The following is a 114777-nucleotide window of genomic DNA, read 5'->3' as shown; positions in this document are numbered from 1 at the left end:
GGTGTCGTCGGGTGCCACATGCAGAACGCGACGGAAGCCCTTGACGAAAGGATCGGCCAGCGACTGCTCGAGATAGGATGCGAAGCTCTCTTCCTCGGGGCGGCAGGCTGCAATCACCCCGCGCACCAGGCTTCCCGGGCGGCGACTGATTTCTCTGAGGTAGTTCGTCTCGTCGTCAATGCGGTCAGCTGCGACGTCGACTTCCATGTGAAGCACATTCGAGATCCCGCAGCGGAGCGCATCGCGTGCGTAGTCTTCGTAAAGGTTGTCGCGATTGAGATCGCCCGCGCCCGACAGCCAGGGGTAGTCGAGCGCCTGCCGATCAACGATGTGCAGGTGAGTGTCGAAAAGCATGCGGTTCCTCCCACTGAGTGATCTTGCCGCAGGGAAGCGTCTTGGTCCATTGCGTGACCAGATTTGCCATGCCGGGCGAGATGAAATCGATTAGGTTTCCTTTGGCGACGAAACCGCACTCCACTCCGGTTGACGCCAATGTGAATATATTGTTTGCATATGAATGAATGCGTCGCAAGCGCTGGATTATTCGGGAGGACGTATGAGTCACGGTCTGGAAGGCAAGAAGGTCGTCATCACGGCGGCGGGTCAGGGTATCGGGCGCGCAAGCGCAGAGCGCTTCCTTTCGCTCGGCGCGCATGTCTACGCGACCGACATCAACGAGAAGACGCTTTCCACGCTCGAAGGAGCCGAAAAGCACATCCTCGATGTGCTCGACGGGAATGCAGTCCGCGCCTTTGCAGCCGAGATCGGGCCGATCGACGTTCTCTTCAATTGCGCAGGCTTCGTCCATGCGGGCACGATCCTGGAATGCGACGAGAAGGATTGGGATTTCTCCTTCAACCTGAACGCCAAGGCGATGTACACGACCTGCCGCACATTCCTTCCCGGCATGCTGGAGAAGGGCAAGGGGTCGATCGTCAACATGGCGTCCGTCGCATCAAGCGTTAAGGGTGTTCCCAATCGCTTCGCTTACAGCGCCTCGAAGGCCGCCGTCATCGGGCTCACCAAGTCGATCGCGTCGGATTTCGTCGCCAAGGGCATTCGCGCCAATGCGATCTGCCCTGGCACCGTGGACAGCCCCTCACTGCATGATCGCCTGCGCGCCACCGGCGACTACGAGAAGGCCTTGAAAGATTTCATCGGCCGCCAGCCGATGGGGCGGATTGCGACGCCTGAAGAAATCGCTGCTCTCGTAACCTACCTCGCCGGCGACGAGGCCGGGTTCACCACCGGGCAGATCCATGTCGTCGATGGTGGCTGGACGGGCTGAGGTCCATATTGCTCGGGCTGCCATCAAGCTGATATCAAAGGCAATCTGGCATTGGTGGAGCAGGACATGGCTGATCATACCGGCGGCGAGACGGGCCGCGTCATGCAGCTTCTGCGCAAGCACGCGATCTTTCTCATCGCTGTGCTCATCGGCTTCCTGGTGTTCCTGCTTCTCACGACGCGCGAGGTCAATGCCCGCAATGTACTGGCCGGGTGGAACGTCTCGGCCGTCATTTTTATCGCCGCCACGTGGCGGCGCATGCTGCGGGCGAGCGTCGCGACGATCCGCAAGCGGGCGGCCGATCTCGACTTTTCCGATTCACTGCTGATGTTCCTGTCGATCGCCGCGGCGCTGGCAAGTATCGCCGGCATCGGGCTCGAACTGCATCAGGTGAAGGAAGCGGAGCCTAGCGTGGCGCTGACGCGAGCCTTGGTCGCCGTCGTCACCATCCTGATCTCCTGGGTGTTCCTGCACACGCTGTTTACCGTGCATTACGCGCATCGATTCTACGGCGTCGATGACGACGGCGATGGCCTAAAGGGGGATGGGCTGAAGTTTCCCGAAGGCGTGGAGGAGCCGGTCTACTGGGATTTCCTCTACTATTCCTTCACCATCGGGGTAGCCTCGCAGACCGCCGATGTCGCGACCAGCACGACCGCGATGCGCAAGCTGACGCTGCTGCATTCCGTCCTGTCGTTCCTGTTCAACACCACGATCCTGGCGCTCGCCATCAATGTCGGAGCAAGCCTTCTCTAACCCGATTGGCTGCGTGGAGAGACACACGGCTTTGATGTAAAAGGCAATCTCCTTATCCAGAGGTTGCCGCGATGGAAGCGCTGACGCGTGACAGATTATTGATGCTTGCCGGCTGCGATGACGTGCGGCTTGCTGCTCTTGAGCAAAGGCAGATCATCGACCCCGGCGCGCTGGGTTATTCTCTCAGCGATGTCAGCCGGCTTCGTCTGATGCTTGCGCTGCAGGATGCCGGCATCAGTCTCGATGTTCTGGCTGAGGGGCTGAAACGGCAGATCTTCTCGTTCGAATTCGCCAGCCAACTGATGTTCGAGCCGGTGACCATGACAAGCACATCGGTCGACGACGAAGTCGCGGCTGGAAATCTCGACCTCGATACGGTGAACAGCCTGAGGGCAAGCGCAAGCCTGCCCTTGTTGTCACCCGAACATCCGCTTCGCGAGGACGATGTCGAGTTCGTACGGCTTATCGCCGAATGCATGCAGCTCGGCGCATCGGCCGCCGGCATGGAACGGGTATTGCGCGTCTTCGGCCATTCGGTGCGGCGTTGCGTCGATACCATGCGTGACCTCTTCCGCGCAGAAGTCGAGGAACCGATGCTGAATGCCGGCATCAGTTATCATCAGCTTCTGGAGATCTCGGCGGGTCGGCGTCTGGCATTGCAGCGAATCGGATTTCGGGTGCTGTTCCTGCTGCAACGAAGGATGCTCGAAGAAACTGTCTTCGACAACATCGTCGGCAGGCTCCAGGAAGCCTTGCGCGAACATGGCATGGAGCCGGGCGACGAGGAGAGCCTTCCGGCGGTGGCCTTTGCCGATCTTTCGGGGTTCACCGGCCTGACGCATGAGATCGGAGACGCGCCGGCTGCGGAGAAGGCCGCTCGTTTCGAGGCGATCGCGCAGCGGCTTGCGGGCACCTGCGAGGGACGCATCGTCAAGCCTTTGGGAGATGGCGTGATGATGCTGTTCCCGGACGCCGCTTCGGCGGTCGAGGCGGCACTTTGCCTGGTCGAGCAAAGCCGGGAGCACGATCTTCCTCCCGTGCGGGTTGGTGTGGCAACAGGGCAGGTGGTACCGCGCGATGGCGATATTTTCGGAAGAACGGTCAATCTCGCGGCTCGTGTTTCAGCGGTTGCCGGGCCATCGCAGACACTCGTCTGCCCCAATACGCGAACTGCCGCAGAAGCGGCAGAACGTGGTCTTGCGTTTCAGGGGCTGGGCGCCGTGTCGCTGAAAGGCTTCAAGGACTCGGTGCCTCTATTTGCCGCGCAACGGACGAAAACAGGCTAGAGGATCGCCTGTCCAGCCATGAGCGCCAGGATCAGGAAGATCAGGAAGATCACCAGCGCAATGCCGAAGAGAACGCGGGCAATCGTCGCGGTTGCCGCCGAAACCCCGGAGAAGCCGAAGAAGCCGGCGAGCAGCGAAATAACGAAAAATATGAGAGCCCATTTAAGCATGAATTTTTTCCTCTGTGTTCATCGCCTAGATGACGCGGTGCGAGGAAATTTGTTCCATGGCGGTTGCCGCAATCAGCACAGGCCGGATTGCGGGCCGAAGCGGTAAACCGACGGCGCCCTTTCTGGTGGGTGCCGTCGGTTCGTTGTCGGTTACATCAGGCCCAGCTGTTTGGAGAAGCCGAGAGCATCGTAATAATCCGACTGCTGCTTGATGGCGTTGTTCTCAATGACGAAAACAGATGCGCCGTCGAAGGAGAAGGACTTGTTGGTTGCCTTGGTGCCATCCGCCCAGGCGCCGGTGTTGTTGCCCGAAAAAGTCCACTCGAAGGAAACCTTGTTTCCGCTCACGATCGGATCACCGCGCATGACCCATTTCAGATCCGGTGCGGCAGTCATGAAGTTATCGATGACGGCTGCCTTGGCCTCGGCCTTCCCGACAGTCGGCTTGCCGACGGATGCGTCGTAGTAGCTCACTTTCTCGTCGAAATAGGAAGCGGCCTTGGCGGCGTCGTGGGTGTTCCATGCGGCTAGGTACTGCTGGACGACTTCAACCGGCGCCTGATCGGCGGCATAGGCGGGTACGCCCGCGAGCGTCGAGGCGAGGCAGATGCCGCCGAAGGCGGCAAGAATGGTACGGCGTTTCATGTGGACTCCCCTTTGCGTATCTTCTTGTTTTTAGGTTGCGGCCGGGCCAGCGGCCCGGCCAAGCGGATCAACCGTGGTTGATCATGACGTGGCGGACGGCCGTGTAGTCTTCCAGTGCGTAGACGGACATGTCCTTGCCGTAGCCTGATTGCTTCAGGCCGCCGTGCGGCATCTCGTTGGTGAGCATGAAGTGGGTGTTGATCCAGGTGCAGCCGTACTGCAGGCGGGCGGCGGTCTTCATGCCGCGGCTGATATCCTTGGTCCAGACCGACGAAGCGAGGCCATAGTCGCTGTCGTTTGCCCAGGTGACGGCATCCTCGACATCGGTGAAGCGGGTCACCGACACGACAGGGCCGAAGACCTCGCGGCGGACGATTTCGTCATCCTGCGTGGCGCCGGCAATAACGGTCGGCGTGTAGAAGAAGCCCTTGTCGCCGGAGGTCTTGCCGCCCGTCGTGATCTCCATGTGCTTGTGCTCGCCGGCACGGGCGACGAAGCTTTCGACGCGGTCGCGCTGGCGCTTGGAAATCAGCGGGCCGATTTCGTTTTCCGTGTCATCCTGCTGGTTGAACTTGATCGAGGAAACCGCCGAGGAGAGGTCGGCGACAAACTTGTCGTAGACCTTCGCGTCGGCATAGATGCGGCAGGCGGCGGTGCAATCCTGGCCGGCATTGTAGTAGCCGAAGGTGCGGATACCCGCGACGACGGCATCGATATCAGCGTCGTCGAAGACGATGACCGGGGCCTTGCCGCCGAGCTCCAGATGCGTGCGTTTGACGGTCTTGGCAGCGGCCTGCAGCACCTTCTTGCCGGTCGCCACGTCGCCGGTGATCGACAGCATCGAGATCTTCGGGTGGTTGATCAGAGCATTGCCGACGCTTTCGCCACGGCCGAGAATGACGTTTACGACGCCTTCCGGCAGAATTTCGGAGAGCAGCTTCGCCATTTTCAGGGCGGTGAGCGGCGTCTGTTCGGACGGTTTGAAGACGACGGTGTTGCCGCCTGCGATCGCCGGTGCCAGCTTCCAGGCCATCATCATCAGCGGGTAGTTCCAGGGCGCGATCGAGCCGACGATGCCGACGGCGTCGCGGCGGATCATCGAGGTGTGGCCGGGCAGGTATTCGCCGGCGACCGGGCCGTGCAGGTTCCGCACCGCACCGGCGAAGAAGCGGTAGCAATCGACGATCGCGGGGATTTCGTCGTTGAGCACGGCATTGATCGGCTTGCCGCAGTTCAGTGCTTCCAGGGCGGCAAAGCCGGCCGCGTCCTTCTCGATCGCATCGGCGATCTTCAGGAGGTAGCTGGAGCGTTCACCCGGCGTCGTCTGCGACCAGTGCCTGAACGCGGCTTCCGCTGCGTCGACGGCGGCGTCGATCTGGCCAAGCGAGGCCTCCGGCAGGTCAAGCACTGTTTCACCCGTCTTCGGATTCAGGATGTGCTCTTCCGTTTCCGTGCCCGCTTCGAAGCGGGACCCAATCAGCATCGCGGTATCCATTATGTTCTCCCTTGTCTTTGAGGGGCGGGATGGGGCTTATCCCGCTTCCTGTTTATTTGCCGGCTCCGGCGACCTGGTCGCCGTCGCGAGTGAGGTAGTAGGCTGCCAGGATCGGCAGGAAGGTGACGAGCACGACGACCATCGCGACCACGTTGGTAACAGGACGCTGGCGCGGGCGGATGAGTTCTTCGAGCATCCAGATCGGCAGTGTCGATTGCTGGCCGCCGGTGAAGGTGGTGACGATGACCTCGTCGAAGGACAGCGCGAAGGCAAGCATGCCACCAGCCAGGAGCGCCGTGCCGATGTTCGGCAGGATCACGTGTCGGAATGTCTGAAAGCCATCGGCGCCGAGATCCATCGACGCTTCGATCAGGGATCCCGAGGTGCGGCGGAAGCGGGCGACGGCGTTGTTGTAGACGACGACGACGCAGAAGGTGGCGTGGCCAAGCACGATCGTCCAGACCGAGAACGGAATGTCGAACAGGCTGAAGGCGGAGCGCAGCGCAATGCCGGTGATGATACCGGGCAGCGCGATCGGCAGGATGACAAGCAGCGAGATCGCTTCACGGCCGAAGAACTTTGTTTGGCTGACGGCTGCGGCGCAGAGCGTGCCGAGCACCAGCGCGATCGATGTGGCGATCACTGCGACCTGCACCGATAGTCCAAGGGCTGCCCAGACATCCGGGCGGTTCCAGGCAATTCCGAACCATTGCAGGGTCAGGTCCGGTGGCGGCCATTGGTAGCTCTTCTCTTCGGTCGTGAAGGCGTAGACGAAGATCAGAAGGATCGGCAGGTGCAGGAAGAGCAGGCCGCCGCCGGCGGCAATCTTCAGGAGCAGCGGTGAACGCTGTGAACGGTCAGAGCGCATCGAAGGCCCCCTGTTTCTTGGCTAGCCAGAGATAGATGGCCATGATGACGATCGGGACGACGGAGAAAGCGGCCGCGAGCGGGACGTTGCCTGCAGTACCCTGCTGGGCATAGACCGCCTGGCCAATGAAGAGACGCGACGAGCCGATGATCTGCGGAATGATATAGTCGCCCAATGTCAGCGAGAAGGTGAAGATCGAGCCAGCGACGATGCCTGGTAGAGCCAGCGGGAACAGAACAGTGCGGAAGGTCTGGCTCGGTGTTGCGCCGAGATCGGAGGAGGCCTCGATCAGGTTGCCCTGGACACGTTCGAGTGCCGCCTGTGTCGGGAGGATCATGTAGGGCAGCCAGACATAGACGAAGACGAGGAAGGTGCCGAGATAGCTGACCGACAGCGAGTTACCACCGATGACGGGCAGGTTGAGGACACCGTCGAGCAGCCAGGACAGGTGCAGCTTGGCGAAGATCCAGGTGAGGATGCCTTCCTTGGCTAGGATCAGCTTCCAGGCGTAGATCTTGACCAGATAGCTCGACCACAGCGGCAGCATGACGCCGAGATAGAACAGCGCCTTCCATTTGCCCTGCGCGTAGCGGGCCGCGTAGTAGGCGATGGGGAAGGCGACCACGGCGGAAGCCAGCGTCACCAGCGCCGCCATGATGATGGTGCGGATGATGATGTCGAAATTCGTCGGGCTGAGAAGCTGCGCGTATGTCGCCAGCGTGAACTCGTAGTTCACAAGGCCGGAGAAATCATCGATCGAGAAGAAGCTCTGCAAGAGCAGCGCGATCAGCGAGCCGATATAGATGATGCCGAGCCACAACAGCGGCGGCGTCAGCATCAGGAAAAGCAGCAGCTTCGGATGCCGCCAGAAGGCGTCGGAGAGCCGACCGAAGAGCCCGCCGCGACCCGGCAGGATCGAGGTCTCCCGCAGCGCTGCCGGCTTTGTGAGAGCAAGGGCGGTCATGCTGCGTCATCCATGTAGTGCACGTCGACAGGCTGCCAGGCGAGGCGGACGTTCTCGCCCACGTCAGGCACATTGGCGCCGGCGGGCAGCATCACATGCAGGCGCGTGCCCTTGGCGGCAACCGTCAGGCGGGTGGCGGCGCCCAGGAAACTCGCATTCTCAACGGTCGATTCAACGCCGTCGCTGGAAAGGTGAATGGCCTCCGGCCGCAGGCTTGCCCAACGCCTCTCGCCGCCAAGCGCGGTCATCAGGTCGGGCGCGATGACATTGGACGAACCGACGAAATCGGCCACGAAACGGGTCTTCGGGCGGCGGTAGATGTCGTGCGGCGTACCTTCCTGCACGATGCCGCCATTGTTGAAGACGGCGACGCGGTCGGCCATGGACAGGGCCTCGCCCTGATCGTGGGTGACGAAGACGAAGGTGATGCCGAGCGCCCGCTGCAGGCTCTTCAGCTCCTCCTGCATCTGCTCGCGCAGCTTCAGATCGAGCGCGCCGAGCGGCTCGTCGAGGAGGAGGACTTTCGGTTTGTTGACGAGGGCGCGGGCGAGCGCCACGCGCTGCCTCTGGCCGCCGGAAAGCTGGCCGGGCTTGCGCGCGCCGTAGCCCGGCAGCTTCACCAGTTCCAGCGCCTGCTGGGCGGCCTTCGTGCGTTCGGCCTTACCGATACCCTTGACCATCAAGCCGTAGGCGACGTTGTCGAGGATGTTGAGATGCGGGAAGAGCGCATAGTCCTGAAACACGGTGTTGACGTTGCGGCGATAAGGCGGGACGCCCTCTGCCGTCTCGCCGAAGATCTCGATATGGCCGCCCGTCGGCTGCTCGAAGCCCGCGATCAGGCGCAGGCAGGTGGTCTTGCCGGAACCGGAAGGGCCGAGCATCGCGAAGAACTCGCCCGGCGCGATTTCGAGATCGACGCTGTCGACGGCCCGAACCTGGCCGAAATGGCGCGAGACTTGTTGGAAACGGACTGCGGGGATCATGATAGGCTCCGATTTGCTAGTCTTGTTCTCTCCCCCCGAAGGAAGAGTGAAGTGTGGAGAGGGCACAGGATGCCCGCCCTGCCAAACGTGTGGTTCGGTCGATTGGCTGCGCCGGTTGATTTCGAGCCGGTCGTTAATCCGAAGGGCGGACGAGCAGTGCGCGGCTAAGTTCGTCTTCGCGTATCGCTGACGCTTGCTTCTTGCGTCTCCCGCGTCGTCCGTCCTTCGGACATCTTCCTCCGGCGGGGAGGAAGAGTCCGTCGTTGCAGGATTATCGCCCGCCAATCACGCCGATGTAGTCCGACACCCAGCGGTGGTAGGGTACGCACTCGCCCTGTTCGCACTTGGCCGTCGGGGTTCTCCAGAACTTGATCTTGTCGAAGTGATCATAGCCGTTCGTGGCGCAACCGGTGTCGGTCATCAGCTCGTTGCCCTTGCAGGCTGCCGGAACGGAGGGAACGGCACCGAACCAGGCAGCGGCGTCGCCCTGCACCTTGGCCTGCAGCGAATGTTCCATCCACATGTAGGCGCAGTTGGGATGTTCGCTGTCGGCATGCATCATGGTGGTGTCGGCCCAGCCGGTGACGCCTTCTTCCGGGAAGGTCGAGGCGATCTTTTGCTTGTCGGCCTGCATCAGGTTGACCTGGAAGGGCCATGAGCCGGAAGCAACCACACCTTCGTTCTTGAAGTCGTCGATCTGGATCATGGCGTCGTGCCAGTAGCGGGAGACGAGCTTGCGCTGGCCGCGCAGCAGGTCGAGCGCCGCCTTGTACTGGTCCTCGTTGAGTTCGTAGGGGTTGGTGATCTTGAGTTCCGGCTTGTGGGCCATCAGGTAGAGGGCGGCATCGGCAATATAGATCGGACCGTCATAGGCCTGCACGCGGCCCTTGTTGGACTTGCCGTCCGGGAGCGTTTCTTCCTCGAAGACCACCTTCCAGCTCTTCGGCGCCTCGCCCTTGAAGGCGTCGGTGTTGTACATCAGGACGTTCGGCCCCCAGAGATAGGGAACGCCGTAATGAACCTTGTTGACGGTGTACCACGGTGCGTTCTGCAGCCGCTCGTCGACGTTCTTGAAGCTCGGGATCAGGTCGGTGTTGATCGGCTGGACGCGCTTGCCAGCGATCAGGCGAAGCGAGGCGTCGCCGGAGGCAGTGACGAGGTCAAAGCCGCCTTCGTTCATCAGCGAGACCATTTCGTCTGACGTGGCAGCCGTCTTGACGGATACCTTGCAACCGGTCTCCTTTTCGAAGGAGGTGACCCAGTCGTAATTCTTGTCGCTTTCGCCGCGCTCGATATAGCCGGCCCAGGCCACGATGCTGACCGCACCTTCGCCCTTGCCCAAGGCCTTCAGCGGTTCGGCGGCGACAACCTGCGTCACGAAACTCAAGCTCGCGAGCGCGACAGTGCACGATTTCAGAAGATATTTCATCTGATGTCTCCCGGTTGTGCCACTTTTTGTGGCGTTATGTTCCCGGTTGAAAAGGTGCGACGAAATTTCCGGTTTCGCAAATTCATTTATCAGAAAGGCGATATCGGAATTTCCGATATCGTCGCTGAATTGTCAGCGAGGCCGGCCGGATCGCAGCGCTTCGGCGATGCCCACGAAGTCGCGCGCGGCTTGCGGCAGGCTCGACCCCTTGCGCCAGACCATGCCGACCTGCACGACCGGCAGGGAGCCGGAAACGTCGCGGCTCTCGATGCGGTCGCCTTCCAGCGACCAGGGGCGATAGACCAGATCGGGCAGCAGCGCCACGCCGGCGCCTGTCGCAACAAGGCTGCGCACGGCTTCCACGGAACGGGTGCGGAAGGCGACATGCGGGCGGGCCCCAAGCGCCGACAAGAGCTTGCCGGTGTTCTCCTCGATTTCGTCGACGGTCAGCATGATCAGCGGTTCGCGGGCGATGTCGGCGACGGAAATGATGTCGGCCGATACCAGCGGATGGCCCATCGGCAGCCACAGCCGGTAGGGCGAGGTTTCCAGAATTTCCGCCTGCAAGGCCATGCGGTCGCGCAGGTTGGAAATAACCATGACCGCCACATCGAGTTCGCCGCCGACCAGCAGGTGTTCGAGATAGCCGCCATTGTCCTCTATGGCGCTGACTTCGACGCCCGGGCAGGCGCGCCGATAGCGCGCCAGGAGATCGGAGAGCACATAGCCGGCAACCAGCGAGGTGACGCCGATGTTGAGCTTGCCGGACAGTTCGTTCTGCTTGCCGGAAAAGCTGGTGCGAGCATCCGAGACGCTTGCCAGGATCTTCGTCGCGTGGCGCAGGAACTGGTGGCCGTTATGGGTGATCGTCAGGCCGCGCGGATGGCGGTCGAACAGTTCGACGCCGAGGTCGGTTTCCAGTTCCTTGAGCGCTTCCGTAACCGAGGATTGCGAGATCGAAAGGTTCTGCGCGGCGCGCGTTACGGAGCCCTGTTCGGCGACGGCGACGAAATACTGGATCTGACGAAGCGTGAAGGCCATGCGTCGTTAGAGCATGGCGGCTAACGGATTGGCAAGCATAGGGAAAGCTTGGACCTTTTTTGGTGCTAATCCCATACTGACGCAAAGTTGGAGGCCGCGTTTAAGCATTCGGAAACGTCATTTCTCTAGCGTCGAAACCACTCGTATTGCGTTGGAGCTTGTTAATGGCGGAGCAGTTGGCGTGAAGGCCCTACTGCGCATCTTCCGGCCCTCCCGGAAATTGGTGTTTATCATCGTTGGCGTCGCCCTCCTTGGGGGCGTCTCCGGCGGTGCCGCGCTATATATTGGTAAAGACAAGATCCTCGGCCCCTCCGCAGAAGAAACCAACGGGCTCGCCTGCACCGACGTCAACCTCGTGACCATCAAGAAGCAGAACCGCATCTGGGTCCGCAAGTATATCAAGACAGAGCCGACTGACGGTATGACACGCGTCAGGACGGCGCTTCGGGTGGCCAAGGCGATCTACGAAGCGCAGAAGCCTGATCTCGTGCAGGTCGTGGTTCTCGATACCAACGGACCGACGCTGCGCTCTGATATTCGCGGCCGCGCGATGGGTGCCGACGTCGTCTATATTCCGCATCCCGATCCCGTCCTCGAAAGCGAGGAAGCGAAGACCTACACGGCGCGTTACTACGATGGAACGGCGGCCTCCAACGGGCTGTTCTTCGGCGAGCGCATCGACCTGCCTGAAGATGAAATCACCACGCTGAACGCATCCTTCAAGGACTACTCGGACTGTATCGATCCTATCGCTGTTGCCGCCACCGAGGGCGGAGAGGGCGGAGGCAAGGGCAAGAAGGGTGGCAAGAAAGGTGAGGCGAAGGAAGAAAAGCCCGCTGAGGGTGGCGAGTCCGGCGAAGCGCCGGCCGAGGCGCCTGCTGCGGAAACCGCGCCAGCCGCCGGCCACTGATCATTCCAATAAAAAAGGCGGCGAGCCCTGGGGGCCGCCGCCTTTTGTTATTCAGAATGTATCGGCTCAGTCTGCCTTGCTGCGGCGAGCCGGGAAGAGGATGACGTCGCGGATCGACGGCGCGTTGGTGAGCAGCATGATCAGACGGTCGACGCCGATGCCGAGGCCACCTGCCGGCGGCATGCCCTGGTCGATCGCATCGAGGAACTCGTCGTCCAGCTGCTTTTCCTTTTCGCCGCGGGCATGCGCCTGCTCCAGCTGCTCGACCATACGGCGGCGCTGTTCTTCCGGATCGTTGAGTTCCGAGAAGGCGTTGCCGAGTTCCCAGGCGTTGCAATAGGTCTCGAAACGCTCGACGAGGCGCGGCTCGCCCGGTACTTCCTTGGCGAAAGGCGAGATGTCCTTCGGGAAATGGGTGACGTGGCTCGGCTGGATCAGCGTGCCCTCGACCTTCTCCTCGAAGATAAAGGCAAGGCATTCGCCCCAGGTCCAGTCCTTCTCGACTTCGAAGCCGGCAGCCTTGGCGGCAGCGCGGGCTTCCTCGTCGGTCTTCATGGCGAGGAAGTCGAGGCCGGTCACTTCCTTGACGGCGTCAGGCATCGGAACGCGCTTGAACGGACCCTTGAAGGAGAGCTGCTTGTCGCCGAAGGGGAACTCCGTCGTGCCGTGGATCGCCAGCGCCAGGCTTTCAAACAGCCGCTCGACGAGGTCCATGATGTCCTCGTAGTCGGCATAGGCCCAGTAGCACTCCATCATCGTGAATTCAGGATTGTGCCGGGTCGAGACACCTTCGTTGCGGAAGTTGCGGTTGATCTCGAATACCTTGTCGGTGAGGCCGGAGACCAGCGTGCGCTTCAGGAACAGTTCCGGCGCGATGCGCAGGTACATGTCGAGCTTCAGCGTGTTATGATGCGTCTTGAACGGCTCGGCGGTAGCCCCGCCATAGACCGAGTGGAGCATCGGCGTTTCGACTTCCATGAAGCCGTCGTTTTCCATGAAGCGACGGATGCCGGAGACGATCTTCGAACGCTGCTGGAAGCGGAGCTTCGATTCCTCGTTGCTGAGGATGTCGAGGTGGCGCTTGCGGTAGCGGATCTCGATGTCGGCAATGCCGTTCCACTTCTCCGGCATGGGGAGCAGCGACTTCGTCAGCATGGTGATTTCGCGAGCGTTGATCGACAACTCGCCGCGCTTGGTGCGGCGCACGGTGCCGGTGACGCCGATGATGTCGCCGATATCAATCATGCCGAGCATGTTGCGCGCTTCTTCCGGCGTCACATCCTTGTGGCTGAAGATCTGGATCTTGCCGCCTGCGTCATGGATGTCCATGAACATGCCGGAGTTGCGCGAGGAATAGACGCGGCCGGCAACGGTCACGACATCCTGGGTTTCGACGTCGGATTCGAGATCCTTATACTTCTCCGCCAGTTCGGCGTTCGTCATAGTCCGGTGGAAATGCGCCGGATAGACGTCGCCGATCTGTTCGCGCAGCAGCTTCAGCTTCTGGGCGCGGACTTCTGTTGCGTCGGAGGAAAGGGTCGCTGTTTCGGTCTTTTCGGTCATGATGCAAACGTCCGGTTCAGTTCTTCGGGCCGACGAGGGAGGCGACTGCCTGGGAGGCCAGTTTCAGCCGCTGGCGCACGACCGAGCGGCCGAGGATCGCCATCGAGTCGAACAGCGGCAGCGAGCGCGACGAGCCGGAGATGGCAACGAAGAGCGGCGCCACGATGACCTTCAGCTTCTTGCCCATACGGTCGGCAATGGCGCGCAGCTCGGCTTCGATCGTCTCGACGTTCCATTCGAGGATCTTTTCCAGATCCGGCTGAACGGTGTTGAGGATTTCGAGGATCTCTTCCGGCGGCGACTTGATTTTGGCGAAGGCCGACGGGTCGAGGCCGAGATCGGACTTGAGCAGGAAGCCCGCGAGTTCCGGCAACTCGCCAAGCTTGGAGATACGCGACTGCGACAGGCGCAGGCCGGCCTTCAGGCGGTCGTTCTCCATTGCCCAATCGAGAACGCGGGCCTGGAATTCGTCTTCCGACAGCTTCTCGCGGATCCAGCGGCCGTTCAGCCAGTCGAGCTTCTGGATGTCGAAGACGGCGCCGGCCTTGGACAGGTTTTCGGGATCGAACTTCTCGGAGAGCTCGTCCATATCAAGCAGCTCTTCGCCTTCGGCGATCTGCACGAAGAACAGGCCGAGGAAGTTCATCAGCGCTTCCGGGATATAGCCGAGAGCGGAGTAATAGGAGATCGACGTCGGGTTCTTGCGCTTCGAGAGCTTCGATTTGTCGGCGTTGCGCATCAGCGACAGATGCATGAAGACAGGCGCTTCCCAGCCGAAGTAGCGGTAAAGCAGGATGTGCTTCGGCACCGATGCCAGCCACTCTTCGCCGCGGGCGACGTGGGTGATCCGCATCAGATGATCGTCGATGACGTTTGCCATGTGGTAGGTCGGCATGCCATCGCCCTTGATCAGGACCTGCATGTCGACGCTGTCCCACGGGATCGAGACATCGCCGTAGACGCCGTCGGCAAAGTCGCAGGACCCCTCGGTCGGGATCTTCATGCGGATGACCGAGCTCTCACCAGCGGCCATCTTGGCGCTGACTTCTTCGGCGGAGTACTTCAGGCAGAGCCCGTCATACTTTGGCGCCTTGCTGGCGGCGCGCTGTTCTTCGCGCATCTTTTCCAGACGCTCGGGCGTGCAGAAACAGCGGAACGCATGGCCCTTGTCGAGCAGTTCCTGGCCGTATGGGGTGTAGATGTCCTTGCGGTCGGACTGACGATACGGGCCGTAGGGGCCGCCGATATCCGGGCCTTCCTTCCACTCGAGGCCGCACCATTTCAGCGCGTCCAACACCTTCTGCTCGAATTCCGGGGTCGAGCGCGTCGCATCGGTATCTTCGATGCGCAGGATGAACTCGCCGCCGTTCTTCTTGGCGAAGAGATAATTGAAGAGTGCGATATATGCGGTGCCGACATGCGGCTCGCCAGTCGGCGAGGGAGCAATGCGGACGCGGACGCCGGAAGCTGTCATTTTATGTGCCCGTCAAATGAATGCCGGACGGCTTTTCCTGAGAAAGCGACGTTCGGCCGGAAGGAATTCAGATAATTGTATCAGGAAACCGGCCGGAAAAGGGCGTTGCCCCCGTTCATCCGCCGATTGCCCATTTGGCTGGCTTTAAGGCCATATTCGACCGCGCGCGTCAAGGAAAATGGCGCCTCGGCGTCAGGTCACCGGCCAAACGTAGAGCAGCAGCGGCACGCTGACGAGAATGATGAGCGCCGAAAGCGGCAATCCGAGACGCGGATAGTCGCTGAAGCGATAGCCGCCGGGGCCGAACACCAGCGTATTGCACTGATGGCCGATCGGCGTCAGGAAATCGCAGCCAGCGCCGATCGCCACCGCCATCAGGAAGGCATCCGGCTTGTAGTCGAGCGTCTGCGCGAAGCTTGCGGCAATCGGAGCCATGACCAGGACGGTTGCGGCATTGTTCAGAAACGGCGTCACTGCCATGGCCGTCACGAGGATCAGGGCCAGCGCACCATAATGTGGCATCTGTGCCGCGAGATGGCCGAGCCAGCCGGCGATGAGCTCGCTTCCGCCGGTCGTGCGCAACGTGTCGGAGACGGGGATAAGCGCTGCGAGCATGATCAGGATCGGCGCGTCCAAAGCCTTGTAAACATCGACCAGCGGCACGACCCGGAAGACGACCATTGCCAGGGCGGCGCAGAAGAAGGCGACCGAGACAGGCGCAAAACCAGCCGCCGTGATGCCCATGGCGGCCAGCAGAATGATGATCGGCACATATGCCCGACGTGGCGTGCCGAGCAGGATTTCACGCTGGGCGAGCGGCAGGCAGGTGAAGTCCTGGAGAAAGCCCGGCAAGTTGCGCCGGCTTCCCTGCAATACGAGGACATCGCCGGCACGCAGGGTGACCTCGCTCAGCCGCTCGCTGAGGCGATGGCCCTGGCGGCTGACGGCGAGCAGATTGATGCCGCGACGGTTGTGCAGGGAGAGCTGCCGTGCAGACCAGCCGATCAATTGCGATTCCGCTGTTATGACGGCCTCGATCGAGATGACGTCGCTTCTTTCCGCGGTGCCGTCGATCGGTTTGCCTGCCAGCTTCAGCTTACCGTTCGAGACGATGCGGTCGAGCGCGTCCGGCGTGCCTTCGAGGAGCAGCGTGTCGCCGCTCTTCATCTCGACATCGGGAAAGGGAGAGAGGCGCGTGTGACCGCGCAGGATCGCGGTCGCCACTGCGTCGCCATCGCCAGCGTGCAAGAGGTCGCTCAGATGCTTGCCTTCGGTTGGCGAACCTTCGACGACGGTGGCCTCGGAGAAGTAGGCCTTGACGTCGAGCGCCTCTTCCAGAGAGGGCGTCTCGTTTTGCCGCTCCGGCACGAGCCAGTGGAAGAAGATGAGAAAAACCACGCCGACCAGTGCTAGCGTCGCGCCGACAGGGGTGAAGTCGAACATCGTGAACGGCGTGCCGGATATCTCTTCACGCAGGCGCGAGACGACGATGTTGGGCGAGGTGCCGATCTGTGTCATCAGGCCGCCGAGCAGGGCGGCGAAACTCATCGGCATCAGATAGAGCGATGGCGACTTGCCGCTCTTTCGGGCGAACTGGAAGGCGACCGGGATCATGATCGCCAGGGCGCCGATGTTCTTGATGAAGGCGGAGAGCACGGCGACGACGACGAGCAGCAGCGCCAACTGCGCATGCAGCGTATTCAGGTTGGGGAAGAAGCGCTTGATCGTGCTGTCGACGATGCCCGAGCGGGCGACGCCGGCGCTGACAACGAGGGCGCTTCCGACAATGATGACGATGTCGTCGCTGAAGCCGGAGAATGCCTTGTCGAACGGCACGATGCCGACGCAGACGGCCAGCACCAGGGCGCAACAGGCAACGAGGTCATAGCGGAACCGGTCCCAGATGAAGACCGCCATCATCAGGCCGATGACGCCGAAGGCGAGGATCTGTTGGGTTGTCATGCGCTTCCGAAAATTGCGATTGGCGGCAGAAGATCTTCTGTCACGAGAATAACTGTGCCGCGACCGCGCCTATTCAATCCCGTTGATCGTGCAAAAACCGGTCGCGCGCCGATCAACGTGACGCCCATCAGTTTCGGAGTTCCGCGAGCGCCCTGCGAAGCGGCGTGTCGGCGATCTGGATCCAGCCGGTAAACGGAATATCCATGTCCAGGACGACGAAGATTGAGAGCGAGATCAGTAAGGCCGAGATCAGGAACATCAGCACCACGATTATATTCCTGGGAGCCCGGTAGCCGAAGCTTGCGAAGATCAGCGTCAGCCAGGCGACCAGCATCGTGATCAGCGGTCTCGGGATCACGCCTTCCGATTGCTCGACGATGATCCATCGCTGTTCGACGATCTTCTGATATTGCTGGCGCGCATCGCTCCACAGGGCGGCATGACCGGGGTCTTTCGGAACGATCAGGGAGAGGCTGTCTCCGACGGCGTTCAACGCAAGCTCGCTCGTCCGGTCGCTCTTCACCAGGGGGTCTTGGGCCGGCGCCGGATTGGCCAGCGCTTTCTCGACGTAGGTCTGCAGCCGTGCACGCGTTTCGGTCGCTTCTATGCCATAGGTGCGAAGTGTGCGGTCGAGCAGGATGATCTGCGTGGCAAAGGAGTGAACGTCGCTGTCGATCTGCGCAAAGGTGTTCTTCGACGAATTGATCATCAAGCCGAAAACCAGTGAGGTCATGACGACGAAGATGTTGGCGACCAGCCGAACGACAGTGTTCGTCTCGTCCTGGCGATGGTGGACCGGCAGTTTCGAGTAGGTCAGCATCGTTCCGATCGAGGCAGTCAAAAGCAGCGCGAAGATTGCGGCCGCCACGAGCAGTTCTCGCCCCATCCTGTTCCCCTCGACGATGTTTCAACAAAACTAGACGCTTTGCGGAATTTTGCCAGCGTGCCTGATCTCCCCGTTGGACAAATGCGAAAGCGGGTATAGCTTCGCCGGCGAATTCATTTCGGAGAGTGCAAATGACCGATGTTCTGAACGTACCTGTGAAGCTTGCCGACGGCCGTGCGACGACGCTCAGCGAGTATGGCGGGAAGGTGATCCTCGTCGTCAATGTCGCTTCGAAATGCGGGCTCACGGTTCAGTATGAAGGCCTTGAGAAGCTCTACGAGGACAAGCGCGAACGCGGTTTCGTCATCGCCGCCTTTCCGGCGAACAATTTCAAGGGGCAGGAGCCGGGTACCGACGCCGAGATCGTCGAGTTCTGCACGCTGACCTATGACGTCAAGTTTCCGATCTTCTCCAAGATCTCGGTCAAGGGTGACGACCAGCATCCGCTTTATAAGACGTTGACGGGTTCCGGTGTCACGACGACCGGCGACGGGCCGATGCGCGAGCGCCTGCGCGGTCACGGCCTCGATACAGGCGATAAGACCGATATTCTCTGGAACTTCGAGAAGTTCCTGATCGGTCGCGACGGCAAGGTGGTCGCGCGCTTTGCACCTGATGTGACGGCCGACGATCAGCGGTTGGTCTCGGCGATCGACCGGGAACTGTCGGCGAACTAGGCTAGTGTCGGCACTGTTGCCTACTGGCGGCGGTGCCGGCGGCGAAACTCGCTCGGCGAACAATGTTCGCGGTCCTGGAACAGCCTCGAGAAATAGAAGGCGTCGTCGATGCCGATTGCGGTCGAGATCGCTTCGATCGAAAGATCCGTCGTCGTCAACAGCTGCTTGGCGTGATCGATACGCAAGCGAAGCTGAAACGCCTTCGGCGGCAGTCCCGTCGACGCGGTAAAGCGGCGGCGCAGTGTCGCCGGCGATACACCCAGTTCCCTGGCGAAGGCATTCATGTCGACAGGCTCGAAGGCTCGCCGCTGCAGACGTTCGATCGCGTCTTCGATTGCGGGGTCGGGCGGCGCGGCGGCCGGCGAGACCGCCTGTCGTGCGGCCTCCAACACGATCTGGTGAAGCGTGGCGGCGGCGGCCGCAAGGCCAAGCGGAGAATCCTCGGCGAACTCCGAATGAAGGGTCGCGAAGAGCTGCTGCATCCTGCGGGGATTGCCAAGCGGCACCAAGGGTGCGTTTTCCGTAATCAGACGCATGCGCACGAGGTCGCTGACGAACGTGCCGGTAAACAGCGCCCAGCGCTCTTCCCAACTTTCGCCGGGTAATGGGCCGTAGCCATGAGGCTCCTCGGCAAGAAGCCAGAAGAGGCAGGGGCCGACAACTTCCTGCGGCCCGCCTTTCGCCGTATTCAGCAGGCCGCGGCCCTTCTCTACGAACACGACGGCATGGGTCGGCAGTCTCCTGTCGGCGATTCTTGCGGTCACGTGTTGCTTGCCAAAGCCCGTCACGGCAAGCCCGGCGCGGCCCTGAGGTGGGGATCGATAGAGCGCTAGCGGCACATCTCTCATGAGCGAAAAGTCCAGATTGCCGTTCTCTCCATGGAGGAGTGCTGCGTTATCAGTCAGTGTGGGTAAAGATATTCGTCTTGGGAGTGATCGAAATGTCAAGTACGGCGCTGAAGGCTGAAACCGGTCTGCCGAGCGACTTGATTGCAAACGGCAAGGTTCTGTCGGCCGCACCACATCGGATGGGCCGGCTGGTTCCGACCGATCCGGGAATTGGCCTAGAGGCGATCCGGTCTCTCTATGAAGAGCACGGCTATGTCTGGCTGAAGGGCTTCCTGAAGCGTAGCGACGTCCTCGAATTTCGTGGCTGGGTGTTTTCGCACCTCGCCGCAGCCGGGCTAATCGAGGAGGGCTCGGATCCGATACTGGGTCTTGCCGCGTCGCAATCGCCGGAGAAGTCGCAGGTCGATCGAATCCTGATGTCGCTTGTCCGTTCCGTCGCGTTCGAAGGCTTCTGCACGCAGCCACAGCTTGCGCGGTTCATGGATGCGTTCCTCTCCGGCATCTCCTATCTGCACAAGCGGAAGATCATGCGTTTCACCTTGCCCGGCACGACCACGGCGACCCCCGCCCACTATGATCTCGTCTATCTGCGCGGCGGTACCAGCCGTCTGGTGACGGCCTGGATTCCGATCGGCGACACGCCCGTCGATATGGGGGGCCTCGTCTATCTCGAGGGATCACACGCGATCGGCAGCCGCATGGAGGACGAGTTCGCGAGAAAGAGCCTCGGCCTCTCGGCTGAGGAGAAGATCAGCGCCTTCAACCGCAACATGACGGAGGGTGGCTGGGTTTCGAAGGATCTGCCCGATATGGCCGAGCGTTTCGACACGCGCTGGCTTGTCGCGGATTACGAGGCCGGGGATGTCGTCCTGCACAGCCCCTACATGATCCACGCGGCGACGACGAACCAGAGTGCCGCGAACTTGATCAGGCTCTCGACCGATATTCGCTACCAGAACGTCGAAGACGAGATCGACGCACGCTGGAGCAATCACTGGAGCCTTGGCGACATGCTTTAGGCGCGGCCGTGAAGCCGCGCCTTTGTCGGCTTAGCGGCCGGCCTGCTTCTTCCGCTGGCGCGCATTGCGGGCCAGCATGTTCAGTATTTCGACCAGCGCCGAGAATGCCATCGCGGCGTAGACGTAACCCTTCGGAACATGGAAGCCCATGCCTTCGGCGATCAGGGTCGTGCCGATCATCATCAGGAAGGCGAGCGCCAGCATGACGATCGTCGGATTGCGCTCGATGAAGTTGGCAAGCGGCGTGGCGGCGACAAGCATCACGGTCACGGCGGCAATCACGGCGATGATCATGATCGGCAGGTGAGGTGTCATGCCGACTGCGGTGATGATGCTGTCCACCGAGAAAACGAGGTCGAGGATCAGGATCTGGCCGATTGCAGCGGCAAAGCCTGTCGTCACCGTCTTGCCGATGAAGTCCTCGTTGTGATCGGCCGGATCGACGTTGTGGTGGATTTCCTTCGTTGCCTTCCAGAGCAGGAAGAGACCGCCGGCGATGAGGATGAGGTCCTTCCAGGAAAAGCCGTGGCCGAACAATTCGAAGACCGGCGTCGTCAGCTTGACGATCCAGGCAACGGTGCCGAGGAGGGCAAGGCGCATGATGAGTGCAAGACCGATGCCGATCTTGCGGGCCTTCTCGCGGTGCTCGGGCGGAAGCTTGTTGGTAAGAATGGAGATGAAGATCAGATTGTCGATCCCGAGGACCACTTCCATCACCACAAGGGTGACGAGGGCCACCCAGGCGGCCGGGTCCTGAACGAGTATCATGATATCTTCCATCGACGTTTATCCCCTTGCGTCACAATTCGACGCTCGCAATGTACGGACGCGGCCTGCCTTGGCAAGCGCGCAAGGGGATATACGAAAGCAGGACGGGTTTTATTCCCTGACAGGAATCCAGATTTCCGTCAGGCCCATGCCGGTGTGGGGATCGAAACGCTCGTCGTAGCGCTCGAACATGTCGGGCAGGTTGCCGAATTCGATGCCGGCGTTCGGCATCCATTCCCCGAAAATCCGATGCATCGTTGCCGGAATGCCGGACACATGGCCGCGATGGGCAAAGACGGCATAGCGTTGCCCCGGTATCTTCAGGGTTGCGAAGCCGGTCGGCAGGTCGCTGCGGTCGTCGACCGCCACTGCCGCCATGTAGCGGAACTTTTCGGCTTCGCCTTCGATATGCGTGCAGACGCCGTAAGCGACATTGCCGATCTGGCCGGGAATGTTGCCGAAGTGGATGTTGAATTTTTGCCAGAGGGAGGGGATCGCCGCATTGCCGCCATAGGCGTAGGTCTCCTGCAAGCCGGCCAATAGCATCGACGGCAGGGTTTCGAAACGTGGCGGTTCAAGTTCGGGAAGGCGAGCGGGGTCCATGCGGATAGGCTCCATAAGTGCGAGGTTGCGCGTGTGCCCCTGCTTGCGAACCATCTCCGGCGTAACGCCGAACTGGTCGCGAAAGGCACGGGTGAATGCCTCGTGCGAGCCATAGCCCGCATCAAGGGCAACCTCGAGAATGCTTTCCGGCTGATCGACCAGTCGCCGCGCCGCCGCACTCAGGCGGCGGGCTCTCATATAGCTGCTGATCGAGTGGCCGGTTGCGAGGCCGAAAACGCGCGACAGGTGGTAGCGCGAAAGGCCGGCGACGTCCGAAATCTCTTCGAGCGAGATGTCGTTGCCGAAATGACTTTCGATGAACCAGATCGCACGTCCGACTGCACTCATTCCTTCTCCCTTGGCTGCAGGTCCTTTCTAGCGAAGGCCAGCAAGCCGCGCTTGATCCCGGTTGCGGGATTCTGCTGGAATGGCGGGAGAAATCAAAGGGCGGGACTCAGGCCTTCCTGGCGCCGTAGGCGGCGGTGAATACGCGGATAGCGCCATTGACGACGCGGTCCATCTCCTCGCGCGGAGGAGGGGCGTCCATATCGCCAAACAGGCGCAGCTTGAAGAAGCTGCCGCTGCAAAGCTCGAGGAACTGGCGGGCGGCCAACTCGATGTCGTCGATCTCGAAGCGGCCCGCCTCGACCTGGGCCGCCAGGAAGTCCTTCAACACGGTCCGGATGTTTTCCGGTCCGGTGAAGAAGCGTTGACAGAGGTGTGGCATGCGGTCGCGCACGCCGATCACGATGCGCATCGCGTTGATCACCTTGTCTTCGGTGATATGGCGGACGAAGGTCAGGCCGAAATCATGCAGCGCCACATCGGGATCGCCGGATTCAGTCAAGGCACTGCGCACACTGGCGATGAAGGCAGCGCGCTCGCTTTCCATCATTGCAGTGAACAGCTCTTCCTTGTTGGCGAAGTAGACGTAGAGCGTTCCCTTTGAAACTCCAGCCTCGCGCGTTACATCGTTCATGCTTGCGGCATCAAAGCCAAGCTTCATGAAAACGCGGCGGGCGCCGTCGAGAATTTGCTTGCGTTTGGCGGGATCTTCACCGGCAGCCCATCGGCCGCCAGTCGCAGGGTAATCGTCTGCGCGCGTGTCGGAAAGCTCTGTCATAGCTCCTTAACCATATCCGCAATTGCGAATGTTTCGTTAATAAAATCGAACCACGTGGTTCGATACATCTTGATATGAATGTAAAAAGGCTCTATGTCAACTGAACCGAACCGTTCAGTTCGATTAAATTTCACTCGATTTACCGGTAGTCGCCCATGTCGTCCAGTCCAAAAGCCACCGTTGCCCGTATCGTCACCGAGAACGATGATACCGAAGGCAAGGCTCAGGAAGCAGTCGTTCCAACCGCAGAAGCGCCGCGCTCACCGCAGGCACCTGCGGATGCAAAGACTGCTCCCGCGGAAAAGAAGAAGAAGCGTAGCCTCGCGCTGCCGATCATCGGTCTTGCTTTGCTCGCTGGTGCCGCATGGTACGGCTACGACTGGTGGACCACCGGCCGTTTCCTCGTCTCCACCGATGACGCCTATATCCAGGGCGACATTGCGACGATCTCGCCGAAGGTTACCGGCTATGTCGCCAAGGTGAACGTCGTGGCCAACCAGAAGGTCAAGGCTGGTGACGTGCTCGCCACCCTCGACGATGGCGACTACAAGCTCGCCCTCGATCAGGCCGTCGCGTCTCTCGACACCGAAAAGCTGTCGCTGCAGCGCATCGATGCCCAGATCGCCGGTGGAGAGGCAAGTCTTGACCAGGCCGAAGCCCAGAAGACTGCGCTGCAAGCCACCGTCCGCGGCGCGCAGATCACCCAGACCCGTGCTGCCGAACTGCAGTCGAAGTCGGTCGGCACGACGGCTAATCTCGATGCCGCGAACATTTCGCTCGATCAGGCCAAGGCAAATCTCGTCGGCGGCGATGCAGCAATCGCATCGGCTCACGCCAACGTCACGCTTCTCCAGGCCCAGCGCCGGGAAGCCGAAGGCACGATCCGTCAGCTCGAACTGGCCCGTGACAAGGCTGCCCGCGATCTCTCCTTCACGGTGCTGAAGGCGCCTTATGACGGCGTGGTTGGCAATCGCTCGGTTCAGGAAGGCGATCTGGTATCGCCCGGCCAGCGTCTGATGGCGCTCGTCCCTGTCCGCCAGCTCTATATCGACGCCAATTTCAAGGAAACGCAGATCCAGCATCTGGTCCCGGGCTCGAAGGTCAACGTGCACGTCGATGCCTATGACGATCATCCGATCGTCGGCACGGTCGACTCGATCTCGCCGGCTTCCGGTTCGGTCTTCTCGCTGCTGCCGCCTGAAAATGCGACGGGCAACTTCACGAAGATCATCCAGCGCGTGCCGGTTCGTATTCTGCTGCCGCAGGATGCTCTCGACAGCGGCCGCCTGCGTGCTGGTCTCAGCGTTGTTGTCGATGTCGACACGCGCACCGCGCCGGATGCCGGCAAGTAATATCCTGACGAGGTAGGCCCATGGCCGGCAGCGCAACAGTTGGAACAATCCCGGCCGCTCCAGCGGCCGCGGACCACATGGATCCGCGCAAGCTCATCGCGTTCTTCGCGATGGTGCTTGGCATGTTCATGTCGATCCTAGACATTCAGATCGTATCGGCATCGCTTGCCGAGATCCAGGCCGGCCTTAGTGCCGGTTCGGATGAAATCGGCTGGGTGCAGACATCCTACCTGATCGCGGAAGTCATCATGATCCCGCTATCAGGTACGCTCGCACGCATCGTCTCGACGCGCTACCTGTTTGCGATCTCCGCAGCGGGCTTCACGCTTTCGAGCGTCCTCTGCGCGACGGCCACCAACATCGACCAGATGATCGTCTATCGCGCCATTCAGGGCTTTATCGGTGGCGGCATGATCCCTTCGGTCTTCGCTGCAGCCTTCACGATCTTCCCGCCCTCCAAGCGCAGCATTGTTTCGCCGATCATCGGCCTGATCGCGACGCTGGCGCCAACCATCGGTCCGACGGTCGGCGGCTATCTCAGCCATGCTTTCTCCTGGCACTGGCTGTTCCTCGTCAACATCATCCCGGGCATCATCGTCACGATCGTCACCTGGAACTTCATCGATTTCGACAAGCCGGAATTCTCGCTGATCAAGAAGTTCGACTGGTGGGGCCTGATCTCAATGGGCGTCTTCCTCGGTGCGCTTGAATACGTGCTGGAAGAGGGCAACTCGAACGACTGGTTCAACGACAGCTACATCTTCATCGGCGCCATTGCTTCGGCGATTGCCGCGATCGTGTTCTTCTACCGGGCTTTCACCGTTGAATTCCCGGTTGTCGACCTTAGGGCCTTCACGAACCGAAACTTCGCCTTCGGCTCGGTGTTCTCGTTCGTCATGGGTATTGGCCTCTATGGCCTGACCTATATCTATCCGGTCTATCTCGGACGTATCCGTGGCTATGACTCGCTGATGATCGGCGAGACGATGTTCGTCTCGGGTCTGGCGATGTTCTTCACGGCGCCGATCGCCGGCAAGCTGTCGGCGAAGATGGACCTGCGGCTGATGATGGTGATCGGCTTCGCGAGCTTTGCGGCCGGCACCTATATCATGACGAACCTGACGCAGGATTGGGACTTCTACGAGTTGTTCATTCCGCAGGTATTCCGCGGTTTCGGTCTGATGATGTGCATGGTGCCGATCAACAACATTGCGCTCGGAACAATGCCGCCTGCGCGCATGCGCGGCGCGTCCGGTCTCTTCAACCTCACGCGTAACCTTGGCGGCGCCGTCGGTCTTGCCATCATCAACACGGTGCTGACGAACCGGCAGGACGTGCACTACGAGCGGCTGCGCGAGAATGTGCATTGGGGTAATCCGGCCGCGATCGATCAGATGAACAACATGACGGCAAACTACAACACCTACGGAATGGACGGTGCCGCTGTCGCCATCAAGCAGATGGTCGGAATTGCGACGAAGCAGGCAGTCGTCCTTTCGTTCAGCGATATCTTCCTGATGCTGACGGTGCTCTTCATGGCGATGATCCTCGGGGTTGCGATGCTCGACAAGCCTGCGCCGCAAGGCGGAGGCGGTGGTGGCGGAGGTCACTGATCGCTCGTTATTTCCACGATGAAGGCCGGCCGGGCATCCCGCGCCGGCCTTTGCTTTTGCGGGAATTTTTGACGTGAACGGAAGCGTTTGCAGATTTTGATTTACGTACATCAAATTTGGAGCTAAAGGTCTCCTCAGGAGGAGAGATGAGGCCAACAGTCCACGATATCGCTGCTGCGGCAGGTGTCAGTCTGGCGACGGTCGACCGGGTTTTGAACCAGCGGCCGGGCGTGCGTCATGTCACGCGCGAGAAGGTCGAGAGAGCCATTCGCGAGATTGGCTATGTCAGGGACGTTGCTGCCGCCAACCTCGCCAAGGGCCGGACCTACTCATTCGTCTTCATCCTGCCGGCCAGCGACAACTCCTTTATGCATGGGCTGAACGACGAGGTGCGTGCTGCCGTTGCGCGCTCGTCGGTGGAGCGAACGAACATCAGAACGGTCGAAGTGCCAGCGTTCGATCCAGGCGCGCTGGTGCAGATATTGGACCAGCTTGGAGAGGAACGGCCTTCGGGGATCGCGCTTGTCGCGACCGACGCGCCTGATGTGCGCGATGCCGTCGACCGTCTGGTACAGGACGGCATTCCTGTCGTGACGCTGGTTTCGGATCTCACCGGCTCGCAGCGCCATCACTATGCCGGCGTCGACAACATTGCGGCCGGCCGTACTGCAGCACGGCTGCTTGGGCGTTTCCTCGGCAGCGCCAAGGGCGAGATCGCGGTTCTCGCCGGCTCGATGCTTGTGCGCGACCATCGCGAACGCCTAGAGGGTTTCGCGGCCGTCATCGCGGCGGAGTTTCCATTGCTCTCGATTCTGCCCGTGATCGAAGGCCGCGACGATCCTGATATGGCGCATATGCTGGTCGCGGACGCACTGTCGAAGAAAAGCGGCATCGTCGGGGTCTACAGTCTCGGCGCCGGCAACCGCGGTCTGATCAGGGCGCTGAAGGAAAAGGCGGTCGATCGGTCGCTGACGGTCGTTGCCCATGAGTTGACTGCCCATACGCGCGCCGCGCTGCTCGATGGCACGATTGACGCAATTCTCAACCAGGATGCGGGCCATGAGGTGCGCAGCGCCATCCGCGTCCTCAAGGCGAAGGCGGACGGGCTTGCCGTCATCGAGGCGCAGGAACGCATCCGCCTCGACATTTTTCTAAAAGACAATCTGCCGTAACGGCAAAGGGAGAAACACATGTATCTGGGTCTCGATCTCGGAACCTCCGGCGTCAAAGCCATGCTGATCGATGGCGATCAGAAGATCATCGGTTCGGCCAATGGTTCGCTCGACGTTTCGCGCCCGCATTCCGGCTGGTCGGAGCAGGAGCCCTCGCACTGGATCCGCGCGACGGAAGAGGCGGTTGCCGGCCTGAAGGCAAAACATTCGAAGGAGCTGGCTGTTGTGAAGGGCATCGGCCTTTCCGGCCAGATGCATGGCGCGACGCTGCTCGATGCCGACGACAAGGTGCTACGCCCCTGCATTCTCTGGAACGATACGCGCTCCTACGTCGAAGCGGCTGCGCTGGATTCCGATCCGCGCTTCCGCAAGCTGACCGGCAACATCGTTTTCCCCGGCTTCACCGCGCCGAAGCTTGCCTGGGTCGCCAAGCATGAGCCCGCGATTTTCGCCAAGGTAGCCAAGGTGCTGCTGCCGAAGGACTACCTGCGTCTCTGGCTGACCGGCGAGCACATCTCCGAAATGTCGGATTCAGCCGGCACCTCCTGGCTCGATACCGGCAAGCGTGCCTGGTCCTCCGAGCTGCTTGCGGCAACCGGTCTCGATGAAAAGCAGATGCCGCACCTGATCGAGGGCACGGAGCAGGGCGGCAAGCTGCGCGGCGAGCTGGCCGGCCAATGGGGTATTACTGGAAGCGTCGTCGTTGCCGGCGGCGCTGGCGATAACGCGGCCTCCGCCTGCGGCATGGGCACGGTCAGCGACGGCGCGGCCTTCGTGTCGCTCGGCACATCGGGCGTTCTTTTTGCGGCCAATGCTGCCTATCTGCCGAAGCCTGAGAGCGCCGTGCACGCCTTCTGCCATGCGCTGCCCAACACCTGGCATCAGATGGGCGTCATCCTTTCGGCGACGGACGCGCTGAACTGGCACTCCAGCGTGACTGGAAAGTCGGCCGCGGATCTGACCACCGAGCTCGGCGAAACGCTGAAGGCGCCCTCGGGCGTGACTTTCCTTCCCTATCTCTCCGGCGAGCGCACGCCGCACAACGATGCCGTCATTCGCGGCGCGTTCATCGGCCTCGAGCATGAGAGCAGCCGCGTCGTGCTGACCCAGGCGGTTCTCGAAGGCGTGTCCTTCGCCATCCGCGACAATCTGGAAGCGTTGCGCTCTGCTGGCACGGATATTTCCCGCGTCACGGCGATCGGCGGCGGCTCGCGCTCGCGCTACTGGCTGGCTTCGATCGCGACGGCACTCGGCATGCCGGTCGACCTGCCTGCCGATGGCGACTTCGGCGCGGCATTCGGCGCGGCGCGTCTCGGCCTGATCGCTGCCACAGGTGCTGATCCGGTTGCCGTCTGCACGCCACCAAAGACGGCGGGCACGATCGAACCCGTCACGGCGCTCTCCGGCGCCTATGAAGATGCCTACAAGCGCTACCGCGCTCTCTACCCGGCGATCAAATCGCTGCAGCACTAAGGCGTAAATACCGGGAGAGGTCGGAAGACCCCTCCCCAACCCCTCCCCACAAGGGGGAGGGGCTTGTTACCCCAAGCTCGGCTCCATCGATGGGGCAGGGCGATGCCACTAGTGTTCTCCCCCTTGTGGGGGAGATGCCGGCAGGCAGAGGGGGACTTTGACAGTTGCAAACGTTCCATAGGAGGAAACACACATGAGCACCGGATTTTTCGGCGACATTCAGAAGATCAAGTATGAAGGCCCCGAGAGCACCAATCCGCTCGCCTTCCGCCACTACAACAAGGACGAAGTCGTTCTCGGCAAGCGCCTGGAAGACCATCTGCGCTTCGCAGTCGCCTACTGGCACACCTTTGCCTGGGAGGGCGGTGACCCCTTCGGCGGACGCACCTTCCTGCGCCCCTGGTTCGAAGACTCGATGAAGGCTGCCAAGCTGAAGGCCGACGTCGCGTTCGAACTCTTCGAGATCCTCGACGCACCGTTCTACTGCTTCCACGACGCCGATGTGCGCCCCGAAGGCAAGAACTTCGCCGAGAACACCAAGAACCTGAACGAGATCGTCGACTACTTCGCTGAAAAGCAGGCCGCGACCGGTACCAAGCTGCTCTGGGGCACGGCGAACCTCTTCTCCAACCGCCGCTTCATGTCGGGTGCCGCCACCAACCCGGATCCGGATGTCTTCGCCTACTCGGCCGCGACGGTTAAGACCTGCATGGACGCCACGATGAAGCTCGGCGGCGCCAACTACGTTCTCTGGGGCGGCCGCGAAGGCTATGAGACCCTGCTCAATACCGACCTCAAGAAGGAGCTCGACCACCTCGGCCGTTTCCTCAACCTCGTCGTCGAGTACAAGCACAAGATCGGCTTCAAGGGCACGATCCTCATCGAGCCGAAGCCGCAAGAGCCGACCAAGCACCAGTACGACTACGACGTCGCGACGGTCTACGGTTTCCTGAAGAACCACGGTCTCGAAAACGAAGTGAAGGTCAACATCGAGCAGGGCCATGCGATCCTCGCCGGCCACTCCTTCGAGCACGAACTGGCGCTTGCCAACGCGCTCGGCATCTTCGGTTCGATCGACATGAACCGCAACGACTACCAGTCCGGCTGGGATACCGACCAGTTCCCGAACAACGTTCCTGAGATGGCGCTTGCCTACTACCAGGTTCTGCAGGGCGGCGGTTTCACCACCGGCGGCACCAACTTCGACGCCAAGCTGCGCCGCCAGTCGCTCGACGCAGAAGATCTGCTGATCGGCCACATCGGTGGCATGGATGCCTGCGCCCGTGGTCTCAAGGCTGCTGCCAAGATGATCGAGGACAAGGCTCTGTCCGGTCCGCTTAACGCCCGCTATGCCGGTTGGGATTCGGCCGAAGGCCAGAAGCTCGCCCGCGGCGAATACTCGCTCGAGCAGATCGCCGAGTGGGTCGAAGCCAAGGACATCAACCCGCAGCCGAAGTCCGGCAAGCAGGAGCTGCTCGAAAACATCGTCAACCGTTACGTCTGATCGGCGGTTGATTGTGGAGGAGAGGGCCGGGGAGCGAAGGTTTCCCGGCCTTTTTTGTTGATTGAGGTGATGCCGTTTCCATGTTTGGTGGAGATGCGATCGCTGGTATTGGGCCGCTCGGTAATCTCACGGGAAGGGCTGCTATGGATTTCAGACCGGGTTTGCTTGCTGCAGCCATGACTTTGGTCGCAGCGATGTTTGCTGGTGCGGCTGCTGCGGAGCCTTGTGTGCAGGACACATTCGAAAACGAGGCCTATGTCGTTTGCACCGTCGAGAAAGGCAAAGGCGACCTCCGCCTGTTCTGGAAAAATGCGGATGGAGAACCTTATCGCGACTTCTCCGGCGTTGCCGAGGCTGTGAAGAAGAGCGGGCAGAGCTTGGCGTTCGCGGTCAATGCCGGCATGTATCTGCCCGATTTCACGCCGATCGGGCTCTATGTCGAAGACGGCAAGGAATTGCGACCGGCCAGCACCGCGCGAAGCGATGCGCCACCCGCCGGGCCGGTGCCGAACTTCTACAAGAAGCCGAATGGCGTGTTCTTCATCGATGGGACATCCGCGGAAATACTCCCGACCCAGGAGTTCCTGAAGCGCCGCCCGAATGTACGGATCGCCACCCAGTCCGGCCCGATGCTCGTCATCGACAATAAGCTGAACCCGATCTTCATCGTCGGTTCGACGGATAGGACCCGCCGCGGCGGCGTCGGCATCTGCGGCGATGGTGTCGTGCGCTTCGCGATCAGCGAAGACAGTGTGAATTTCCACGATTTCGCGCGCCTGTTTCGCGACCATCTGGCGTGCCCGAATGCGCTGTTTCTCGATGGTGGCCGAGGTGTCGGGCTTTACAGTCCCGCGCTCGGACGCAACGACACATCCTGGCACGGCGGCTTCGGCCCGATGTTGGGGTTTGTCGAGTAGCACCAACAGTTGCTTCGATCAAAATTGCCGGTCGCCACGTGAGCGCGACTGCTAGCGCTTGCTCCAACGCCGCGAGGGCGCACCGACCGAATTGCGCACCACGAGATCCGGCCGCAGCAGGATTTCTGTCTCGGCCGGCTGGCCATCCGACAGGAATTCAAGGAGAAGCGCCATGGCCTGCTTGCCGATCGCGGTGCGCGGCTGGCGGATAGTGGTCAGCGGCGGCGACATGAAGACGGCTTGCGGCACGTCGTCGAAGCCGGTCACCGAGAAGTCGGTCGGGATATCGTAGCCGCGGGCGCCAAGGCCGATCATGACACCGATCGCCGTCTGATCGTTCACGCACATGAAGGCTGTTGGCAGCGTGTCGCGCATGAAAAGCTGTTCGACCGCGTGGCGGCCGCTTTCCAGCGTACCGTCACCTTCGAGCACGATGCGCATGTCGGGCGGGACGCCGGCCGCATCGAGCCCTTCGTCATAGCCCTGCCGTCGCCGGCTGTAGGCGAGGCGCGTTCTGCTGTCGCCGATGAAGGCGATCTTGCGGTGTCCCTCGGCCAGCAGCAGGTCGACGGCTTTTCTGGCGCCCTCGACATCATCGACGCCGACATAGGGGATGCCGCCATTGAAAACCGGTTCGAAGACGCCGACGCTCGGCGGCAGTCGGGCGGTCATCGTCTGATGGCCGAAGGGCAGGATGCCGGTGAAAAGGATCAGCCCGGCGGCCTGATTGGAATTCAGGAACTTCAGATATTCGAGGCCGCGCTGCGCATCGTTCTGCGTATGGCCGATCAGGATGCCGTAGCCATGCGCGCGGGCCTCGTTCTCAAGGCCGACGAGAATGTTGGAGAAGTTCGGGTCGCCGATATCGGGGGCAACCACCAGAATCATGTTGGACCGGCCAAGCCGCAGGCTGCGGGCCATGGCGTTCGTCGTGTAGCCGGTGATGGCGATTGCCTGGTTGACCTTCAGGCGCGTGGAGTTGGCGACCTTCTCCGGCGTATGGATCGCCCGCGATACCGTCGCGATCGAAACCTCGGCGATCCGAGCGACGTCTTCTATGGTTGCGGGCGTGGAATTCGACACTGCGTCCTGCCTTGGGATGCCTTCGCCGCGACACTACACAGACTTGCCCGGAGGTCAAATGTCCAAGCCGACAGATCTGTGTGAAACAACGATGTAAACCTTTACATGGGTCGTGTAAAGGTTTACATATGCCTTCAAGCGGATGGGAGCCGCACGGAGGAAGTCGTTCAATGAGTGTGGATTCTGTCGACGCCGCGCCAGTGGTGTTGTCCGCTCGGCGCATCTGCAAGTCGTTCAGCGGCGTGCAAGTTCTCTTCAGTGTCAATTTCGATCTGCGCGCCGGCGAAGTCCACGCCCTGATGGGCGAAAACGGTGCGGGCAAGTCCACGCTCGTCAAGGTCATGGCAGGCTTCGAGCAGCCGAGTTCGGGCGAGATCCTGCTCGATGGCAAGCCTGTGGTGCTGCCGGCAAATGGTGCCGCGGAAGCGCTGGGCATCGTTCTCATTCACCAGGAATTCAATCTCGCCGAACATCTGACAGTCACCGAAAGCCTTTACCTTGGGCGCGAGGTTACGCGATTTGGCGTGCTTGACCGCAAATATATGCGCTCCGAGACCCGCAAGGCGCTCGACCTGCTTGGTTCGCATGTCGACGAGAATGCCCTGATCGGCACCTTGTCGATCGCCGACAAGCAGATGGTCGAAATCGCCAAGGCGATCAGCCGCGATGCGCGCGTCGTCATCATGGACGAGCCGACCGCGGTGCTGTCGCGGGAAGAAACGAACTTCCTGTTCCGCCAGGTCCGCAAGCTCCGCGATAAGGGTACGAGCTTCATCTTCGTATCGCACAAGCTCGACGAGGTGATGGAAATCACAGACCGGGTGACGGTGCTGCGCGATGGTCAGTGGGTGAAGACGGCGCCGACCTCGATGCTTGATGGCGAGTCGATCGCGCAGCTGATGGTCGGGCGCGAGCTGTCGAGCCTCTATCCCGCCAAGGTCGAGCCCAATGTCGACGAGGAAGTCGTTCTTCGGGTCGAGGGTGTGTCGACCGGGTATGTCCAGGATGCAAGCTTCGAGGTTCGCAAGGGCGAGATCATCGGCTTCTCCGGACTGATCGGCTCCGGCCGCACGGAGCTGATGGAGGCGATCGCCGGGCTTCGCGGCCGGACCGCCGGAGACGTTCACATTCGCGGCGATTTGGTTGCGTCTGGCGATGTGCATGCCGCCAATCGCGCCGGGCTTGCCTACATGACGAAAGATCGGAAGTCGAAGGGCCTGCTGCTGCGGTCGGGGATGATGGCGAACTTGACGCTGCAATCGCTCGGCCAGCATTCGCGGCACGGCTACCTTAGCCCGAGCAGCGAGGCTGCCGCACTCGCCAAGGCGCGGCGCCGTTTCGATATTCGCGTGCGCGACACCAACATCGTTGCCGGGCGCATGTCGGGCGGCAACCAGCAGAAACTGCTTTTGGCCAAGGTCATGGAGACCGAGCCCGAGATCATCATCATCGACGAGCCGACGCGCGGCATCGATGTCGGCACCAAGCAGCAGATCTATCATTTCATTTCGGCGCTGGCGCGCGATGGCCGCTCGATCATCGTCGTCTCCTCTGAAATGCCTGAGGTGATCGGCCTCTGCACGCGCGTTGCAGTGATGCGCGAGGGGCGGATCGTCGGCGTGCTCGAAGGCGACGAGATCTCGGAACAGGAGATCATGCGCTACGCCGCAGGATTGAAGAAGAAAGCCGCCTGACGCCGGGCGAAGGAGGCGGCTGCACGCACTGCGCCGCGCATGTATGATACCCATCGGATTGGGGACGGGAGGTTGGTTTTGGACATGAGTGTAAACGAGGAGACCAGGGAAATCCGGCGTCGCCCCTGGCGGGATATCGATCTCAGGGCCGTTGCGCCGTTCGCGGCCCTCATTCTGCTGTTGATCGTCGGGGCTCTGGTCAATCCCAACTTCATCGGCATCACCAATCTCGCTAACGTTGCCACGCGCTGTGCGTTTGTCGCCATCATCGCCGTCGGCGCGACCTTCGTCATCTCCGCCGGCGATCTCGATCTGTCTGTCGGATCGATGGTTGCCTTCGTGGCGAGCCTGATGATCCTGCTGATGAACTCCGGCGTGATCGCCGACCCGACATTGATGCTGACGGCTGCGGTCGTCTTCACGTTGATCGCCGGCGCGCTCTGTGGGCTCGCCAACGGTTTGATCACCACGGTCGGGAAAATCGAGCCGTTCATTGCGACGCTCGGCACTATGGGCATCTATCGCGGCCTGACGACGTGGCTCAGCCAGGGCGGCGCGATCACGCTGCGCTCGGCCGATATCCAGACGCTGTACCGTCCGGTCTATTTCGGCAGCATTTTCGGTGTGCCCGTGCCGATCCTCGTCATTCTTGCCGTGACCGCTGTGGCCGCTTTCATTCTCTACCGCACGCGCTACGGCCGGCATGTGGTTGCAGTCGGCTCCAACAGCGATGTCGCGCGCTACTCCGGCATCGCCGTCAATCGTGTGCGTACGATCGCCTTCGTCATCCAGGGGCTCTGCGTCGCCATAGCCGTGCTGCTTTACGTGCCGCGTCTCGGCTCGACCTCGGCAACGACGGGTATCCTCTGGGAACTGCAGGCGATCACCGCCGTCGTCGTCGGCGGCACGGCCCTCAAGGGCGGTGCCGGTCGTGTATGGGGCACGATCTGCGGCGCCTTCATTCTCGAGCTCGTCGGCAACATCATGCTGCTGTCGAACTTCATCAGCGAGTATCTCATCGGCGCGATCCAGGGTGCGATCATCATCATCGCCATGCTGGTACAGCGCTCGCTGGTCCGCAAATCGTAAGCGGACTGGCTCCAGGAATTGGCCGGGATCACAGGGCGTCCGGTTGACGGGTAGGAGAAGTCCCTGACGTTTATGGGAGGAAATAGCATGCGCAAACTCGTGTTGGGTCTTGCGGTTGCGGCCGTCGCACTGGCGGGCACCGCATACGCACAGGACAAGAAATTCACTATCGGCGTGTCCATTCCGGCCGCCGACCACGGCTGGACCTCCGGCGTGGTGTTTCATGCCGAACGCATCGCCAAGAAGCTGATGGAAGAGCATCCGGGCCTTAACGTCATCGTCAAGACCTCGCCGGATGCCGCCAGCCAGGCCAACGCCGTGCAGGACCTTGATACGCAGGGCATCGATGCGCTCGTCATCCTGCCGTCCGATCCGGATCCGCTCGTCAACGCCATCAAGGAAGTCAAGGGCAAGGGCAAGTACGTCGCGCTCGTCGACCGTGCACCTTCGACCAACGACGATTCCGTGCGCGATCTCTACGTCGCCGGTAACAACCCGGCGCTCGGCGAAGTCGCTGGCAAGTACATCGCAGCTCAGACGCCGGACGCTGAAGTTGTCATCATCCGCGGCCTGCCGATCCCGATCGACCAGCAGCGCCAGGACGGCTTCGACAAGGGCATTGCCGGCTCCAAGGTCAAGGTTCTCGACCGCCAGTACGGCAACTGGAACCGCGACGACGCCTTCAAGGTCATGCAGGACTATCTGACGAAGTATCCGAAGATCGACGTCGTATGGTGCCAGGATGACGACATGGCCGTCGGCGTGCTGCAGGCGATCGAGCAGGCCAAGCGCACCGACATCAAGTATGTCGTCGCCGGCGCCGGCTCGAAGGACATGGTCAAGAAGGTCATGGACGGCGACAAGATGATCCCGGTCGACGTTCTCTATCCGCCGGCAATGGTTGGTACCGCCATGGAACTGACGGCAGCTGGCCTCTACGACCAGGTTCCGGTTCGCGGCACCTTCGTCCTCGACGCGACGCTGGTCACGAAGGACAACGCCAAGGACTTCTACTTCCCGGATTCTCCGTTCTGATCCGATAAAGCCAACACGGGCGCCCGTTCGACAGGATGGGCGCCTTTTCTTGCCGATAGTTCGCACCTTATTCGGGCAGACCGGCGGCATCGAGATCGGCGACGAAACGGTCGATGAAGGCTTTGCCCATGACAGGATTGTCGCCGAAATAGAATTCGCGCCGGGCGTCGGCGCATGTCATTCCGGGGCGGAAGCGATGGAGCCGCGAGACCGCTTCTCGCGCCTCCTCCAGTCGTCCCTGGCGCCCAAGGATCGCAACCAAAGCCATGGCCGGCCAGAATGTGACATTCGGGGAGCGGAGTGCCGCGCGTGCTGCCCTGGCAGCACTCTTCATGTCGTCCATCTGATAACTGGCGATCGCGAGCATGTTATGAAACGTCCAGAGATGCGGGTCGCGGGGGCTCAGCCGGAATGCCTCGCGGATCTCGGGAATGCCCTGTTCCGGGTGATCGGCGTAGCAGAGTGCCTGCCCGAGCGCGAAGTGCGCCTGCGCAAAGCTCGGGTCAAGTTCGGTCGCGTTGCGAAGATGGGCAATGCCGGCGGTGGTCGCTCCGTCGAGCGCCAGCGCCCTGCCAAGCGCAAGATGGGCCGCGGGCTCCTTCTGGTCCAACACGATCGCGCGTTCGGCAAGCTCGATCGCTTCGCATATCCGGTCAGCGCGCTCGTCGAGGGAGCCGTACCATCCAAGCTGAATATGCACATAGGCGAGCCGCGCCTGCGCCTGCGCAAAGCCGGGATCGGCGCCGATTGCCTGTTCGAACAGAGCCTTGGCAATCGTCAGGTCAGGGAGCGTGAAGCGGTAGAGATGCCACAGGCCCTTCAGGTAGATTTCCCAGGCATTCATGTCGAGAACGGCGCGTCCGCGAAGCGCCGCGAATTCGATGGCGCCAAGCTCGGGCTCGACGGTGCCTGTTATCTCGGAGGCAAGCTCGTCCTGCACCTCGAAAATATCCGCCAGGGTGCGATCGTATCGCTCCGCCCAGAGAAGCGTCCCGTCCGTGCCGTTCAGCAGCTGTGCGGTGATCCTGACGCGATCGGCGGCACGGCGGACGCTGCCTTCGAGCACGTATTTGACGCCGAGATCCTCGGCGACGCGCTGGATGTTCACCTGACGCCCCTTGTAGCTGAAGGACGAGTTGCGGGCCGCGACAAGCAGCCAGCGACAGCGGGCAAGGGTGCCGATCAGCTCATCGGTAAACCCATCCGAGAAATGCTCCTGTCCCTCGATGCTGGACATGTTGGTGAATGGCAGCACGGCAATCGATGGACGGTTGCGCGCCGGCAACGCGGTCTCCTCGCGCGGCGCGGCGGGAGACGCAGGCTGTGTATTTTCCTTGGCGACCCATCGCCAAACGCGTATCGGCCGTTCGATGTTTTCAAACCGGCGGTTGCCGAAGTCGACCGCCCTGAACTCGAGCTTCGAGCGGATCTGGTCGTTTACCTGCTGGGATATGCATATGCCGCCCGGCGGTGCCAGCGCCTGCAGGCTTGCGGCTATGCTGACGCCATCCCCGAAGATATCGTCGTCCTGGGCCAACACGTCGTCGACATGAATGCCGATACGCCATCTCATGCGCCGCTCGGGTTCCGTCGGCTCGTTGCGTTGGAGCAGGGCGTTCTGGATATCGACGGCACAGGCGACGGCGTCGACGACGCTCGCAAATTCCGCCAGCACGCCATCGCCGACGAACTTTACGACGCGACCATGGTGGCTGAGGATGCTGGGGACGATGATGTCGCTATTGTGCGCCTTCAGACACGCAAAGGTGCCCGCTTCGTCAAGTCCCATCAGCCGGGAAAAGCCGACGACATCCGCGTCCAAGATTGCTGCCAGACGCCGCGTCATGCGCCAACCTCCTGGTTCGGAAACAGTAACACGGCACGGCTTGATGTCCATCGCATAGCGTCGAAAGCGTGCCGGTCCCGGCTTTGTGATGGAGGCAGATCGTTCGTGACGTCAGAAATGGGGTACGTACATCTTGCGGCCCGGGACCGACCGTGGTTAAGTCTGCCGCCTTCGATTTTCGCCTGCGCGGCAAATTTGTAGTTTCGCCTAAATCGGCTTGCAGACTTCAAATCGCGTGCTAGAACTCTACCAGAAACGTTTACGGTCATCTTTTAGGGAGGAATTGACATGAAAACGATCAAGGGTCCGGGCCTGTTCCTAGGACAATTCGCGGGCGATGCCGCGCCTTTCAACTCGTGGGATTCGATCACCAAATGGGCAGCCGACATCGGCTACAAGGGCGTTCAGGTTCCGACCTGGGCCAGCCAGCTGATCGACCTCAAGAAGGCGGCATCCTCGAAGGACTATTGCGACGAGTTTGCCGGCGTCGCGCGCCAGAACGGCGTCGAAATCACCGAGCTCTCGACCCATCTCCAGGGCCAGCTCGTCGCCGTGCATCCGGCCTATGACGAAGCCTTCGATGGCTTTGCGGCACCTGAGGTACGCGGCAATCCGAAGGCCCGTCAGGAATGGGCTGTCGAGCAGGTGAAGATGGCGCTGACGGCCTCGAAGCATCTCGGCATCAAGGCGCATGCGACCTTCTCCGGCGCGCTTGCCTGGCCGTTCATCTATCCGTGGCCGCAGCGCCCGGCCGGTCTTGTCGAAACCGCCTTCGACGAACTTGCCAAGCGCTGGACGCCGATCCTCAATCACGCCGACGAAAACGGCGTCGACGTCTGCTACGAGATCCATCCGGGCGAAGACCTGCATGACGGCATCACGTTCGAGATGTTCCTGGAGCGCGTAAAGAACCATCCGCGTGCCAACATGCTCTACGATCCGTCGCACTACATCCTGCAGTGCCTCGACTATCTCGAGAACATCGACATCTACAAGGACCGGATCAAGATGTTCCACGTCAAGGATGCCGAGTTTAATCCGACGGGTCGCCAGGGTGTCTACGGCGGTTACCAGGGCTGGGTCGAGCGAGCCGGCCGCTTCCGGTCGCTTGGCGACGGTCAGGTCGATTTCGGCGCTGTCTTCTCGAAGATGACGGCCAACAACTTCGACGGCTGGGCCGTGGTCGAATGGGAATGCGCGCTGAAGCATCCGAGGACGGGGCACGCGAAGGTGCGGAGTTCGTCAAGGCGCATATCATCCGCGTCACCGAGAAGGCGTTCGACGACTTCGCAGGTAGCGGTACGGATCAGGCGGCCAACCGGCGGATGCTGGGGCTTTAAGTTCGGAGGAATACCCCTCCCCAACCCCTCCCCACAAGGGGGAGGGGCTCAGGTGAGGCGCCGCCGCGCGTCCTCTCCCCCTTGTGGGGAGATGCCCGGCAGGGCAGAGGGGGACTTTTCCCGCAGGGAACAATTTGGAGGAACCAATGGCAATTGAAGCATCTACAGAACAGGCGCGCGAACCGCGCATCCGTCTCGGCATGGTCGGCGGTGGCGCTGGTGCGTTTATCGGCGCAGTGCACCGCATCGCCGCCCGCATCGACGACCAGTACGACCTGATCGCCGGCGCGCTATCGTCAACGCCGGAAAAGGCAATGGCGTCGGGTCTCGATCTCGGCCTTGATCCGTCGCGGACCTATTCCAGCTACCGCGAGATGGCGATCCGCGAAGCGAAGCTGAAGAACGGCATCGAGGCGGTTTCGATCGTCACGCCGAACCACGTCCACTACGACGCCGCCAAGGAATTCCTGCGTCGCGGCATTCACGTCATCTGCGACAAGCCGCTGACCTCGAACCTTGCCGACGCCAAGAAGCTGAAGAAGGTCGCCGACGAGAGCGGCGCGCTCTTCATCCTGACGCACAACTACACGGGCTATCCGATGGTTCGTCAGGCACGCGAGATGATCGCCAACGGCGAACTCGGCGACATCAGGCTGGTGCAGGCCGAGTATCCGCAGGACTGGCTGACGGAAGCCGTCGAGCAGACGGGTGCGAAGCAGGCCGTCTGGCGCACCGACCCGGCACAGTCGGGTGCTGGTGGTTCGACCGGCGATATCGGTACGCATGCCTATAACCTCGCAACCTTCGTCTCGGGCCTTGAGCTCGACAGCCTTGCCGCCGATCTCGACAGCTTCGTCGAAGGCCGCCGTCTCGACGACAACGCTCACGTCATGCTTCGCTTCAAGGCGAAAGGCTCGGAGAAGCCGGCCAAGGGCATGCTCTGGTGCAGCCAGGTGGCTCCGGGCCACGAAAACGGCCTGAAGGTCCGCGTTTATGGCACGAAGGGTGGTCTGGAATGGGTGCAGGCCGATCCGAACTACCTCTGGTTCACGCCCTTCGGCGAGCCGAAGCGCCTGATCACCCGCAATGGTGCCGGCTCCGGCGCTGCGGCTGCCCGCGTTTCGCGCATTCCGTCCGGTCACCCGGAAGGCTATCTCGAAGCCTTCGCGACGATCTATACGGAAGCCGCGCACGCCATCAACGCCCACAAGAAGGGCAAGGCGGTCGACAAGGCCGTGGTCTACCCGACGGTTGACGACGGTGTGAAGGGCGTTGCCTTCGTCGATGCCTGCGTGGCCTCATCGAAGAAGAACGGCGCCTGGGTCAAGGTCTGATCCTCTTACGTTTCAGTCAATTTATGCAATCAATGGGCGCATTTCCTACAATGTTAGGGAGTGCGCCCATTGTTGTTTAACAATGCTGTGGCAGAAACGAGCGCAACCAGATGGAGAGACCAATGAAATCTTCTGCCGCAGTTCTGGCATGCCTGCTCGCGTGCGTCGCACTTCCGGCTCTATCGCAGGAGCTTGCGCGCGTGCCCAACTTCTATGCCGGTCAGCGCGTTCCGGGCATGGTCAATGTGCAGGCGACGATGTCTCTATCTGTCCCTGTAGATGCGGACAAGGAGACCGCCGAGCAGATCAACGCTGCGCAAAAGGGTTTCTACATCATGGCAGGTGGACAGTGCGATCTCATCCTGCAGACTCTGGCCGAGAGCTGCCAGATCACCAATCTCACGAGCAACGCGGATCTCATTCGCTATCCTCGGGGCGATGGCCAGCGCAACGACATCACTGTGCGGGGAACCGTCACGATGGCGGTGAAGCTCAAGGACGCCAAACAGAACCCTTGAGTCTCCGGCTGGGTGCTCGAAGCGGCGCTTGCCGCTCCGAACCGGGTGTTCGGTCAGGTCGTTGCCTGCTTGCGCTTGATGAGCGCATCGATGCTGAAGGGGCCGCCGCCAGCCGCAACCAGATAGAGAAAGACGAAGCAGAAGAGGATTGCGGCGACGCCACCGTTCTGCGCCGGGTAGAAGCCTTTTGGTGCATGCCCGATGAAATAGGCAAATGCCATCAGGCCCGAGAGGACAAAAGCCGCGGCGCGCGTCTTGAAGCCTGTTAGCACCAGGAAGCCGAGCGTCAGTTCGAGCAGACCGGCGATCCAGGACATCGAGCCTACGTCGGGCACGCGTTCGGCGGCGGGAAAATGCAGGATCTTCTGCGTGCCGTAGCTGAAGAGCACGAGCGAGGAGACGACGCGTAACAGGCTGAGGAGATATGGCTGCGCCAGGTGGATCGAGGAGAGCATCGGGTTCCTTTCGTGGTGATGTCCTCCTTGCTCTCTAGCGTGGCTTCCAGGGATCGCAAATTCACGACTTCTGACATCAGCGTTATCAGCGTTTTCAATATGATAGCTATTCGGTAGCGCGCCGATACGTTGGCACGGCTCTCAGCGCGCTGATGTGCATACGCGGACGGATGAATCGTCGCGGGGGATGTCCCGAGATCTGACTTCTACCGTCCTGTGCCTTGATTTTGGCGTGGTGCCCGCCTAGATTGCGGCCATCGCCAATACCAACAGGATGTGTGCAGCAATGGATTTCACCCCGATCGCAACGCCAGTTCGCCTTGCCATTCGGGAGTCCTTTATCCATGCCTGCATCCATTACCCTGTCGAATCTTTCGTGGTCCACGCCTGATGGGCGCACCCTTCTTTCCCATCTCGATCTGAGCTTCGGCGCTGAACGAACCGGCCTCGTCGGTCGCAACGGTGTCGGCAAGACGACGCTGCTGAAGCTCGTTTCCGGCGAATTGCAGCCGCAGTCGGGCAGCATTACCTTTGGCGGGCGCCTCGGCATCCTGCGCCAGGCGGTCCAGGTGGAGGAGGGCGCAACCGTCGCCGATCTCTTCGGCGCCGGTGATGCGCTCGCTATCCTTCATCGCGCTGAAGCCGGGGATGCGACGGCCGACGAACTCGCCAATGCCGATTGGACGATCGAGGCGCGCATTGCCGCGGCGATCGAACGCGTCGGGTTGGACGCTGAACCCGAAACGCTGTTGACCTCGCTTTCGGGTGGGCAGCGGACGCGCGTGGGTCTTGCGGCTCTCGTCTTCTCCGATCCCGATTTTCTTGTGCTCGACGAGCCGACCAACAATCTTGACCGCGATGGGCGGGAAGCCGTGATCGCTTTGCTCGCTGGCTGGCGCGCCGGTGCCATCGTCGTCAGCCATGATCGCGAATTGCTGGAAACCATGGATGCGATCGTCGAGATCACCACGCTTGGCGCCCGGCGATATGGTGCAAACTGGAGTGCCTTTCAGGAGCGCAAGGCGCTCGAGCTCTCCGCCGCCGAACACGATCTCGCGGATGCGGAGCGGCGCGTTGCCGACGTGGTCCGCAGCGCCCAGGTCGCCGCGGAGCGGCAGGCCCGCAGTGACCGCAACGGCCGCAAGAAGGCGGCAAGAGGCGATATGCCCCGTATTGTCGCCGGAGGTCTAAAGCGGGCGGCGGAAAACACCAGCGGCAACAAGGTTCGCCTCGGCGAGAAACGCCGCGAGGAGGCGATGGAAGAGGCGTCTGCGGCGCGGCAGCGGATCGAGATCCTGCAGCCTTTCTCGGCTCAGCTCGCGTCAACGGGACTGCCGCCCGGCAGAGATGTTCTCCGGTTGGAGGGCGTCACCGCCGGCTATCGGCCGGAGGCGCCAATCATCCGAAACCTCTCCTTTACGATCACCGGCCCCGATCGTGTCGCTATCGCCGGACCGAACGGCTCCGGCAAGACGACCCTGTTGGCGCTGATAACAGGCGCACTGCAGCTGTGGTCCGGAACGGTCTCCGTCATGACCGGTTTCTCTCTGTTCGATCAGAGCGTCAGCCTCCTCGATCGATCGCTATCGATCCGCGAGAATTTCCGCAATCTCAATCCTGGCGCAAACGAAAATGCCTGCCGCGCGGCGCTGGCGCGTTTCATGTTCCGGGCGGATGCCGCCCTGCAACAAGTCTCGACGCTGTCAGGAGGGCAGTTGCTGCGCGCCGGGCTTGCCTGCGTCCTCGGCGGCGCGAAGCCGCCTCCGCTGCTGATCCTTGACGAACCGACCAACCATCTGGATATCGATTCCATAGCGGCCGTCGAGGCTGGCCTTCAGGCTTATGATGGGGCGCTGCTGGTCGTCAGTCACGACGAGGTGTTTCTGGAGAATATCGGCATATCGCGAATGATACAGCTTCCACTGGGAGAAGAGGTCCTGCTCTAGGCGGACGGCTGCCGGATCAGATGTAGAGGCCGGCCATCTTGCGCCAGGCGCCTGCACGATGCGCGCGGCCGTTCCAGACATGCAGCTGGTGTCCGACCTGCTTTTCCGCCAGCAGGCGGCTGAGGTGGTAGTTGTTGTCGAGGAACGGGTCGGCGTCGCCGATGGTCAGGACGATCTCGACCTCGCGCAGCTTCTCCAGCTGCCAGCCGCCATGCAGTCCCGGCAGGAAGTGCGTCGGCGTATGAAAATAGACGGCGTCGTCGTAGTAGCCGTCGAACAGATCACCGAAGGATTCGACCCTGATGGTCAGGTCGTAGCGGCCGGAGAAGGCAACCAGCTTCCGAAACAGATGCGGATGCCGGAAGACCAGGCTGGCCGCCTGGAAGGCGCCGAGGCTGCAGCCGTGCACGATGGTGCACTCATGTCCGTTCTTCGATGCCATCAGCGGCAGGACTTCGTTCAGGATGTAATCCTCGAAAGCCGTATGGCGGCGGATGCGCTCGGCCGGGTGCCGGTCGAAGCCGTAGAAGGTCTCGGCGGCGAGACCCTCGATGCAGTACAGCTGCAGTTGGCCGGCGTGCAGTTTTTCGGCAAGGCTCTCTATAACGCCGAGCCTTTCGTACTCCCAGAAACGTCCCTCGCGGGTCGGAAACATCAGCACCTTGGCGCCGGCATGGCCGAACACCAGCAACTCCATCTCGCGATGCAGGCGCGGACTATGCCAGCGCAGATATTCCCGGTTCATAACACCTTGAAGAAATCTCGGACTTTCTCGCGTAGAATCGCGTTCTGCTCAGTGCTTCCGGGATAATCGAAGTGTCCCGCATCCAATATGAAGGTTTCATTATAGTTTGATGTCGGAATGGCGTTGGCCACCGCGAACTGGCAGGGCGGTGCCACGGCCGGGTCGAAGAGGGCGACGGCTGCGAGCATCGGCACCTTGATCCGGCTTGCAGCACAAGCCGCGTCGAACATGCGCAGGGTGTCGAGCACGCTTCCGTGCGTCTTCTGGTATGTCTGCACGGAATCGGCGCTGCCGACGGTCGGCAGTGTCAGCCATTGTTCCCGGTCGCCGAAGGTCGGGACGACGAGGTGGCCGCGATCGATGCGCGGATCGAACGGGATCGCCAGCGCGCCGATGCCGCCGCCGAAGCTGACGCCACTGTAGCCGATGTGGCCCGAGAGCCAGGGATAAAGTGCCAGAAGCGTTGAGACGGCAAGCCAGAGATCGTCGACGCAGCCACCGATGATGTAGGTGTCCGGACGTGCGATGCCCTGCAGGACGTGGCCCGACGCATCAGCCGGAATCGGCGGGCGGGCGCTGAGCGACAGGCCGCGGGCGCAGGGGAAGAGGATGGCAGCTTCCTCGACCGGCAGGTCGAAATCGGGCGCGTCGCGACCGCCGTAGCCGTGGCCGACGACCAGCCCGCGGCGCACCGGCCGCTGCCGCGGCAGAAGCAGCCAACCGCCGATCTCGAATCCACCGGTCGACGTATAGGTGATGTCGAGCACCTGCCAGTCCGGATGCGTCAGTTCGCTTTTCCGAAGCATCGGCCGTGGGTCGGTAGCGATCGCCTTTTCGTATCGGGTCCACCAGAAGGCTTCGAAGCCCGGCGGTGCCTCGGGTGGTACGATCGCTCGGAGATCGGCAAGGGTCATGCCGTAGGTGGGGTCGAAGGCGAAAGGGTGTGTGGTGGGAATGCTCATGGGAGGGTTGTTTCGCGAAAAGGCGGGCAATGCAAGGCACGAACGCCCGATGCGTAAGGCGCCCTCGAGATGGCTAACCTGAAACGTTACAGCGTTGTCATTTCCGCGCTGTACAACATCGGTCCGCTTGGCTAAACCGCCTCTCGAAACCATGAAGAACGGGATTTCCATGATCGATCCGAAGACCCTTGCTGCCCGCTTCCCGGGCGATTTCACCTTTGGCGTTGCGACGGCAGCGTTTCAGATTGAAGGCGCTTCCAAGGCTGACGGCCGCAAGCCCTCCATCTGGGATGCCTTCTGCAACATGCCGGGTCGCGTCTTCAACCGCGACAATGGCGATGTCGCCTGCGATCACTACAACAGGCTCGATCAGGACCTCGATCTCATCAAGTCCATGGGCGTCGAAGCCTATAGATTCTCGATCGCCTGGCCGCGTATCATCCCTGACGGCACCGGCCCGGTGAACGAGGCGGGTCTCGATTTCTACGATCGCCTCGTCGATGGCTGCAAGGCGCGCGGCATCAAGACCTTCGCGACACTCTACCACTGGGATCTGCCGCTGCTTCTGGCCGGTGACGGCGGCTGGACGGCGCGCTCGACGGCCTATGCGTTCCAGCGTTACGCCAAGACCGTGATGGCCCGTCTTGGCGATCGTCTTGACAGCGTCTCGACCTTCAACGAGCCATGGTGCATCGTCTGGCTCAGCCATCTCTACGGCATTCATGCGCCGGGCGAACGCAACATGCAGGCCGCCCTTCACGCCATGCACCACATGAACCTGGCGCACGGTCTCGGCGTCGAGGCGATCCGTTCGGAAGCGCCCAACGTGCCTGTCGGCCTCGTGCTCAACGCCATGTCCGTCATGCCGGGCTCCGACAGCGCGGCCGATCAGGCGGCTGGCGAACGCGCCCACCAGTTCCACAACGGTGCCTTCTTCGATCCGGTCTTCAAGGGCGAGTATCCGAAGGAGTTCCTGGAAGCACTCGGCGACCGCATGCCCGTGGTGGAAGAGGGCGATCTCAAGATCATCAACCAGAAGCTCGACTGGTGGGGCCTCAACTATTACACGCCGCTGCGAGTTGCCGATGATCCTGCGAAGAACGGCGATTTCCCTTGGACCGTCGAGGCGCCACGCGTCAGCGACGTGAAGACCGATATCGGCTGGGAAGTTTATGCGCCGGGCCTGAAGAACGTCGTTGAGGATCTCTATCGCCGTTACGAACTGCCGGAATGCTACATCACCGAGAACGGCGCCTGTGACAATACGGGTATCGAACAGGGCGGCGAAGTCAACGATACGATGCGCCTGGACTACTACGGGGAACACCTGGACGTCGTCGCCGACCTGATCAAGGATGGCTATCCGATGCGCGGCTACTTCGCCTGGAGCCTGATGGACAACTTCGAATGGGCCGAGGGCTACCGCATGCGGTTCGGCCTCGTGCATGTCGATTACGAGACACAGGTCCGGACGGTGAAGAAGAGCGGCAAGTGGTACAGCGATCTTGCCGCGCAGTTCCCGAAGGGCAACCACAAGAGCAGCTAACGGGCGCATGGCGCGAATCGGCGTCGTGGCTTAAACCGGGCGCATGGAAAAGCCGTTCGTCCTTTATGCGCTCTGCGGCAGCCAGCGAAAGGCTTCGACCAATCGCCGGCTGCTCGAAGCTCTTCGCGACAACGCACCAGCAGGTGTCGCGATCGAGATTTCGGAGCTGATCGGCGAACTGCCGATCTTCAACTCGGACCGCGAGGGCGAAAACACGCCAGCGATCGTTGAAGCGTTCGCAGCCAAGATCGGAGCGGCCGACGGCTTGATCGTCGCTTGTCCGGAATATGCCCATGGCCTGCCGGGCGGATTGAAGAACGCGCTCGATTGGCTCGTCTCCCGCGACGAGGTGCCGTTCAAGCCTGTCATGATCGTGCATGCCTCGCATCGCGGCGATTTCGCGCTAGAGCAGTTGACCGAAGTGCTGAGGACAATGTCGCTGCGCCTTGTCGATGAGGCATTTCTGAGGATTCCGCTGCTTGGCAAGTCTGATGACGCCCAGGTTGCTATGCTTGGTGGTTTGTCAGAAAGCGAACGTTTGAGTACCGCAATTGCAGAATTCCGCAGCGCCATCTGCAGCGGTCGGATCGATCGTTAGTCGTCAGCATGTTCCTAATATATTGAAATACAATATATTTCATGCTCGGCGGGCAAGCCGGTGCCCTGCTACGAAAGAGGAGCTGAGGTTAATCGTTACAGCGCGACTTTAACCGTTTTTTGAAGCATTGACGGGCAGTATTTCCCGACTGGGGAGAAATAATGCCATCAACTTCTGGCGCGCGTTCGAAAATAACCGGCATTGGCCGTCACACAACCGTGACGGGCGTGCTGTTTTCGTTCGCGATCGTCGTTGCTGTCGTGACACTGATCGTATTGAACGCGCTGGGGCATGTGGCGCAGAAATCCAACATTCTCGATGACGAGCGCTCGCAGGAAACCATGTCCGGCGCGTTGAAGACGTTTGAGGAGCAGCTCGGAGCGACGCTCAACGACTATGCGGCCTGGGACGATGCCGCCGAAAATGTCTATGCAGCTGACGGCATGGCCTGGACGATCTCCAACTATGGCGAGATGTCGGTCAACAGTTCGCTCTTCAACATGGCGATCGTCATTGACGACGACAAGCGCCCGATCATGGTCTACCGCGACGGCAAGCCGATGGATGGTTTGCTCGACGATTTCTTTTCGCCGGCGCTCTGGACACTTTTCGAGAAGGTGAAGGCGGCCGGCCCGCAGGATAGCCCTGAGGCCACCGGCTTCGTTGATACCAAGGCCGGTACTGCCGTTGTCGGCGTTGCATTGGTGCGCGAGAAGTCCGGTTCGCTCTCGGTACCGCCGGGCAAGCACCGCTACCTCATCTTCGTTCGCGACCTCGACACCCGCAGGATCGACGAGCTTGGCAACACCTATGTCATCGGCGGCTTGAAGAAGGTCGCGCCGGAGACGGAGGCGCGCTATTCCGTCGTCATTTCGGACGCCCGCAATGTTCAGCTCGGAAAGCTTGTATGGACGTCCCGCGCGCCTGGAGACATCGGCTACAGCGAGGTTCGCCCGAAAGTCGTTCAGGCGCTCTGCCTTGTCGGACTGTTTTTTGTCGTGCTGCTGGTCATCGGTTGGCTGGCAGGCCGCCGTCTGAAGGCGGAGGAAGTCAGCGCGCGTGAGGAAGCGCTGCGCGACAGGCTGAGCGGTCTCCTCAACCGGGACGGGCTTCGCATCGCGGTCGACGACCTGGTGGCGAGAGCCCTGGAAACGAAGCAGAGCGTGCTCGTCCTCTATCTCGATCTCGATGGCTTCAAGGAAGTCAACGACGCCTATGGACACGGAACGGGTGACCAGCTGATCCGTGCCGTCGCCGCGGGATTGCAGGTGCTTATCCCCGGAGACGCGGTTCTCGCCCGCATCGGCGGCGACGAGTTCGCGATCGCCTTTTCATCTGACGTTGGAGATGCCGCCGCACTCCAGCTCTCCGAACACATTCTCGATTTCCTCGCCGAGCCTCTGGAGATCGGCCGGCGGGTCGTCGTCATCGGCGCCAGCATCGGTATCTCGGCTTCGCCTGAGGGTATGGTCGGACGCGAGGAACTCGTTCGCCGCGCCGATCTTGCGATGTACAAGGCCAAGGAAGCCGGACGTGCGCGCATGACGCTCTACGATCCGGCGATGGATGCCGATCGCGAGGAACGCAATGCTCTGGAACTCGACCTGCGCATGGCGATCGAGGGCGGAGATCTGACGCTTGTCTATCAGCCGCTGATCGACGCGGCGAGCCATGAGATGGTGGGCGTCGAGGCGCTGGTTCGCTGGAACCGTCCGGGTCACGGGCCGGTTTCGCCGGAGGTGTTCATTCCCGTCGCCGAAACCAGCGGCCTGATCGAAGCGCTTGGGTTGTTCGTCCTGAGGAAGGCCTGCGAAACGGTCAAGCAATGGCCGGAACTACGCATCGCGGTCAACGTTTCGCCGGGCCAGTTCCGCAATCCAGCCTTCGCAGATTATGTCCGCTATGTCCTGCGGCAGGCGGACATAGAGCCGAAGCGCGTCACGCTCGAGGTGACCGAAGGCTACATGATCCAGAATCCGCAACGCACCCGGCAGGCAATCGAGCGGCTGAAGACGCTCGGGATCAAGATTGCTCTCGATGATTTCGGGTCGGGCTTTTCGTCGATCGGTTATCTCAGGCAGTTCGGTTTCGACCGTATCAAGATCGACCGCTCGCTGGTCATGGACATCCAGGAAAGCGACAGCCAGCGCGAGATGCTGCAGGCAACCGTCGCCCTTGCTCGCTCGCTCGATATTCCAGTCACCGCCGAGGGCATCGAGACGGAAGAGCAGGCAATCGCTGTCCGGCTGTTTGGCTGCGACACGTTGCAGGGCTATTTCTTCGGCAGGCCAATGCCAGCGGAGAAAATCACCGAGCTGGTGCTTGAGGCACGCGGCCGGAAGATGAACAACCGCCGGACAAACGCCGCCTGATCAGGCAGGCGCGTCGGCGGTCGTCCTTACGAACTCAGGTTCCGATGTGCTTCTGGCCGCGCTTCTTGGCAAGCGCGATCTGGTGCTGCCGCTGGCGATAGCGCAGGCGGTCGTCCTCGCTGCGCGTATGGTAGCAATTGCTGCAGGAAACGCCTTCCTCGTAATGAGGCGAGGTGATCTCCTCCGCGGTGATCGGATTGCGGCAGGCGTGGCAGAGCTTGTGCTCGCCTTCCTTGAGGCCATGTTCGACCGAGACGCGTTCGTCGAAGACGAAGCAGGCGCCGTCCCACAGGCTTTCTTCCTGCGGGATCTCTTCGAGGTATTTCAGGATGCCGCCCTTGAGGTGGTAAACCTCGTCGAAGCCCTGCTCCTTCATGAAGGCGGTTGCCTTTTCGCAGCGAATGCCGCCGGTGCAGTACATGGCGATCTTCGGCTTGTTATGCAGGCCGGTGTTGTTGCGCACCCAGTCCGGAAACTCGCGGAAGGTCTTGGTGTTCGGATCGACGGCGCCGCGGAAGATACCGATCGCCGTCTCGTAGTCGTTGCGCGTGTCGATGACGATCGTATCGGGATCGGAGATCAGCGCGTTCCAGTCCTGCGGCGCGACATAGGTGCCGACCACCTTGTTGGGGTCGATGTTCTCGACGCCCATGGTGACGATCTCTTTCTTGAGCTTCACCTTCATGCGCAGGAAAGGCATCTTCGATGCGCGGCTTTCCTTATGCTCGAGCGCGGCAAATTCCGGCTGGGCGCGCAGAAATGCGAGCACCGTCCTGACACCGGCATCCGGTCCGCCGATCGTGCCGTTGATCCCCTCATGCGCCAGAAGCAGCGTGCCCTTCACGCCGTTTTCCTCGCAAAGCGTCTGCAACGGCTCGCGCAGGCTTTCGAAGCGCGGGACGGAAACGAAATGGTAGAGAGCCGCAACGAGGAAAGGGCTCGTCGCAGACGTCGGTTGTGTCAGCGTGTCTGTCATGCGGCTGCAAATACAGCTTTCGGGCCGTCTGCGCAATTGGGACGATTCAGCGCGATTGCGCCTGCCAGAGCAGTTCGATCCGGTTCGCTTCATCATCCGGATTGTCGGCGAAAACATCCTCTGCGCGTTCGAGCGCCGCGGTCCGCGCTTCCTGCTGTCGGAAAATGATCGCGTCGAGAAGGTGCGCGAGATCGTCGGCATTGGGAAAATGTTTCGGCTCCGCTTCCACGAGTTCGCACAGCACGTCGAGGTCGTGGATCTCGCCGAGCAGGTCGATCAGGCTGCTGGTGAGCTCATATTTTGCCTTCATCGCCGCCGGCCAGAGCGGCTTCAGCAGCATGTGATAGGCGCGGTAGTCCTGGGCTCGCTTTCGAAGATCATGGAAGGCTTCGGCCGAGTGGTCGGTCTGGCAATGGGCCATCGCCTCTCTGGCCTTTGCCGCGGTTTTCCGCCAACCCTTCGCCAAAAGCCGGCCGTGTCTCCTCGGTCCGCCGTTGAAATGCACGTCCTCGACCGCTTGCGTAGCCTGTCGCAGCTGTTCGAGCGCGCCTGTCAGCCTTGGCGCCATATCGGATTCGGCCTTGGCCATCTTGTCTCGCCGGGCGGTGAGCGCCGCAATCACGCGGCCCACTGCCTTGGCTTCGTCCTTGTCGCGCGCGCGGTCATGAAGATGTCTGGCGGTCTCGATCAGAGCCGTCGCGTCGCGGATTGCCGAAAGCGATTTGCCGATATCGCGCAGGCGCTGATTTTCCTGCTCGCGGAACTGCGGAATTTCGTCGGCGACAAGCCGATAGAGCGATCGCAGACGTTTAAGATTTTTGCGGAAAGCGTGAATGGCCTCGTGCAAGCCGTCCGGTTTTTCCTCGAGCGAGTGGATTGCATGACGAAGCTGTCCGTTTACGGACCGCCTGAACTCCGCAGTAAAGCCCCGGTCAGGCCGTATGCGAAAGGGCATGCCGGTCGTGCTCGAATTCGGTGGCCAGCGCCTGGTTGGAGTAGCGGAAATCGCCCGTAACCTCGCGGCCGAGCCAGGAGGGCAAGCTCGGCTTGTCGGTTTCGGAACGCATTTCCACCTCGGCGATGACCAGTCCGCGATGCTCGCCGGCGAAGACGTCTACTTCCCAGACAAAGCCTTCATGCGGCACGCGGTAGCGGGTCTTTTCGATCACGATGCCGATCGCCTCGCCAAGCAGCTGTTCGGCATCGACAACGGGAATATCGTACTCGAATTCGTCGCGGGTCATGGCGCTACGGCCGATCTTGATCGTCAGCCTGGCCTTTTCATTGTCGAGCACGCGCACGCGCACCGAACGGTCATCCATCGAGGCGATATAGCCTTGTTTCAAAAGGGATTTCGTCTTGGCCCCGGAGCGCCAGCCGTCGTTGCGTACAAGAAACTTCCGCTCGATCTCTTTCGCCATTACCAGTAACCTTTCGTGACGATTTTATTACGCTAGCCTAATTTTCCCGCCGTGGGTACCCATTCTATTCCAAAGATGGGTTTTGTCTCGACAAAGCGTACCCTTGGGGGTATTCCGAGTCCCGAATTCAATCGTTTAAAAAGGATCATGCGACCATGGGCGAAAAGACAGAGAAGCTCCTTTCCATCCTGAAACTTCAGCCTGTCGTTCCGGTTCTGATCGTAGACGACGTCAAGTCGGCCGTATCACTTTCGCGTGCGCTTGTCGCAGGCGGCCTGAAGGCGATCGAGATCACCATGCGTACGCCGGCGGCCCTCGATGCCGTTCGCGCCGTTGCCGATGAAGTCGAAGGCGCAGAGGTCGGTGCTGGCACCATCCTCAACGCTGCGCACTGGGATGCTGCCGTTGCTGCAGGTTCGAAGTTCGTCGTCAGCCCGGGCGCGACGCAGGAACTGCTCGATGCCGCGCGCAATTCGCCGGTTCCGCTGCTCCCGGGTGCTGCGACCGCGAGCGAGGTCATGGCGCTGCGCGAGGAAGGCTACCAGGTTCTGAAGTTCTTCCCTGCCGAGCAGGCCGGTGGCGCTGCCATGCTGAAGGCGTTTTCCTCGCCGCTCGCCGGCACCGTTTTCTGCCCGACCGGCGGTATCTCGCTGAAGAACGCGATGGATTACCTGTCGCTGCCGAACGTCATCTGCGTTGGCGGCTCGTGGGTTGCACCGAAGGAACTCGTCGCGGCTGGCGATTGGGCGGGCATCACGAAGCTTGCCTCGGAAGCGGCCGCCCTGAAGGGCTGATTTCAGCAAGAAAAGCATGCAGGATGCAGGCGGAGGTTCCGCCTGCATTTGTATTTCGGGCGTCAGTACCTATCTCCCCTCTGGCCTCTAGACAGGGAGATGATGAGGAATGTTCGACGCGAAGAAGCTTCTTGAGCAGTTTTTGGGTTCGCAGGTGCCGGGTGTCGGCGGTTCCGTCAGGGATCGGGCGGGCGATGCGGTCCAGATGGCCAAGGACAATCCGTGGAAAGCAGGCGCACTCGCAACGGCGCTGCTCGGCACCAAGACCGGCCGCAGCATTGCCGGCAATGCGCTCACCATCGGCGGCCTCGCGGCGATTGCCGGCCTCGGCTACCAGGCCTACAAGAATTATCAGGCAGGACAGGCGCCGGCGACGCCGTCCGACGCGCCTCCTCCGAGAACGGCCGTGCTGCCGCCACCGGCCGACTCCGGATTCAGCCCGGCTTCTCCCGCGCAGAGCAATGAGTTCGTGCTCGTTCTCATCCGCGCCATGATCGCCGCGGCGAAGGCCGATGGCCATATCGACGAAGGCGAACGTGCGCTGATACTTGACAAGGTCAAGGCGGCTGATGTCAGCGGCGAAGCCGCGGCCTTCATCGAGCGGGAGCTGTCGCAGCCGACGGATATCGATGCGCTGGTGGCTGCCGCCGTGACGGAAGAGCAGCGGGTGGAACTCTACACCGCCTCGCGCCTGACGATCGAGCCGGATTCGCGTGCCGAGCGCGGCTACCTCGATCTGCTGGCAGGCAGGCTAGGGCTGCCAGATGCGCTGGTCGATCATATTGAGGCTACGGTGTCTTCCGCAAAAGTGAGCCTCTGAGGCATCACGCGGCCAGTTGCCTTTCGAAGGCGGCTGGCCTAAGCCATGTCTCCTTGTCAGGAGGAGCGCTGCACAATGCTGCGTGGTCCGAAAGCGGCCGGTTCCGGTCGCAAGGTTTTCGATCGTCCTGCTGTACGGAATTCGTTGAGGGCGTCAGGCTTTCGCCGGGGCATGGCCGCCGCGAGACCAGCATGGAGCATAGCGTGTCAGATCCGAAAGCCGAAAGCCGATCGCAGGCAATTGCGGCAGCCGTCATCCTCGTGGTTGCCGGCCTTGTACTGTATTTCATGCCAACCATCGTGCTCGGGCTCAGCAACTATTCGCCCTATCTGGCGGCCGCCGTCGGCGCCTGCCTGATCCTCGCGTTCTTCGTCGTTTTCTGGCTGAGAGCACGCTATCAGCGTCGTCGCGGCAAGTAGGCTCTAGCCCTGCAGCGAGGCGCCGAGGAGCAGGGCGCCCATGGCGATGACCAGCAGTGCGCCCAGGATTTCGATCGCATTCCCGATCCAGATCGACGTTGCGGAGCCACGGCCCGCGAGGCGCATTGCCGTGCCCTTGGCGGTGACGGCAAGCGTTGCCAGCAACGCGACCGTGATCGCCGTGCCGAGCGACATGGCGATCACCGAGAGAACGCCCCCGAGATAGAGGCCGTTCAGGAGTGAGAAAGTCATGACCAACAGCGCACCTGAGCAGGGTCGCAGGCCGACGGCGATGATGGCGGACCATGCTTCGCGGATGTTGAATCTTTCGCCGCCGAGCAGGGACGGATCGGGCATATGCGACTGGCCGCAGGTCTCGCAGGCCATGCCCGCAATGAACCTGTGTCCGGCTTTCAGCGCATCGGCCTCGCCGAAGGCGTAGGTCGAGCCCTGTTTCCGTTCCTCATTCTCCTTCCAGTCCAGCATCATGCTGACGGGACCCGAGGCAGTTGCCATCACCTCGCGGCGCGGCATGCCGGCGATGATGGCGCGCAGCTTGCGAAACAGCAGCCAGCAACCGAACAGGATGACCATGACGAAGCTTACGATTTCCATCGCCTGCGTCGCCGCCGTCAGGGTTATCCCGGTGCCGCGCAGTACCAGCCAGGCGCCGCCGACCAGCGCGATCGCGACCACGCCCTGAAAGAAGGCAGACACGAAGGAGATGGACACGCCGCGTTTCAGCTCGATCTCGTTGGCGATCATGTAGGAGGAAATGACGGCCTTGCCGTGCCGGGGCCGGCGGCATGGAAGACGCCGTAGGCGAAGGACAGGCCGATCAAGGTCCAGAGGTGCCAGGAATCCTCGCGCATGGCACGCAACGCGCCCGTCAGCGCACGGTAGAAGGCCTGCTGTTGCGCGTTGATATAGAGGAGGATCGGCGCGAGCGGGCCGCCCGTTGGCTGGAAGCTGGGCTCGGATGTGCCGATGCCGAGCGGCGACTGGGCGTGCGCGACCGCGATGCCCGCGACCAGCATCAGCACCGCGCCAAGGGCGACCGGGCGAAGCCGGTGCCTCAGCATGTCACGTCCAGTCGTGTCGCAAAGAGCTTCGACATGTTCGTCCCCGTCGGGTCGTTGAAGAAGGCATCGGTCAGCGACTGCTTGTTTTCGGCAATCACCTGGTCGGCGTCCGGGCGGACGACCTGATGCTTGCAGCTCTTGAAAGCGTCGCCGACCAGCAAGAGTTCCTTGTCGCTCGGAAAGTCGATGGAGGTGTAGAGCGTCGGGTCGTAGACGCCGAAGGTCAGGCGACCCTTCAACGGCATCTTTTCCGCCGGCTTGACCGCAAAGAACATCAGGAGCTGGCCCTGCTTGTAATCCACATGGATCAGGTCGGGCTTCTCGACCTTGATGTTCTTCCCGTTCATCGTGAGGTTCATGTAGTAGTCGTAGTCGACGAGAGAATCCCGCACGGTCTTGCCGACCTCCGCCAGCTCGTTCGGGTCGAGCTTCAGGTCGGTGTTCTTGTCGAAATCCATCACGACGGATGATGAGAAGACCTCGTCGAAGCGCCAGACGTTGCGCAGTTCGGCAATGTTGCCGTCATCGTCGGCGACGACCTCGAGGCGGGCCTCGACGAACACATGCGGGTGTGCAAAGGCGGCGGCCGGCAGCAGCGACAGGAGCGACGCCATCAGGAATGTCGATTTCTTCATGCGTGCTCTTACTGCGGGATCCCAAATTCCCCCGATTCCTTGCCAGTAAATGGGACGGAATTGGGACCGGCCCCTGATGGCGAAGGCTCAGGAATGCTTCTTGAACCAATTGTGAAGATAGTCGACGAAGATACGCACCTTGGCCGGCAGGTAGCGGCGGTGCGGGTAGACGGCGTAGATGCCGCGATCCGTCGGTATGTAATCGTTGAACAGCGTCACCAGTTCACCGTTCTCGATCGGCTTGCGGGCGATGAAATCCGGAATCAGCGCAACGCCGATGCCTGATAGCGCCGCGCGCAGCGTCGCATGCGGGCTGTTGACCTCCATCGGACCCGTCACGGCGACCGCAAAAGAGGTGCTGTCCGGATTGTAGAAGCGGATGCTGCCCTGGCTGCGGGAATTGGTGTCGATGATAAACGGGACGTTCGACAGGTCCGACGGGTGTGCGAGATCGGGATGGCGCTCGATGAATTCAGGGGTTGCGCAAAGATGGACGCGGAAATCCGAGATCTTGCGGGCAATCATGCCTGAGTCCTCGAGCTTCGTGACGCGGATGGCGACATCGAAGCCTTCCTCGATGAGATCGACGAACCGGTCGTCTGCGGCAATTTCAAGCGCCAGATCCGGATTCTCCCTGGCGAAATCAATCAGCGACTGGCCGACCTCGGCATCGACGAAAGTGCGCGGCACCGAGATCTTCAGCCGCCCCTTCAATTGCGCATTGTTCTCGCGCACAAGATCGGCGAGGTTGTCGATCTCCTTCAGGATGTCGGAGGCGGTGCGATAATAGGTGTGGCCGGCCTCGGTCATGGAGAACTGGCGGGTCGTCCGGTTCAGGAGCAGGGCGCCAAGTTCATCCTCCAACTCGCGCACATATTTCGACAAAAGTGCCTTGGAGCGGCCGGTGCGCCGCGCCGCTGCCGAAAAGCCTTCTGCTTCAACGACATCGATGAAGGCGCGGATGCGGGTGAGTGTGTCCATTGGCCGTCTCCCAAAAAGCGCCGAACCGCTTTTCAAATCAGTCAGTTGCGCGCTGTTTCGCCACGTTGAACAAATTGCGGTCTATTGTTCAAATATTTTCTGCCGGTAGATGCGAAAAAACCGCTTGATTATGACTGCGAATATTCTTATCTCGGGGTCAGCCCAAAGTCGCACGTGCCCATGGGTGTCCGCCGAACCCTCGAATTGGTGAGGAAATCGGTAAGGTACCTGGAATTAACCCCTCCAGTCGCTATTCCGGCCAACCGGAAAATGCGAGGACGCCTGAAGCAACGACGGTGCGGGCCTTTTTGTTCTCTCCCTGCTTTCCATCAGCGGGGGTTACTGAAGAGGCACACCTTCATTGCCGGAAGTGCGGTTGGGAATCTCCCTCCAATCCATGGCAGACAAAGCCGGATCCATGTCGCTTTCGCGGCGTTGATTCATCATTCGCGCTATCAAGCGCTTGCTAAGGTTCCGGGGTCTCCACCGGCTGGTTCCTATGCGAGCGATTGATTGCCCTTTGTCCTCCGGTTTTTCCGGAGCTCTGGAATTGGAAAAGGGAATCGATATGACCACCCAGCGCATCCGCGACTTTCTCGCAACCCGACGTCCCGACGGTCCCTGCCTCGTGGTCGACCTCGACGTCGTGCGCGACAATTTCTCCGCTTTCCGTCACGCCATGCCGGACAGCGCGATCTACTACGCCGTCAAGGCAAACCCGGCTCCAGAAGTCCTGAAGCTGCTCGCCGACATGGGCTCCAACTTCGATTGCGCGTCCGTCGCTGAAATCGAGATGGCGCTCAACGCCGGCGCGACCGCTGCCCGTATCTCCTACGGCAACACGATCAAGAAGGAACGCGACGTTGCCCGCGCGCATGCGCTCGGCGTCAGCCTTTTTGCGGTCGACAGCCACGAGGAAGTCGAGAAGATCTCGCGTGCCGCTCCCGGCGCCCGCGTGTTCTGCCGCGTTCTGACCGACGGCGAAGGCGCTGAATGGCCGCTGTCGCGCAAGTTCGGTTGCGTGCCGCAGATGGCCGTCGACGTTCTCGTCTACGCTCACCAGCTGGGCCTCGAATCCTACGGTGTGTCGTTCCACGTCGGTTCGCAGATGACCAAGGTCGATGCCTGGGATTCGGCTCTTGCCGATGCCAAGCGCGTCTTCGTTCAGCTGGCCAAGCAGGGCATTCACCTGCAGATGGTCAACATGGGTGGCGGCTTCCCGACGAAGTATCTCCGCGACGTTCCGTCGGCTGAAGCTTACGGTCGTGCGATCTACCAGAGCCTTCGTGACCACTTCGGCAACAACCTGCCGAAGACGATCATCGAGCCGGGCCGCGGCATGGTCGGCAATGCCGGCGTCATCAAGACGGAAGTCGTGCTGATCTCGAAGAAGTCGGACAATGACGCTGCTCGCTGGGTGTTCCTCGACATCGGCAAGTTCGGCGGTCTCGCTGAGACGATGGACGAAGCCATTCGTTACCCGATCCGCACCGAGCGCGACGGCGACGAGATGGAGCCCTGCGTCATCGCCGGCCCGACCTGCGACTCGGCTGACGTGCTGTACGAAAAGAATCTCTACCCGCTGCCGATCACCCTTTCGATCGGCGATGAGATCCTGATCGAAGGCACCGGCGCCTACACGACCACCTACTCGGCGGTCGCGTTCAACGGCTTCGACCCGCTGAAGGCTTATATCATCTGATTTTGCCAGCCCCGTAGCCAGCCGGGGCGGCTCCCTCACAATGATCTGACGATACCGTTTGAAACGGTTTTGAGTTCGGGAGGCCACGATGGCCGCTGTTCTTGATTCTGTCCGCGCATACTTTGCGCCTTCTGTCTTCACCATCGACGCCGAGAACCCCGGCGATGTCGTGGCACGCGAGAACCTGCTTGATCGCGCCATGGGCCCGAACCGCCGCAAGAAATCGTCGGAAAAGATCCGCCGTGGTCGTGTACCGGCTGAAGGCCTGGCGCTGGTTGCGCGTGATCGTAACGGTCACGTCATCGGCACCGTGCGCCTCTGGAACGTCGAAGCCGGCGTCAATGCCGACGCAACCGCGATCAACGCGCTGCTGCTCGGGCCGCTGGCGGTCGATTCCAGCTTCGAGGGCAAGGGTGTCGGTTCGGCGCTGATGCGCGCCGCTGTTCTGGAAGCGAAGAACCGTGGGCACGGCGCAATCCTGCTCGTCGGCGATGCCCCTTACTACGAGCGTTTCGGCTTCTTTGCCGAGAAGGCTCAACATCTCGTCATGCCGGGTCCCTTCGAACGCTCGCGCTTCCTTGCGCTGGAGCTCACCGAAGGCTGGCTTGACGGCGCCGCCGGCATGATCGTCCCGTCGGGGCGGATGCTGGCAAGCGCGCCGGTCCGCAGGGCGGCGTGATCGGTTGAGCCTCTCCCCTGGCGGGAGAGGCTTTTTTGTATGTGATTTCAAGCAAATCAGAATTCAGGGGCGCCGGAAGAGCCGGCGGACGATTGTCCCGTTAACTTTACCTGCCTACCCCTCAAGGGTACCCGTTCATTTTACGACGCTTGCGTCCGTCAGTTGGGTTCCGGCAGTTTGAACGACATTTTCAGGTATAGCGGCGATGAAAAACATCGTGAAAGCATAGACCGCGAATATAGTCGCTGCGGCAGTGGCCTTTAGAATCATTCATGCACTCCTATTCTCAGGAGTTCAATGTGGCCCAAAAGACGCCTTTCCAAAGAGTTTTCTGAACGCCAGATGAACAAAAAACTGTGAGGGTTAAGATTAATGATATTTTAGCAACACGTGAGTTTCGTTCCGAAGGGGACGAAATTCGTGGTTTGTTCTTATGAATGTGCAATTATTTCAATCATATAGATGAAAATTTGAGCACGCGTTTTGCCCGTGGGGAACAGCGGTCCTATGATCTCCCAGTCATCGGGCAGGGAGCCGGGTTCATGAACCGGTACGCCTTCCGTTCATATTTCGGCGCCCGATGATGGTTGCCATGGTCGGGTCTGACGCCGTCAGGGCTAATGATCCGCCGGGGAAATCGGGGTTGGGAGACGCTCCTGCCGATCTCGATAAGCCCGAAAGCCCGATGCAACCGGGCAGGCGATGCATCCTGACACACCACACCACTATTCCTATCGCCTGCCTGCTCCCACCTGGCAAACCGTCGCGAAGCGTTGCTCCGCGCGGCGCCTTGGCCTGCCATCGCGGCGCCCCTTACGTCTTTCTACTTCGTTGCGCTAATGGCTCTTCGGTAAGATGGTAAATTAGCTATCCAAACTCGCGGGGTATGCAAATGACGCGTTCAGCTTTCATCCTGATCTCTGCTTCACTGCTTGCCGCCACCGCCGGTTTCGCGCCGGCAAGCGCTGCGATCCAGACTGTCACGTCGAAGCCGACGGTAGAGTCGCTGGCGCCCGGCCAATCCGTGCTCTTCGACGACAAGAAGTGTCCGGCCGGGATGATCGCAAAATTCACCAAGGCGCAGAAGCGGCCAACGATGAAGCGCAACTGCGTTCATCAGTAGTGCTCGCGATCATAAGCCGTCACGTCCCCGTGACTTCGAGCTCGCGGGAGATGGTTTTGCGTGTGGCCTGCACTAGCTCAGCGGAATGATCACCCGCCTTGCTTTCTTCGTCGCCCTTTTGCTGTTGCCGCTTGCTGCCAATGCGCAGGACGACGGCAGGACTGCGGCATTGCTCAGGAGCCTCTCATCACGGCCGGACCTGAATCCGTTGAAAACGGTGATCGTTGCGAGCGGCGGCCGCGCCATCGCCGAGCAAGGCTATCGCGGTCATTCGACCACCGAGTCCGTCAACATAAAGTCCGCATCAAAATCGATCATCTCGGCTCTCGTCGGTATCGCCATCGAAAAGCAGTTGCTCGAAGGGACGGGACAGAAGATCGCTCCGATCCTGAAGGCCGATCTGCCTGCCGAGGCGGATCCACGGCTGAACGAGATCACCATCGGCAATCTTCTTTCGATGCAGGCAGGGCTTGGTCGCCTGTCGGGGCCCAACTATGGCCGTTGGGTCGGCTCGCGCAACTGGGTGCGTTTTGCGCTCGCCCAGCCATTCGACGACGAGCCGGGCGGTCAGATGCTTTATTCGACCGCTTCCACGCACCTGCTCTCGGCGATCCTGACGAAGGCCAGCGGGAAGTCGACGCTGACGCTTGCCCGGGAGTGGCTGGCTCCCGTGGATGGCTTTCGGATCGGTGCCTGGGAGCGAGACCCGCAGGGGATCTATCTCGGTGGCAACCAGATGGCGATGACGGCCCGCTCGCTGCTGGCGTTCGGTGAGCTTTACCGCAACGGCGGCAAAACAGCGGATGGGACGCAGGTCGTTCCGGCAGATTGGATCGTTCAGTCCTGGCAGCACCGCACCAATTCGCGCTTTTCCGGCGACGATTATGGTTACGGCTGGTTCTCGCGGGAGATCGGCGGCGAGACGGTTCACTTCGCGTGGGGTTATGGCGGTCAGATGCTCTACATCGTGCCGACGCTCGGCGTGACCGTCGTCATGACATCGGACGAAAGCGGTCCATCGGCGCGCACGGGTTATCGCGATGCGCTGCACGCACTGCTCGCCGAGATCATCGCCTTCAGTCGCCCGAGCTGACCTGTCGATTTCGACAGGTCGTTAAAAAGGTGGGCGAGCTCTAAAATCAAAATTTAACAACGTCACTATAAAGTGCGCCGGCCATTGGTTGGAGAGTGCCGGAATGATACTGGACCTGAGGACGATCTACGTCGTTTCAGCCATGACATGCCTGGTTTTGGGCTGCGTGTATCTCGCAGCCTATTCGACTGGCCGCTTCGGGCGCTGGCCGGCCTGGTGGGGCGTCGCCAATTTTCTCATCGGTCTCGGCACGCTTTGCGTTTCGCTTCGCAATTTCGTGCCCGCATCCGTCTCGCTCGATGCCGGCAACGTCTTGACGATCGCCGGCTATCTCCTGACGTTCTTTGCAATCCGTGTCTTCGCCGAACGGCCGGTCGACAAACGCTACTGCGTGCTCGCCATTGCCTGCATCAGTCTGCCGGTGCTGCTGTTCACGGTGGATCCCGCCAGAATATCGAGCCGGCTCCTTTATGTTTCGGCCGTATGCTGCCTTTGTGATCTCGCGATCCTTAGGGAAGGCGTCGTGATCTATCGGCGCGAAAAGCTGTTTTCAGCCGGCTTGCTTGCCTGGCTCTACGCTCCGACCGCGGCGATGTTCCTTGTTCGCTGCTTGCTTGCCGCCAGTGGCCAGATCGGCGGACCGGGCGCTTTCGGGGACAGTCCCGTGCACGGCTGGATGGGGGCGACGGCGGTGGTGTTCCTCGCGTTGCGCAGCGTCGTCGTCGTGCTGATGTCGGCCGAGCGCAACAGGGCCAAGCTCATCGATCTCGCGCATCGCGACCCGCTGACCGGCGTGCTCAATCGCAGCGGCCTTGCCCAACATCTGCCATTCAAGCAGCCGCAGTCGCTTGCGTTGCTGGCGATCGATATCGATGGTTTCAAGCAACTGAACGACCAGCACGGGCATGCGGTGGGGGACGACATGTTGCGGCTCTTCGCCGGGGTGGCACAGACCGCTCTTCGGCCCGGCGATCTCCTGTCCCGCCAGGGTGGCGACGAGTTCGTGGTCGTGCTGAAGGGTATGACAGCGGCCGAGGCGGTTCAGATTGCCGAAGGCATGCGGCAAGCGTTTTCGGCGGCAGTCGCGCAGATGCCGGGGCTGACGGTGTTTCCGACGCTCAGCATCGGCGTCGCCACCTCATGCAAGGCGGAAACGGATTTCGAGCATCTGTTGAGAAAAGCCGATGAGGCGCTCTATGCCTCCAAGCGCCACGGCCGCGACCGCGTCGAGGCTTCTGCTGGCGAACAGGCTGCCTGACGGCAAGCCACTGAAGGCGCCGCTGATCTGGGCGGCGCCTTGTTTTGGCGGTAGATTAGGCGGCGATATCGACGACGCCGCAATCGCCGGCTTCGGATGCGAAGGCCAGCAGCTTGCCGTTCTTGCTCCAACTCATCGAGGTGATGGCGCCCTTGCCGGGGCGGCGCAGCAGCGCTTCCTTGCTGTCGTTGAGACGCACGGCCAGGATCATGCCGTCGATGAAGCCGATGGCGAGGATGTCTTCGACAGGGTGGAACTTAACCGAGGTCGCCATGATGTTGGCACGGGTGCCGAGTTCGAGCGGTGCCTTGCCCATCGGGCCATCCTTACCCTGGAACGGCCAGACGATGGCGGCGGGCGCACCCGAGGATGCAAGCCACTTGCCCTTTGCCGACCATGAGACAGACTTCACCTTGGCGGGGTAGCCGGTCATGCGCATGTGGCGTGTGTCCGCGCCGACCTTGCCGTCGAGCTTCCAGCCATGCAGCGCGTTTTCCTGCATCGTCGTGACGAGGAAGTTGCCGTCCGGCGAGAAGGTCACGCCGGTGTGGGCGCCCTTCCATTCGAGGTCGACGGGTTTGGCAGCAGTGCCGACCCAATGCAGCGATACGCCATTATAGCGCGCGGCGGCAATGCGCATGCCTTTCGGCGCAAAGGCGAGGCCTTCTACGGTGCGCTCTTCGGTAAATTCCTTGGTCGTACCATCGGCGAGGCGGACGAAGGCGCTCTTGCCGTAGGAGTAGGCGACGGCGCCCTGCGGGCCGGCGGCAAGCTGGGAAATCCACTTGCGCGGCGCATTGGCAAGTTCAGTCACGCTGGCGTCGGTAGCGATGCGCAGCACCTTGCCGTCTTCGCCGCCGGAAATCAGGCTTTCGCTATAGGGATCGCGGATGCAGCTCAGCATGCCCTGATGGGCTTCGGTCACCTTCTCGCCGCCGTCGAGACGGTGAAAGGTGCCTGATGCATTGGCGAAGAAGGGGGTGTCACCTAAAAATTCGACGGCCAGGATATGGCCGTCGAGATCAAACGGGGCAACTGTCGGCATCAGGCTGCCGCCTCGCACGCCTTGAAGGAGGCTTCGAGCTTTTCGCGGTCGAGTTCGCGGCCGATGAAGACGAGGCGGGTTTCGTGCTTCTCGCCATCCTTCCACGGACGCTGATGATCACCTTCGACAATCATGTGGACGCCCTGAATGACATAGCGCTCCGGGTCGTCCTTGAAGGCGATGATGCCCTTGAGGCGCAGGATGTTCGGGCCCTGCGTCTGGGTGATCTTCTGAACCCAGGGGAAGAAGCGTTCCGGGTTCATCTCGCCGCCGCGCAGCGAGACCGACTGGACTGTCACATCATGGATCGGCGACACCGCGCCATGATGATGATGGTGGTCATGATCATGGTCGTGGTGATGATGGTCATGATCGTGGTCGTGATCATGCGCGTGGTGATGATGGTGGTGGTCGTGATCGCAATCGGGGCCACAGACGTGATCGTCGTGGTCATGATCGAGGAAATGCGGATCGTTCTCCAGTGCGCGCTCCAGGTTGAAGGCGCCCTGATCGAGAACGCGCGCGAGATCGACGCCCGAGCGGCTGGTCTTGTAGACACGGGCCGATGGGTTGATGGCGTGGACGACATCCTCGATCTGCGCCAGTTCTTCCGGCGTCACGAGGTCTGTCTTGTTGATCAGGACGACGTCGGCGAAGGCGATCTGGTCTTCGGCTTCGCGGCTGTCCTTCAGGCGCAGCGGCAGATGCTTTGCGTCGACGAGGGCGACGACGGCATCAAGTTCGGTCTTGGCGCGAACATCGTCGTCCATGAAGAAGGTCTGGGCGACCGGTACCGGATCGGCAAGGCCCGTCGTTTCGACGATGATGCCGTCGAAACGACCGGGGCGGCGCATCAGGCCTTCGACGACGCGGATCAGGTCGCCGCGCACCGTGCAGCAGACACAGCCATTGTTCATTTCGTAGATTTCTTCGTCGGATTCGACGATGAGATCGTTGTCGATGCCGATCTCGCCGAACTCGTTGACGATGACCGCATATTTCTTGCCGTGGTTCTCCGACAGGATGCGGTTGAGCAAGGTCGTCTTGCCGGCGCCGAGGTAGCCGGTGAGAACGGTAACGGGGATTGGCTTCTGCTGGGTGGGGATCGCGTCGGTCATAAGAACCTCGAGAGATGGCACGCCCGGGGCGGGGCTGAAAATTCGTCGGTCTCATATAAGGAGTTGCGCGCGGCAGTTCAAAGGGATTCGTATGTTATAAGATCACATCGCAACGACGACGGTTTCAATCGAGCTCGGTCGCGTCGAATGCGTCGACATCCTCGAGCAATTCCACCAGCCCTTTTACGGAATGGGCAATCAGCGCTTCGCCCTTTTGCGCTGTCGCCAGCGATGCGTTGCCGGCGACGCCGGATGCGCTGAGATCCGACATCTTCCATCCGAAGGCGTGCTGGCCATAGGCGCGCAGATGCTTGAAGCGCGACGCAAAATCGGACTGGCGGGACGGGAAGTCCGCTGCCTTGCTCATGTCGACCTTGTCAGGGTGAAGCGCCAGCATCACTGATGTCTCTATGTCGCCGCCGTGGATATCGATCGCCTTCGCCTCGGGCGAGATGATGTCGGCGGGAACACCGAAGCGCGTCCAGCTGGTGGCGACGGCAAGCATGTTGAAGCGGACCCTAGCCTCGGTCGCGACGATCGTCATCAGCGGCGAGTTGCCGCCATGGGCGTTCAGCATCACGAACTTCCGTATACCCATCCGCGAAAGCCGCCCGGCAATACCGAGCCAACGGTCGATCGCCTCGCCATATCCAAGCGTTCGCGTTCCCGTAACATCCATATGCTCAATCGAGTAGCCGACGTCTTCCACCGGAAGGAATGTCGCCGGCACAGTCGAGGGAAGGGCGGCCTTGAGCCGGGCAACGATGCCGGCTGCAATCAGGGTATCCGTCTCTAACGGCAGGTGAGGGCCATGCTGCTCATGGGCACCGAGCGGCAGAACGGCGATCCAGCGCTGGCGATCGGAAGGGGCAAGGCCGGGGTCGTTATCATCGAAGTTGCGGGAAGGCGCAGTCATCCGGCTAATGCCTCTTGTTTATGACGAGATGATGCGCAATGTCATAACGCAGCGTTGTCAATGCTTACCGCATAACCTCTTAAATCGAAATGGATTTAGGGATGCCGGTTCAAACATGTTCCCGCGGTCTTGCCCGCGGCGCGGTCAGGTCAAAGGGATAGCGATGGGGAAAAAGCACAAGGACGGCAAGAAGCAGAAGTCGAAGAAGAAGGACCAGACGGAATATACGCTGGTAGACCTTTCGCCGGCTTTGACGCAGGCAGCCCGCTCGATGCGCACGGTATTATCGCGCAATCTTCTGGAGAGCGGGCTTTATGCCGGCCAGGACGGCGTCATCCTCTCGCTTTCCGAAACGGATGGGATGACGGCGGGCGGATTGGCGCAAAAGCTTGGCGTCAAGGCGCCGACGATGACGCGCACGATCGGCCGGATGGAAGCTCAGGGCTTCCTTGAGCGCAAGGCCGACGAGGAAGATGCACGTCTCACGAAGGTCTATCTGACCGAGCTTGGTCGCGGCAGCGTCAAGGCGATCGAAATGGCCGCCTCGTCGTGCGACAAGGTCGCCACGCAGGCCTTTTCCGAGAAGGAAATTCGCAACCTCGTCCGTCTTCTGAAGGCGATCGATGCCAACCTGCAGGCCGAGGCGCCCGACTTCGAAGAGGTGGAAGAAATCTGACGGTATTGTGAAATTACGAATTGCCTCCCTTTGTTTAATCTTTTAATTAAACATTTTAAGGGCGTCGGTATCGGTTAGCCGACGCATGCAAACCGCGCGTTGCCTGGGGAGGACACGTGGCTCAAAAGATCAAGCTTTCGACCATCGCCGAAACCCTCGGCATTTCCACCGCCACAGTATCGCTTGCCTTGCGCGACAGCCCGCTTGTCGCCGGTGCGACGCGCGAGAAGATCAAGGAACAGGCCCGGGCTCTCGGCTATATCTACAATCGCCGCGCAGCCAGCCTGCGTACCTCGCGATCGGGCATCATCGGTGTCGTCGTGCACGACATCATGAACCCGTTCTACGGCGAAATTCTCAAGGCGATCGAAAGCGAACTCGATCGCAGCCGCCAGACTTTCATCCTGTCCAACCACTACGACTCTGTCGAGAAGCAGCGCACCTTCATCGAGACGCTGCTGCAGCTTGGCGGCGACGGCGTGATCATGTCGCCGGCGATCGGTACGCCGCCAGAAGATATGCAGCTGGCAGAAGACAACGGAATGCCGGCTATCCTTGTTGCCCGCTCGATGGAAGGCTCGGCCTTGCCGACCTATCGCGGTGACGACAGCTACGGCATTTCGCTGGCCACCAACCACCTCATCGGGCTTGGCCATCGGTCGATCGCGATGATCGGCGGTACCGACCAGACCTCGACGGGCCGCGATCGCTATCAGGGTTACGTCAACGCATTGCGCAAGGCCGGTATCGAGGTTGACCCCGGCCTGCGCATCCCAGGACCACGCTCGATGCAGGGCGGCTTCGAGGCGGCGGTGCACTTCCTGTCGCTGCCGCAGAAGCCGACGGCGGCGGTCTGCTGGAACGACCTCGTCGCGATCGGCCTGATGAACGGCATCGCCCGCGCCGGTCTCGTTCCCGGCAAGGACATTTCCATCACCGGTTACGACGATCTCGAGGAAGCGTCGATCTCGATGCCGGCGCTGACAACTGTATGGAACGGGCAGGCCGAAGTCGGGCGTCTTGCCGCTCGCGCGCTCCTCGACCGTCTGGCCGGCAGTCACGAGCCTGACGGCATCCATCTTATCAAGCCTGAAATGCGCATCCGCCAGTCGACCAGCCCCTACCGGCCGCGCCCGTAAGCAAGCCAAGAGGAAATGCCATGTCCCGTATCGCCGTTCTCGTTCCCGGGAAGATACACGAACGCGTGCTCGCGCGCCTGCAGGAGAGCTTCGACGTTATCGAAGCAGAGCCTGCGACGCTCAATGCAGAAACCGCAGCGCGCATTCGCGGCGTTGCCGTCTCCGGCACGTTGAACGCGGCCGCCATCGACAGCCTGCCGAATGTCGAACTGATCTCAAGCTTCGGCGTCGGCTACGACGGCGTCGATGCCAAGCACGCGGCGACCAGGGGCATCATCGTCACGAACACACCGGATGTGCTGAACGACGAGGTTGCCGATACGGCGATCGGGCTGCTGCTCAACACGATCCGAGAGTTTCCGCGGGCGGAGAACTGGCTGCGTGCCGGAAACTGGAAGCCGGGGCAGAACTACCCGCTGTCGCGCTTCTCGTTGAAAGGGCGGCATGTCGGGATCTATGGCCTCGGTCGCATCGGCCAGGAAATCGCCAAGCGTCTCGAGCCGTTCAAAGTCAAGATCAGCTATCACACCCGCACCCGCCATCCCGACGCTCCCTATGGCTACTATCCCTCGCTGAAGGATCTCGCCGAAGCCGTCGATACGCTGATTTCGATCGTTCCGAAGACGCCGCAGACGCACAAGACCATCAACGCGGAAATCCTGTCAGCGCTTGGCCCCGAAGGCGTCTTCATCAATGTCGGTCGCGGCTGGACGGTCGATGAGGAAGCGCTCGCGCAGGCGCTGAAGTCAGGAACGATCGGCGCCGCCGGTCTCGATGTCTTTTACGACGAGCCGAACGTTCCCGCGTCGCTGCTCGATCTGCCGAATGCGGTGCTTCTGCCTCACCTTGCCTCGGGCTCGGTGCCGACGCGCAACGCCATGGCGGATCTGGTCGTCGACAACCTCGTCGAGTGGTTCGCCAAGAGCAAGCCGCTGACACCGGTGCCGGAGACGCCGCCGAAAGGGTAAGTCGGGATCCAGGGAGGGATCATGAGCGAGACCAGCCGCAAGCTGACAACCATCTTCTCCGCCGACGTGCAGGACTACACGCGGCTGATGGGAGCGGACGAAGAAGGCACGCTCGCAATGCTTAAGCGATCGCGGGACGCGATGTCGCGCCTGATCGGCACGCATGGCGGCCGGGTCATCAACACCTGGGGCGACGGGCTGATTGCGGAGTTTCCGAGCGTCGTCGAAGCCGTTCGTGCTGCCGTCGATGTCCAGAGCGAGCTGGCGGGGCTAAATGCAGGCAAGCCCGCGGACGGCCGGATGCTTTTCCGGATCGGCATCAATCTCGGCGACGTAATTGCCGATGGCGACGACATCTACGGCGACGGTGTGAACATTGCCGCCAGGCTGCAGACATCGGCAACGCCCGGCGGAATCGTGATCTCCAGCACGGTTTACGATCAGGTCCGCAACAAGGTCGCTGTCGGCTTCGATTTTCTCGGCGCCCTGACCGTGAAGAATGTCAACGAGGCAGTGCCGAGCTATGCGGTGAGGATCGGCGAAGCGCCGACGGCGCAGGCCGAGCCGGTCATACAGCCGCGGCAGAGCCCACTTGCGCAGCCTCAGGCGTCCTTGACGGGTCTCGGGAAACGGGCAGGGTTCTTTGCCATCATCGCAGCCGCACTCGTTGTCATCAATCTTCTCACCTGGAGCGGTGTGTTCTGGGCGGTGTGGCCGGTGCTGGCCCTGGCTTTTGCCGTCGCCATGAACTGGGTCCGCACCCAGCGTCGGATCGACCGTGGCATGGCCGCCCTCGGTGTCCTTGCCGTCGGGATCGTCGCCATCAACCTCTTGACCTGGCACGGGGTATTCTGGGCGGTATGGCCGCTGCTCGGCTTTGCCGTTGCTGGCGGGCTGCAGTGGCTGCGGCGGAAATAGCCGCGACCACGCGATCGCCGTTCAGGCGATCTGCTTCGTGCGGGTGGTCGCAAGCTTGCCGGCGGCATAGTCCCTGACGGCATCGCCGAAAGCCGAGAAAATCTGGTTCGACGGCTTGTCCGTCTCCGCCCAGTATTCCGGATGCCACTGCACGCCGACTGCAAAGGCCGGTGCATCGATCACCGAAACGGCTTCGATCGTTCCGTCCTCGGCGACGGCTTCCACTGTCAGGCGCGGCGCGGTCTCAGCGATCGCCTGGCGGTGCAGGGAATTGACCCTGATTTCGCCTGATCCGACGATCCCCGCGATGCAGGAGCCTTCCTTGACGAAGACGCTTTGCCGAACCGCGTACATGCTGTCGCGGTCGACGTTCGGCGGCTTGCGGTGATCCCAGATCCCCGGCTGCTCCTGAATCTCGCTGGCGAGCGTTCCGCCGAGCGCGACGTTCAGCTCCTGAATGCCGCGGCAGATCGCCAGCAGCGGAATGGCGCGTTCGATCGACCGGCGGATCAGCGGCAGGCTGGTGGCGTCGCGGGCGGGATCGAACGGGCCGTCGGCTTCCGTTGCCTGCTTGCCGTAAAGCGTTGGGTGGACGTTGCTTGCCGACCCCGAAACGAGAACGCCATCGACCCGATCGAGGATGGCATCGGTGTCGTAGCCCTCCTCGAAGGCCGGAATGATGAAGGACATCACGCCGGCGGCATTCAGTGCGGCGCGAACATACTGATGCTGTGCGGCATGCCATGTCGCGCCATCGAAGACGCGGATATCGGCAGGAACGGCGACGATCGGCTTCGTCATTTTGACTCCGGCTGAAGCTGTTGTTGCATATTGTGAGAAACCAGAAAGCGTCCCAAGTCAACGTTTCGATGAGCTGTCGGGCGGAATTGCGGCGGCTGACGTGCCATTCCGGAGCGGCGCACTCTCTAACCCGCTGATTTCGATGGAAATGCGCCTGCCGCCATATTGGTGTCGTGATCCCAAAGACTAATGGCCGGACGCTTGAAACAGGTGCGTCAGCGTGCTTAGCTCCTCGCCATTCTGCGGGCAAGGATGAGGGCTTTGCCGCGCAGCCATCTATCGGGGAGGTTTTTGATGGATCGTCGTTCATTCATGAAGAAGGCAGGAACCGGTGCCGCCGGCGCGGTTGCTGCGACAGCGCTGGCTGCACCCGCCATCGCTCAGGAGAATCCGAAAATAGCATGGCGCATGACGTCGTCTTTCCCGAAGAGCCTCGATACCATCTATGGTGGGGCTGACGATATTTCCAAGCATCTCGCGGCCGCGACCGACGGCAACTTCACGATCCAGCCGTTCGCCGCAGGTGAAATCATCCCGGGCCTGCAGGCCGCCGATGCCGTCAGCGCCGGTACCGTCGAAGCCGCCCACACCTGCTCCTACTATTTCGTCGGCAAGGATCCGACCTACGCGATCGGCACCGCCATCCCCTTCGGCCTGAACGGACGCCTGACCAATGCCTGGTTCTACGAGGGCAACGGCAACTCGCTGATGAACGAGTTCTATGCGACGCAGGGCATGTACGGCCTTCCGGCCGGCAATACCGGCGCGCAGATGGGCGGATGGTTCCGCAAGGAGATCAATACACTCGACGACCTGAAGGGCGTGAAGATGCGCATCGCCGGTCTCGCCGGTCAGGTCATCAGCAAAGTTGGCGTCATCCCGCAGCAGATCGCCGGCGGCGACATCTACCCGGCTCTCGAAAAGGGCACGATCGACGCTTCCGAATTCGTCGGCCCCTATGACGACCTGAAGCTCGGCCTGCACAAGGTGGCGAAGTACTACTACTATCCCGGCTGGTGGGAGGGTGGCCCGACGGTTCATGCGTTCTTCAATCTCGAGAAGTGGAACAGCCTGCCGAAGCACTATCAGGCCGCTTTGACGGATGCCTGCGCCTTCGCGAACACCAACATGCTCGCCAAGTACGACTTGAAGAACCCGCCGGCTCTGAAGCAACTGGTTGCGGAGGGGGCTTCGCTCCGGCCGTTCAGCCAGGAAATCATGGAAGCCTGCTTCCAGGCGGCGCTTGGAATCTACGGCGAGATCTCCGCCTCCAATCCCTACTTCAAGAAGATTTATGAAGACCAGACGGCATTCAAGCGCGACGCCTATCTGTGGATGCAGCTGTCGGAATACACCTTCGACACGTTCATGATGATCCAGCAGCGGGCGGGCAAGCTCTAAGCGAACCACCGGCCGGGCTGCTACAGAAAATACCGCCGCGAGGAAACTCTCCCGCGGCGGTTTTCGTTTGGCTGCTACTTGATGACGGGCGGCTGGCTAAGATCGGTCGGTGGCGGTGCAGGTTTCGCGGGCTGCCCGGGCAGGCCGTTCAGCGGCGGCAGCGTCAGACCGGGTAACTGCGGGGCACCCCCCGGCATGGCTGGCGGCGGCAGCCCGAGCCCATTGCCGCCAAAGCCCGGTACTTCGATCTTGATCGAGTCCGGATCGACCTTCGGTCCTTTATCCAGCCAGTAGGTCACCGATTGCGGCCAGAAGATCACGATCGCCACGAGGATCAGCTGCATGCAGACCCAGGGCAGGGCGCCCATGTAGATGTCGGATGTCTTGACGCTGCGATCGGCGATGGAGCGCAGATAGAAGAGCGCGAAGCCGAAGGGCGGGTGCATGAAGCTCGTCTGCATGTTAACGCAGATCAGCACGCCGAACCAGATCAGATCGATCCCCAAGGCCGAGGCGACCGGCGCCAGCATCGGGATGACGATGAAGGCGATCTCGAAGAAATCGAGGAAGAAGGCCAGCACGAAGATAAAGATGTTGACGAAGATCAGGAAGCCGACCGGGCCGCCGGGGATGCCTGACAGCATGTGCTCGATCCAGCGCGAGCCGTCCATGCCCTGGAAGACGAGGCTGAATACGGTCGAGCCGATCAGGATCATCACCACCATGGAGGTGATATGCATGGTCGAGCGCATGGCGTCCTGCATCAGCGGCCAGGTGAGGCGGCGATGCATGGCGGCCAGCGCCATGGCGCCGACGACGCCAAGCGCGCCGGCTTCGGTCGGGGTCGCCAGTCCCATGAAGATGGTGCCGAGGACGAGGAAGATCAGCACGATCGAAGGCACCATGCCCGACAGCACCTTGAAGAGCAGGGCCCAGTTGAAGTCACCGCGCACTTCCTTGGGCAGTGGTGGCATGGAGGCGGGCTTCAGGATCGAGAGGATCAGGATATAGCCCATGAAAATCGCGACCTGCAGGATCGATGGGCCGATGGCGCCGAGATACATGTCGCCGACCGACTTGCCGAGCTGGTCGGCGAGGACGACGAGAACAAGCGAGGGCGGGATGACCTGGGTGATGGTGCCGGAGGCGGCGATGACGCCGGTGGCAAGCCGCGGACTGTAGCCATAGCGCAGCATGATCGGCAGCGAGATCACACCCATGGTGATGACCGAGGCCGCGACCGTTCCGGTGATCGCGCCGAGCACGGCGCCGACCAGGATCACGGCATAGGCAAGGCCGCCTGGAACGCGGCCGAACAGTTTGCCGGTTCCTTCCAGCAGATCTTCCGCCAGACCGCAGCGCTCCAGGATGGCGCCCATGAAGGTGAAGAACGGGATCGCAAGCAGCAGGTCGTTGGAGACGATGCCGAAGAAGCGCAACGGCAGGGCCTGCAGAAAGGCTTCGCTGAAATGGCCGGTGGCGATGCCGATAATGCCGAAGAACAGGCCGACGGCCGCCAGCGAAAAGGCGACCGGAAAACCGTAGAGCATGAACAGGACCATGCCCACGAACATGGCCGGCGGAATGATGCCGAAATCAAACAATCGCGTTCCTCCCGGTCCGGCTTACTGCAGCGGTTTTTCGTATGTCGTGTCGATCCGGATGTAGCCGGTCACGGCGGCGATCCGCTTGATCAACTCCGAGAGACCCTGCAGGGTCAGCAGCCCGAAGCCGAGGAGAAGCACAAGCTTGACCGGCCAGCGGATCAGGCCGCCGGCGTTCGCCGAGACTTCATGCTGGAGGTAGGAGGACAAGAAGAAGGGCCAGCAGAGCCAGGTCAGGAAGATGCAGGCCGGAATGAGGAAGACGACGAGGCCGATGATGTCGATCCAGATCCTCGCCTTCTCGGAGACTGCGCCGTAGATCAGGTCGACGCGGACATGCTCGTTCATGCGCAAGGTGTGGGCTGCGCCGAGCACGACGATGAAGGCGAAGAGATACCACTGGATCTCGAGCCAGCCGTTGGAGCTGTAGTTGAAAGAGTATCGGATCAGGGCGTTGGCGGCGCTGATCAGACAGCAGGCCAGCACCATGTATTCGGACAGTTTGCCCATGAATTGGCTGATCGCATCGATCAGCCGGCTGACGGTCAGCAAAGCCGGCATGCCTTTCCCCCATTTTGCCGCGCCTTTTTCGGCGCGTTCTCCCTTTCATTTTGTGTAGACCAGCGTTTTCTAAATTGGAAGAATGGAGCTCCGCCGTAGGACTATAGTCTATGGTTGCGGCGCCTCGCGTTATGCGCGAGTCAAGCCCGCATTTTCCCGTCGCTTGATGCCCGAGACGCGTCCCGGCTCGCAATGGAACATCTCCATTAGGCTGCATAAACCGTTATGAAACCACGATATTCCCGCTATGGTTTTAGAAAAATCCGCCAAATGTACGGAAGCCACGAAATCAATTTTTAAAGGGTTGGGAGTATGGTTCTGCGGCACAGGGAAAGTATGGATGAAACCACATAACCCGAACAGGGTCCCTACGGATGTGTATCTGTCGTTTGTGAGTTCCCTCTCAGGGAACCGCATGACGTTGCTCGTCGGTGTGATCGTCCATGCTGCGACGTGCCTCGCAATCGCCGCCAAAACCCAGTCTCCCCTTTATGTCGCTCTGGCCCTCGGCTTCATCGTCGTCTTCATCGGCCGCATTGCAACCTTCCGTGCCTTCGACAAGGTCGACAAGGACGCGCTGACGCACGACGACATCCAGCGTTGGGAGCGCATTCTCGTCACTGGTGCCGCCGGCACCACGACTTTGCTTGGCTTTGCAAGCGGTTACGCCATATTCTTCCTCGGCGACGGCTTTGCCGAACTCGCCTGCATCGCCGTCACCATGGCGACGATGGTATCCGTGGTCGGACGAAACTACGGATCGCGGATGGCGATCGATATCCAGACGTTCTCCTGCTGCCTGCCGATGATCATCTGCAGCCTGATGGTGCTGGATTTCTATCGTGGCATCCTGTCGATCTTCCTCATTCCGTTCTGGCTGACGACCCGCGCCATGGCGAACGGCGTGCGCGAGTTCCTCTATGAGAACGTTATTGCCCGTCGTGAAATCACGTCGATCGCCGATCGTTTCGACACCGCGCTCAACAACATGCCGCATGGCCTCGTCATGGTCGATGCGCAGAACCGAATTCAGGTCATCAACCGGAAGGCGTGTGAGCTTCTCAGGATCGGCGACCCGGAGCGGCTGAAGGATCGCGATCTTGGCGCTGTCTTGCGTTATGGCGCCCGCTACAGCTTCATGGACGCCTCGCAGCCGGAACTCATCCTCCGGCAGATGACGCATGTCGCGGAAGGCAAGCTTTCGCGCACGCTTATTCATTTTCCAGAGGATCTGTCGCTCGAGTTTTCGGCAAGCCCGCGCGCCGACGGCGGCGCCGTGCTGATCTTCGAGGATGTCTCGAGCCGCGTGAAGGCCGAGCAGAAGATCCTGCACATGGTCCGTTTCGATTCTCTCACGGGCCTGCCGAACCGCGAGTATTTCAGCCACCTCGTTCAGGATTACCTCGCCAGGCACACCAAGAAGCGCGGCCCGATCGGCTTCATGGTTCTCGACATCGACGAGTTCAAGCATGTCAACGACATGCGCGGCCACGTTACCGGCGACCGTCTGTTGTGCGCGATTGCCAATCGCGTCGCCAAGCAGGCCGGCAAGGCAACGGTCGGCCGCCTGATGGGCGACCAGTTCATCCTGTTCTTCCCGCATGCGAAGGACATGGCGGCGCTCGACGCTGAAATCCGTCGGGTTCATACGGCGATCCAGGGTACCTATGAAGCCGACGATGTGACCTTCCTCGTCTCCTTGAGCGGTGGCTTTGTCCTGCTCGAGAGCGACGCTTTCGCGATGGAGGAGTGGAGCATCAAGGCCGACCTCGCTTTGTTCGAAAGCAAGTCGAAGCAGCGCGGCGGCCTTTCCGGCTTCGAGCGGGAGATGGACGGACGCTACATCGAGCAGCAGAAGCTCAAGTCGGACCTGCGCGACGCCATCGCGGCCAAGGGCCTGAGCGTTGCCTACCAGCCGATGTTCAAGGCTGACGGTTCGCGCATCGAATGCGCGGAAGCGCTTGCACGGTGGGTGCATCCGGAAAAGGGAGCAATCCCGCCCGACGTCTTCATTCGCCTCGCTGAAGAGATGGGCGTCATCTCCGATATCACCCGCTTCATCCTGATGAAGGCCTGCACGGATTGCATGACCTGGCCCGAGCATATCGCGGTTTCGGTCAATCTGTCGGCGCGCGACCTGCGTGATGCCGATATCCTCGCGGTCGTTGCCGAAGCGCTGCAGGCATCGAAGCTCGAGGCCTCGCGTCTGCACCTCGAGATCACCGAGAGCTGCCTGATCGACGAGCCGGCGGCGGTTCGCGCCATCCTCGCGGAACTGCGTGCCCGCGGCATCACCATCGCCATCGACGACTTCGGCACCGGCTTCTCGAGCCTCAGCTACCTCGATACCTTGCCGCTCGACATCGTGAAGATCGACCGTTCGTTCCTGCGCAACATCGTCGAAGACGGCCGTCGCCTCAAGCTGCTGCGCGGCACCGTCAATCTTGCCCGCGAACTCGGCTTGAAGATCGTCACCGAAGGTGTCGAAACGACCGAGCAACTCGCGCTTCTCAACAAGTACCGAGCAACCGATCTTATTCAGGGCTACGTCTTCTCGCCCCCGGTTCCCTCCCAGAATATCGCGCTTCTGCAGCAGGCCATCGGCCGCCGCGCGGTCCAGCGTCGTCGCAACAAGGTCGCCTGAAAACCTCTGCCGAGCCAAGCGGGGGGGGGAGACTGTAGATTGCAGGCCGCGTTAACCTTAATATCTTAAATTCGATGCAAATTGTCAGATTGCCTTGCGTTAAGTGCCTTTGTCGGATGATTAATATTCCGTTAACAGCGGATGGGCACAAATGTCAGAGACACTTTTCGCGCGCAGTGATTTCAGCAGCAAGCTTCTGGAAGTTTTGGATCATGTCGAGTATCGCCGCATGGAAAGCAGCGAGGACATGGTCGAGGTGGAACGCCTGCGCTACAAGGCTTACAAGGCCCACGACGTCCTGGCACTCGCTCCGAAGGGACTGCTCGACGCCACCGATTTCGACAGCCACGCGCACGTCTTCGGACTGTACTATTATGGGGAACTGGTCAGTACCATCAGGCTCCATTATGTGACACCTGAGCATCGCGTCAGCCAGTCGGCGGGTGCTTTCCCCTGGGCAATGGACGCGCTTCTCGATGCCGGCCTGACCTTGATCGACCCGGCGCGTTTCGCTGCCGACCCCGATCTGACGGCCGATCTGCCCTGGATCCCCTACCTGACGCTGCGTCCGAGCATTGTCGCTGCAGCCTATTTCCGCGCCGATCGCGTGCTGCAGTTCTGCCGTCCTCCGCATGCTGCTTTCTACAAGCGGGTCTTCTATGCCGATACGATCGTGCCCGGCCAGCTGGCGAAAAACTACGGCATCGACATGACGCTGATGGCGACGAACGTGATCGAGGTGGGGCGGAAGCTCCTGACGCGCTATCCGTTCTTCATTTCCAGCGCCAGCGAGCAGCGCATGATGTTCTCGCGCAATCCCGAAGACACGCTGCCGCCGCTGACCATCATTCCGACCGCGCGGTTCGTTCCCGAAGGCCAGTTCGGCACCGACCTGCCGCTCTGAGCCCTAAGCCCCGAATTGCATGAGAATGCCGTACCGCTGCGGCATTCTCATGCATTGCGCTTTCTCCAGGCTTTGTGTAATCCCTCTCAAGGGAATTTTCCTCGTGGGATCGAGGAATCATGACAGCCATGGCCGAGGCCATGCGCCTGATATTATGAGGGAGACAATATTCATGGCCGAGCATCACACCGGACCTGCCGAAGTTGGCGCGCCGATGGACTACAAGGAACATGAGCACACCTACAACATGTTCCTCGCCGCGGCGAAGTACGGCACGTTGTTTCTGGTTGCTCTCCTGCTTGGCATGACGGCTGGCTTCTTCACCGGCGCCGGCTTCCTGGGTGGTATCGTCGTGCTGCTGGCGGTCTTTATCGCGGGCCTCGTCCTGCTGCGCTAAGCGCGGCCTCGGGGAGGAGCGGCTTTTCCAAAAAGCTTTGACTGAGTGCTCGGGCTGGGCAGGGGAGGACCTGCGGCAGACTGGCTGACCCGGAGGAGGGGCGGTTGGGCAATCTTGTTTTTGTGGCGAAGGAAACCACGGGCGATGAGACGCGCGTCGCAGCGTCCGTCGAAACCGTGAAGAAGATGATCGGCCTTGGCCTTGACGTCGTCGTCGAGGCTGGCGCCGGCGCGAAGTCGAAAATTCCGGATGCGGAGTTCGAGGCGGTCGGCGCACGGATCGGTTCGGTCGGTGCGGCTGCGACAGCCGATGTGGTGCTGAAGGTTCGGCGCCCGACCGACGAGGAGATCGGCGGTTACAAGAGTGGCGCGATCGTGATCGCAGTCATGGACCCCTATGGCAACGACGAGGCGATTGCCGCCATGGCCAAGGCCGGGCTTTCGAGCTTCGCCATGGAACTGATGCCGCGCATCACCCGCGCGCAGTCGATGGACGTTCTTTCCTCACAGGCTAACCTTGCAGGCTATCAGGCAGTCATCGAGGCCGCAGCGGTCTACGACCGTGCCATGCCGATGATGATGACGGCGGCCGGTACTGTTCCGGCTGCCAAGGTCTTCGTCATGGGTGCTGGTGTTGCAGGCCTGCAGGCGATCGCCACAGCGCGTCGTCTCGGTGCTGCGGTATCGGCGACCGACGTTCGTCCGGCGGCGAAGGAGCAGGTTGCGTCGCTCGGCGCGAAGTTCATTGCCGTCGAGGACGAGGAGTTCAAGGCGGCCGAAACCGCCGGCGGTTACGCCAAGGAAATGTCCAGGGAATACCAGGCGAAGCAGGCGGCCCTTGTTGCCGATCATATCGCCAAGCAGGACATCGTCATCACCACCGCCCTGATCCCCGGGCGTCCGGCGCCGAAGCTGGTGTCGCGTGAGATGCTGAAGTCGATGAAGCCGGGCGCGGTTGCTGTCGACCTCGCGGTCGAACGCGGGGGCAATATCGAGGGCGTCAAGCCGGGCAAGGTCGCCGATGTCGATGGCGTGCGCGTCATCGGTTACGCCAACATGGCCGGCCGGATCGCGGCCAGCGCGTCGGCTCTCTACGCCAAGAACCTCCTCACCTTCCTCGAGACCATGGTCAACAAGGAGACGAAGGCCGTTGCCCTCAATCTCGAGGACGAACTGATCAAGGCGACGATGCTGACGCATGCGGGCGAAGTCGTGCACCCGGCTTTCGGCGGCGCGAAGAAGGGGGATAACTGATGGCCGGTGAAGCAATGGACAAGGCGCTGGAGCAATTGAACCAGGCCGTGAGCGCGGTGACGGCGGCTGCCGCTCACGCACCGGAGGCCGCAAGTGCCGCCACAGGCGGCGCGATCGATCCCTTCGTGTTCCAGTTCGCGATCTTCGTGCTGGCGATCTTCGTCGGCTACTACGTCGTCTGGTCGGTGACGCCGGCGCTGCATACGCCGCTGATGGCGGTCACCAACGCGATCTCCTCGGTCATCGTCGTCGGCGCGCTTCTGGCGGTCGGCATTTCGACGAGCGGGCTTGCGACCGGCTTCGGCTTCGTCGCGCTGGTCCTCGTCTCGGTGAACATCTTCGGCGGCTTCCTTGTCACCCAGCGCATGCTGGCGATGTACAAGAAGAAGGACAAGTGAGGACCGCATGAGCAGTATCGCAGCCTTCCTTTATCTTGTTTCCGGCGTCCTCTTCATCCTGGCATTGCGCGGGCTTTCCCATCCGGCCTCCAGCCGCAAGGGCAATCTCTACGGCATGGCCGGCATGGGTATCGCCATCCTCACCACGCTGACGCTGGCGACGCCGTCCTTCGGCGGCCTTGCGCTGATCGTCCTCGGTCTCGCCATCGGCGGCGGTGCCGGCGCCTATATCGCCCGCGTCATTCCGATGACGTCCATGCCGCAGCTGGTTGCCGGGTTCCACTCGCTGGTCGGCCTTGCCGCCGTATTGGTCGCGGCGTCGGCGCTCTACACGCCGTCATCCTTCGGTATCGGCAATATTGGCGAGATCCACACCGAGGCAAGGATCGAAATGGCGCTCGGGGTTGCGATCGGCGCCTTGACCTTCACCGGCTCGATCATCGCCTTCCTGAAGCTTGATGGGCGGATGTCCGGCAAGCCGATCATGCTGCCCTTCCGGCACGTCATCAATATCGCGCTGCTGGCGCTGATCGTGCTCTTCATCGTCGGGCTCGCGGCAACGGAAAGCCATTTCGATTTCTGGGCGGTGGTCGTTCTGTCGCTGGCGCTCGGCGTGCTGCTGATCGTGCCGATCGGCGGCGCCGACATGCCGGTCGTCGTGTCGATGCTGAACTCCTATTCGGGCTGGGCGGCCGCCGGCATCGGCTTCACGCTCGGCAACCTGGCGCTGATCATCACAGGCGCGCTGGTCGGTTCGTCGGGTGCGATCCTGTCCTACATCATGTGCAAGGGCATGAACCGCTCATTCATTTCGGTCATCCTCGGCGGCTTCGGCGGCGAGACGGCTTCGGGCGGCACAGACAATTCCGATAAGACGGTCAAGCTCGGTTCGGCCGAGGATGCGGCCTATCTGATGGCGAATGCCTCCAAGGTCATCATCGTGCCCGGCTACGGCATGGCGGTGGCGCAGGCACAGCACGCCCTTCGCGAAATGACCGACAATCTGAAGAAGAACGGCGTCGAGGTGAAGTACGCGATCCATCCGGTCGCAGGCCGCATGCCGGGCCATATGAACGTGCTGTTGGCGGAAGCCAACGTACCCTATGATGAAGTCTTCGAGCTCGAGGACATCAACTCGGAGTTCGCGCAGGCCGACGTTGCCTATGTCATCGGTGCTAATGACGTGACCAATCCGGCGGCACGCGACGACAAGACCTCGCCGATCTACGGCATGCCGATCCTCGATGTCGACAAGGCGAAGACCTGCCTCTTCGTCAAGCGCTCGCTCGGCTCCGGCTACGCCGGCATCGACAACACGCTGTTCTACAAGGACGGCACGATGATGCTGCTCGGCGATGCCAAGAAGGTCACCGAGGAAATCAACAAGGCGATCGGCCACTGAATCATATGGTTTGATGATCTGAAGGGGAGGGCGCGTTACGCGCCCTTTTCTTTCTGGTAAAGCTTGGCTTACTTACGCTCCAGCACCCGACGAGGAGCTGTGAGTTCCCAGCGAAGGCCGCGCGGCAAGAAGTCGACTGTAACCGTACCGCTGAAGGCCGCAGCGGCATGGTTCTTGATCACCGTCGTTCCGAAGCCGGTATGGGTCGGCGTCTGTACAGGAGGCCCATTCACTTCCTCCCAGATGAAGCGCAGCATCTCCTCGGCGTGTCCTTCTTCCTGAATGGTCTGCCAGTAGAAGCGGATGCGGCCCTGTGGCACCGAAAGGGCGCCATACTTCACCGAGTTGGTCGCCAGTTCATGGATTGCCAGGCCGAGGTTCTGGACGGCCTCCGGCTTCAGCATGAAGTCGTTGCCTGTTATCTCGATCTGCGGCAGGGCCTGCGGGAAGGCGTCGAGGTGGATATCGATGACGCGCCGGAGCGAGGCGCCTGCCCATTGCTCGCTCGTCAGAAGCTGGATCGAGCGGGACAGGCCGTCGAGACGGTGCGACACCGCTGCCTGGAACTCCTGCACCGTACCGGTTTGCTTGGCCAGCTGCCGCATCATCGCCTGCGCGAGCGCCAAAAGGTTCTTCGTACGGTGTACCAGCTCGTTCATGACGAAATGCAGGCGGTCTTCGGTCTGGCTGCGATCGAAGGAGGCGTTCGAAAGTGCGACGGCGACCTGGTTGGCTTCGATGACGCTGGTTTCGATTGGGGCGACGATCTGGCCTTCGCCCATACGGATCGCCATGTCGGCAATCGCGCGGATGGTGCTGCGGACCTGGCGGGCAACGATGTAGGCAGCCACGACCGCGACGATCAGCAGCGCGAGGCCACCGATGATGAGAAAGCGCCAGGTCGTCAGGATTGAGGATTGCGCGGTTGCCATCGGCCCCCAGACGATCGCCTTCCAGGACCAGCCGGGGATCTGTGCGTAGCCGAGCAGCGTTCGCGGAAGGACGGTGGGATCTTCATAGACGCCGCTGGAATCGACGAGCGAAGGCAAAATACGAGGGTCGAAGGCTTCCCCGAAGCCGATGTTGCTCGCACCGACAGAGGCGACGACGTGGCCGCTCTGGTCGATGATGGCCGCGGACCAGTCGGCAGGAAGGCCTTCGGTCGAGACGATCTTGGCGAGGTCGCGGGCGTTCTGCGTGATGATCAGCGCCGCGACACGGCCGATCTTGATCGGCATCGTGACGTTATAGACCCAATCGCCGACCGTTCGTCCGCGAAAGACATCGGAGGCTTCGATCCGGCCGGATTTCAACGCGGATTCGAGTGACGGCATATTGCCCACCTGGTGGAGCTGGCTGCCGAAATCGACCCGGGTGTTCAGGAGCTGCTCCCCGTTCGCTTCCGCCGCGATAACGTAAAGCGTATCGGCACGCAGGGCAGTCTCCGTGCGCTGGTGAAAGGCTGCGAAGTCGCTATTCTCGAGTTCCGGCGACGTCGACAACAACCTCAGGGTTGTAGCCATATCCTGCAGCTGTCGGTCGACGGATCGCGCGAGCGCCGTTGCATCCTGTGCGGTTTCACGCTTGAGGGTGGACCGCTGGTTGTCTTCGAGCTGGCCGAGGAGCAGGGCGACGAGCGCAAAAATAGGCAGCGAGGTGGCGAGCGCCATCGCGATCAGGTAGGTGCCGATCGATGCCTTGGGGAAGAAACGGAAGCGTCGCTTCATGAGAACTTTCTTCGTTCCCGGGGTGAAAAAACGCTGGCGCCTAAGGCAATGATGGGTTTGAAAGCAAAAAACTGGATCACCACGATTGCCCTCAATACATAATGCTTTTGTCCGATAGCCTGCTATCGAAGCAGCCGCATGTTAGGGACAGCATCAAATCCTTGCAACACACTAAAACATGTCGCGCGCATTTCGCGTGTTCAAATTTATGTCCGATGTGATCAAAAGCGCGACAACCGGAAGGCTGCAAGTTCCGGCTCGGGTTGCTCCGATAAAATCTCGCTAGAGGCGAGTAATCCAACGAGGGGCGCAAGCGTCACGCCGGAGTGCATGACGGCAACGTAGAGCCCGTCGATGTTGTGATAACAAGGCCGTTCAGGCGCCTTTCGAAGGGGCGCGAGTGAACGAGAAGTCCGGGCGGCGTCGTGAGCGGAATCGTGATGCCGACACCCTCAGCCAATGGAATGGCGCCGGCGCCAGCCGCCAGAACCACATCGTCGGCCTCGAACATGCCGACGGAGCTGACGACGCCGGCAATGCGTTCGCCACGCCTGATGAAGCCGCTGACGTCGCCTGTCACGAAGCGCGCGCCGTGCGCCTCGGCATCGGCAAGCATCATTCGGGCCGCGGCAACCGGTTCGACGGCGCCTTCCTCTGCGACAGCCACCGCAAGATCTGGCGCTTCGGCCAGATAGGGTTCGCGGAGCGATATGTCGCAGCGCCCGATGCGTTCGATGCCATAGCCCCAACGGCTGTGCTCGCTGGCGAAGGCTTCCAATTGTTCAGGGGGAAGATCCCAGCAGAGACTGCCGCACCAGGAGAGGGGCAGGCCGGGAAGATCGACGGACAGTCGTTTCCATCCCGTCATCGCGCGACGGCGAAAGCGAAAGTAGAATTCAGGATTGCCCCAGCTGGCATTGATCCAGGCAAAGGAGTTCGGCGTCGCGACGCCGCCAATGTCTTCCGCGATCACGGTGACGTCGGCGCTTCGCCGGCTCAGGTGCCAGGCAATCGAAGCGCCGATAATGCCGGAGCCGATGACGACAACTCGTTTCCTTGCTGCCATCGGCTGCTCCCATTCTTAGCCGGAGGTCGAGGCGCCCACGCGGGCAAGACCGTCCTTTGCCGGCTGATACTTCGGATCGAGACCGATCGCATGACGGTAAGAGCGGGCGGCCTTGTCCTTTTCACCGCGGCGCTCGTAGACCAGCGCCTGGTTTGCCCAGGATTCCGCCAGGTTGCCGTTCAGCTCGATCGCGTGGTTGAAGTCGGCGAACGCGTTGTCGTCGTCATTCAGTGCGATGTAGGAAATGCCGCGGCCGTTATATGGTTCCGGCGCGTTCGGCGACAGCGAGATCGCCTTCGAGAAGTCGTCGATCGCCTTGTCCTGCTGGTTGCGCTTCTGGAAGAGCAGACCGCGATTGTGATAGGCGCGACCGTCGGTGGTGCCGTTCTGGATCGCCTTGTTGAAATCGTTGAACGCGGCATCGTCCTGACCGGCGGTCCGGTAGACATTGCCGCGACCGATCAGGGCGACATCGTAGTTCGGGTTGATCTGCAGCGCGGCGTTGTAGTCCTGGATCGCCTGCTGCTGCTGGCCCATGTTGCGGTAGACCAGGGCGCGGTTCGCGTAGGCCTGGTAGAAGCGCGGATTGAGCTGAAGGGCAGTGTTGAAGTCGTTCAGCGCCTGGCGGAAATCACCGCCGCGGCCATAGGCCGAGCCCCGTACGTTGTAGCCTTCCGGATCCTTCGGATTGGCGTTGATGACCGAGGTCAGCGACGCGATATTTTCCTGCGAACCCTGCGCCTTGTCGATGCGGATCACCGCATCGGAGGTATTGTTTGTCGTGCAGCCAGCAAGGCCTAGCGCGGTGACGATAGCGAAAACCGGAAGAACAGCGATTTTCGGCGAACGCAGAGAGCGGGTCTTGGTGATGTCAGCCATGCGGGCTCGTTTTCCCCCAGTTCAGCCGGTCCTCTTTCCAGAACGGGCAAACTTCAGCAGCAAATTAAAAAAGGCGGTGGCGAACAGATCGCCCCCGCCAACATGCATCTGAAAACGTCGAAATAACGACAGCTACGCTTAGCGTGCGACGATACCTTCGCGCTGTGCCCGCTTGCGAGCCAGCTTGCGAACACGGCGAACGGCTTCGGCCTTTTCGCGAGCACGCTTCTGCGACGGCTTTTCGTAGTAGTCGCGCATCTTCATTTCGCGGAAAATACCTTCGCGCTGCATCTTCTTCTTGAGAGCGCGGAGAGCCTGATCGACATTGTTATCGCGGACAAGTACCTGCACGAGAATCACGTTCCTTTGGTTTGGTTGATGCCGGCGTCGGCAAGGCGCCAGAGGCAAAAAATATTTAGTTCGCGCAGCACCAGCCTTGCGATTGAGGATGCGGATACCAGAATGATGGGGGAAGTCCATATGTTCTAGCGGTTCTCGCTGCAAAAAACCGTGGGCGCGACCGGCAAGAGGTGTTTTTCGAAAGCAGCAGCGTGGCAGCCTAGCGTAGCTGTTTGGCGACGACAGATCCTCGGAAGGGGGCGCCTGAGCGGTCGGAACCCAATTGGTGCGGCCTTCTGCCTTGTTTATTCCGCAGTTCGCGATATATAAGCGCATCATCGACTGTTGGTTGTGACCTTTGTCAAAGGGCGTGAAGCTCTGTCAGATTTCCTCTCAAAATCGATCTTAGCCTTGTGAATAGACGCATGGCAGTAACGACTAATGAAAGGAGATCGTTATGAATTCTGGTACCGTTAAGTGGTTCAATAGCACCAAGGGCTTTGGTTTCATTCAGCCTGACGACGGCAGCACGGACGTTTTCGTTCATATTTCCGCTGTCGAGCGCGCTGGCATGGGCAGCCTGTCCGATGGTCAGAAAATCACCTATGATGTGGTTCGCGACAAGAGATCCGGCAAGAACTCTGCCGACAACCTCCGCGCGGCGTAATTCTCATTCGGCTCCGCTGACCACGGATGTACTGGCAGCCGAGAGCCTTATGGCGAAGGTCGGGGTCAAACCCGGCCTTTATGTTTTTACGACCAAGGCAAGTTGGTAAAAGTAATGGCGCAAACGCCGAAGTACACCGTCGGCGACAGCATCGTACTGAAAGACGGTCTGGTCCGCACGGAGATGGAGAGCAGAACCTGCAGAATAGCAGCCGTTCTTCCATCGGAGGGCCGTCGCTCTCAATATCGGGTCCGGTTCGAGGGCGAGAATTTCGACCGCCGCATCTTTGAGAGCGATATCGATGCGGCCCAATCGACATCCTCGGCTCAGCCGGTTGCCGCTGCAGCGGACACAAGCGGCGGATCGTGGTTGAAAATGTCAAGCATCCGGGTGCGGAAGTAATCTCCACCCACTAACCGGCAAAGGTGTTGCCGCAGGAAAGGAAAGAATTTGCAGGTTCTCGTTCGAGACAACAATGTCGACCAGGCGCTTCGCGTTCTGAAAAAGAAGATGCAGCGCGAAGGTCTCTTCCGCGAATTCAAGGCGCGCACCGCCTACGAAAAGCCGTCGGAAAAGCGTGCCCGCGAAAAGGGCGAAGCTATCCGTCGCCAGCGCAAGCTCGCGCGCAAGAAGCTTCAGCGTGAAGGTCTCCTTCCCGCTCCCAAGAAGGCAGTTCGCCCCGCGCGGTGAACTGTCACGACCCCGCTTGCTTCAAATAGAGAGAGTGCAGATGGCTTCCGAGAATGAACCCTCCAACCCAACTAAGCTCTCGGCCCGTGACAAGGCCGCTATTACCGACGCGACCGCGAAAGCCATCATGGACGCCGAGGTCGCAGCTCGCGAAAAGAAGACGGAAAAGTTGAAGGCCCTGCGTCTGCAGCAGGAAGCCGAGGCAGCGTCGGCCGCTGCCTCCGGCAAACGCGGTCACTGAGCCGTAACCTGCTGGAGTGGCTGTATCATCTCCACGGCCGGCGGGTTCCATTTTCCAGTCAAAGCCTGGCTCTCCGGACCGTAGAGGCGCATTGTCAGGTTGAAGGCCCTGCGGGCGCGGGCAGCCAATTGGCTTCCTTGTCCTCGCCCGGGCTCTTGTTCTGGAAATAGAGATCAAGTGATCCGTCCGCATTGTAGACGAAGGGCATCCAGCTGCTGACGGCAAAGCGGTTGAGGCTGTTGCCGACCTGGAATCCTTCCGGATCATAGAGCGTGACGGACCAGAATGCCTTGACCGGCGGCAGGGTCGCCTTGTCGAAATGGAGCTTGTAGCTGTTCGCGCCGTTCAGCGGGTTTCCCTTCTCGTCGCCAAGGTTGAGCGGATAGATCGCGTCCTCCGGCAGGTTGGCGCCAAGGCCCATCTGCGCGACGATCGCCCGCTTCAGGTAGTAGTTGCCGTAGACGCCCATGGTGTCGGTGTTCATCGACCAGTTGTTGGACACGCGAGCGAGTGTCGGAACTTTCCACTCCATCAGTTTCTGGGCCTCTGCCGGCACGGTCTTCAGGGCCTCGGCAATGTCAGGCGTCACCTTGCTCTTGTCGAAGCTCTTGCCTGGTTCGAGCCCGATCCGCTTCATCCGGCTGATGATCGGCTGGTCGGTGATATGCGGTGGATTGACCTTCAGCACTTCCGCGGCATAGGCGAAGAAGTCCTCTGTGGTCATCCCGTCCACGGTCTTCTTCGGTGGGGTTTTCATATCGATGTCGGGGTTGATCGCGAGCTTGGCCGGCTCGGCCTTCTTGCCCCATTGCGACAGTGGGGTGACGGTATATCCGGCCTGGATCTTGTGAACGGCGTCGTAGTCGGGCGGTCCATCCGTTTTTGTGCGCCCGATGACCCAGACATAAGGTGTCGGCGCATCGATCCTTTGTGTTCCGGCGGGAAGGTTCTTGCCCGACCAGCCCGGCGGAACGACGGCAAAATCGGCCTTCGCGGTCCCGGTCGTCCGCCAGCCCGGCGAGGCGAAGACGTCGCTCCACATGTCCAGCATGGGCAGCAGATAGAAGCGGCCATTCGTATCAGGAGCCGAGACGATCATCGGTTCCTTTGTCATATCAAGCCAGGCAACCGAGTAGAGAGTATCGAAATTGGGCCGAACGACGTCCTTGAAGTCCGCAGTCGGAAACTCCGGGACGTTGGTGAACATGTTGGCCGGGCCTCGGCCCATTGTCTTGCCGGCTTCGACATTGGTTGCCTGCGCGCGAGTGATATCCATGGTCACCAGCGGGTAGAGGTAAAGATAGGCGTCAACGCCGATCGACGCCGCTTCCTCCTTTGTCAGGGCGTCCTCCGCGGCAAAGACAGGGCTGGCAAGGGATGCCCCGGATAAAAACAGGCCAAGCGTAAGCGTGATGAAATGCGATTGCATGGCTAATCCTCCCTGAGACCAGACAGCGGGCGTCATGCCGCGTCGGCCTGTTTTCTTTTGATCAGGTCGCACGCGGGCTTTCTGTCACGCGTGTCGAAATTTGGATTGTGAATGCCCTCTGCTGTCGGCGCGAGACCCTCGACGCGCAAATGCGCCTATCCAGCGGGAGAACTATGCGCTCAAAAATTGTAAGTGAGAATACTCTAAATTAACAAGGATGGCAGGCTGTTGCGCATTGTCGGCTCGCGCTTGGCTTCGACCGGAACAGCCAACCTCGTTCATTCTTGCCGAGTGTCAAAACAAAAGCCCCTCCGCGTCGCAAAAGAAACGTTGTGCCGCATTTCGATTTGCGATTTGTATTGCCGACGAGAAGGGATCTTTCCCCTGAAGGAGATGAAGGCGGATGCGTAGATACTCGGTTTTTGCCGTGGCACGAGAGGCCCTGAGAGGCCACAAGGGCTGGGACAAGCAATGGACCTCGCCCGAGCCGCGCGCGGAATACGACGTCATCATCATCGGTGGCGGCGGGCATGGTCTGGGTGCCGCCTACTATCTTGCCAAGGAGCACGGCATCACCAATGTCGCGGTACTGGAAAAGGGCTGGCTCGGCGGCGGCAATACCGGCCGCAACACCACCATCATCCGCTCTAACTATCTCTATGAAGAGAGCATGCACATCTACGAGCATTCGATGAAGCTCTGGGAGAACCTCTCGCAGGATCTCAACTACAATGTCATGTACTCTCCGCGCGGCGTGATGATGCTCTCGCACAATGTGCACGACCAGCAGTCCTTCAAGCGCCATATCCATGCCAACCGCCTCTACGGCATCGACAATGAATGGCTGACGCCGGAGCAGGCCAAAGCCTATTGTCCGCCGCTCGATATCTCCGCCAGCGCCCGCTATCCGATCAATGGTGCGGCTCTCCAGCGTCGCGGCGGCACTGCGCGCCACGATGCTGTTGCCTGGGGCTATGCGCGTGCTGCGTCCGATCGCGGCGTCCACATCATCCAGAATTGCGAAGTGACCGGCATCCGCCGCGGCCCCGACGGGCGCGTCACCGGTGTCGAGACATCGCGCGGTTTCATCGGTGCCAAGAAGGTGGGCGTTTCGGCCGCCGGCCACACGACCACGGTCATGAAGATGGCCGATGTGCGCGTGCCGCTGCAATCGAGCCCGCTGCAGGCGCTGGTATCGGAACCGCTGAAGCCGATCTTCCCCTGCGTGGTCATGTCCAACACGGTGCATGCCTATATCTCGCAGTCCGACAAGGGCGAGCTCGTCATCGGCGCCGGCACCGACCAGTACAATTCCTACAGCCAGACCGGCGGCCTGCAGATCATCACGCATACGCTCGATGCCATCTGCGAGCTCTTCCCGATGTTCCGCCGCGTCAAGATGATGCGCCAGTGGGGCGGTATCGTCGACAACACGCCGGATCGCTCGGCCATCCAGTCGAAGACGCCGGTTCCGGGGCTCTATGTCAACTGCGGCTGGGGCACCGGCGGCTTCAAGGCGACGCCGGGCTCGGCCAATCTCTTCGCGCACCTCATTGCCCGCGACGAGGCGCACAAGTTCAATGCCGGCCTGACGCTGGACCGCTTCCGCACCGGCCGTCTGATCGACGAAGCCGCCGCCGCAGCCGTCGCGCACTGACACGAGGACATCATGCTTCTTATCTATTGCCCATACTGTCAGGAAGAGCGCTCCGAGCTCGAATTTCGCGGTGCCGGCGATGCGCATATCGCCCGCCCGACCAACATCGCCGAGATCTCCGACGAACAGTTCGAGGAGTTCTTCTTCCTGCGCGACAACCCGAAGGGGCTGATCTTCGAACGCTGGCGCCACCAGCACGGATGCGGCCGCTTCTTCAACGCGGCGCGCGACACGATCAGCGACAAGTTCATCATGACGTACAAGGCCGGCGAGCCGAAGCCCGATATCGGTGCGGCCGCGACGCCACATGCTCCCGTCGAGACCTATGAGCAGCTCGAAGGAGAAGCGAAATGAGCGCTGCGAACCGTATATCAGGCAAGGGCCGCCTGACGCCCGCCAAGACCGCGCGCTTCACCTTCGACGGCAAGACCTATACGGCGCTCGAGGGTGACACCGTCGCCTCGGCGCTGATTGCCAACAACATCCATCTGGTCGGCCGCTCGTTCAAGTATCACCGCCCGCGCGGCATTCTATCGGCCGGCGCCGAGGAGCCGAACGCGCTGATCGACGTGTCGCGTGACGCCGCCCGCAAGCAGCCGAACGTGCGCGCCACGGTGCAGGAAGTGTTCGACGGCATGATCGTCGAATCGCAGAACCGCTTCCCGTCGCTTTCCTTCGATATCGGCGGCATCAACAACCTGCTCTCGCCCTTCTTCGCGGCCGGTTTCTACTACAAGACCTTCATGTGGCCAAAGGCCGCCTGGAAGAGCGTCTACGAGCCGATCATCCGCCGCGCGGCCGGCCTCGGCGTCGCGCCGAAAGAAGCCGATCCCGATCACTATGCCGGCCGTTACGCGCATTGCGACGTGCTCGTCGTCGGTGCCGGCGTGGCCGGTCTTTCGGCGGCACTTGCCGCGGCGCAGACCGGCGCCAAGGTCATCCTCTGCGACGAGCAGGCCGATGTCGGCGGTGCGCTGCGCTACGATAGCGGTGTGACGATCGATGGCCTGTCCGGCTACGAGTGGGCGCAGAAGACGGTTGCCACACTAAAGGCGATGGACAATGTGCAGGTTCTGACCCGCACCACTGCTTTCGGCTATTACAACCACAATTTCGTCGGCCTCGCAGAGCGCGTGACCGACCATGTCGCCAACCCGAGCCGCCATCTGCCGCGCGAGCGTCTGTGGCAGCTGCGGGCCAAGCGCGTCATCCTCGCCAATGGCGCCATCGAGCGCCACATGGTGTTCCCGAACAACGACCGCCCAGGCATCATGCTCGCGTCCGCCGCGCGCATGTATCTCAACCAGTACGGCGTTGCCGTCGGCCAGAAGGTCGGCGTCTACACGGCGCACGACTCGGCCTATGAGGCGGCCTTCGATCTGAAGCGCGCAGGCGTCGAGATCGCGGCGATCGTGGATTGCAGGCAGACGCCGGGTGCCGCGGTTCTGGCCGAGGCACGTTCGCTTGGCATCGATGTTCTCGCCGGCCAGTCCGTCGTCAACACCTCGGGCAAGCTGCGCATTTCGTCGATGACGGTCGCCCGCAACGGCGGCGGCTCGCCGCGCAAGATCGCGGTCGATGCTCTGCTGGTTTCGGCAGGCTGGACGCCTTCGGTGCACCTGTTCTCGCAGTCGCGCGGCAAGGTGAAGTTCGAGCCGGAGACGCAGCGTTTCCTGCCTGGCACCTATGCGCAGGATTGCCTCTCCGTCGGCGCCTGCAACGGCACCGACGATCTGCAGCGCACCATCGAGGAATCGCTTGCCGCCGGCGAGCTGATGGCGCAGGCTGCCGGCAAGACGGCGGCGGGCAAGATCAGCATCTCGGCCGAGCAGGCGCATCAGTGGACCGGCGGGATGATCGGTGCGGCCGAAGGGGCGGGTCCGGAGACCAGCGCCAAGGCTTTCATCGATTTCCAGCACGACGTCTGCGCCAAGGATATCCGCCTTGCCGTTCGCGAGGGGATGCACTCGATCGAGCACATCAAGCGCTTCACCACCAACGGCATGGCGTCCGACCAGGGCAAGCTTTCCAACATGCACGGCCTGGCGATCGCCGCCGAGATGCTGGGCAAGGAGATCCCGCAGGTGGGTCTCACCACCTTCCGCGCACCTTATACGCCGGTGACCTACGGAACGCTGATCGCGCATTCGCGCGGCGAGCTGTTCGACCCGACGCGCAAGACGCCGCTGCACCAGTGGGAAGAAGCCCAAGGTGCGGTGTTCGAGGATGTCGGCAACTGGAAGCGCGCTTGGTTTTATCCGCGTGCCGGCGAAACCATGCACCAGGCGGTCGCGCGCGAATGCAAGACGGCGCGTGATGTGGCCGGCGTGTTCGATGCCTCGACGCTCGGCAAGATCGAGGTCGTCGGCCCTGATGCCGCCGAGTTCATGAACCTGATGTACACCAACGCCTGGGACACGCTGAAGCCCGGCAAGTGCCGCTACGGCATCATGACCCGCGACGACGGCTTCGTTTATGACGACGGCGTCGTCGGGCGTCTCGCCGACGATCGCTTCCACGTGACGACGACGACGGGCGGTGCGCCGCGCGTGTTGAACCACATGGAAGACTATCTGCAGACCGAATTCCCGCATCTGAAAGTGTGGCTGACCTCGGTGACAGAGCAGTGGGCCGTCATCGCTGTGCAGGGTCCGAAGGCACGCGAGATCATCGCGCCGCTGGTCGAGGGCGTCGATATCTCCAACGAGGCGTTCCCGCATATGAGCGTTGCCGAGTGCACGGTCATGGGTGTTCCGGCGCGGCTCTTCCGCGTCTCGTTCACCGGCGAAACCGGCTTTGAAATCAACGTGCCGGCCGATTACGGCCAGTCGGTTCTCGAAGCGGTCTGGGCCAAGGCCGAACCGCTCGGCGCCTGCGTCTACGGCACGGAGACGATGCACGTTCTTCGCGCCGAGAAGGGCTATATCATCGTCGGCCAGGACACGGATGGAACCGTGACCCCTGACGATGCCGGCCTCAACTGGGCGGTATCGAAGAAGAAGACCGACTTCGTCGGCATTCGCGGCCTGAAGCGGCCGGATCTCGTCAAGGAAGGCCGCAAGCAGCTGGTCGGCCTCGTCACCAAGGATCCGCAGCTGGTGCTCGAAGAAGGCGCCCAGATCGTCGCCAACCCAAACGAGCCGAAGCCGATGACGATGCTGGGTCACGTCACCTCGTCCTACTGGTCGGAGAACCTTGGGAAGTCGATCGCATTCGCGCTGGTCGCCGGCGGTCGCAAGCGGATGGGCGAGACGCTCTATGTGCCGATGCCCGACAAGACCATCGCGGTCGAGGTGACGGACATGGTGTTCTTTGACAAGGAAGGAGGCCGCATCAATGGCTGATACGGCAGTTCGCACATCCGTTCTCTCGGGTAAGCAGGGCGGCTCCGCCAGCGTACGGCTGACGCCTGCACCGTTCGCCACGCGCGTTGCGCTTCGCGCACCGGCCGAGTCGCTCAAGGCGCTTTCCTCTGCGCTTGGCGTGACCATACCCAACGCACCGAAGACCTCGGGCCGCAAGGGTGGCCGCGCCGCCCTCTGGCTCGGCCCGGACGAATGGCTCGTTATCGACGAGAGCGGTGCAGACCTGATGAGCGCTCTCGCGAAGGCGGAAGTGCTTCATTCGGCAACCGACGTCTCGCACCGCAACGTCGCGATCATCGTCTCCGGCCCGGGTGCCGAGACCACAATCTCCACCGGCTGCCCGCAGGACCTGTCGCTCGAAGCCTTCCCCGTCGGCGCCTGCTCGCGCACGCTGTTCGGCAAGGCCGAGATCGTGCTGTTCCGCACGGAAGACGATACGTTCCGCGTCGAATGCTGGCGCTCGTTTGCCGATTTCGTCTTCGGCCTGTTGGCCGAGGGTGCCGAAGACGCGGCGCACTGAATAGATCACTCAAGCCGTCCCCCTGATCGTGCGACATCGGTCGTGGGGACGGCTTTTCGTTGAGAAGACGTCAAAGGGGGGCATAAGGCTCTCCGCCGACTGGCCAAGATAGGCGTTCGTCCGGCATGTTCCTCGTCCCTCGTTGGGAGAACATCGGCAACTCCCGAGGCTACACGCATTCATATTAGGTAGAGCCCGCTGCCTCACGCTTACATGAAATTTGCGCTATGTTTCCGCGTTACTTTCGGCGGGAGCTTCCTATGGGTCCCTTGCACGCTTGCGTCGCAGGCACAGCAGTCACAATGCTGGTCGCCGTTGCCGTTGAAGCCCAGGCGCGCCGGACAGAAGTGTCGGGCCGCACTGCCAAGTTTTGCAATGTGTGGATCAAGCAGAAATTCAATCGTTCAGTCGCGGACTGCTTCAAGCAGAGCGGTCTCACTCCTCCTACGACTATTCCCTGAGAGCGACGATGATCGCGGGATATGAAGACGATCTGGACCCAGCCCCTGTGATACGCGGTGTACTGAATTGCCTGGGAGCCGATGCCGGGGCGGCGTTGGAAGAGGGTGCCAACAGGGATACCGGCGGACACATGCTGTTCGGCAAGATCGAATGCAGTATGAAATATATCAACTTCATGGAGCATCACGATGACCGCCGCCACTGACCACTCCGGAGGTGGGGCGTTGTTCGGGTCGAGTTCGATCGTATTCATTTTGAGAGCACTACCGGTTTCCGCTCGTGTCCTATAGGGCTTGACGTTGCAAGGCCACCGCCATGGGTGCATCATCCGGTAGGGGCGGCTGGTCCTGATCGGAGCGCCGTCGCAAGGATTGCGGAGTGCCTTCCATGATGCTGCATCACGTTTCCATTGTCGTCACGGATCTCGGCCGGTCGGTTGCCTTCTATCGCGATGTCTTCGGGCTCGAACAGATCGCAAGGCCGGCGTTCAGCTCGGTCGGAGCATGGTTTGCCTGCGGAGCGCTGCAGGTCCACATGATCGTCAATCCGGACGGGACATTCCGGCGTAATGCGACCATCGACACCACCGACGGGCATTTTGCGTTCCGCACTGACGATTTCGAGGGATGCATCCGTGGCTTGATCGCCAAGGGTTTTCGCGAGGATGCGCCGGAGGGCGATCCCTGGCGGCTGCGTCTGAGGCGCGACGGGCCGGCAGGGTTTCCGCAAGCCTATCTGCTCGATCCCGATCGCAACATCGTCGAGATCAACGGGGCGTCGTAGGGACGTCGGTATAACCAAAGTCCTGTTGCGGTTGCATTCCGGGAGCGGCTAGTCTGCAGTAGCCGTTTGCGGGAGGGGCCCATGAAAATACGTGCTGCGGTACTGCGCCATTCGCCGGTCGCTCCGCCATATGCGGTGAGCCGGCCGCTGTCGATCGAGGAGATCGAGCTGGCGCCGCCAGGGCAGGACGAAATTCTCGTCCGGATCGGCGCGGCCGGGCTCTGCCATTCCGATCTATCCGTCATCAATGGCGATAGGCCCCGGCCGGTGCCGATGGCGCTCGGGCACGAGGCGGCAGGCACGGTGGAAGCGGTCGGCGGTGGTGTGACCGATCTGGCGCCCGGCGACCACGTCGTGATGAGTTTCATGCCGAGTTGCGGCCATTGCCTGCCCTGCGCGGAGGGACGACCGGCGCTCTGCATTCCGGGCGCCGACGCCAACGGCAGGGGGACGCTGCTGTCGGGTGCGCGGCGGCTCAGCTGCGCGGAGGTTCCTATCCATCATCATCTCGGCGTTTCGGGCTTTGCGACTCACGCTGTCGTCTCCCGTCATTCGGCGATCCGCATCGATGCCGATATCCCTTTTACCCATGCCGCGCTGTTCGGTTGCGCGGTGTTGACGGGTGTCGGTGCGGTGGTGAATACCTGCCGCGTGCAGCCGGGGCAGACGGTTGCCGTTGTCGGTCTTGGCGGTGTCGGGCTGGCTGCGGTGCTCGGCGCCGTGGCGTCGGGTGCCGAGCGTATCATCGCGGTCGACCTTGCTCCCGAGAAGCTGGGGATTGCCCTGTCGCTCGGTGCCACCGATGGCTTTGTCGCAAGCGATCCCGATGTGGTGGAGCAGATTCGCGAGGCGACGAAGGGCGGCGTCGACCATGCGCTTGAAATGGCCGGTGCCGCCAAAGCCTTCGATCTCGCCTACCGCATCACACGGCGCGGCGGCACGACGGCCGCGGCGGGGTTGGCCAATCCGTCCAGTCAGTTTGCAATTTCCGCCGTCAGCCTCGTTGCCGATGAGCGGCGCGTGCTGGGGAGCTACCTCGGCAGCTGCGTGCCGAGCCGGGACATCCCGCGTTTCGTCGGGCTCTTCCGGCGGGGAAAGCTGCCGGTGGATCGCCTATTGTCGTCAACCGGTCCGCTCGAGGGCATCAACGAAGCCTTCGATCGGCTGCATGCCGGCGAGGTGATCAGGCACGTCATCGATTTCGATAGCGTTTTCTAGATGTTTTCGGGCCGATCCTTGGGATCGAACTGGATGATGGTGATCCAGCGCGCCGTGAGTGCCGGCTTCTTCTCGTTTTCAATCTCGATCGAGACATCATAGCTCGTCATCAGCATTCCGGCGCCGCGAAAGCGGGCCTCGGCCAGAACAAAATGGGCGCGGATGCGCGCGCCAGATTTGACGGGCGACAGGAAGCGGACGTTTTCGAAGCCATAGTTGATGCCCATGGTCTGCTCGCGCACCTTGGGCAGGCTGTTGTAGTTCATCGACGAAAGCAGCGACAGCGTCAGGAAACCATGGGCAATCGTGCCGCCAAACGGGCTCGCAGCGGCGCGCTCAGGATCGACATGAATGAATTGATGATCATTGGTTGCATGCGCAAAAGCATCGATCATGGCCTGATCGACAAGAATCCAGTCCGAGAGGCCGGTTTCAGTCCCTACAAGCGCGCGCACATCGGCAAGCGAAATTTCCTTGACCATTGATTCCTCATGAAAAAGCGGCAGCGCAAGCCTTACAGCGGGATTGTGACGATTGCGACAAGGAATCGCTGAGCCGAAGCCGTCGGATCAACTTTGAAGGTAGAAAACGACGGAGCGCCTTGGCACGGCTGCCGACGTCACCGATTTTTTCGACGCATCGGGGGCAAGAGGGCACCATGCGGCGGGTCCAGGCAGGGCAAAAGTCTCCTCGCCGCCCGAACGATTTAACAGAATCGCCAGTTTTGCTGCCTTGCCGCTTTCCGAGTCGCGCGTCGAAAGCAGCATCCCGAGGGTCGACCCGTTCGGCGTCTCCCACTCCTGCACGCTCATCGGTTGGCCGGAGGGAGATATCCACTCGACATCGCCGTTGCCGGAGAAGAAATTCATTTCCGAGAAGACGGAGAACCGTTTGCGCAGGCCGGACACGAAAGCCGTGTGCGCAATCAGCTCGTCGTCCAGGGCAGCCCAATCGACCCAGGTGATTTCGTTGTCCTGGCAATAGGCATTGTTGTTGCCATGCTGGCTGCGGCCCGCTTCGTCGCCTGCTGTCAGCATGATGCTGCCCCGGGTGGCGAAAAGCGTCGATAGCAGTGCCTTCAGATCATCGCGGCGGCGGCAGATGATGTCAGGATAGCGGGTATCGCCCTCGACGCCATTGTTCCAGGAGTGGTTCTCGTTGTGGCCGTCGCGGTTCTGCTCGCCGTTCGCCTCGTTGTGCTTGCCGCTGTAGGAGACGAGATCCTTGAGCGTGAAGCCGTCATGGGCGGCGAGAAAGTTGACGCTGCGTGTCGCCTGTCCGCCGTCGCGGGAAAAGATGTCCGAAGAGCCGGCAAGCGCGGTCGCGAGCGGCCCGGTCTTCCAGTCGTCGCCGCGCCAGTAGCATCTGAGGTCGTCGCGCACGCGATCGTTCCACTCGAGGAAGGGAGAGGGGAAGTTGCCGAGTTGATAGCCACCGGGTCCGATATCCCAGGGTTCAGCGATCATCACCCGGTCGGCGAGCACATCGTCGGCGAGCATCGCCGTCAGCGTTTCGCCGTGACCCTCGAAACCGTTCACTGTGCGGCCTAGGACAGGGGCGAGGTCGAACCGGAAGCCGTCGATCCCGGCGCCCAGAACAAAGTGGCGGAGACTGTCGATGACAAGTTGCCGGATATACGGATGGTCGCAGGCGACGGTGTTGCCGGTGCCGGTATCGTTGACGAGCTCTCCCGGCCGACTTGGCAGGTGGCGATAGAAGGAGAGATTGTCGAGGCCACGCAGCGAGAGCGTCGCGCCGAAACGGTCGCTTTCGCCGGTATGATTGAAGACGAGGTCGAGGATGACCGCGATGCCTTCGGCATGGAGCTTTGCCACCGTGTCGCGCAGCTCCGCCACGCCGCCTGGAACAAGACGCGGGTCGAGGGCCATGAAGCCGACCGGGTTGTAGCCCCAGCCGTTTCTGAGGCCGAGCGGCGGCAGGTGGCGTTCGTCGATCCAGGCGGTGATCGGCATCAGCTCGACGGCATCGACGCCGATGCGCTTCAGGTGAGCGATCACCGCGGGATGCGCCAAGGCCGCAACGGTTCCGCGCTGGGCCTCGGGCACTTCTGGATGCAGGATGGTAAAGGGGCGGACCGCGACCTCATAGACAAAGCCGCCGGGCTTAAAGAGCGGTTTCTCGGGTTTGACGCGGATGTCCCTGGTGACGATCGCCTTCGGCACCAGATGTTGTGTCTCGGCACCAAAGGTGCCGAGAAGGGGATCGTAGACGAACGGGCGATCCAGCTCTTTCGCGTATGGGTCGACGAGCAGCTTTGACGGATCGAACCACAAGCCGCTATCGGGTGCGTAGACGCCATCGGCGCGGTAGCCGTAGCGCGCGCCTTCCTTTAGGCCGTCGACGAAAAGGCGATGAACGTGGTCGTCACCTCGCTCCATCGGCAGGCGGGCCAGTTCCTTGTCGTCCTTGCCGAACAGGCAGAGTTCTATCTGTCCGGCATTGTGCGACCAGACGGCGAAGTCAACGCCGGTCTCGAAGATCGTTGCTCCGCCTTGCCCGGATTTGTTCGCCGCCATGCCGCTCCGGTCAGGTGATCACGGAGGGAGCGTCGCGGCCGGTGCGGCTGCGAATATCCGCGATGGTTTCAGCGGCTGCGATGATGTCGGCCAGGGCTTCCTGCGTCTCGATGTTGTGACGGGTGGAATCCGGCTCGAAGCGCTCGACGTAGACGCGCAGGGTTGCGCCGGAGGTTCCCGTTCCCGAGAGCCGGAAAACGACGCGCGAACCGCCTTCGAACAGGATGCGGATGCCCTGATGCTCGCTGACCGATTTGTCGACCGGATCGTGGTAGGCGAAGTCGTCAGCCTTTTCGACCTTCAGCGGACCGAAGTTCTTGCCCGGCAGCGAGGCGAGCTGATTGCGCAGGTTTGCGACCAGACCGTTGGCAGCGTCGGTATCGACGCCTTCGTAGTCATGGCGCGAATAATAGTTGCGGCCGTAGGTCTGCCAGTGCTGGGTGACGATGTCCTGAACGCTCTCGCCGCGAACGGCGAGGATGTTCAGCCAAAGGAGAACGGCCCAGAGGCCATCCTTCTCGCGTACGTGGTTGGATCCGGTGCCGGCACTTTCCTCGCCGCAGATCGTCGCCATGCCGGCGTCGAGCAGGTTGCCGAAGAACTTCCAGCCGGTCGGCGTCTCGTACATACCGATGCCGCGACGCTCGGCGACGCGGTCGGCGGCGCCCGAGGTCGGCATCGAGCGGGCGATGCCCGCGAGACCGCCGGAATAGCCGGGGGCGAGGTTGGCGTTGGCAGCCAGGATCGCCAGGCTGTCGGATGGCGTCACGAAGATGCCGCGGCCGATGATCAGGTTGCGGTCGCCGTCGCCGTCGGAAGCCGCGCCGAAATCGGGCGCGTCATCGCCCATCATCTCGTCGTAGAGTTCCTTGCAGTGAACCGGGTTCGGATCCGGATGGTGGCCGCCGAAATCCGGCAGCGGCATGAAATTACGAACGGAACCAGATGGCGCGCCGAGACGGTTCTCGAAGATTTCCTTGGCATACGGGCCGGTGACGGCGCTCATCGCGTCGAAGGCGATGCGGAAGCCGAGGCTGATGAGGTTGCGGATCGCCGGGAAGTCGAACAGCTCTTCCATGAGCGCCGTGTAGTCTTCCACGGAATCCAGCACCGAGAGGATCATGCCGCCGGGCAGTTCGTCCTTGCCGATACGGTCGAGGTTCACATCGGCGAAGTCGGCGATCTTGTAGGTATCGATCACCTTGGTGCGCGCATAGATCGCGTCGGTGATCTTTTCCGGCGCCGGGCCGCCATTGCTGATGTTGTACTTGATGCCGAAGTCTTCAGTCGGGCCGCCGGGGTTATGGCTGGCCGAAAGGATGATGCCGCCGAAGGCCTTGTATTTGCGGATAATGTGCGAGGCTGCCGGGGTCGACAGAATGCCACCCTTGCCGACGATCACCTTGCCGAAGCCATTGGCGGCGGCCATCTTGATCGCCTTCTGGATGACTTCCCGGTTGTAGTAGCGTCCGTCGCCGCCGATGACGAGGCACTTGCCCTGGAACCCTTCCAGCGAATCGAAGATCGACTGGATGAAGTTCTCGGCATAATTCGGCTGCTGGAAGACCGGGACTTTCTTGCGAAGACCCGAGGTACCCGGCTTCTGATCCTGATACGGCGTGGTAGATACGGACTTGTTCATTTTCTGTCACTTGCCTTTCGGGGCGAGGCTTGAATAGAGGGCAGCATAGCGCTCGGCGCTCTTCTCCCACGAAACATCCGATTTCATGCCCTGCTTTTGCAGTTGGGTCCAGACTTTTTGATCGGCATAGAGATGTAGAGCGCGGCGGATCGCCTGCAACAGACCAGACGCGGTGACCGGCGAGAATTGTATTCCGGTTGCCACTTTGGCCGCCAGGGCAGCGTGATTTGCGTCGATAACGGTGTCGTTGAGCCCGCCCGTGCGGGCAACGATCGGCACGCATCCGTAGCGCAGACCGTAGAGCTGGGTCAGGCCGCAGGGCTCGAAACGCGACGGGATGATAATGGCATCGCAGCCCGCCTGCATCAGATGCGACATCGGTTCGTTGTAGCCGATGGAGACCCCGATTCGACCGGGATGACGGGCGGCGGCGGCCAGAAGCGCACCTTCCAGGGCCGCATCGCCCGAGCCCAGAATGGCGAGCTTGCCGCCCATTTCGACGATCTGGTCGGCGGTGGCGGCAACGACGTCCATGCCCTTCTGCCAGGTCAGCCGGCTGACGATGCAGAAGATCGGTGCATTGTCCTGATGCAGTCCGAAGAATTCGGCAACGGCCGTGCGGTTCTCGAGGCGGCTCTTCAGCGTCGAGGCGGTGTAGTGCGTGTGGACGACCGGGTCGGTCGCCGGATTCCAGATATCGGCGTCGATGCCGTTGACGATACCGTGCAGCGAATCGACCCGGCTTGCGATGACGCCCTGCAGGCCCATGCCGAATTCCGGTGTCAGGATCTCGGCCGCGTAGGAGGGGCTGACTGTCGTGATCGCGTGCGCCGTCTGCAGGCCGCCCTTGAGGAAGCCGATATTGCCGTAATACTCGATGCTTTCGGTCGCAAAGGCGTGGGGCGGCAGTCTGAGGCCGGAGAAAATGTCGGCGCCGAACTGGCCCTGGAAGGCGATGTTGTGGATCGTCAGCACGCTCGGCAGTTCGGGCGTCGGGTTATAGCGCATGAAAACCGAGGTCATGGCCGCCTGCCAGTCATGCGTATGCACGAGGTCGGGACGCCAGCCGGGCATCAGGCCGGCTGCGATTTCGGCGCCGGCAAGCGACAGTGCGGCGAAGCGGCGCCAGTTGTCGGGGTAGTCCTTGCCTGTCGGGTCGAGATAGGGTCCGCCCGTCCGGTCGTAATAGGCCGGCGCATCGAGCACGAGGATATCAAGACCCTCATGCTCGACTTCCAGGATCGTCGCGGTCTCGCCGAGCAGGTCATCGAACTGAAGCCGGACGACGGGATTGCGGATCGCCTTCATGACGGCGGGATAGCCGGGCATGAGCGTCTTTGTCTCGACGCCGAACTGCTTCAGGGCGATCGGCAGGGCGCCTGCCACATCGGCGAGGCCCCTGTCTTGATGAGCGGGAAGACTTCGGACGAAACCGAAAGGACTTTCATTGGTCACAGACCCAGCTTGTCGATCATTGGCTGCGTGATGAGGCAAATGCCGCCTTCGCTGCGGCGGAAGCGCTTGGCGTCGAGTACGGGATCCTCACCGACGATAAGCCCTTCGGGAATGACGACGCCGTGGTCGATGACGACGTCCTTCAGCTGGGCATGTCGCCCGATCTTGACGCTCGGCAGAACCACCGCGCCTTCGAGCTTGGAGTAGGAGTTCGCCCGAACACCGGTGAATAGCAGGCTCTTGTTCAGCGTTGCGCCTGAAATGATGCAGTCGCCGGCAACCACCGAGGAGGTCGCGGAGCCGCGACGGTCTTCGTCATCATGGACGAACTTCGCCGGTGGCGAGATCTCGGCATAGGTCCAGATCGGCCAGGACTTGTCGTAGATGTCGAGTTCGGGAACGATCGCCGTCAGGTCGATGTTGGCCTGCCAGTAGGCGTCGATCGTTCCGACGTCGCGCCAGTATGGCTCGTGCTCGAAATCGGAGCGGACGCAGGAATTGGCGAAGCGGTGGGCGACTGCTTTCCCGTTCTTGACGATGTAGGGGATGATGTCCTTGCCGAAGTCCTTGCTCGAATTCGGATCGGCGGCGTCGCGGCGCAGCGCATCGATCAGGAACTTGGTGTGGAAGACATAGATGCCCATCGAGGCGAAAGAGCTGTCCGGCTTGCCGGGAATGGCGGGCGGATCAGCCGGCTTCTCGACGAAATCGATGATCCGGTCCTTGTCGTCGACATGGACGACGCCGAAGCCTGTCGCTTCCATGCGCGGCACTTCGAGGCAGCCGATGGTGACGTCAGCGCCTGAATCGACATGCTGTTGCAGCATGTGTTCGTAGTCCATCTTGTAGATATGGTCGCCGGCGAGGATGACCATGTACTCGACGCCGTAGTCCTGAATGATGTCGATGTTCTGGTAGACGGCGTCGGCCGTGCCCTCATACCATTGCGTCTCGGAGACGCGCTGGGAGGCCGGCAGGATGTCGAAGCTTTCGTTTCGCTCCGGGCGGAAGAAGTTCCAGCCGCGCTGCATGTGGCGGATCAGCGAGTGCGCCTTGTACTGGGTGGCGACGCCGATGCGGCGGATGCCCGAGTTCAACGCGTTGGACAGAGCGAAGTCGATGATGCGCGTCTTGCCGCCGAAATAGACGGCCGGCTTGGCGCGGCGATCGGTGAGTTCCTTCAGACGGCTTCCCCGGCCGCCGGCGAGAACATAGGCCATTGCATCGCGGGCAAGTGGCTGAACACGTTTTTCTACCATTTTTATCCTCCCACCAGTCTTCAAGTCTCAGGTTCAAGCATGATCGTCGCCAGAGGCGGCAAGGTGATCGACGCGGCGATTGTGCCGCCGGCATTGACGGCCTGAACACGACCGCCATTGCCCTTGCCGCTGCCGCCGTAGATGTCGGCATCGGTATTCAGGATCTCGCGCCACCGCCCCTCGGTCGGCAGCCGCACAGAGTAGTTCTCGCGATAAACCGGCGTCAGATTGGTGATGACGGCAACCGGCTTCTCGCCGGGCGCCTTGCGCAGCCAAGCGAAGACGGAGTTCTCGTGGTCGTCGGCGATCAGCCATTCGAAGCCATCGCCTTCGCAATCGCGGGCATGGAGTGCCGGTTTGCTGCGGTAGGTGAAATTTAGATCACGCACCAAGCGCCGCATGCCCTCATGCATGCGGTACTGCAGCAGGTTCCAATCGAGCGACTTCTCCTCGCTCCATTCGGCCCATTGCGCGAATTCCTGGCCCATGAACAGCAGCTTCTTGCCCGGATAACCCCACATGAAGGCGTAGTAGGCGCGCAGGTTGGCAAACTTCTGCCAGTCGTCGCCGGGCATCTTGGCGATCAGCGAGCCTTTTCCATGCACCACCTCGTCATGGGAAAGCGGCAGTACGAAGTTTTCAGAATAGGCATAGAGCAGGCCGAAGGTCAGCTCGTTGTGGTGATGCTTGCGGTGAATGGGCTCGCGGCTCATGTAGGAGAGCGTGTCGTGCATGAAGCCCATGTTCCACTTGAAGCCGAAGCCGAGGCCGCCTTCATGCACCGGCTGCGACACCTTGGGCCACGACGTCGATTCCTCGGCGATGGTCATGACGCCGGGATGCTCGGCATAGATGCGGGTGTTCATGTTCTGCAGGAAGCGGACGGCCTCAAGGTTTTCGTTGCCGCCATATTCGTTCGGGATCCACTCGCCGTGCTTGCGGGAGTAATCGAGGTAGAGCATCGAGGCGACGGCGTCGACGCGCAGACCGTCGAGATGGAATTTCTCGGACCAGTAGAGCGCGTTGTTGACGAGATAGGACACAACCTCGGTGCGGCCGAAATTGTAGATTGCCGTGTTCCAGTCCGGATGGAAACCCTTGCGCGGATCCTCATGCTCATAGAGCGCCGTGCCGTCGAACCAGCCGAGCCCATGTTCGTCGGTCGGGAAATGGGCGGGCACCCAGTCGAGGATGACGCCGATGCCGACCTTGTGGGCGCCGTTGACGAAGCGGGCGAAGCCCTCCGGCTCGCCGAAGCGGGCGGTGGGCGCGTAAAGCCCTGTCGTCTGGTAGCCCCAGGAGGGATCGTAGGGGTGCTCGGTGATGGGCAGAAACTCGATATGGGTGAAGCCCATGTCGACGCAGTAGGGGATCAGGCGAGCGGCGAGTTCATCCCAGGAGAGAAACGAGCCGTCGTCGCGGCGCTGCCAGGAGCCGGCATGCACCTCGTAGATCGAGATCGGCTGGCGGCGCTTGTCGGTTTCGCTCCAGTGCTTCAGATGCGCGGCGTCTTCCCACTCCTGCAGCAGCTCAGATGCTGCGACGGAGGCGGTTTTCGGGCGCAATTCGCTGCGGCGGGCAAACGGATCGGCCTTCAGTGGCAGCAGGACGCCATCCTGGCCACGGATCTCGAACTTGTAGGCGACGCCGGTCGGAACATCCGGCGCGAAGATTTCCCAGATGCCGGCGCCCGAGCGGAAGCGCATGACGTGGCGACGGCCATCCCAGCCGTTGAAATCGCCGACGACGGAGACGCGCTGCGCATTCGGCGCCCAGACGGCGAAGTGGATTCCTTGAGCGCCCTCGTGCTTGATCCAGTGCGCGCCCATCTTGTCGAACAGGCGCAGGTCGGAGCCTTCGCGGGCGTAGTAATCGTCCATCGGCCCGAGAACGGGGCCGAAGCTATAGGGGTCGGTGACGGCCCATTCGGCGTCACCGCGGCGGGCGCGGTAGCGCACCGGCACCTGCTTGTTGACGGAGACCGTGCCGGCGAAGAAGCCATCCGGATGCTGGAGCACGAGATCGCCGATGACAGTGCCGTCGAGCGACATCGCCGTCACCTCTTCGGCGCCGGGGATGAAGCATCGGGCAACGTAGACGCTGCCGGATTTGTGAACGCCCAGAACGGCAAACGGATTGGCATGCGCGCCAGCAAGGATTGCCGCTATTTCATCTGCCGAAATTTCCCAGGGAAGCTTGACTTCAGGGGTCGCCTTCGGCGTTTTCATCCGGCTCTCCAGATTTCCTTGGCATACTGCCGGATCGTGCGGTCCGACGAGAACCAGCCCATGCGGGCGGTGTTGCGGATGGTCTTTTCGCTCCAGGCGGCCTTGTCGTTCCAGAGGTCGTCGACTTCGCGCTGGGCCTGGGCGTAGGCGTCGAAATCGGCGGCGACCATGAACCAGTCGTGCGAATAGATGCCGTCGATCAGCTCGGAATAACGGTTGCGATCGTCAGGCGAGAAGACGCCGGAACCGATGGCCGACAGCGCCTGCGCCAGCTCATGCGAGCCTTCGATGATGGCGCGTGGATTGTGGCCTTTGGTGCGCAGGTCGGCGACCTCATCGGCGCGCAGGCCGAAGATCTTGATGTTGTCCTCGCCGACATTGTCGCGCATTTCGACATTGGCGCCATCGAGCGTGCCGATGGTGAGCGCGCCGTTCAAGCCGAACTTCATGTTGCCGGTGCCCGACGCTTCCATGCCGGCGGTCGAGATCTGCTCGGAGAGGTCGGCGGCGGGAACCATGACCTCGGCCAGCGAGACGTTGTAGTTCGGCACGAAGACGACCTTGAGCAGGCCGCGTACGGCCGGGTCGTTGTTGATGGTGCGGGCGACATCGTTGATCAGCTTGATGATCAGCTTGGCGTTATGATAGCTCGGCGCCGCCTTGCCGGCGAAAAGCTTCACGCGCGGCACCCAGTCCAGCTCGGGACGCGAGCGGATCTGGTCGTAGAGCGCCACCGCCTCGATGACGTTGAGCAGCTGGCGCTTATATTCGTGAATGCGCTTGATCTGGATGTCGAACATGGCCGACGGATCGATCTTCACGCCCATCCGGCTGGCGACCAGATTGGCGAGCGCCACCTTGTTGGCACGCTTCACCGCCGCGAACTTCTCCTGGAAGGCACCATCGTTGGCGAACTTGTCGAGCGGCCGCAGCTTTTCGGCGTCGTCGAGGAAATCGTCGCCGATCGCCTCGCGGATCAGGCCGGTCAGGCCCGGATTGCACTGCTGCAGCCAGCGGCGCGGGGTGATGCCGTTGGTCTTGTTGTTGATGCGATCAGGGTAGAGCTTGTGCAGGTCGGCGAAGACGGTGACCTTCATCAGGTCGGTGTGCAGCGCCGAAACACCGTTGATCGAATGTGAGCCGACGAAGGCGAGGTTGCCCATGCGCACGCGGCGGCTGCCGCTTTCCTCGATCAGCGAGATCGAGCGGATCTCGGTGTCGGAGAAGTTCTTGGTCTTGCGGGCTTCGAGCAGAACCTTGGCGTTGATCGCGTAGATGATCTGCATGTGGCGCGGCAGGAGGCGCTCGAACAAGGGGACCGGCCAGCTTTCCAGCGCCTCGGGCAAGAGGGTGTGGTTGGTGTAGGCGATCGTGCCGCGGGTGATGTCCCAGGCCTGGTCGAACTCCAGCCCGTGCACGTCGCAGAGCAGGCGCATCAGTTCGGCGACGGAGACCGCCGGATGGGTATCGTTCAGCTGGATCGCGACCTTGTCGGGCAGCGAGGTGAAATCGTCGTACTGCTGCAGGTGACGGCGCAGGATGTCCTGCAGCGAGGCCGACGAGAAGAAGAATTCCTGACGCAGGCGCAGTTCCTGGCCGGCCGGTGTCGCGTCGGCCGGATAGAGAACGCGGGTCAGGCTTTCTGCCTTGTTGCTCTCGCGCAGCGCGCCGATGTGGTCACCGGCGTTGAAGGCATCGAGCAGGATCGGGTCGATCGGTTGCGCCGACCAGAGGCGCAGCGTGTTGACGCGCTTGCCGCGCCAGCCGACGACGGGCGTGTCGAAGGCGGCGGCGATCACGCGCTCCGCCGGTTTCCAGATATAGCGCGGTTCGCCATCGGGGCTGTTGGCCGCATCGACCGCGCCGCCAAAGCCGATTTCATAGGCGCTTTCGCGGCGCTCGAATTCCCAGGGGTTGCCATGCGCGAGCCAGCTTTCCGGCAGCTCGACCTGCCAGCCATCGGCCATCTGTTGGCGGAACAGGCCGTGGACATAGCGGATGCCGTAGCCGTAAGCGGGGACATCGACCGTTGCCATCGATTCCATGAAACAGGCGGCGAGACGGCCAAGACCGCCATTGCCGAGCGCCGCATCCGGCTCGAGGCCGGCGATGACGGCGACATCGACGCCGAGCGAAGCGAGCGCATCGCGCACCTCTTCCATAAGGCCGAGGTTGGACACGGCATCGCGCATCAGGCGGCCGATAAGGAATTCCAGTGATAGATAGTAAACGCGCTTGGCGCCGGTGGCGTAGACATTCCGCGTCGACTCCATCCATTTGTCGATGATGCGGTCGCGAACGACGAGGATGGTGGCGGTCAGCCAGTCATGCGGCTTGGCGACCTTGGCGTCCTTGCCGATGCGGTATGTCAGGCGTTCGATGATTTCTTCAGCGAGGATTTCGGGCTTTGAACTGCGGGGGGCTGGGGAGGGGATAGTCGGCTTCGCAGCGGTATTCATCGTCAATCCTCGCCAATTCTGATTGGGTTTCAGTATGTTAAGCTTACTTCAATCGATTAGTCTAACGCACTAAAGATGCAGTTTACGCACCCTTACTACGCAGTTGCAACAAAGGAATTGGGCAAACGAAAAATTTGGCGAGGCCCTCGATCCCGTTGCTGAAAGGACTTGATTTCAATCGGTTTTCCGATTTGTATGCATGGGATTTGCAGCAAAACAAAAGCCGCTCCGGTTTGTTCCGAGGCGGCTTGTTTTTTGTTCGGTTTTCCGGCGAGACTTAGTTGGTCAGGCGGGTCGTCTGGTTGGCGGCTTTCGCGCCGATTTTCTTGAAGGCGGCCACAAGGTCGGCCATGCTTTCGGCCGCGAAATAGTGCGAGCTGTCGGTCGCGCAGTATTTCAAGAGCGCCTGTCCGTTGCTGGGGGCCATGAAGGCGACGGTGTAGATTTCGATGCTCTTGGCCTTGGCGGCGTCGCAAGTCTTCTTGGTTGCCGTGTCGTAACTGGTGGCGTTGTTGTCGCCGTCGGTCATGAACACGATATACTTCTTCGGCACCTGTTTAGTCTTGTCGTAGTGAATGGCATCCTCGCTGTCGTTTCCGGCGCTGTTTTTCGCCGTGAGCGAGGTATAGGCCGTGTTCACGGCGTCACTCGAGTTCGTGCCACCGTTGGCGCTGAGCGCATTGACGTAGCTCGAAACGGCGCTGGAGCCCCAGGCAAGCGGGCTAGCAGGGTATTGGTTGATGTCATAAGAGACAGCACCGGTGCGTGCGTAGATGTGTGTCGGATCGGCGGTCTCAAGCTGGTTCGTGAGGCTGCCCACCGCGAGCTTTAGTGCTTCGATCTTGGTGTAGTAGTTTGTTTCCGTTTTCGTGCCAGTGGCCTGCCGTGTTCCCGTACAGGTTTTCGGGTTCCTTTTGGTGCCGCAATCATAGGTATACGTTTCGGTGTATGTATATTGGGTGGTTTTGGTCGGCTGTTCGGCGTTGACCGTCGAGGTCGGATCGCCCATCGATCCCGATTTATCCAGCGCGAGGAACATTGAAACCGAACCCTGGGTTTCCGAGTAGCCGCTTGCCGTCTGGCTGGCCGCGCCGATGGTGGTCGTCTTGAAGCCGATGACCTGTGCAAGTCCGCTCAGCTGCATGCTGTAGGACGATGAAACGCTGACGCTGTAGCTGGTTGCGGTGCCGGTGGTCGTTTTCGTGGCGTTGACCGTTGTGGAACCCTTGAGGCCGGTCGTATCGCTGAGCACGTTCGCCATCTGGCCGGCGATGAAATCCTTGGCGAAGTCGGCAGCCGTGCTGGTGGTTACCTTGCCGTCGGCGAGAGCGGAAGCCGTCGCCAGCGCGGCGGAGTCGGACGCTTCCTGTAACTGGTGCTTCGCCATCGCGGTATTCGTTATATCGATCGCAAGTGCGCCCGCGCCAAGCATGATGGGCAACAAAATCGCGCTGACCATGGCGAAGTTGCCGCCGCGATCGTTCAAAAGCCTGGACGCACTGCTACGCAGCGAATGCAAGGTGCTCATCATGTTCACCTGAGTTAGATACCCCAACAGGCCAACAGTAATGCGCCGTATTTCTTGAGTTCGAATTTACCGGATGGCTAAAATTCTAGCGAGTTGTTGCTTTCTCGTGCGGTTTATACTCATTATTCCCGCATTGGGGGCACCATTCTCGCGATGCGTCTTAAGGATTGTGTCCGACTGGACACGCGCCTCATTGCAGCGGAACCACGTCAACCGCCTGCACCGAACGCTGCCCGCCGTAGCTCTTGAGGACGCCGATCACGGGTGCAACATCGGCATAGTCGCGTCCATAGGCGACGACGATATGGTCGGTTCCGGCGGGGATGTTGTTGGTCGGGTCCAGCTCCACCCAGCCGATCGTCTTGCCGCACCAGACGCGGACCCAGGCGTGCATCGCATCGGCGCCCTCGAGCCGTTCCTTGCCGGGTGGCGGAATGGTGCGGAGGAAGCCGGACACGTATCCTGCGGGAATTCCAAGGCTGCGGAGCGCGAGGATCATCACATGGGTGAAATCCTGGCACACGCCGCGCTGCAATCGGAATGCGTCGAGCGGCGTGCTGTCGACCGTCGTTGCCTCAGGATCGTAGGTGAAATCCTTGTGGATCTGCGCGCATATCGCGTTGGCGATCTCGAGCACCGTCAGGGACGGCGAAAGAGCGTCCCTTGCATAGTCGGAGATCGCCTTCGTCTCGGGCAGTCTCGGGCTGGTGCCGAGGAAATGATGCGGTGCGTCGGGCTTCAAGGACCAGATGGCGCCGACCTCTTCCGGAAGCTTGGCGAGTTCCGGAGAGAAATCAGCTGATATCGAATGGCTTTCGACCTGAACGCGGGCCTGCATCCTGATGTCCAACTTTTCATGCGGCGCGCGCAGCATGAAGGAGGTTGCGGGATGCTCGAAGAAATCGACGAAATGTGCCTGTTCGTCCGGCGTCGGCGAGACCTTGATGGAGCCGGCCACCAGCCGCTGGCGGTTCGGCAGCGACAGCGGCATCAGCCGCATGATGTGACGGGCGCCGGAGGCCGGCGTGTCGTAAATGTAACCCATGTGCAGCGAGAGATCGTAAAGCACCAGGTCACCCGAGATATGTGTGAGCAAGAAGGTCGGAGAGGTGTTCGAGCTCGCGTTCGAGGCGGCGATAGACGTCGACGCCCATCGTCTCCGGCGTCATGACCGCAAGGCCAGAATGCAGCCGCATCGCCTCGCGATAGAAGGGCGACATCTGGCCGTTGACCAGCGCGTTCGGCAGTTGCTCCACTTCGCGGTGGATCTCGTTCATCTGAAAAAGGATCGAGCGCGGGTTGAGCGGGTCGAGTGCCAGGAGGTCGGTGACCGTCAGGCGGGCGGTGTTGACGTTGTAGCGACGGCGATGGGTCATGACGCTGTCGCCGATCTCAAGCAGCATGTCGAGCGCGCCGTCAGGGGCGTCGGGGCCGGACATGTGGCCGAGCAGGCGGGTCATGTGCAGGCCGCGCTCTATATGGCGGCCGAGCGAGAGGAAGCGCCAGCCGGTGAAACGGTACATGTTTTCATGCACCAGACCGGCAAAGCCCGCGAGCTTGCGCAAGAGGATCGTCATCGCGTGACTTGCATCGTCGCCCGGCGAGACGGTGCTGTGGAAGCGCCTTGCGGTCTTGGCGAGATCGGTCAGCGCCAGCCAGCCGTCGGGCGAGAAGCGATCCCGGATGTTGCTTGCCGAATAGACCGCGCTGTCGATGTTGCGCAGCAGGTTTTCGGGAACGGCGTCTTCCGTGTCGATGTCGACTGCTGCCAGATATTCCGAAACGTCGGCCAATAGCGGCTGGCTCGGGTCGGCGGCCTCCGCAAAGCGGGCGTGCCAGGCTCGCAGGATGCGCAGTGCCCCTTCGGCACGCTCGATGTAACGGCCAAGCCAGAAGAGATTGTCGGCCGCGCGGCTCGGCAGGCTGCCCGGCATGTTGCGGGTGAAGCTGCCTTCGGCCGGCAGCAGCGTATGGCGCTCCACCGGCTTGTCGCTGACGATCCAGACATCGGCGGCCGCGCCGCCCGACTGCATGGCGATCGCCGAAACGTCGTCGCTGCCGCCGATCCGGGCAAAGCCGCCGGGCATGATCTGCCAGCCGTTGGCCGTGCGGGCCGCGAAGACACGCAGCGACATCGGCCGCGGCGTCAGCTTGCCGCCGATCCAGGCCGGTGTCGTCGACAGCGTCACGACCTCCTGACCGACGAGCTTTGCGCCGTCGGAGTTCAGCCAGTCGCCGATCGAATCCTTGGCGGCGGCGCGCAGACTGGAGCCGAGGACCGATTCGCCGCTATCGTCGAAGAAGGGGGCACGCGAATAGGCCGGGCCGATCACCATCTTCTCGATGTTTTCGGCCACATGCTCGCGCTCGCCCTTCTGGCCGCACCACCAGGTCGCGATCGAGGGGAGTTTCAGTTCTTCGCCGAACAGGCGGCGACAGATGGTCGGCATGAAGGCGAGAAGCGCGCGCGTTTCGATGATGCCGCTGCCGAGCGCGTTGACGATGGTCACGCTTTCGGCGCGCAATGCCTCGACGAGACCGGGCGTGCCGATGTGAGAGTTCTGGTTCAGCTCAAGCGGGTCGGCGTAGGCCGAGTCCAGACGGCGCCAGAGCACGGTGATCGGCTTCAGGCCGGAGACGGTGCGCACCATGACCTTGCCGTTGACGACGGTCAGGTCCTCGCCTTCGAGCAGCATGAAGCCGAGATAGCGCGCGATGTAGGCGTGTTCGTAATAGGTCTCGTTGGCGGGGCCGGGGGTGAGGACGGCGATGCGGTCGTCGCCGCTGTGCTTCATGCCCTGCAGCGCATCGCGGAAGGCGCCGAAGAAGGAGGCCAGCCGGTGGACCGAGGTTTCCGCGTAGATGTCGGAGAAGGCGCGGGTCGTCGCGACGCGGTTTTCCAGCGCAAAGCCGGCGCCCGATGGCGCCTGGGTGCGGTCAGCCAGAACCCACCAGTTTCCGTCAGGACCGCGGCCGATCTCGAAGGCGCAGAAATGTAGGTAGTGTCCGCCGGCAGGGGTCACGCCGACGAGCGGACGCTGATACTCGGGATTGGCGGCGATCAGCGCCGGCGGCAGGACGCCATCCGCGACCAGACGGTTCTCGCCATAGATATCGGCAACGATTGCTTCGAGCAAATCGGCGCGCTGTACCAGGCCGGCGGAGACCGCCTCCCATTCGCGGGCATCAATCAGCACGGGCACATGCGACAGAGGCCAGGAGCGTTCCGCGCTACCGGTGCTGCCATAGGCGCGGTAGAACACGCCGGCATCGCGAAGGTAGCGGTCGGCGCGAGCGAAGCGCTCCGTCAGATCCTTCTCCGGCATGCCGCTCAGATGCGCGAAGAAACGCTGCCAAACGGGCCGGATGGCGCCGTTGGTATCGACCATCTCGTCGGCGACGCCGGGCAGCGGAGCATAGCCAAGAACCGCTTCGTTGCCGATGCGGGACTGTCGCTCTTCCCTCAGTTCTGCCGTCGGTTTTTTGCCCATTTCACCCTAAAGTCTAAATTCCCACCGGCCTGCGAAGATCGAGCGTCAGCGGAAACTCCGGCGACGCTGTCTCGGTGCGCGGAATGTACCCGCCGGCCGTATGCCCCCACGGCTCGAATCGCGCCAGACGCCTTGCTTCCGCTTCGTTACCATTGACCGGGAAGGTGTCATAGTTACGCCCGCCCGGATGGGCAACATGATAGATGCAGCCGCCGATCGAACGCTTCGACCATGTATCATAAATGTCGAAGGTGAGCGGCGTGTTGACCGGCAGTAGCGGGTGCAATCCCGACGCCGGCTGCCATGCCTTGAAGCGGACGCCGGCGACCGAGACGCCAGCGGTGCCCGTCGGCGTCAGCGGCACGGTGCGGCCGTTGCAGGTGACCGAATAGCGCTGCGCATTGCCGGTCTCCAGTCGCACTTGCAGGCGTTCGACGGAGCTATCGACATAGCGCACGGTGCCGCCGATCGCGCCTTCCTCGCCCATGACGTTCCACGGCTCCAGCGCCTGGCGCAGCTCCAGCTTGGCGCCTTCGTATTCCACCTCGCCGCAGAAGGGGAAGCGGAACTCGAGCTGCGCCTTGAACCATTCCGGGCTGAGATCGAAGCCGTTCTGCCTGAGGTCGGCGAGCACGTCCTGGAAATCAGCCCAAACGAAATGCGGGAGCATGAAGCGGTCGTGCAGCGTGGTGCCCCAGCGCACGAAGCGGCCGTCGGCCGGGTTCTGCCAGAAGCGGGCGATCAGGGCGCGGACGAGAAGCTGCTGGGCGAGCGACATGCGGGCATTGGGCGGCATCTCGAAGCCGCGGAACTCGACGAGGCCGAGCCGGCCCGTGGGGCCATCCGGCGAGAACAGCTTGTCGATGCAGATCTCGGCGCGGTGGGTGTTGCCGGTGACGTCGATCAGCAGGTTGCGGAACAGGCGGTCGGTGATCCAAGGCAACGGTGTTACGCCCTTGCCGGGTGCGGGGATCTGGGCGAGTGCCGTTTCCAGCTCGTAGAGGCTGTCGTGGCGGGCCTCGTCGATGCGCGGCGCCTGACTGGTCGGGCCGATGAACATGCCAGAGAACATGTAGGAGAGCGAGGGATGGCGCTGCCAGTGCAGGACCAGGCTCTTCAACAGGTCGGGCCGGCGCAGGAAGGGGCTGTCGCCGGGATTGGCGCCGCCGACCACGACGTGGTTGCCGCCGCCGGTGCCGGTGTGGCGGCCGTCGATCATGAACTTGTCGGTGCCGAGCCTCGTCTGGCGGGCTTCCTCGTAGACCGCGGTGGTGATGTCGACGCAGTCCTGCCAGTTGGAGGCCGGGTGGATGTTGACCTCGATGACGCCGGGATCGGGGGCGACGCGGATGACGTTGATGCGTTCGTCCTGCGGCGGCGAATAGCCCTCGATGTGAACGGGGAGACCGAGTTCGGCGGCGGCGTTTTCGGCGGCCGCGATCAGCTCGAGATAATCCTCGATGCGCTCGACCGGAGGCATGAAGACGCAGAGCCTGCCGTCGCGGGGCTCGACCGAGATGGCGGTGCGCACGGCGCCGCCGATCTCACCGATGGTCTGCTCGACGCGGCTCTGGCCGGCCTCCTCGCTGTGGCGCGACGCCTCCGGCATGGCGCGGCCCGCGGGCACGAAGACCTCGGGCAGTGATGCGCGCGGGATCGAGGGATCGGCGGTGTGGATATAGGGGAAGCGGGCGGGCGGCACATAAGGGAGCGTGCCGAGCGGCAGGCGGTAGCCGACGGGGCTGTCGCCGGGGACGAGGAAGATCTTGCCGCGACGGGTCTTCCAGCGTTCGCTCATCCAGCGCTGGCCGGAGGCTTTCGCGTTCCAGGCCTGGACGGGGAGGATATGGCCGGTCGGCGTCGTCAGCCCGCGCTCGAAGACGCGGGCGATGCGGCTGCGCTCCTCAGGGTCCTTGAGCTTGGAATTCGAAGGATCGACATTATCGGGCAGGCTGCCTTCCTTGAGAATCCATTCGGCCGGATCCTCATAGGCGGGCAGGACCATGTCGGTGTCGATCGCCAGCTCGCGGGCGATGGCGGCGAGCAGATTGCCGGCATCGTCGGCGACGACGCCGGTGTCCCTGTCTTCGCCGGCGATCAGGTCAGGGTTGCGCCAGATCGGCTTGCCGTCCTTGCGCCAGTAGAGCGAGAAGGTCCAGCGCGGCAGGCTTTCGCCGGGATACCACTTGCCCTGGCCGTAATGCAGGAAGCCGCCGGGGCGAAGCGCTCGCGCAGCTTGCGGATCAGGATATCGGCCTTTTCGCGCTTTGTCGGGCCGACGGCGGCGGTGTTCCATTCCTCGGATTCGAAATCGTCGATCGAGACGAAGGTCGGCTCGCCGCCCATGGTCAGGCGGACGTCTTCTGCCTTGAGGATATCGTCGACCTTGCGGCCCAGCGCGTTGAGTTCGTCCCAGCTGTCGTCGGAAAACGGCTTGGTGATGCGCGGATGCTCGGCGACGCGCGAGACCTTCATGTCGAAGGCGAATTCGGTGTTGGCGTGGCCGTAGAGCGCGCCGGATATGGGGGCGGCGTTGCGATAGTGCGGGGTGGCGGCAAGCGGTATATGGCTTTCGCCGGTGAGCAGGCCCGAGGTCGGGTCGAGGCCGATCCAGCCGGCGCCGGGAATATAGACTTCCGCCCAGGCATGCAGGTC

At 61.6% G+C, this 114777-nt stretch carries 96 protein-coding genes and 6 pseudogenes (2 of these 102 cut by a window edge); 52 read left to right on the top strand and 50 right to left on the bottom strand.

Annotation, left to right across the window (positions count from 1 at the left end; all coding sequences use genetic code 11):
* Positions 1–354: the beginning of an amidohydrolase family protein gene (locus FZ934_RS14045; protein WP_153271574.1), read on the bottom strand. 483 nt of this gene lie to the left of the window's left edge; only the first 354 of its 837 coding nucleotides appear in the window; the start codon lies at positions 352–354; the stop codon falls past the left edge of the window.
* A 202-nt stretch (positions 355–556) separates the two neighbouring features.
* Here FZ934_RS14045 and FZ934_RS14040 point away from each other — a divergent pair, with 202 nt between their 5' ends.
* The 3 genes from FZ934_RS14040 to FZ934_RS14030 all read left to right on the top strand — a co-directional run bounded on the left by FZ934_RS14040 (position 557) and on the right by FZ934_RS14030 (position 3330).
* Positions 557–1288 (top strand): SDR family oxidoreductase, encoded by a 732-nt coding sequence (locus FZ934_RS14040; protein ID WP_153271573.1) that lies wholly within the window; start codon positions 557–559, stop codon positions 1286–1288.
* A 66-nt stretch (positions 1289–1354) separates the two neighbouring features.
* The gene (locus FZ934_RS14035) at positions 1355–2044 is read left to right on the top strand and encodes a DUF1345 domain-containing protein (RefSeq protein ID WP_153271572.1); all 690 of its coding nucleotides are present in this window, start codon (positions 1355–1357) and stop codon (positions 2042–2044) included.
* Between the two features lie 71 nt (positions 2045–2115).
* Entirely contained in the window at positions 2116–3330 is a 1215-nt protein-coding gene (locus FZ934_RS14030; RefSeq protein WP_153271571.1) for an adenylate/guanylate cyclase domain-containing protein, read from the top strand.
* Here FZ934_RS14030 and FZ934_RS14025 read toward each other — a convergent pair.
* The 8 genes from FZ934_RS14025 to FZ934_RS13990 all read right to left on the bottom strand — a co-directional run bounded on the left by FZ934_RS14025 (position 3327) and on the right by FZ934_RS13990 (position 10925).
* Positions 3327–3500 carry a DUF1328 domain-containing protein gene (locus FZ934_RS14025; protein ID WP_065694676.1) on the bottom strand — a complete coding sequence of 58 codons (174 nt, stop codon included), beginning with the start codon at positions 3498–3500 and terminating at the stop codon, positions 3327–3329. The genes FZ934_RS14030 and FZ934_RS14025 overlap by 4 nt on opposite strands.
* A 150-nt stretch (positions 3501–3650) precedes the next feature.
* The gene (locus tag FZ934_RS14020) at positions 3651–4145 is read right to left on the bottom strand and encodes an ester cyclase (RefSeq protein ID WP_153271570.1); all 495 of its coding nucleotides are present in this window, start codon (positions 4143–4145) and stop codon (positions 3651–3653) included.
* 67 nt (positions 4146–4212) lie between these two features.
* Complete coding sequence (locus tag FZ934_RS14015) at positions 4213–5640, bottom strand: gamma-aminobutyraldehyde dehydrogenase (RefSeq protein ID WP_153271569.1); 1428 nt, start codon at positions 5638–5640, stop codon at positions 4213–4215.
* Positions 5641–5692: 52 nt separating this feature from the next.
* The gene (locus tag FZ934_RS14010; RefSeq protein WP_153271568.1) at positions 5693–6508 is read right to left on the bottom strand and encodes an ABC transporter permease; all 816 of its coding nucleotides are present in this window, start codon (positions 6506–6508) and stop codon (positions 5693–5695) included.
* The gene (locus FZ934_RS14005) at positions 6498–7472 is read right to left on the bottom strand and encodes an ABC transporter permease (RefSeq protein WP_153271567.1); all 975 of its coding nucleotides are present in this window, start codon (positions 7470–7472) and stop codon (positions 6498–6500) included. Before FZ934_RS14005 ends, FZ934_RS14010 begins: the two co-directional genes overlap by 11 nt.
* Positions 7469–8455, bottom strand: coding sequence for an ABC transporter ATP-binding protein (locus tag FZ934_RS14000; protein ID WP_153271566.1), 987 nt, complete (start codon positions 8453–8455; stop codon positions 7469–7471). Before FZ934_RS14000 ends, FZ934_RS14005 begins: the two co-directional genes overlap by 4 nt.
* Before the next feature lie 271 nt (positions 8456–8726).
* Positions 8727–9884 carry an ABC transporter substrate-binding protein gene (locus tag FZ934_RS13995; RefSeq protein WP_153271565.1) on the bottom strand — a complete coding sequence of 386 codons (1158 nt, stop codon included), beginning with the start codon at positions 9882–9884 and terminating at the stop codon, positions 8727–8729.
* A gap of 132 nt (positions 9885–10016) precedes the next feature.
* Complete coding sequence (locus tag FZ934_RS13990) at positions 10017–10925, bottom strand: LysR family transcriptional regulator (RefSeq protein ID WP_113365045.1); 909 nt, start codon at positions 10923–10925, stop codon at positions 10017–10019.
* Positions 10926–11106: 181 nt separating this feature from the next.
* On the opposite strand from FZ934_RS13990, the gene FZ934_RS13985 reads away from it, so the two are divergent.
* A complete protein-coding gene (locus FZ934_RS13985) occupies positions 11107–11835 on the top strand; it encodes a hypothetical protein (RefSeq protein ID WP_153271564.1) in 729 nt (242 codons plus the stop codon).
* 66 nt (positions 11836–11901) lie between these two features.
* On the opposite strand, the gene lysS is transcribed toward FZ934_RS13985, so the two are convergent.
* From lysS to FZ934_RS13965, 4 genes are all read right to left on the bottom strand, one after another.
* Positions 11902–13398, bottom strand: a complete 1497-nt coding sequence (gene lysS / locus FZ934_RS13980) for a lysine--tRNA ligase (protein ID WP_153271563.1) — start codon at positions 13396–13398, stop codon at positions 11902–11904.
* A 16-nt stretch (positions 13399–13414) separates the two neighbouring features.
* Positions 13415–14872, bottom strand: a complete 1458-nt coding sequence (gltX, locus tag FZ934_RS13975; protein WP_153271562.1) for a glutamate--tRNA ligase — start codon at positions 14870–14872, stop codon at positions 13415–13417.
* Positions 14873–15064: 192 nt separating this feature from the next.
* A complete protein-coding gene (locus FZ934_RS13970; protein WP_153271561.1) occupies positions 15065–16834 on the bottom strand; it encodes an SLC13 family permease in 1770 nt (589 codons plus the stop codon).
* Between the two features lie 127 nt (positions 16835–16961).
* Complete coding sequence (locus FZ934_RS13965) at positions 16962–17720, bottom strand: DUF4239 domain-containing protein (protein WP_153271560.1); 759 nt, start codon at positions 17718–17720, stop codon at positions 16962–16964.
* 131 nt (positions 17721–17851) lie between these two features.
* Here FZ934_RS13965 and FZ934_RS13960 point away from each other — a divergent pair, with 131 nt between their 5' ends.
* On the top strand, positions 17852–18397 hold the full coding sequence (locus FZ934_RS13960; RefSeq protein WP_153271559.1) for a glutathione peroxidase: 546 nt from the start codon (positions 17852–17854) through the stop codon (positions 18395–18397).
* 20 nt (positions 18398–18417) lie between these two features.
* Here FZ934_RS13960 and FZ934_RS13955 read toward each other — a convergent pair whose 3' ends face one another.
* The gene (locus FZ934_RS13955) at positions 18418–19245 is read right to left on the bottom strand and encodes a helix-turn-helix domain-containing protein (RefSeq protein WP_153271558.1); all 828 of its coding nucleotides are present in this window, start codon (positions 19243–19245) and stop codon (positions 18418–18420) included.
* Positions 19246–19337: 92 nt separating this feature from the next.
* Here FZ934_RS13955 and FZ934_RS13950 point away from each other — a divergent pair, with 92 nt between their 5' ends.
* Positions 19338–20264 carry a phytanoyl-CoA dioxygenase family protein gene (locus FZ934_RS13950; RefSeq protein WP_153271557.1) on the top strand — a complete coding sequence of 309 codons (927 nt, stop codon included), beginning with the start codon at positions 19338–19340 and terminating at the stop codon, positions 20262–20264.
* 30 nt (positions 20265–20294) lie between these two features.
* On the opposite strand, the gene FZ934_RS13945 is transcribed toward FZ934_RS13950, so the two are convergent.
* The 3 genes from FZ934_RS13945 to FZ934_RS13935 form a co-directional block, all read right to left on the bottom strand.
* On the bottom strand, positions 20295–21044 hold the full coding sequence (locus FZ934_RS13945) for a TerC family protein (protein WP_153271556.1): 750 nt from the start codon (positions 21042–21044) through the stop codon (positions 20295–20297).
* Positions 21045–21143: 99 nt separating this feature from the next.
* On the bottom strand, positions 21144–21983 hold the full coding sequence (locus FZ934_RS13940) for an AraC family transcriptional regulator (RefSeq protein WP_153271555.1): 840 nt from the start codon (positions 21981–21983) through the stop codon (positions 21144–21146).
* A gap of 106 nt (positions 21984–22089) precedes the next feature.
* Complete coding sequence (locus FZ934_RS13935) at positions 22090–22758, bottom strand: TetR/AcrR family transcriptional regulator (protein ID WP_153271554.1); 669 nt, start codon at positions 22756–22758, stop codon at positions 22090–22092.
* Between the two features lie 155 nt (positions 22759–22913).
* Between FZ934_RS13935 and FZ934_RS13930 the strand changes: the two genes are divergently transcribed.
* The 6 genes from FZ934_RS13930 to FZ934_RS13905 all read left to right on the top strand — a co-directional run bounded on the left by FZ934_RS13930 (position 22914) and on the right by FZ934_RS13905 (position 30789).
* Positions 22914–24110: an HlyD family secretion protein gene (locus tag FZ934_RS13930; protein ID WP_153271553.1), complete on the top strand. Its 1197-nt coding sequence runs from the start codon at positions 22914–22916 to the stop codon at positions 24108–24110.
* Between the two features lie 20 nt (positions 24111–24130).
* Positions 24131–25723 (top strand): DHA2 family efflux MFS transporter permease subunit, encoded by a 1593-nt coding sequence (locus FZ934_RS13925; RefSeq protein ID WP_153271552.1) that lies wholly within the window; start codon positions 24131–24133, stop codon positions 25721–25723.
* A gap of 146 nt (positions 25724–25869) precedes the next feature.
* The gene (locus FZ934_RS13920) at positions 25870–26895 is read left to right on the top strand and encodes a LacI family DNA-binding transcriptional regulator (protein WP_153271551.1); all 1026 of its coding nucleotides are present in this window, start codon (positions 25870–25872) and stop codon (positions 26893–26895) included.
* 18 nt (positions 26896–26913) lie between these two features.
* A complete protein-coding gene (xylB, locus tag FZ934_RS13915; RefSeq protein ID WP_153271550.1) occupies positions 26914–28368 on the top strand; it encodes a xylulokinase in 1455 nt (484 codons plus the stop codon).
* A gap of 193 nt (positions 28369–28561) precedes the next feature.
* Positions 28562–29872: a xylose isomerase gene (xylA, locus tag FZ934_RS13910; protein ID WP_153271549.1), complete on the top strand. Its 1311-nt coding sequence runs from the start codon at positions 28562–28564 to the stop codon at positions 29870–29872.
* A gap of 143 nt (positions 29873–30015) precedes the next feature.
* Positions 30016–30789, top strand: a complete 774-nt coding sequence (locus FZ934_RS13905; protein ID WP_153271548.1) for a phosphodiester glycosidase family protein — start codon at positions 30016–30018, stop codon at positions 30787–30789.
* 51 nt (positions 30790–30840) lie between these two features.
* Here FZ934_RS13905 and FZ934_RS13900 read toward each other — a convergent pair whose 3' ends face one another.
* Positions 30841–31872, bottom strand: a complete 1032-nt coding sequence (locus FZ934_RS13900) for a LacI family DNA-binding transcriptional regulator (RefSeq protein WP_113361455.1) — start codon at positions 31870–31872, stop codon at positions 30841–30843.
* A gap of 170 nt (positions 31873–32042) precedes the next feature.
* Between FZ934_RS13900 and FZ934_RS13895 the strand changes: the two genes are divergently transcribed.
* From FZ934_RS13895 to FZ934_RS13885, 3 genes are all read left to right on the top strand, one after another.
* Positions 32043–33566, top strand: a complete 1524-nt coding sequence (locus FZ934_RS13895; RefSeq protein ID WP_153271547.1) for a sugar ABC transporter ATP-binding protein — start codon at positions 32043–32045, stop codon at positions 33564–33566.
* An 84-nt stretch (positions 33567–33650) separates the two neighbouring features.
* Positions 33651–34655 (top strand): ABC transporter permease, encoded by a 1005-nt coding sequence (locus tag FZ934_RS13890; RefSeq protein WP_153271546.1) that lies wholly within the window; start codon positions 33651–33653, stop codon positions 34653–34655.
* 87 nt (positions 34656–34742) lie between these two features.
* Complete coding sequence (locus FZ934_RS13885; protein ID WP_113361452.1) at positions 34743–35690, top strand: substrate-binding domain-containing protein; 948 nt, start codon at positions 34743–34745, stop codon at positions 35688–35690.
* A 67-nt stretch (positions 35691–35757) separates the two neighbouring features.
* Here FZ934_RS13885 and FZ934_RS13880 read toward each other — a convergent pair whose 3' ends face one another.
* Complete coding sequence (locus tag FZ934_RS13880; RefSeq protein WP_153271545.1) at positions 35758–37536, bottom strand: tetratricopeptide repeat protein; 1779 nt, start codon at positions 37534–37536, stop codon at positions 35758–35760.
* A 288-nt stretch (positions 37537–37824) separates the two neighbouring features.
* Here FZ934_RS13880 and FZ934_RS13875 point away from each other — a divergent pair.
* The 3 genes and pseudogenes from FZ934_RS13875 to FZ934_RS13865 all read left to right on the top strand — a co-directional run bounded on the left by FZ934_RS13875 (position 37825) and on the right by FZ934_RS13865 (position 40728).
* Positions 37825–38876: pseudogene (locus FZ934_RS13875) on the top strand (sugar phosphate isomerase/epimerase family protein).
* Between the two features lie 146 nt (positions 38877–39022).
* A complete protein-coding gene (locus tag FZ934_RS13870) occupies positions 39023–40210 on the top strand; it encodes a Gfo/Idh/MocA family protein (RefSeq protein WP_153271544.1) in 1188 nt (395 codons plus the stop codon).
* Positions 40211–40332: 122 nt separating this feature from the next.
* A complete protein-coding gene (locus FZ934_RS13865; RefSeq protein WP_153271543.1) occupies positions 40333–40728 on the top strand; it encodes a hypothetical protein in 396 nt (131 codons plus the stop codon).
* Positions 40729–40781: 53 nt separating this feature from the next.
* Here FZ934_RS13865 and FZ934_RS13860 read toward each other — a convergent pair whose 3' ends face one another.
* Complete coding sequence (locus FZ934_RS13860) at positions 40782–41183, bottom strand: DoxX family protein (RefSeq protein WP_153271542.1); 402 nt, start codon at positions 41181–41183, stop codon at positions 40782–40784.
* Positions 41184–41527: 344 nt separating this feature from the next.
* On the opposite strand from FZ934_RS13860, the gene FZ934_RS13855 reads away from it, so the two are divergent.
* Complete coding sequence (locus FZ934_RS13855) at positions 41528–43129, top strand: ABC-F family ATP-binding cassette domain-containing protein (protein ID WP_153271541.1); 1602 nt, start codon at positions 41528–41530, stop codon at positions 43127–43129.
* A 16-nt stretch (positions 43130–43145) separates the two neighbouring features.
* On the opposite strand, the gene FZ934_RS13850 is transcribed toward FZ934_RS13855, so the two are convergent.
* Positions 43146–43874 (bottom strand): esterase family protein, encoded by a 729-nt coding sequence (locus FZ934_RS13850; RefSeq protein WP_153271540.1) that lies wholly within the window; start codon positions 43872–43874, stop codon positions 43146–43148.
* On the bottom strand, positions 43871–44836 hold the full coding sequence (locus FZ934_RS13845; protein ID WP_153271539.1) for an acetylxylan esterase: 966 nt from the start codon (positions 44834–44836) through the stop codon (positions 43871–43873). Before FZ934_RS13845 ends, FZ934_RS13850 begins: the two co-directional genes overlap by 4 nt.
* Before the next feature lie 169 nt (positions 44837–45005).
* Here FZ934_RS13845 and FZ934_RS13840 point away from each other — a divergent pair, with 169 nt between their 5' ends.
* The 3 genes from FZ934_RS13840 to FZ934_RS13830 all read left to right on the top strand — a co-directional run bounded on the left by FZ934_RS13840 (position 45006) and on the right by FZ934_RS13830 (position 49352).
* On the top strand, positions 45006–46382 hold the full coding sequence (locus FZ934_RS13840; RefSeq protein WP_153271538.1) for a GH1 family beta-glucosidase: 1377 nt from the start codon (positions 45006–45008) through the stop codon (positions 46380–46382).
* A gap of 43 nt (positions 46383–46425) precedes the next feature.
* A complete protein-coding gene (locus FZ934_RS13835) occupies positions 46426–46980 on the top strand; it encodes an NADPH-dependent FMN reductase (protein WP_153271537.1) in 555 nt (184 codons plus the stop codon).
* A gap of 161 nt (positions 46981–47141) precedes the next feature.
* Positions 47142–49352 (top strand): bifunctional diguanylate cyclase/phosphodiesterase, encoded by a 2211-nt coding sequence (locus tag FZ934_RS13830; RefSeq protein ID WP_153271536.1) that lies wholly within the window; start codon positions 47142–47144, stop codon positions 49350–49352.
* A gap of 34 nt (positions 49353–49386) precedes the next feature.
* Here FZ934_RS13830 and FZ934_RS13825 read toward each other — a convergent pair whose 3' ends face one another.
* From FZ934_RS13825 to FZ934_RS13815, 3 genes are read right to left on the bottom strand one after another with little or no spacing between them, the layout of a single operon-like run.
* The gene (locus FZ934_RS13825; protein ID WP_153271535.1) at positions 49387–50328 is read right to left on the bottom strand and encodes a rhodanese-related sulfurtransferase; all 942 of its coding nucleotides are present in this window, start codon (positions 50326–50328) and stop codon (positions 49387–49389) included.
* 46 nt (positions 50329–50374) lie between these two features.
* Positions 50375–51283 (bottom strand): CHAD domain-containing protein, encoded by a 909-nt coding sequence (locus tag FZ934_RS13820; protein ID WP_153271534.1) that lies wholly within the window; start codon positions 51281–51283, stop codon positions 50375–50377.
* Positions 51261–51749, bottom strand: coding sequence for a CYTH domain-containing protein (locus FZ934_RS13815; protein WP_153271533.1), 489 nt, complete (start codon positions 51747–51749; stop codon positions 51261–51263). The genes FZ934_RS13820 and FZ934_RS13815 overlap by 23 nt, the downstream gene beginning before the upstream one ends.
* Positions 51750–51904: 155 nt before the next feature.
* On the opposite strand from FZ934_RS13815, the gene FZ934_RS13810 reads away from it, so the two are divergent.
* The 3 genes from FZ934_RS13810 to FZ934_RS13800 all read left to right on the top strand — a co-directional run bounded on the left by FZ934_RS13810 (position 51905) and on the right by FZ934_RS13800 (position 53782).
* The gene (locus FZ934_RS13810; protein ID WP_153271532.1) at positions 51905–52543 is read left to right on the top strand and encodes a 2-dehydro-3-deoxy-phosphogluconate aldolase; all 639 of its coding nucleotides are present in this window, start codon (positions 51905–51907) and stop codon (positions 52541–52543) included.
* 109 nt (positions 52544–52652) lie between these two features.
* Positions 52653–53363, top strand: a complete 711-nt coding sequence (locus FZ934_RS13805) for a tellurite resistance TerB family protein (protein WP_153271531.1) — start codon at positions 52653–52655, stop codon at positions 53361–53363.
* Positions 53364–53566: 203 nt separating this feature from the next.
* Positions 53567–53782: a hypothetical protein gene (locus FZ934_RS13800; protein WP_153271530.1), complete on the top strand. Its 216-nt coding sequence runs from the start codon at positions 53567–53569 to the stop codon at positions 53780–53782.
* Positions 53783–53785: 3 nt separating this feature from the next.
* Here the strand turns inward: FZ934_RS13800 and FZ934_RS13795 are convergent.
* From FZ934_RS13795 to FZ934_RS13785, 3 genes and pseudogenes are all read right to left on the bottom strand, one after another.
* Positions 53786–54819, bottom strand: a pseudogene (locus FZ934_RS13795) (nickel/cobalt transporter).
* Positions 54820–54857: 38 nt separating this feature from the next.
* Complete coding sequence (locus FZ934_RS13790) at positions 54858–55499, bottom strand: DUF1007 family protein (protein ID WP_113365471.1); 642 nt, start codon at positions 55497–55499, stop codon at positions 54858–54860.
* Between the two features lie 87 nt (positions 55500–55586).
* Entirely contained in the window at positions 55587–56480 is an 894-nt protein-coding gene (locus FZ934_RS13785; RefSeq protein ID WP_153271529.1) for a LysR family transcriptional regulator, read from the bottom strand.
* A gap of 568 nt (positions 56481–57048) precedes the next feature.
* On the opposite strand from FZ934_RS13785, the gene odc2 reads away from it, so the two are divergent.
* The 5 genes from odc2 (at position 57049) to FZ934_RS13760 (ending at position 62335) form a co-directional block, all read left to right on the top strand.
* Positions 57049–58182: an ornithine/lysine decarboxylase gene (gene odc2 / locus FZ934_RS13780; RefSeq protein WP_113365473.1), complete on the top strand. Its 1134-nt coding sequence runs from the start codon at positions 57049–57051 to the stop codon at positions 58180–58182.
* An 88-nt stretch (positions 58183–58270) separates the two neighbouring features.
* Positions 58271–58861: a GNAT family N-acetyltransferase gene (locus FZ934_RS13775; protein ID WP_153271528.1), complete on the top strand. Its 591-nt coding sequence runs from the start codon at positions 58271–58273 to the stop codon at positions 58859–58861.
* 892 nt (positions 58862–59753) lie between these two features.
* A complete protein-coding gene (locus FZ934_RS13770; protein ID WP_153271527.1) occupies positions 59754–59984 on the top strand; it encodes a DUF6719 family protein in 231 nt (76 codons plus the stop codon).
* An 85-nt stretch (positions 59985–60069) separates the two neighbouring features.
* The gene (locus tag FZ934_RS13765; RefSeq protein WP_153271526.1) at positions 60070–61077 is read left to right on the top strand and encodes a serine hydrolase domain-containing protein; all 1008 of its coding nucleotides are present in this window, start codon (positions 60070–60072) and stop codon (positions 61075–61077) included.
* Positions 61078–61180: 103 nt separating this feature from the next.
* A complete protein-coding gene (locus FZ934_RS13760) occupies positions 61181–62335 on the top strand; it encodes a GGDEF domain-containing protein (RefSeq protein WP_153271525.1) in 1155 nt (384 codons plus the stop codon).
* A gap of 55 nt (positions 62336–62390) precedes the next feature.
* Here FZ934_RS13760 and FZ934_RS13755 read toward each other — a convergent pair whose 3' ends face one another.
* From FZ934_RS13755 to FZ934_RS13745, 3 genes are all read right to left on the bottom strand, one after another.
* Positions 62391–63380: a WD40 repeat domain-containing protein gene (locus FZ934_RS13755; protein ID WP_153271524.1), complete on the bottom strand. Its 990-nt coding sequence runs from the start codon at positions 63378–63380 to the stop codon at positions 62391–62393.
* Positions 63380–64498, bottom strand: coding sequence for a CobW family GTP-binding protein (locus tag FZ934_RS13750; protein ID WP_153271523.1), 1119 nt, complete (start codon positions 64496–64498; stop codon positions 63380–63382). Before FZ934_RS13750 ends, FZ934_RS13755 begins: the two co-directional genes overlap by 1 nt.
* A gap of 124 nt (positions 64499–64622) precedes the next feature.
* On the bottom strand, positions 64623–65414 hold the full coding sequence (locus FZ934_RS13745; protein ID WP_153271522.1) for a creatininase family protein: 792 nt from the start codon (positions 65412–65414) through the stop codon (positions 64623–64625).
* 163 nt (positions 65415–65577) lie between these two features.
* Here FZ934_RS13745 and FZ934_RS13740 point away from each other — a divergent pair, with 163 nt between their 5' ends.
* The 4 genes from FZ934_RS13740 to FZ934_RS13725 all read left to right on the top strand — a co-directional run bounded on the left by FZ934_RS13740 (position 65578) and on the right by FZ934_RS13725 (position 69115).
* Entirely contained in the window at positions 65578–66090 is a 513-nt protein-coding gene (locus tag FZ934_RS13740; RefSeq protein WP_246737805.1) for a MarR family winged helix-turn-helix transcriptional regulator, read from the top strand.
* Between the two features lie 116 nt (positions 66091–66206).
* On the top strand, positions 66207–67229 hold the full coding sequence (locus FZ934_RS13735) for a LacI family DNA-binding transcriptional regulator (protein WP_153271520.1): 1023 nt from the start codon (positions 66207–66209) through the stop codon (positions 67227–67229).
* Positions 67230–67249: 20 nt separating this feature from the next.
* Positions 67250–68197: a 2-hydroxyacid dehydrogenase gene (locus FZ934_RS13730; protein WP_153271519.1), complete on the top strand. Its 948-nt coding sequence runs from the start codon at positions 67250–67252 to the stop codon at positions 68195–68197.
* Between the two features lie 21 nt (positions 68198–68218).
* Positions 68219–69115: an adenylate/guanylate cyclase domain-containing protein gene (locus FZ934_RS13725; RefSeq protein ID WP_153271518.1), complete on the top strand. Its 897-nt coding sequence runs from the start codon at positions 68219–68221 to the stop codon at positions 69113–69115.
* A 21-nt stretch (positions 69116–69136) separates the two neighbouring features.
* Here the strand turns inward: FZ934_RS13725 and FZ934_RS13720 are convergent, their stop codons facing one another.
* Positions 69137–69916 (bottom strand): gamma-glutamyl-gamma-aminobutyrate hydrolase family protein, encoded by a 780-nt coding sequence (locus FZ934_RS13720; protein WP_153271517.1) that lies wholly within the window; start codon positions 69914–69916, stop codon positions 69137–69139.
* A 294-nt stretch (positions 69917–70210) separates the two neighbouring features.
* On the opposite strand from FZ934_RS13720, the gene FZ934_RS13715 reads away from it, so the two are divergent.
* Positions 70211–71317: a TRAP transporter substrate-binding protein gene (locus FZ934_RS13715; RefSeq protein WP_153271516.1), complete on the top strand. Its 1107-nt coding sequence runs from the start codon at positions 70211–70213 to the stop codon at positions 71315–71317.
* Positions 71318–71391: 74 nt separating this feature from the next.
* Here FZ934_RS13715 and FZ934_RS13710 read toward each other — a convergent pair whose 3' ends face one another.
* Together FZ934_RS13710 and FZ934_RS13705 are read right to left on the bottom strand one after the other, a co-directional pair.
* The gene (locus FZ934_RS13710) at positions 71392–72921 is read right to left on the bottom strand and encodes a TRAP transporter large permease (RefSeq protein ID WP_153271515.1); all 1530 of its coding nucleotides are present in this window, start codon (positions 72919–72921) and stop codon (positions 71392–71394) included.
* A 21-nt stretch (positions 72922–72942) separates the two neighbouring features.
* Positions 72943–73482, bottom strand: coding sequence for a TRAP transporter small permease subunit (locus FZ934_RS13705; protein WP_153271514.1), 540 nt, complete (start codon positions 73480–73482; stop codon positions 72943–72945).
* Positions 73483–73822: 340 nt separating this feature from the next.
* Between FZ934_RS13705 and FZ934_RS13700 the strand changes: the two genes are divergently transcribed.
* The 6 genes from FZ934_RS13700 to FZ934_RS13675 all read left to right on the top strand — a co-directional run bounded on the left by FZ934_RS13700 (position 73823) and on the right by FZ934_RS13675 (position 80480).
* Positions 73823–76126, top strand: coding sequence for a putative bifunctional diguanylate cyclase/phosphodiesterase (locus tag FZ934_RS13700; RefSeq protein ID WP_153271513.1), 2304 nt, complete (start codon positions 73823–73825; stop codon positions 76124–76126).
* Positions 76127–76277: 151 nt separating this feature from the next.
* Positions 76278–77030 carry an N-acyl amino acid synthase FeeM domain-containing protein gene (locus FZ934_RS13695; RefSeq protein WP_113361439.1) on the top strand — a complete coding sequence of 251 codons (753 nt, stop codon included), beginning with the start codon at positions 76278–76280 and terminating at the stop codon, positions 77028–77030.
* A 172-nt stretch (positions 77031–77202) separates the two neighbouring features.
* On the top strand, positions 77203–77427 hold the full coding sequence (locus tag FZ934_RS13690; protein WP_153271512.1) for an aa3-type cytochrome c oxidase subunit IV: 225 nt from the start codon (positions 77203–77205) through the stop codon (positions 77425–77427).
* A 104-nt stretch (positions 77428–77531) separates the two neighbouring features.
* Complete coding sequence (locus FZ934_RS13685; protein WP_153271511.1) at positions 77532–78680, top strand: Re/Si-specific NAD(P)(+) transhydrogenase subunit alpha; 1149 nt, start codon at positions 77532–77534, stop codon at positions 78678–78680.
* Positions 78680–79078, top strand: a complete 399-nt coding sequence (locus FZ934_RS13680) for a proton-translocating transhydrogenase family protein (protein ID WP_153271510.1) — start codon at positions 78680–78682, stop codon at positions 79076–79078. Before FZ934_RS13685 ends, FZ934_RS13680 begins: the two co-directional genes overlap by 1 nt.
* Positions 79079–79085: 7 nt before the next feature.
* Positions 79086–80480, top strand: coding sequence for an NAD(P)(+) transhydrogenase (Re/Si-specific) subunit beta (locus FZ934_RS13675; RefSeq protein WP_153271509.1), 1395 nt, complete (start codon positions 79086–79088; stop codon positions 80478–80480).
* Positions 80481–80548: 68 nt separating this feature from the next.
* Here FZ934_RS13675 and FZ934_RS13670 read toward each other — a convergent pair whose 3' ends face one another.
* From FZ934_RS13670 to rpsU (FZ934_RS13655), 4 genes and pseudogenes are all read right to left on the bottom strand, one after another.
* A complete protein-coding gene (locus FZ934_RS13670; protein ID WP_153271508.1) occupies positions 80549–82207 on the bottom strand; it encodes a sensor histidine kinase in 1659 nt (552 codons plus the stop codon).
* A gap of 221 nt (positions 82208–82428) precedes the next feature.
* Positions 82429–83273 (bottom strand): annotated as a pseudogene (locus FZ934_RS13665) (NAD(P)/FAD-dependent oxidoreductase).
* Positions 83274–83288: 15 nt separating this feature from the next.
* A complete protein-coding gene (locus FZ934_RS13660) occupies positions 83289–84152 on the bottom strand; it encodes a tetratricopeptide repeat protein (RefSeq protein ID WP_113361432.1) in 864 nt (287 codons plus the stop codon).
* Positions 84153–84290: 138 nt separating this feature from the next.
* Positions 84291–84503: a 30S ribosomal protein S21 gene (gene rpsU / locus FZ934_RS13655; protein ID WP_037119559.1), complete on the bottom strand. Its 213-nt coding sequence runs from the start codon at positions 84501–84503 to the stop codon at positions 84291–84293.
* A gap of 445 nt (positions 84504–84948) precedes the next feature.
* Here rpsU (FZ934_RS13655) and FZ934_RS13650 point away from each other — a divergent pair, with 445 nt between their 5' ends.
* The 4 genes from FZ934_RS13650 to FZ934_RS13635 all read left to right on the top strand — a co-directional run bounded on the left by FZ934_RS13650 (position 84949) and on the right by FZ934_RS13635 (position 86089).
* The gene (locus FZ934_RS13650; RefSeq protein ID WP_056821166.1) at positions 84949–85158 is read left to right on the top strand and encodes a cold-shock protein; all 210 of its coding nucleotides are present in this window, start codon (positions 84949–84951) and stop codon (positions 85156–85158) included.
* A 114-nt stretch (positions 85159–85272) separates the two neighbouring features.
* On the top strand, positions 85273–85560 hold the full coding sequence (locus tag FZ934_RS13645; protein WP_153271507.1) for a cold-shock protein: 288 nt from the start codon (positions 85273–85275) through the stop codon (positions 85558–85560).
* A gap of 48 nt (positions 85561–85608) precedes the next feature.
* Positions 85609–85848: a 30S ribosomal protein S21 gene (gene rpsU / locus FZ934_RS13640; RefSeq protein WP_056821163.1), complete on the top strand. Its 240-nt coding sequence runs from the start codon at positions 85609–85611 to the stop codon at positions 85846–85848.
* A gap of 40 nt (positions 85849–85888) precedes the next feature.
* On the top strand, positions 85889–86089 hold the full coding sequence (locus tag FZ934_RS13635; RefSeq protein WP_056821161.1) for a hypothetical protein: 201 nt from the start codon (positions 85889–85891) through the stop codon (positions 86087–86089).
* Here FZ934_RS13635 and FZ934_RS13630 read toward each other — a convergent pair.
* Positions 86083–87518, bottom strand: a pseudogene (locus tag FZ934_RS13630) (DUF1254 domain-containing protein). The gene FZ934_RS13635 and the pseudogene FZ934_RS13630 sit on opposite strands and share 7 nt — an antisense overlap.
* Before the next feature lie 403 nt (positions 87519–87921).
* Between FZ934_RS13630 and FZ934_RS13625 the strand changes: the two are divergent.
* The 7 genes from FZ934_RS13625 to FZ934_RS13595 all read left to right on the top strand — a co-directional run bounded on the left by FZ934_RS13625 (position 87922) and on the right by FZ934_RS13595 (position 95523).
* Positions 87922–89175 carry a sarcosine oxidase subunit beta family protein gene (locus tag FZ934_RS13625; protein ID WP_016557052.1) on the top strand — a complete coding sequence of 418 codons (1254 nt, stop codon included), beginning with the start codon at positions 87922–87924 and terminating at the stop codon, positions 89173–89175.
* A gap of 12 nt (positions 89176–89187) precedes the next feature.
* Positions 89188–89529 (top strand): sarcosine oxidase subunit delta, encoded by a 342-nt coding sequence (locus FZ934_RS13620; protein WP_065694751.1) that lies wholly within the window; start codon positions 89188–89190, stop codon positions 89527–89529.
* On the top strand, positions 89526–92519 hold the full coding sequence (locus tag FZ934_RS13615; RefSeq protein WP_153271506.1) for a sarcosine oxidase subunit alpha: 2994 nt from the start codon (positions 89526–89528) through the stop codon (positions 92517–92519). The genes FZ934_RS13620 and FZ934_RS13615 overlap by 4 nt, the downstream gene beginning before the upstream one ends.
* Positions 92512–93060 (top strand): sarcosine oxidase subunit gamma, encoded by a 549-nt coding sequence (locus FZ934_RS13610; protein ID WP_153271505.1) that lies wholly within the window; start codon positions 92512–92514, stop codon positions 93058–93060. The genes FZ934_RS13615 and FZ934_RS13610 overlap by 8 nt, the downstream gene beginning before the upstream one ends.
* Before the next feature lie 469 nt (positions 93061–93529).
* Positions 93530–93727: a hypothetical protein gene (locus FZ934_RS13605; protein ID WP_153271504.1), complete on the top strand. Its 198-nt coding sequence runs from the start codon at positions 93530–93532 to the stop codon at positions 93725–93727.
* Between the two features lie 182 nt (positions 93728–93909).
* Positions 93910–94305 (top strand): VOC family protein, encoded by a 396-nt coding sequence (locus FZ934_RS13600; protein ID WP_153271503.1) that lies wholly within the window; start codon positions 93910–93912, stop codon positions 94303–94305.
* 81 nt (positions 94306–94386) lie between these two features.
* The gene (locus FZ934_RS13595; protein ID WP_153271502.1) at positions 94387–95523 is read left to right on the top strand and encodes a zinc-dependent alcohol dehydrogenase family protein; all 1137 of its coding nucleotides are present in this window, start codon (positions 94387–94389) and stop codon (positions 95521–95523) included.
* Here FZ934_RS13595 and FZ934_RS13590 read toward each other — a convergent pair.
* From FZ934_RS13590 to FZ934_RS13540, 11 genes and pseudogenes are all read right to left on the bottom strand, one after another.
* On the bottom strand, positions 95520–96005 hold the full coding sequence (locus FZ934_RS13590) for a MaoC family dehydratase (RefSeq protein WP_153271501.1): 486 nt from the start codon (positions 96003–96005) through the stop codon (positions 95520–95522). The two genes, FZ934_RS13595 and FZ934_RS13590, sit on opposite strands and share 4 nt — an antisense overlap.
* An 87-nt stretch (positions 96006–96092) precedes the next feature.
* Positions 96093–98060 carry a glycogen debranching protein GlgX gene (gene glgX, locus FZ934_RS13585; protein ID WP_153271500.1) on the bottom strand — a complete coding sequence of 656 codons (1968 nt, stop codon included), beginning with the start codon at positions 98058–98060 and terminating at the stop codon, positions 96093–96095.
* A 10-nt stretch (positions 98061–98070) separates the two neighbouring features.
* Complete coding sequence (locus FZ934_RS13580; protein ID WP_153271499.1) at positions 98071–99702, bottom strand: alpha-D-glucose phosphate-specific phosphoglucomutase; 1632 nt, start codon at positions 99700–99702, stop codon at positions 98071–98073.
* 6 nt (positions 99703–99708) lie between these two features.
* Positions 99709–101150 (bottom strand): annotated as a pseudogene (gene glgA, locus FZ934_RS13575) (glycogen synthase GlgA).
* Between the two features lie 3 nt (positions 101151–101153).
* Positions 101154–102416 carry a glucose-1-phosphate adenylyltransferase gene (gene glgC, locus FZ934_RS13570; protein WP_153271497.1) on the bottom strand — a complete coding sequence of 421 codons (1263 nt, stop codon included), beginning with the start codon at positions 102414–102416 and terminating at the stop codon, positions 101154–101156.
* Between the two features lie 20 nt (positions 102417–102436).
* Positions 102437–104644, bottom strand: a complete 2208-nt coding sequence (glgB, locus tag FZ934_RS13565; protein ID WP_153271496.1) for a 1,4-alpha-glucan branching protein GlgB — start codon at positions 104642–104644, stop codon at positions 102437–102439.
* On the bottom strand, positions 104641–107103 hold the full coding sequence (locus FZ934_RS13560) for a glycogen/starch/alpha-glucan phosphorylase (protein ID WP_153271495.1): 2463 nt from the start codon (positions 107101–107103) through the stop codon (positions 104641–104643). The genes glgB and FZ934_RS13560 overlap by 4 nt, the downstream gene beginning before the upstream one ends.
* Positions 107104–107380: 277 nt before the next feature.
* Entirely contained in the window at positions 107381–108631 is a 1251-nt protein-coding gene (locus FZ934_RS13555; protein WP_432443584.1) for a pilus assembly protein, read from the bottom strand.
* A 190-nt stretch (positions 108632–108821) separates the two neighbouring features.
* Entirely contained in the window at positions 108822–109700 is an 879-nt protein-coding gene (locus FZ934_RS13550) for a transglutaminase family protein (protein ID WP_246737804.1), read from the bottom strand.
* Positions 109701–109704: 4 nt separating this feature from the next.
* The gene (locus FZ934_RS13545) at positions 109705–112122 is read right to left on the bottom strand and encodes a circularly permuted type 2 ATP-grasp protein (RefSeq protein WP_153271493.1); all 2418 of its coding nucleotides are present in this window, start codon (positions 112120–112122) and stop codon (positions 109705–109707) included.
* A gap of 13 nt (positions 112123–112135) precedes the next feature.
* Positions 112136–114777 (bottom strand): annotated as a pseudogene (locus tag FZ934_RS13540) (DUF2126 domain-containing protein); it runs 678 nt beyond the window's last position.

Origin of the sequence: Rhizobium grahamii (assembly GCF_009498215.1) — a bacterium.
GTDB classification, from domain to species: domain Bacteria; phylum Pseudomonadota; class Alphaproteobacteria; order Rhizobiales; family Rhizobiaceae; genus Rhizobium; species Rhizobium grahamii_A.
This window is presented reverse-complemented; position numbering and strand designations above follow the sequence as displayed.

What these genes read in the sequence shown, in the direction of transcription:
- FZ934_RS14040 (WP_153271573.1), top strand. Translation starts at nt 557, where the DNA reads ATGAGTCACGGTCTGGAAGGCAAGAAGGTCGTCATCACGGCGGCGGGT.
- FZ934_RS14035 (WP_153271572.1), top strand. Translation starts at nt 1,355, where the DNA reads ATGGCTGATCATACCGGCGGCGAGACGGGCCGCGTCATGCAGCTTCTG.
- FZ934_RS14030 (WP_153271571.1), top strand. Translation starts at nt 2,116, where the DNA reads ATGGAAGCGCTGACGCGTGACAGATTATTGATGCTTGCCGGCTGCGAT.
- FZ934_RS14025 (WP_065694676.1), bottom strand. Translation starts at nt 3,500, where the DNA reads ATGCTTAAATGGGCTCTCATATTTTTCGTTATTTCGCTGCTCGCCGGC.
- FZ934_RS14020 (WP_153271570.1), bottom strand. Translation starts at nt 4,145, where the DNA reads ATGAAACGCCGTACCATTCTTGCCGCCTTCGGCGGCATCTGCCTCGCC.
- FZ934_RS14015 (WP_153271569.1), bottom strand. Translation starts at nt 5,640, where the DNA reads ATGGATACCGCGATGCTGATTGGGTCCCGCTTCGAAGCGGGCACGGAA.
- FZ934_RS14010 (WP_153271568.1), bottom strand. Translation starts at nt 6,508, where the DNA reads ATGCGCTCTGACCGTTCACAGCGTTCACCGCTGCTCCTGAAGATTGCC.
- FZ934_RS14005 (WP_153271567.1), bottom strand. Translation starts at nt 7,472, where the DNA reads ATGACCGCCCTTGCTCTCACAAAGCCGGCAGCGCTGCGGGAGACCTCG.
- FZ934_RS14000 (WP_153271566.1), bottom strand. Translation starts at nt 8,455, where the DNA reads ATGATCCCCGCAGTCCGTTTCCAACAAGTCTCGCGCCATTTCGGCCAG.
- FZ934_RS13995 (WP_153271565.1), bottom strand. Translation starts at nt 9,884, where the DNA reads ATGAAATATCTTCTGAAATCGTGCACTGTCGCGCTCGCGAGCTTGAGT.
- FZ934_RS13990 (WP_113365045.1), bottom strand. Translation starts at nt 10,925, where the DNA reads ATGGCCTTCACGCTTCGTCAGATCCAGTATTTCGTCGCCGTCGCCGAA.
- lysS (WP_153271563.1), bottom strand. Translation starts at nt 13,398, where the DNA reads ATGACCGAAAAGACCGAAACAGCGACCCTTTCCTCCGACGCAACAGAA.
- gltX (WP_153271562.1), bottom strand. Translation starts at nt 14,872, where the DNA reads ATGACAGCTTCCGGCGTCCGCGTCCGCATTGCTCCCTCGCCGACTGGC.
- FZ934_RS13970 (WP_153271561.1), bottom strand. Translation starts at nt 16,834, where the DNA reads ATGACAACCCAACAGATCCTCGCCTTCGGCGTCATCGGCCTGATGATG.
- FZ934_RS13965 (WP_153271560.1), bottom strand. Translation starts at nt 17,720, where the DNA reads ATGGGGCGAGAACTGCTCGTGGCGGCCGCAATCTTCGCGCTGCTTTTG.
- FZ934_RS13960 (WP_153271559.1), top strand. Translation starts at nt 17,852, where the DNA reads ATGACCGATGTTCTGAACGTACCTGTGAAGCTTGCCGACGGCCGTGCG.
- FZ934_RS13955 (WP_153271558.1), bottom strand. Translation starts at nt 19,245, where the DNA reads ATGAGAGATGTGCCGCTAGCGCTCTATCGATCCCCACCTCAGGGCCGC.
- FZ934_RS13950 (WP_153271557.1), top strand. Translation starts at nt 19,338, where the DNA reads ATGTCAAGTACGGCGCTGAAGGCTGAAACCGGTCTGCCGAGCGACTTG.
- FZ934_RS13945 (WP_153271556.1), bottom strand. Translation starts at nt 21,044, where the DNA reads ATGGAAGATATCATGATACTCGTTCAGGACCCGGCCGCCTGGGTGGCC.
- FZ934_RS13940 (WP_153271555.1), bottom strand. Translation starts at nt 21,983, where the DNA reads ATGAGTGCAGTCGGACGTGCGATCTGGTTCATCGAAAGTCATTTCGGC.
- FZ934_RS13935 (WP_153271554.1), bottom strand. Translation starts at nt 22,758, where the DNA reads ATGACAGAGCTTTCCGACACGCGCGCAGACGATTACCCTGCGACTGGC.
- FZ934_RS13930 (WP_153271553.1), top strand. Translation starts at nt 22,914, where the DNA reads ATGTCGTCCAGTCCAAAAGCCACCGTTGCCCGTATCGTCACCGAGAAC.
- FZ934_RS13925 (WP_153271552.1), top strand. Translation starts at nt 24,131, where the DNA reads ATGGCCGGCAGCGCAACAGTTGGAACAATCCCGGCCGCTCCAGCGGCC.
- FZ934_RS13920 (WP_153271551.1), top strand. Translation starts at nt 25,870, where the DNA reads ATGAGGCCAACAGTCCACGATATCGCTGCTGCGGCAGGTGTCAGTCTG.
- xylB (WP_153271550.1), top strand. Translation starts at nt 26,914, where the DNA reads ATGTATCTGGGTCTCGATCTCGGAACCTCCGGCGTCAAAGCCATGCTG.
- xylA (WP_153271549.1), top strand. Translation starts at nt 28,562, where the DNA reads ATGAGCACCGGATTTTTCGGCGACATTCAGAAGATCAAGTATGAAGGC.
- FZ934_RS13905 (WP_153271548.1), top strand. Translation starts at nt 30,016, where the DNA reads ATGGATTTCAGACCGGGTTTGCTTGCTGCAGCCATGACTTTGGTCGCA.
- FZ934_RS13895 (WP_153271547.1), top strand. Translation starts at nt 32,043, where the DNA reads ATGAGTGTGGATTCTGTCGACGCCGCGCCAGTGGTGTTGTCCGCTCGG.
- FZ934_RS13890 (WP_153271546.1), top strand. Translation starts at nt 33,651, where the DNA reads ATGAGTGTAAACGAGGAGACCAGGGAAATCCGGCGTCGCCCCTGGCGG.
- FZ934_RS13885 (WP_113361452.1), top strand. Translation starts at nt 34,743, where the DNA reads ATGCGCAAACTCGTGTTGGGTCTTGCGGTTGCGGCCGTCGCACTGGCG.
- FZ934_RS13880 (WP_153271545.1), bottom strand. Translation starts at nt 37,536, where the DNA reads ATGACGCGGCGTCTGGCAGCAATCTTGGACGCGGATGTCGTCGGCTTT.
- FZ934_RS13870 (WP_153271544.1), top strand. Translation starts at nt 39,023, where the DNA reads ATGGCAATTGAAGCATCTACAGAACAGGCGCGCGAACCGCGCATCCGT.
- FZ934_RS13865 (WP_153271543.1), top strand. Translation starts at nt 40,333, where the DNA reads ATGAAATCTTCTGCCGCAGTTCTGGCATGCCTGCTCGCGTGCGTCGCA.
- FZ934_RS13860 (WP_153271542.1), bottom strand. Translation starts at nt 41,183, where the DNA reads ATGCTCTCCTCGATCCACCTGGCGCAGCCATATCTCCTCAGCCTGTTA.
- FZ934_RS13855 (WP_153271541.1), top strand. Translation starts at nt 41,528, where the DNA reads ATGCCTGCATCCATTACCCTGTCGAATCTTTCGTGGTCCACGCCTGAT.
- FZ934_RS13850 (WP_153271540.1), bottom strand. Translation starts at nt 43,874, where the DNA reads ATGAACCGGGAATATCTGCGCTGGCATAGTCCGCGCCTGCATCGCGAG.
- FZ934_RS13845 (WP_153271539.1), bottom strand. Translation starts at nt 44,836, where the DNA reads ATGAGCATTCCCACCACACACCCTTTCGCCTTCGACCCCACCTACGGC.
- FZ934_RS13840 (WP_153271538.1), top strand. Translation starts at nt 45,006, where the DNA reads ATGATCGATCCGAAGACCCTTGCTGCCCGCTTCCCGGGCGATTTCACC.
- FZ934_RS13835 (WP_153271537.1), top strand. Translation starts at nt 46,426, where the DNA reads ATGGAAAAGCCGTTCGTCCTTTATGCGCTCTGCGGCAGCCAGCGAAAG.
- FZ934_RS13830 (WP_153271536.1), top strand. Translation starts at nt 47,142, where the DNA reads ATGCCATCAACTTCTGGCGCGCGTTCGAAAATAACCGGCATTGGCCGT.
- FZ934_RS13825 (WP_153271535.1), bottom strand. Translation starts at nt 50,328, where the DNA reads ATGACAGACACGCTGACACAACCGACGTCTGCGACGAGCCCTTTCCTC.
- FZ934_RS13820 (WP_153271534.1), bottom strand. Translation starts at nt 51,283, where the DNA reads ATGCCCTTTCGCATACGGCCTGACCGGGGCTTTACTGCGGAGTTCAGG.
- FZ934_RS13815 (WP_153271533.1), bottom strand. Translation starts at nt 51,749, where the DNA reads ATGGCGAAAGAGATCGAGCGGAAGTTTCTTGTACGCAACGACGGCTGG.
- FZ934_RS13810 (WP_153271532.1), top strand. Translation starts at nt 51,905, where the DNA reads ATGGGCGAAAAGACAGAGAAGCTCCTTTCCATCCTGAAACTTCAGCCT.
- FZ934_RS13805 (WP_153271531.1), top strand. Translation starts at nt 52,653, where the DNA reads ATGTTCGACGCGAAGAAGCTTCTTGAGCAGTTTTTGGGTTCGCAGGTG.
- FZ934_RS13790 (WP_113365471.1), bottom strand. Translation starts at nt 55,499, where the DNA reads ATGAAGAAATCGACATTCCTGATGGCGTCGCTCCTGTCGCTGCTGCCG.
- FZ934_RS13785 (WP_153271529.1), bottom strand. Translation starts at nt 56,480, where the DNA reads ATGGACACACTCACCCGCATCCGCGCCTTCATCGATGTCGTTGAAGCA.
- odc2 (WP_113365473.1), top strand. Translation starts at nt 57,049, where the DNA reads ATGACCACCCAGCGCATCCGCGACTTTCTCGCAACCCGACGTCCCGAC.
- FZ934_RS13775 (WP_153271528.1), top strand. Translation starts at nt 58,271, where the DNA reads ATGGCCGCTGTTCTTGATTCTGTCCGCGCATACTTTGCGCCTTCTGTC.
- FZ934_RS13770 (WP_153271527.1), top strand. Translation starts at nt 59,754, where the DNA reads ATGACGCGTTCAGCTTTCATCCTGATCTCTGCTTCACTGCTTGCCGCC.
- FZ934_RS13765 (WP_153271526.1), top strand. Translation starts at nt 60,070, where the DNA reads ATGATCACCCGCCTTGCTTTCTTCGTCGCCCTTTTGCTGTTGCCGCTT.
- FZ934_RS13760 (WP_153271525.1), top strand. Translation starts at nt 61,181, where the DNA reads ATGATACTGGACCTGAGGACGATCTACGTCGTTTCAGCCATGACATGC.
- FZ934_RS13755 (WP_153271524.1), bottom strand. Translation starts at nt 63,380, where the DNA reads ATGCCGACAGTTGCCCCGTTTGATCTCGACGGCCATATCCTGGCCGTC.
- FZ934_RS13750 (WP_153271523.1), bottom strand. Translation starts at nt 64,498, where the DNA reads ATGACCGACGCGATCCCCACCCAGCAGAAGCCAATCCCCGTTACCGTT.
- FZ934_RS13745 (WP_153271522.1), bottom strand. Translation starts at nt 65,414, where the DNA reads ATGACTGCGCCTTCCCGCAACTTCGATGATAACGACCCCGGCCTTGCC.
- FZ934_RS13740 (WP_246737805.1), top strand. Translation starts at nt 65,578, where the DNA reads ATGGGGAAAAAGCACAAGGACGGCAAGAAGCAGAAGTCGAAGAAGAAG.
- FZ934_RS13730 (WP_153271519.1), top strand. Translation starts at nt 67,250, where the DNA reads ATGTCCCGTATCGCCGTTCTCGTTCCCGGGAAGATACACGAACGCGTG.
- FZ934_RS13725 (WP_153271518.1), top strand. Translation starts at nt 68,219, where the DNA reads ATGAGCGAGACCAGCCGCAAGCTGACAACCATCTTCTCCGCCGACGTG.
- FZ934_RS13720 (WP_153271517.1), bottom strand. Translation starts at nt 69,916, where the DNA reads ATGACGAAGCCGATCGTCGCCGTTCCTGCCGATATCCGCGTCTTCGAT.
- FZ934_RS13715 (WP_153271516.1), top strand. Translation starts at nt 70,211, where the DNA reads ATGGATCGTCGTTCATTCATGAAGAAGGCAGGAACCGGTGCCGCCGGC.
- FZ934_RS13705 (WP_153271514.1), bottom strand. Translation starts at nt 73,482, where the DNA reads ATGCCGGCTTTGCTGACCGTCAGCCGGCTGATCGATGCGATCAGCCAA.
- FZ934_RS13700 (WP_153271513.1), top strand. Translation starts at nt 73,823, where the DNA reads ATGAAACCACATAACCCGAACAGGGTCCCTACGGATGTGTATCTGTCG.
- FZ934_RS13695 (WP_113361439.1), top strand. Translation starts at nt 76,278, where the DNA reads ATGTCAGAGACACTTTTCGCGCGCAGTGATTTCAGCAGCAAGCTTCTG.
- FZ934_RS13690 (WP_153271512.1), top strand. Translation starts at nt 77,203, where the DNA reads ATGGCCGAGCATCACACCGGACCTGCCGAAGTTGGCGCGCCGATGGAC.
- FZ934_RS13680 (WP_153271510.1), top strand. Translation starts at nt 78,680, where the DNA reads ATGGCCGGTGAAGCAATGGACAAGGCGCTGGAGCAATTGAACCAGGCC.
- FZ934_RS13675 (WP_153271509.1), top strand. Translation starts at nt 79,086, where the DNA reads ATGAGCAGTATCGCAGCCTTCCTTTATCTTGTTTCCGGCGTCCTCTTC.
- FZ934_RS13670 (WP_153271508.1), bottom strand. Translation starts at nt 82,207, where the DNA reads ATGAAGCGACGCTTCCGTTTCTTCCCCAAGGCATCGATCGGCACCTAC.
- FZ934_RS13660 (WP_113361432.1), bottom strand. Translation starts at nt 84,152, where the DNA reads ATGGCTGACATCACCAAGACCCGCTCTCTGCGTTCGCCGAAAATCGCT.
- FZ934_RS13650 (WP_056821166.1), top strand. Translation starts at nt 84,949, where the DNA reads ATGAATTCTGGTACCGTTAAGTGGTTCAATAGCACCAAGGGCTTTGGT.
- FZ934_RS13645 (WP_153271507.1), top strand. Translation starts at nt 85,273, where the DNA reads ATGGCGCAAACGCCGAAGTACACCGTCGGCGACAGCATCGTACTGAAA.
- FZ934_RS13635 (WP_056821161.1), top strand. Translation starts at nt 85,889, where the DNA reads ATGGCTTCCGAGAATGAACCCTCCAACCCAACTAAGCTCTCGGCCCGT.
- FZ934_RS13625 (WP_016557052.1), top strand. Translation starts at nt 87,922, where the DNA reads ATGCGTAGATACTCGGTTTTTGCCGTGGCACGAGAGGCCCTGAGAGGC.
- FZ934_RS13620 (WP_065694751.1), top strand. Translation starts at nt 89,188, where the DNA reads ATGCTTCTTATCTATTGCCCATACTGTCAGGAAGAGCGCTCCGAGCTC.
- FZ934_RS13615 (WP_153271506.1), top strand. Translation starts at nt 89,526, where the DNA reads ATGAGCGCTGCGAACCGTATATCAGGCAAGGGCCGCCTGACGCCCGCC.
- FZ934_RS13610 (WP_153271505.1), top strand. Translation starts at nt 92,512, where the DNA reads ATGGCTGATACGGCAGTTCGCACATCCGTTCTCTCGGGTAAGCAGGGC.
- FZ934_RS13605 (WP_153271504.1), top strand. Translation starts at nt 93,530, where the DNA reads ATGATCGCGGGATATGAAGACGATCTGGACCCAGCCCCTGTGATACGC.
- FZ934_RS13600 (WP_153271503.1), top strand. Translation starts at nt 93,910, where the DNA reads ATGATGCTGCATCACGTTTCCATTGTCGTCACGGATCTCGGCCGGTCG.
- FZ934_RS13595 (WP_153271502.1), top strand. Translation starts at nt 94,387, where the DNA reads ATGAAAATACGTGCTGCGGTACTGCGCCATTCGCCGGTCGCTCCGCCA.
- FZ934_RS13590 (WP_153271501.1), bottom strand. Translation starts at nt 96,005, where the DNA reads ATGGTCAAGGAAATTTCGCTTGCCGATGTGCGCGCGCTTGTAGGGACT.
- glgX (WP_153271500.1), bottom strand. Translation starts at nt 98,060, where the DNA reads ATGGCGGCGAACAAATCCGGGCAAGGCGGAGCAACGATCTTCGAGACC.
- FZ934_RS13580 (WP_153271499.1), bottom strand. Translation starts at nt 99,702, where the DNA reads ATGAACAAGTCCGTATCTACCACGCCGTATCAGGATCAGAAGCCGGGT.
- glgC (WP_153271497.1), bottom strand. Translation starts at nt 102,416, where the DNA reads ATGGTAGAAAAACGTGTTCAGCCACTTGCCCGCGATGCAATGGCCTAT.
- glgB (WP_153271496.1), bottom strand. Translation starts at nt 104,644, where the DNA reads ATGAAAACGCCGAAGGCGACCCCTGAAGTCAAGCTTCCCTGGGAAATT.
- FZ934_RS13560 (WP_153271495.1), bottom strand. Translation starts at nt 107,103, where the DNA reads ATGAATACCGCTGCGAAGCCGACTATCCCCTCCCCAGCCCCCCGCAGT.
- FZ934_RS13555 (WP_432443584.1), bottom strand. Translation starts at nt 108,631, where the DNA reads ATGAGCACCTTGCATTCGCTGCGTAGCAGTGCGTCCAGGCTTTTGAAC.
- FZ934_RS13545 (WP_153271493.1), bottom strand. Translation starts at nt 112,122, where the DNA reads ATGGGCAAAAAACCGACGGCAGAACTGAGGGAAGAGCGACAGTCCCGC.